The organism is Microvirga sp. 2YAF29 (assembly GCF_052114605.1).
Classification (GTDB): domain Bacteria; phylum Pseudomonadota; class Alphaproteobacteria; order Rhizobiales; family Beijerinckiaceae; genus Microvirga.
The window spans coordinates 400,784-486,855 of record NZ_JBFRFB010000001.1 but is presented as its reverse complement, the minus strand read 5'-3'; the positions used below and the strand labels follow the sequence as shown (position 1 = coordinate 486,855).

At 61.2% G+C, this 86,072-nt stretch carries 81 protein-coding genes, 4 tRNA genes and 1 pseudogene (1 of these 86 cut by a window edge); 61 read left to right on the top strand and 25 right to left on the bottom strand.

The features are described from left to right. The coding region (locus AB4Y85_RS02265) for a calcium-binding protein (protein WP_441983217.1) at positions 1-1,062 on the top strand (1,062 nt) is incomplete at its 5' end. A 109-nt stretch (positions 1,063-1,171) separates the two neighbouring features. Here the strand turns inward: AB4Y85_RS02265 and AB4Y85_RS02260 are convergent. Beyond that, positions 1,172-2,121 (bottom strand): annotated as a pseudogene (locus AB4Y85_RS02260) (IS630 family transposase). A 201-nt stretch (positions 2,122-2,322) separates the two neighbouring features. Then, positions 2,323-2,979 carry an alpha/beta hydrolase gene (locus AB4Y85_RS02255; RefSeq protein WP_441983216.1) on the bottom strand — a complete coding sequence of 219 codons (657 nt, stop codon included), beginning with the start codon at positions 2,977-2,979 and terminating at the stop codon, positions 2,323-2,325. Between the two features lie 230 nt (positions 2,980-3,209). Between AB4Y85_RS02255 and AB4Y85_RS02250 the strand changes: the two genes are divergently transcribed. The 8 genes from AB4Y85_RS02250 (at position 3,210) to AB4Y85_RS02215 (ending at position 10,860) form a co-directional block, all read left to right on the top strand. Beyond that, on the top strand, positions 3,210-4,382 hold the full coding sequence (locus AB4Y85_RS02250; RefSeq protein ID WP_441983215.1) for a cysteine desulfurase family protein: 1,173 nt from the start codon (positions 3,210-3,212) through the stop codon (positions 4,380-4,382). Positions 4,383-4,453: 71 nt separating this feature from the next. Further along, complete coding sequence (gene sufB / locus AB4Y85_RS02245) at positions 4,454-5,926, top strand: Fe-S cluster assembly protein SufB (protein ID WP_441983214.1); 1,473 nt, start codon at positions 4,454-4,456, stop codon at positions 5,924-5,926. Positions 5,927-6,047: 121 nt separating this feature from the next. Further along, positions 6,048-6,800, top strand: a complete 753-nt coding sequence (gene sufC, locus AB4Y85_RS02240) for a Fe-S cluster assembly ATPase SufC (RefSeq protein ID WP_441983213.1) — start codon at positions 6,048-6,050, stop codon at positions 6,798-6,800. Between the two features lies 1 nt (position 6,801). Beyond that, positions 6,802-8,115 (top strand): Fe-S cluster assembly protein SufD, encoded by a 1,314-nt coding sequence (gene sufD / locus AB4Y85_RS02235; RefSeq protein WP_441983212.1) that lies wholly within the window; start codon positions 6,802-6,804, stop codon positions 8,113-8,115. Between the two features lie 115 nt (positions 8,116-8,230). After that, positions 8,231-9,466 (top strand): cysteine desulfurase, encoded by a 1,236-nt coding sequence (locus tag AB4Y85_RS02230; RefSeq protein WP_441983211.1) that lies wholly within the window; start codon positions 8,231-8,233, stop codon positions 9,464-9,466. A 12-nt stretch (positions 9,467-9,478) separates the two neighbouring features. After that, complete coding sequence (locus AB4Y85_RS02225) at positions 9,479-9,862, top strand: SUF system Fe-S cluster assembly protein (protein WP_441983210.1); 384 nt, start codon at positions 9,479-9,481, stop codon at positions 9,860-9,862. A gap of 221 nt (positions 9,863-10,083) precedes the next feature. Continuing rightward, positions 10,084-10,464: a HesB/IscA family protein gene (locus tag AB4Y85_RS02220; RefSeq protein ID WP_441983209.1), complete on the top strand. Its 381-nt coding sequence runs from the start codon at positions 10,084-10,086 to the stop codon at positions 10,462-10,464. Positions 10,465-10,467: 3 nt separating this feature from the next. Next, positions 10,468-10,860, top strand: a complete 393-nt coding sequence (locus AB4Y85_RS02215) for a TfoX/Sxy family protein (protein ID WP_441983208.1) — start codon at positions 10,468-10,470, stop codon at positions 10,858-10,860. On the opposite strand, the gene AB4Y85_RS02210 is transcribed toward AB4Y85_RS02215, so the two are convergent. Beyond that, positions 10,857-12,329: a DEAD/DEAH box helicase gene (locus tag AB4Y85_RS02210; protein ID WP_441983207.1), complete on the bottom strand. Its 1,473-nt coding sequence runs from the start codon at positions 12,327-12,329 to the stop codon at positions 10,857-10,859. The two genes, AB4Y85_RS02215 and AB4Y85_RS02210, sit on opposite strands and share 4 nt — an antisense overlap. A gap of 172 nt (positions 12,330-12,501) precedes the next feature. Here AB4Y85_RS02210 and AB4Y85_RS02205 point away from each other — a divergent pair, with 172 nt between their 5' ends. Together AB4Y85_RS02205 and AB4Y85_RS02200 are read left to right on the top strand one after the other, a co-directional pair. Then, complete coding sequence (locus AB4Y85_RS02205) at positions 12,502-13,200, top strand: alpha/beta fold hydrolase (protein ID WP_441983206.1); 699 nt, start codon at positions 12,502-12,504, stop codon at positions 13,198-13,200. Between the two features lie 310 nt (positions 13,201-13,510). Further along, a complete protein-coding gene (locus AB4Y85_RS02200; protein WP_441983205.1) occupies positions 13,511-14,161 on the top strand; it encodes an outer membrane protein in 651 nt (216 codons plus the stop codon). Positions 14,162-14,619: 458 nt separating this feature from the next. Here the strand turns inward: AB4Y85_RS02200 and glnA are convergent, their stop codons facing one another. Together glnA and AB4Y85_RS02190 are read right to left on the bottom strand one after the other, a co-directional pair. Further along, positions 14,620-16,029, bottom strand: coding sequence for a type I glutamate--ammonia ligase (glnA, locus tag AB4Y85_RS02195; RefSeq protein ID WP_441983204.1), 1,410 nt, complete (start codon positions 16,027-16,029; stop codon positions 14,620-14,622). Positions 16,030-16,098: 69 nt separating this feature from the next. Further along, entirely contained in the window at positions 16,099-16,437 is a 339-nt protein-coding gene (locus tag AB4Y85_RS02190) for a P-II family nitrogen regulator (protein WP_009490961.1), read from the bottom strand. A 178-nt stretch (positions 16,438-16,615) separates the two neighbouring features. Here AB4Y85_RS02190 and AB4Y85_RS02185 point away from each other — a divergent pair, with 178 nt between their 5' ends. Then, positions 16,616-18,097: an NAD(P)H-hydrate dehydratase gene (locus AB4Y85_RS02185; RefSeq protein WP_441983203.1), complete on the top strand. Its 1,482-nt coding sequence runs from the start codon at positions 16,616-16,618 to the stop codon at positions 18,095-18,097. On the opposite strand, the gene AB4Y85_RS02180 is transcribed toward AB4Y85_RS02185, so the two are convergent. Further along, positions 18,094-19,407, bottom strand: coding sequence for a multicopper oxidase family protein (locus tag AB4Y85_RS02180; RefSeq protein WP_441983202.1), 1,314 nt, complete (start codon positions 19,405-19,407; stop codon positions 18,094-18,096). The genes AB4Y85_RS02185 and AB4Y85_RS02180 overlap by 4 nt on opposite strands. A 169-nt stretch (positions 19,408-19,576) precedes the next feature. On the opposite strand from AB4Y85_RS02180, the gene AB4Y85_RS02175 reads away from it, so the two are divergent. The 7 genes from AB4Y85_RS02175 (at position 19,577) to AB4Y85_RS02145 (ending at position 26,727) form a co-directional block, all read left to right on the top strand. Beyond that, positions 19,577-19,661: transfer RNA gene (locus AB4Y85_RS02175), tRNA-Leu, on the top strand. 106 nt (positions 19,662-19,767) lie between these two features. After that, positions 19,768-21,165, top strand: a complete 1,398-nt coding sequence (gene tig, locus AB4Y85_RS02170) for a trigger factor (protein ID WP_441983201.1) — start codon at positions 19,768-19,770, stop codon at positions 21,163-21,165. 77 nt (positions 21,166-21,242) lie between these two features. Next, a complete protein-coding gene (locus AB4Y85_RS02165; protein ID WP_441983200.1) occupies positions 21,243-21,875 on the top strand; it encodes an ATP-dependent Clp protease proteolytic subunit in 633 nt (210 codons plus the stop codon). Between the two features lie 222 nt (positions 21,876-22,097). Beyond that, positions 22,098-23,366, top strand: coding sequence for an ATP-dependent Clp protease ATP-binding subunit ClpX (clpX, locus tag AB4Y85_RS02160; protein WP_441983199.1), 1,269 nt, complete (start codon positions 22,098-22,100; stop codon positions 23,364-23,366). A gap of 229 nt (positions 23,367-23,595) precedes the next feature. Next, entirely contained in the window at positions 23,596-26,022 is a 2,427-nt protein-coding gene (gene lon, locus AB4Y85_RS02155) for an endopeptidase La (RefSeq protein WP_441983198.1), read from the top strand. A 193-nt stretch (positions 26,023-26,215) separates the two neighbouring features. Next, positions 26,216-26,494, top strand: coding sequence for an HU family DNA-binding protein (locus AB4Y85_RS02150; RefSeq protein WP_441983197.1), 279 nt, complete (start codon positions 26,216-26,218; stop codon positions 26,492-26,494). A 157-nt stretch (positions 26,495-26,651) separates the two neighbouring features. Beyond that, a tRNA-Val gene (locus AB4Y85_RS02145) sits at positions 26,652-26,727 on the top strand. A 272-nt stretch (positions 26,728-26,999) separates the two neighbouring features. Here AB4Y85_RS02145 and AB4Y85_RS02140 read toward each other — a convergent pair. Then, on the bottom strand, positions 27,000-27,368 hold the full coding sequence (locus AB4Y85_RS02140) for an Ig-like domain-containing protein (RefSeq protein WP_441983196.1): 369 nt from the start codon (positions 27,366-27,368) through the stop codon (positions 27,000-27,002). Between the two features lie 679 nt (positions 27,369-28,047). Further along, positions 28,048-28,125 (bottom strand) — tRNA-Pro (locus tag AB4Y85_RS02135). A gap of 229 nt (positions 28,126-28,354) precedes the next feature. On the opposite strand from AB4Y85_RS02135, the gene AB4Y85_RS02130 reads away from it, so the two are divergent. From AB4Y85_RS02130 to AB4Y85_RS02105, 6 genes are read left to right on the top strand one after another with little or no spacing between them, the layout of a single operon-like run. Next, complete coding sequence (locus AB4Y85_RS02130) at positions 28,355-29,017, top strand: cytochrome c3 family protein (protein WP_441983195.1); 663 nt, start codon at positions 28,355-28,357, stop codon at positions 29,015-29,017. 5 nt (positions 29,018-29,022) lie between these two features. Further along, positions 29,023-31,929, top strand: a complete 2,907-nt coding sequence (locus tag AB4Y85_RS02125) for a TAT-variant-translocated molybdopterin oxidoreductase (RefSeq protein ID WP_441983194.1) — start codon at positions 29,023-29,025, stop codon at positions 31,927-31,929. Next, entirely contained in the window at positions 31,926-33,242 is a 1,317-nt protein-coding gene (nrfD, locus tag AB4Y85_RS02120) for an NrfD/PsrC family molybdoenzyme membrane anchor subunit (protein WP_441983193.1), read from the top strand. The genes AB4Y85_RS02125 and nrfD overlap by 4 nt, the downstream gene beginning before the upstream one ends. Continuing rightward, positions 33,239-33,778, top strand: a complete 540-nt coding sequence (locus tag AB4Y85_RS02115) for a DUF3341 domain-containing protein (RefSeq protein ID WP_441983192.1) — start codon at positions 33,239-33,241, stop codon at positions 33,776-33,778. The genes nrfD and AB4Y85_RS02115 overlap by 4 nt, the downstream gene beginning before the upstream one ends. Continuing rightward, the gene (locus AB4Y85_RS02110) at positions 33,769-34,245 is read left to right on the top strand and encodes a c-type cytochrome (RefSeq protein ID WP_441983191.1); all 477 of its coding nucleotides are present in this window, start codon (positions 33,769-33,771) and stop codon (positions 34,243-34,245) included. Before AB4Y85_RS02115 ends, AB4Y85_RS02110 begins: the two co-directional genes overlap by 10 nt. Beyond that, positions 34,242-35,192 (top strand): hypothetical protein, encoded by a 951-nt coding sequence (locus AB4Y85_RS02105; protein ID WP_441983190.1) that lies wholly within the window; start codon positions 34,242-34,244, stop codon positions 35,190-35,192. The genes AB4Y85_RS02110 and AB4Y85_RS02105 overlap by 4 nt, the downstream gene beginning before the upstream one ends. On the opposite strand, the gene AB4Y85_RS02100 is transcribed toward AB4Y85_RS02105, so the two are convergent. Next, the gene (locus AB4Y85_RS02100) at positions 35,193-35,717 is read right to left on the bottom strand and encodes a c-type cytochrome (RefSeq protein ID WP_441983189.1); all 525 of its coding nucleotides are present in this window, start codon (positions 35,715-35,717) and stop codon (positions 35,193-35,195) included. A 179-nt stretch (positions 35,718-35,896) separates the two neighbouring features. Here AB4Y85_RS02100 and coxB point away from each other — a divergent pair, with 179 nt between their 5' ends. The 4 genes from coxB to AB4Y85_RS02080 are packed head-to-tail and all read left to right on the top strand — an operon-like array spanning position 35,897 to position 40,399. Next, positions 35,897-36,925: a cytochrome c oxidase subunit II gene (coxB, locus tag AB4Y85_RS02095; RefSeq protein WP_441983188.1), complete on the top strand. Its 1,029-nt coding sequence runs from the start codon at positions 35,897-35,899 to the stop codon at positions 36,923-36,925. Continuing rightward, positions 36,922-39,489 (top strand): cbb3-type cytochrome c oxidase subunit I, encoded by a 2,568-nt coding sequence (locus AB4Y85_RS02090; protein WP_441983187.1) that lies wholly within the window; start codon positions 36,922-36,924, stop codon positions 39,487-39,489. The genes coxB and AB4Y85_RS02090 overlap by 4 nt, the downstream gene beginning before the upstream one ends. Before the next feature lies 1 nt (position 39,490). Continuing rightward, complete coding sequence (locus tag AB4Y85_RS02085) at positions 39,491-39,850, top strand: hypothetical protein (protein WP_441983186.1); 360 nt, start codon at positions 39,491-39,493, stop codon at positions 39,848-39,850. Positions 39,851-39,871: 21 nt separating this feature from the next. Beyond that, positions 39,872-40,399, top strand: a complete 528-nt coding sequence (locus AB4Y85_RS02080) for a DUF421 domain-containing protein (protein ID WP_441983185.1) — start codon at positions 39,872-39,874, stop codon at positions 40,397-40,399. Positions 40,400-40,417: 18 nt separating this feature from the next. Here the strand turns inward: AB4Y85_RS02080 and AB4Y85_RS02075 are convergent, their stop codons facing one another. Genes AB4Y85_RS02075 through AB4Y85_RS02065 form a run of 3 tightly spaced genes read right to left on the bottom strand, consistent with a single transcriptional unit; the run spans position 40,418 to position 45,004 of the window. Next, positions 40,418-41,551 (bottom strand): alpha-hydroxy acid oxidase, encoded by a 1,134-nt coding sequence (locus tag AB4Y85_RS02075; RefSeq protein ID WP_441983184.1) that lies wholly within the window; start codon positions 41,549-41,551, stop codon positions 40,418-40,420. A gap of 30 nt (positions 41,552-41,581) precedes the next feature. After that, positions 41,582-42,877, bottom strand: coding sequence for an L-rhamnose catabolism isomerase (rhaI, locus tag AB4Y85_RS02070; protein ID WP_441983183.1), 1,296 nt, complete (start codon positions 42,875-42,877; stop codon positions 41,582-41,584). 21 nt (positions 42,878-42,898) lie between these two features. After that, on the bottom strand, positions 42,899-45,004 hold the full coding sequence (locus tag AB4Y85_RS02065) for a bifunctional rhamnulose-1-phosphate aldolase/short-chain dehydrogenase (RefSeq protein ID WP_441983182.1): 2,106 nt from the start codon (positions 45,002-45,004) through the stop codon (positions 42,899-42,901). 245 nt (positions 45,005-45,249) lie between these two features. Here AB4Y85_RS02065 and AB4Y85_RS02060 point away from each other — a divergent pair, with 245 nt between their 5' ends. From AB4Y85_RS02060 to AB4Y85_RS02030, 7 genes are all read left to right on the top strand, one after another. After that, positions 45,250-46,062, top strand: a complete 813-nt coding sequence (locus AB4Y85_RS02060) for a DeoR/GlpR family DNA-binding transcription regulator (RefSeq protein ID WP_441983181.1) — start codon at positions 45,250-45,252, stop codon at positions 46,060-46,062. 36 nt (positions 46,063-46,098) lie between these two features. Continuing rightward, positions 46,099-47,094 carry a rhamnose ABC transporter substrate-binding protein gene (rhaS, locus tag AB4Y85_RS02055; protein WP_441983180.1) on the top strand — a complete coding sequence of 332 codons (996 nt, stop codon included), beginning with the start codon at positions 46,099-46,101 and terminating at the stop codon, positions 47,092-47,094. A gap of 79 nt (positions 47,095-47,173) precedes the next feature. Further along, positions 47,174-48,691, top strand: a complete 1,518-nt coding sequence (locus AB4Y85_RS02050; RefSeq protein WP_441983179.1) for a sugar ABC transporter ATP-binding protein — start codon at positions 47,174-47,176, stop codon at positions 48,689-48,691. 16 nt (positions 48,692-48,707) lie between these two features. Then, complete coding sequence (locus AB4Y85_RS02045) at positions 48,708-49,727, top strand: ABC transporter permease (protein WP_441983233.1); 1,020 nt, start codon at positions 48,708-48,710, stop codon at positions 49,725-49,727. Then, positions 49,724-50,770: an ABC transporter permease gene (locus AB4Y85_RS02040; protein WP_441983178.1), complete on the top strand. Its 1,047-nt coding sequence runs from the start codon at positions 49,724-49,726 to the stop codon at positions 50,768-50,770. Before AB4Y85_RS02045 ends, AB4Y85_RS02040 begins: the two co-directional genes overlap by 4 nt. After that, on the top strand, positions 50,767-51,090 hold the full coding sequence (rhaM, locus tag AB4Y85_RS02035; RefSeq protein WP_441983177.1) for an L-rhamnose mutarotase: 324 nt from the start codon (positions 50,767-50,769) through the stop codon (positions 51,088-51,090). Before AB4Y85_RS02040 ends, rhaM begins: the two co-directional genes overlap by 4 nt. A 4-nt stretch (positions 51,091-51,094) precedes the next feature. Continuing rightward, the gene (locus AB4Y85_RS02030) at positions 51,095-52,477 is read left to right on the top strand and encodes an FGGY-family carbohydrate kinase (RefSeq protein WP_441983176.1); all 1,383 of its coding nucleotides are present in this window, start codon (positions 51,095-51,097) and stop codon (positions 52,475-52,477) included. A gap of 366 nt (positions 52,478-52,843) precedes the next feature. On the opposite strand, the gene AB4Y85_RS02025 is transcribed toward AB4Y85_RS02030, so the two are convergent. Next, positions 52,844-53,221, bottom strand: a complete 378-nt coding sequence (locus AB4Y85_RS02025) for a hypothetical protein (protein ID WP_441983175.1) — start codon at positions 53,219-53,221, stop codon at positions 52,844-52,846. A 159-nt stretch (positions 53,222-53,380) separates the two neighbouring features. On the opposite strand from AB4Y85_RS02025, the gene AB4Y85_RS02020 reads away from it, so the two are divergent. Both AB4Y85_RS02020 and AB4Y85_RS02015 read left to right on the top strand, forming a co-directional pair. Further along, entirely contained in the window at positions 53,381-54,139 is a 759-nt protein-coding gene (locus AB4Y85_RS02020) for an extensin-like domain-containing protein (protein ID WP_441983174.1), read from the top strand. Positions 54,140-54,212: 73 nt separating this feature from the next. Beyond that, positions 54,213-55,196 carry a L,D-transpeptidase family protein gene (locus AB4Y85_RS02015; RefSeq protein ID WP_441983173.1) on the top strand — a complete coding sequence of 328 codons (984 nt, stop codon included), beginning with the start codon at positions 54,213-54,215 and terminating at the stop codon, positions 55,194-55,196. A gap of 5 nt (positions 55,197-55,201) precedes the next feature. On the opposite strand, the gene AB4Y85_RS02010 is transcribed toward AB4Y85_RS02015, so the two are convergent. Continuing rightward, positions 55,202-55,477: a hypothetical protein gene (locus AB4Y85_RS02010; RefSeq protein ID WP_441983172.1), complete on the bottom strand. Its 276-nt coding sequence runs from the start codon at positions 55,475-55,477 to the stop codon at positions 55,202-55,204. A gap of 153 nt (positions 55,478-55,630) precedes the next feature. Continuing rightward, positions 55,631-56,053: a BA14K family protein gene (locus AB4Y85_RS02005; protein WP_441983171.1), complete on the bottom strand. Its 423-nt coding sequence runs from the start codon at positions 56,051-56,053 to the stop codon at positions 55,631-55,633. A gap of 190 nt (positions 56,054-56,243) precedes the next feature. On the opposite strand from AB4Y85_RS02005, the gene AB4Y85_RS02000 reads away from it, so the two are divergent. The 4 genes from AB4Y85_RS02000 to AB4Y85_RS01985 all read left to right on the top strand — a co-directional run bounded on the left by AB4Y85_RS02000 (position 56,244) and on the right by AB4Y85_RS01985 (position 60,490). Continuing rightward, positions 56,244-56,750: a molybdopterin-dependent oxidoreductase gene (locus tag AB4Y85_RS02000; RefSeq protein ID WP_441983170.1), complete on the top strand. Its 507-nt coding sequence runs from the start codon at positions 56,244-56,246 to the stop codon at positions 56,748-56,750. Positions 56,751-56,752: 2 nt separating this feature from the next. Next, positions 56,753-58,897, top strand: a complete 2,145-nt coding sequence (locus tag AB4Y85_RS01995) for a PAS domain-containing sensor histidine kinase (protein ID WP_441983169.1) — start codon at positions 56,753-56,755, stop codon at positions 58,895-58,897. Between the two features lie 14 nt (positions 58,898-58,911). Then, positions 58,912-59,955: a response regulator gene (locus AB4Y85_RS01990; RefSeq protein ID WP_441983168.1), complete on the top strand. Its 1,044-nt coding sequence runs from the start codon at positions 58,912-58,914 to the stop codon at positions 59,953-59,955. A gap of 151 nt (positions 59,956-60,106) precedes the next feature. Next, on the top strand, positions 60,107-60,490 hold the full coding sequence (locus AB4Y85_RS01985; protein WP_441983167.1) for a hypothetical protein: 384 nt from the start codon (positions 60,107-60,109) through the stop codon (positions 60,488-60,490). Positions 60,491-60,850: 360 nt separating this feature from the next. Here AB4Y85_RS01985 and AB4Y85_RS01980 read toward each other — a convergent pair whose 3' ends face one another. Next, the gene (locus tag AB4Y85_RS01980; RefSeq protein WP_441983166.1) at positions 60,851-61,060 is read right to left on the bottom strand and encodes a DUF2842 domain-containing protein; all 210 of its coding nucleotides are present in this window, start codon (positions 61,058-61,060) and stop codon (positions 60,851-60,853) included. A 151-nt stretch (positions 61,061-61,211) separates the two neighbouring features. Between AB4Y85_RS01980 and AB4Y85_RS01975 the strand changes: the two genes are divergently transcribed. Continuing rightward, on the top strand, positions 61,212-62,252 hold the full coding sequence (locus AB4Y85_RS01975; RefSeq protein WP_441983232.1) for a COX15/CtaA family protein: 1,041 nt from the start codon (positions 61,212-61,214) through the stop codon (positions 62,250-62,252). Positions 62,253-62,307: 55 nt separating this feature from the next. On the opposite strand, the gene AB4Y85_RS01970 is transcribed toward AB4Y85_RS01975, so the two are convergent. Beyond that, positions 62,308-62,718, bottom strand: a complete 411-nt coding sequence (locus AB4Y85_RS01970; RefSeq protein ID WP_441983165.1) for a DUF1236 domain-containing protein — start codon at positions 62,716-62,718, stop codon at positions 62,308-62,310. A gap of 326 nt (positions 62,719-63,044) precedes the next feature. Here AB4Y85_RS01970 and AB4Y85_RS01965 point away from each other — a divergent pair, with 326 nt between their 5' ends. Beyond that, positions 63,045-63,716 (top strand): AAA family ATPase, encoded by a 672-nt coding sequence (locus AB4Y85_RS01965; RefSeq protein ID WP_441983164.1) that lies wholly within the window; start codon positions 63,045-63,047, stop codon positions 63,714-63,716. A gap of 184 nt (positions 63,717-63,900) precedes the next feature. On the opposite strand, the gene AB4Y85_RS01960 is transcribed toward AB4Y85_RS01965, so the two are convergent. Continuing rightward, positions 63,901-65,184 (bottom strand): O-acetylhomoserine aminocarboxypropyltransferase, encoded by a 1,284-nt coding sequence (locus tag AB4Y85_RS01960; RefSeq protein ID WP_441983163.1) that lies wholly within the window; start codon positions 65,182-65,184, stop codon positions 63,901-63,903. Positions 65,185-65,446: 262 nt separating this feature from the next. Beyond that, on the bottom strand, positions 65,447-65,971 hold the full coding sequence (locus tag AB4Y85_RS01955) for a CoA-binding protein (protein WP_441983162.1): 525 nt from the start codon (positions 65,969-65,971) through the stop codon (positions 65,447-65,449). A 51-nt stretch (positions 65,972-66,022) separates the two neighbouring features. Between AB4Y85_RS01955 and AB4Y85_RS01950 the strand changes: the two genes are divergently transcribed. Continuing rightward, positions 66,023-66,463: a PaaI family thioesterase gene (locus tag AB4Y85_RS01950; RefSeq protein WP_441983161.1), complete on the top strand. Its 441-nt coding sequence runs from the start codon at positions 66,023-66,025 to the stop codon at positions 66,461-66,463. A 5-nt stretch (positions 66,464-66,468) separates the two neighbouring features. Here the strand turns inward: AB4Y85_RS01950 and AB4Y85_RS01945 are convergent, their stop codons facing one another. Further along, positions 66,469-67,098, bottom strand: a complete 630-nt coding sequence (locus tag AB4Y85_RS01945) for a glutathione S-transferase family protein (RefSeq protein WP_441983160.1) — start codon at positions 67,096-67,098, stop codon at positions 66,469-66,471. Positions 67,099-67,380: 282 nt separating this feature from the next. Here AB4Y85_RS01945 and rplM point away from each other — a divergent pair, with 282 nt between their 5' ends. From rplM to argC, 3 genes are all read left to right on the top strand, one after another. After that, positions 67,381-67,845: a 50S ribosomal protein L13 gene (rplM, locus tag AB4Y85_RS01940; protein WP_441983159.1), complete on the top strand. Its 465-nt coding sequence runs from the start codon at positions 67,381-67,383 to the stop codon at positions 67,843-67,845. Between the two features lie 3 nt (positions 67,846-67,848). Further along, a complete protein-coding gene (gene rpsI, locus AB4Y85_RS01935) occupies positions 67,849-68,325 on the top strand; it encodes a 30S ribosomal protein S9 (protein WP_441983158.1) in 477 nt (158 codons plus the stop codon). Between the two features lie 122 nt (positions 68,326-68,447). After that, positions 68,448-69,416, top strand: coding sequence for an N-acetyl-gamma-glutamyl-phosphate reductase (gene argC / locus AB4Y85_RS01930; RefSeq protein WP_441983157.1), 969 nt, complete (start codon positions 68,448-68,450; stop codon positions 69,414-69,416). 119 nt (positions 69,417-69,535) lie between these two features. Here the strand turns inward: argC and AB4Y85_RS01925 are convergent, their stop codons facing one another. Next, positions 69,536-70,420 carry a fumarylacetoacetate hydrolase family protein gene (locus AB4Y85_RS01925; RefSeq protein WP_441983156.1) on the bottom strand — a complete coding sequence of 295 codons (885 nt, stop codon included), beginning with the start codon at positions 70,418-70,420 and terminating at the stop codon, positions 69,536-69,538. Positions 70,421-70,802: 382 nt separating this feature from the next. Between AB4Y85_RS01925 and AB4Y85_RS01920 the strand changes: the two genes are divergently transcribed. Further along, a complete protein-coding gene (locus AB4Y85_RS01920) occupies positions 70,803-72,116 on the top strand; it encodes an OmpP1/FadL family transporter (RefSeq protein ID WP_441983155.1) in 1,314 nt (437 codons plus the stop codon). Positions 72,117-72,187: 71 nt separating this feature from the next. Here AB4Y85_RS01920 and AB4Y85_RS01915 read toward each other — a convergent pair whose 3' ends face one another. Next, positions 72,188-74,005 (bottom strand): PHA/PHB synthase family protein, encoded by a 1,818-nt coding sequence (locus AB4Y85_RS01915; RefSeq protein WP_441983154.1) that lies wholly within the window; start codon positions 74,003-74,005, stop codon positions 72,188-72,190. 110 nt (positions 74,006-74,115) lie between these two features. On the opposite strand from AB4Y85_RS01915, the gene AB4Y85_RS01910 reads away from it, so the two are divergent. The 9 genes from AB4Y85_RS01910 to AB4Y85_RS01870 all read left to right on the top strand — a co-directional run bounded on the left by AB4Y85_RS01910 (position 74,116) and on the right by AB4Y85_RS01870 (position 81,721). After that, positions 74,116-74,496 (top strand): hypothetical protein, encoded by a 381-nt coding sequence (locus AB4Y85_RS01910; protein ID WP_441983153.1) that lies wholly within the window; start codon positions 74,116-74,118, stop codon positions 74,494-74,496. Between the two features lie 69 nt (positions 74,497-74,565). Next, positions 74,566-75,786 carry an LL-diaminopimelate aminotransferase gene (locus AB4Y85_RS01905; RefSeq protein WP_441983152.1) on the top strand — a complete coding sequence of 407 codons (1,221 nt, stop codon included), beginning with the start codon at positions 74,566-74,568 and terminating at the stop codon, positions 75,784-75,786. 140 nt (positions 75,787-75,926) lie between these two features. Further along, the gene (locus AB4Y85_RS01900) at positions 75,927-76,319 is read left to right on the top strand and encodes a hypothetical protein (RefSeq protein ID WP_441983151.1); all 393 of its coding nucleotides are present in this window, start codon (positions 75,927-75,929) and stop codon (positions 76,317-76,319) included. A 114-nt stretch (positions 76,320-76,433) separates the two neighbouring features. Next, complete coding sequence (locus AB4Y85_RS01895) at positions 76,434-77,759, top strand: homoserine dehydrogenase (protein ID WP_441983150.1); 1,326 nt, start codon at positions 76,434-76,436, stop codon at positions 77,757-77,759. 59 nt (positions 77,760-77,818) lie between these two features. Continuing rightward, on the top strand, positions 77,819-78,817 hold the full coding sequence (gene glpX / locus AB4Y85_RS01890) for a class II fructose-bisphosphatase (RefSeq protein WP_441983149.1): 999 nt from the start codon (positions 77,819-77,821) through the stop codon (positions 78,815-78,817). An 83-nt stretch (positions 78,818-78,900) separates the two neighbouring features. Then, positions 78,901-79,341 carry a GNAT family N-acetyltransferase gene (locus AB4Y85_RS01885; protein WP_441983148.1) on the top strand — a complete coding sequence of 147 codons (441 nt, stop codon included), beginning with the start codon at positions 78,901-78,903 and terminating at the stop codon, positions 79,339-79,341. A 51-nt stretch (positions 79,342-79,392) separates the two neighbouring features. After that, entirely contained in the window at positions 79,393-81,180 is a 1,788-nt protein-coding gene (gene recJ, locus AB4Y85_RS01880) for a single-stranded-DNA-specific exonuclease RecJ (RefSeq protein WP_441983147.1), read from the top strand. A 77-nt stretch (positions 81,181-81,257) separates the two neighbouring features. After that, positions 81,258-81,332 (top strand) — tRNA-Glu (locus tag AB4Y85_RS01875). A gap of 155 nt (positions 81,333-81,487) precedes the next feature. Further along, positions 81,488-81,721, top strand: coding sequence for a DUF6894 family protein (locus tag AB4Y85_RS01870; protein WP_441983146.1), 234 nt, complete (start codon positions 81,488-81,490; stop codon positions 81,719-81,721). Positions 81,722-81,779: 58 nt separating this feature from the next. Here AB4Y85_RS01870 and AB4Y85_RS01865 read toward each other — a convergent pair whose 3' ends face one another. Both AB4Y85_RS01865 and AB4Y85_RS01860 read right to left on the bottom strand, forming a co-directional pair. Continuing rightward, a complete protein-coding gene (locus AB4Y85_RS01865; protein ID WP_441983145.1) occupies positions 81,780-82,031 on the bottom strand; it encodes a hypothetical protein in 252 nt (83 codons plus the stop codon). Between the two features lie 70 nt (positions 82,032-82,101). Continuing rightward, on the bottom strand, positions 82,102-82,713 hold the full coding sequence (locus AB4Y85_RS01860) for a 2-dehydro-3-deoxy-6-phosphogalactonate aldolase (RefSeq protein ID WP_441983144.1): 612 nt from the start codon (positions 82,711-82,713) through the stop codon (positions 82,102-82,104). Positions 82,714-83,010: 297 nt separating this feature from the next. On the opposite strand from AB4Y85_RS01860, the gene AB4Y85_RS01855 reads away from it, so the two are divergent. From AB4Y85_RS01855 to speB, 3 genes are all read left to right on the top strand, one after another. Further along, entirely contained in the window at positions 83,011-83,538 is a 528-nt protein-coding gene (locus AB4Y85_RS01855; RefSeq protein ID WP_441983143.1) for an Lrp/AsnC family transcriptional regulator, read from the top strand. Positions 83,539-83,637: 99 nt separating this feature from the next. Continuing rightward, positions 83,638-84,837: an ornithine--oxo-acid transaminase gene (gene rocD, locus AB4Y85_RS01850; protein WP_441983142.1), complete on the top strand. Its 1,200-nt coding sequence runs from the start codon at positions 83,638-83,640 to the stop codon at positions 84,835-84,837. Between the two features lie 17 nt (positions 84,838-84,854). Then, positions 84,855-85,889: an agmatinase gene (speB, locus tag AB4Y85_RS01845; protein WP_441983141.1), complete on the top strand. Its 1,035-nt coding sequence runs from the start codon at positions 84,855-84,857 to the stop codon at positions 85,887-85,889. Between the two features lie 9 nt (positions 85,890-85,898). Here speB and AB4Y85_RS01840 read toward each other — a convergent pair whose 3' ends face one another. Continuing rightward, positions 85,899-86,072, bottom strand: partial view of a DUF1624 domain-containing protein gene (locus AB4Y85_RS01840; protein ID WP_441983140.1) — the 3' portion only. It continues 825 nt past the right edge of the window; only the last 174 of its 999 coding nucleotides appear in the window; its start codon lies beyond the right edge, outside the window; it ends in the stop codon at positions 85,899-85,901.

Below are 86,072 nucleotides of genomic sequence, written 5' to 3'. Positions count from 1 at the left end.
GAGGCGAAGGGCGATACCTATGACGGCATCGAGAACATCGCCGGCACACAATATACCGACATCCTGACAGGCGATGCCAAGAACAACATCCTCTACGGGCTAGGCTCCGACGATATTCTGCGCGGCGGCCTGGGTGCCGACGTGCTGGTGGGAGGCGAGGGCTTCAACTGGGCCTCGTACGCGGACGCGACAACCGGCGTGCGCGTGGATCTGGCTAACTGGGGTGTGAACACCGGCGAGGCTGCAGGCGACGTTTATATTGAGATTGAAGGGCTACAAGGCTCGAACTTCGCCGATTCCCTCGCCGGAGACGGAAGCATGAATGCGCTGTCGGGTCTTGACGGTAACGACGTGCTGCTTGGCCGTGGTGGTAATGACAATCTCCACGGTGGAGCCGGTGACGACATTCTCATTGGAGGCGCCGGTGCCGACATACTGGTCGGCGGCGGCGACTTCGACTGGGCGTCCTATACCGATGCGACCACTGGTGTGACTGCCGACTTGGCCAATCGCGCAGCTAATACCGGCGATGCGACAGGTGATTATTACGAGGCTATCCGTGGTCTTCAGGGCTCTATGTTCAGCGACGTGCTCAATGGCGATGAGATTGGCAATGCGCTGTCGGGACTGGATGGTAACGACCTCTTGCAGGGCCGTGGCGGCAATGACGAACTCCACGGCGGCGAAGGCAACGATACCCTTTCTGGCGGTGCGGGCTCCGACCATCTGACCGGTGCCGGAGGGGCAGATCACTTCCGGTTCGACGCGGCCCTCGGCCCGTCAAATGTCGACTACATCGCGGATTTCAACGTCTCGCAGGACAAGTTCGAGTTGGACGGTCAGGTGTTTAAAGGCCTTTTGGCTTACAGTTCGGGCGAGCTTATGCAGTGGAATTTCAGCATCGGAGCCCGCGCGGTCACGCAGTATAGTCAGGTCGTCTACAACAACACGACTGGTGAGCTCTTCTTCGATGCCGACGGCTCTGGAGCTGTGGCGCAGGTCAAGTTCGCCGATATCTCGAAGGGTTTGGCCTTGACGTACTCGAGCTTCCTGCTCGTGTAAAAAGGGCGGTCCGCTCGTAATCCTGCTTAAAAACAGAAGGGCGCCGACATCCACCTTGTCGGCGCCCTTCTGTTTTGCGGAAAGGTGAGGCGGCTAGTGCACCGGTCATTCAGGCGAAGCCATATCCTGCCGCGGTGAAGTAGTTGCGGCACGCCTCGGGCTCGACGAGATCACAGATGTCGCCGATGGCGCCAAAGCGCCTCGACAGTTCGGGCTTCGGCTTTGCGCAGGTGTGCCTTGATCTGGGAGAAGACCAGCTCAATCGGGTTCAAGTCCGGACTGTAGGGCGGCAGGAACAGAAACCAGGCGCCTCGTTGCTTCAGGCACTGTGCGGCCTTCTCGCTTTTATGCGCCGGTAGGTTGTCGAGGATCACCACAGCGCCCGGCGACAGGGTTGGAGCAAGCTGGGTCTCCACATAGGTCTCGAAGATGCGCCGGGTCATCGGCCCATCAATCACCCACGGTGCTGTCAGCCCTTGGCAGCGCAGACCCGCGATGAAGGTTTGTGTCAGCCAATGGCCAAAGGGTGCCTTGGCATACAGACGCTGCTCCTTGGGACCGCGGCCACGCAAGCGGGGCATCTTGGTGGAGGTGCCGGTCTCATCGAGAAAGACGAGCCGGTGCGGCTCCTGGCGCATGCGCGGCTGGCGCTTCGCGCGCCAATGCTCGCGCGCCTGGCGCACGTCGGCGCGTCCTTGTTCGCTGGCCCGCAGCGTTTTTTTTGAAGCAGTAGCCCTGGCGAATGAACCAGTGCGAGATCGCAGCGGGCGTGACCTTTGTGCCGAGGGCTGTCAGTTCTGCGGCGAGCTGGGGCATGGTGATGTCGTCCTTCTCGCTCACGCGGCGGATGAGGAAGTCGCGATGGGGATCGAGCTTGGAGTAGCGCCAGCCACCCTCCGGCTTGGGGGCCAAGCTGCCGGAGGCGCGATAGGCCGCCATGAGCCGCACCACGAACGCAACGGAGACCTCGAAGTGGTGGGCGGCGGCGTGGCAGGAATGGCCCGTTTCGACAAAGCGTGCCACCCGGCGGCGCAGATCCAGCGAGTAGGATTTGGTCATCACTCATCTCCTGCAAAGAGAGCCGAGATGAGTGAATCACGAAGCCGATAGGCCGCATAGCCCCAACGACTCCATCAGAACCGACGTTGCTCTAGGATAGGAATTGCATTCTTCGGAGCTTTACGCCGAATAAGAGCCTAAGCACCACGTCGTTTGGGCATAAATTGGGTCCAGTATTTGCTGCCGCCTCCCTCAGGTTAGCTAAGCTGTTTCTCCCGTAGCGCCGAGGCGCATATCGAGATACTCGTCCACGGACACCATCAGTTCATCGACCTTGCCATCGAAGAAGTGGTTCGCGCCATCAATGACGGCATGCTCGAGCTTCACGCCCTTCTGCGTCTTCACCTTCTCGATGACGCTGACTACGTCCTTCACCGGGGCCACACGGTCTTCCGAGCCGTGTACGAACAGGCCGGAGGACGGGCAGGGGGCGAGGAATGAGAAGTCGTAACGGTTCGCCATGGCGGCAATCGAGATGAAACCTTCGATCTCCGGACGGCGCATGAGAAGTTGCATGCCGATCCAGGCGCCGAAGGACACGCCGGCGATCCAGCAGGCACGGGCATCCGGATTCATGGACTGCGCCCAGTCGAGGGCGGCGGCGGAATCCGACAGCTCGCCCTGGCCATGGTCGAAGGCGCCCTGGCTGCGGCCGACGCCGCGGAAGTTGAAGCGCAGCACCGAGAAGCCACGCTTCACGAAATCATAGTACAGGTTGTACACGATCTGGTTGTTCATCGTGCCGCCGAACTGCGGGTGCGGATGCAGGATGATGGCGATCGGTGCGCCTTTTTCCTTGGCGGGCTGATAGCGGCCTTCGATGCGGCCGGCAGGGCCCGTGAAGATGACCTCAGGCATATACGCGAACCTCTTGCTCACCTCTCCGCCGGGAGAGGGAAAACCCCATGCGACCTTGACCAAGGCCAGGGATTCTCATAAAAAACCTTTAGAATTCTTCTAAGTTGTTACCTTGTTTCAAAACGAGTGGGCATAAGACCCCAGCGAAACTTCGGGAACATGTGGCTGCGGTGCTTTAGCACGGCACCCAGGGTCAATTGCAAGATATTCGTGAGGCTTAGGCAGGATCCATGGCATCGAGCCAGCGTACATACCTCGATCATAACGCCACTTCGCCCCTGCGGCCTGAAGTGGCGGAGGTGGTTCTGCGCGTGCTCCAGGTGCCCGGCAATGCTTCTTCCGTCCACATGGAAGGCCGCGCCGCGCGGGCCGAACTCGAGGAAGGGCGGGTAAGCGTCGCCAAGCTCGTCGGGGCCAAGGCCAAGAACACGATCTTCACCAGCGGCGGCACCGAGGCCGCCAACCTGGTATTGACGCCGTCCTTCCGCAGGCTCGGCCAGCCGGGAATGGCAAGGCTCCTGATCGGAGCGACCGAGCACCCCTGCATTCTCAATGGACACCGCTTCCCGGCAGGTCAGATCGATATCATTCCGGTCGACCGCAACGGAATCCTTGATCTGGCTTGGCTCAAGGCACACCTCGAAGAGGCAGGGGAGCAGCAGGCTCTCGTCTCCGTGCAACTGGCCAACAACGAAACAGGCGTCATTCAGCCGGTGGCTGAGATCGCGGCACTCGTTCATGCCTATAAGGGCCTCGTCCATACGGATGCGGTCCAGGCTGCGGGGCGGATGCCGGTGGATATCGCGAGCCTTGGCGTCGATGCGCTGACCCTCTCCGCGCACAAGCTCGGCGGGCCGAAGGGCGTCGGCGCTCTGGTGCTGGCCTCCGACCAATACGAGATCGGCGACAAGCTGATCCGAGGCGGCGGGCAGGAAAAGAACTACCGTGCCGGCACCGAGAACGTAGCCGGCATCGCCGGATTCGGCGTGGCGGCAGAGCTCGCCCTGGCCTGCCTGGAGGCGGAGGCCGACAGGCTCAAGGTTCTGAGGGATGAGACTCAGGCCGAGGTTATGCGTATCGCGCCGAACGCTCTTGTTGTGGGTGCAGGCGCGGAAAGGTTGCCTAATACGCTGGCCTTTGCCATACCCGGCCTCAAGGCCGAGACGGCGTTGATCGCCTTCGATCTGGCGGGAATTGCCCTGTCATCCGGTTCGGCCTGCTCGTCCGGAAAGGTGAAGCGGTCGCATGTGCTTGATGCCATGGGTGTCGAGCCGACCCTGGCCGAGGGCGTTTTGCGAGTGAGTTTGGGGTGGAAGACCACTAAAGAGGACGTAATCCGCTTTGCGGAGGCGTGCGAAAGGGTGGTCGGCACCTTATATAAGCGGAAGGCGAGCGCGGCCTGATAGGCTCCGCCAGTTTTCCATGTCCATATCAACCCCCCGGCCCTTGAAGCCGTGAGCGGTGGGAGAGACAGATGCCTGCAGTGCAGGAGACCATCGATCAGGTTCGATCGATCGACGTCGACCAATATAAGTATGGCTTCGAGACCGAAGTCGAGATGGAGAAGTCGCCGAAGGGCCTCTCCGAGGACGTGATCCGTTTCATCTCGGCCAAGAAGGGCGAGCCCGAGTGGATGCTCGCATGGCGCCTCGATGCCTATAAGCGCTGGCTCACCATGACCGAGCCGAACTGGGCGCGCGTTTCGTACGACAAGATCGACTACAACGACATTTACTACTACGCCGCTCCCAAGAAGAACCCGGCGCCGAAGTCCCTCGACGAGGTGGACCCTGAGATTCTCAAGACCTATGAGAAGCTCGGCATTCCGCTGCGCGAGCAGGAGATCCTGGCCGGTGTCGAGCCGCAGCGCCGGGTTGCCGTGGACGCGGTGTTCGATTCCGTGTCGGTCGCCACGACCTTCAAGGAAGAGCTTAAGAAGGCCGGCGTGATCTTCATGCCGATTTCGGAGGCCATCCGCGAATATCCCGACCTCGTGCGTCAGTATCTCGGCACCGTGGTTCCGGTGACGGACAACTTCTTCGCGACGCTGAATTCGGCAGTCTTCACCGACGGCTCGTTCGTCTACATTCCGCCGGGCGTGCGCTGCCCGATGGAACTGTCGACCTATTTCCGCATCAATGAGAAGAATACCGGCCAGTTCGAGCGTACGCTCATCATCGCGGACAAGGGCTCCTACGTCTCGTATCTCGAAGGCTGCACCGCCCCGAAGCGCGACGAAAACCAGCTCCACGCCGCTGTGGTTGAGCTGATCGCGCTCGACGACGCCGAGATCAAATATTCGACCGTCCAGAACTGGTATCCCGGCGACGCTGAGGGTCGGGGCGGCATCTACAACTTCGTGACGAAGCGCGGCGATTGCCGTGGCAAGAACTCGATCATCACCTGGACCCAGGTTGAGACCGGTTCGGCGATCACGTGGAAGTACCCGTCCTGCATCCTGCGCGGCGATGGCTCGCGCGGTGAGTTCTACTCGATTGCGGTGTCGAACGGTATGCAGCAGGTCGATTCCGGCACGAAGATGATCCATCTCGGCAAGAACACCACGAGCCGGATCATCTCGAAGGGTATCGCCGCCGGAAAATCCGAGAACACCTATCGCGGCCTCGTGTCGGCTCACCGCAAGGCGACCGGCGCGCGCAACTTCACGAATTGCGACTCGTTGCTGATCGGCAACCAGTGCGGCGCGCACACGGTGCCCTACATCGAGTCGAAGAACGCCACCGCCGTGTTCGAGCACGAGGCGACGACATCGAAGATCTCGGAAGATCAGATGTTCTACTGCCAGCAGCGGGGTCTCTCAGCGGAAGAGGCGACCGCGCTCATCGTGAACGGCTTCGTGAAGGACGTGCTGCAGCATCTCCCGATGGAGTTCGCAGTAGAGGCGCAGAAGCTGATCTCGATCTCGCTGGAAGGCTCGGTCGGTTAAGGAACAAACGCCATCCCGGCCAAGCGAAGCTAAGAGCCGGGATCGCGAAAACCAGTTCAATTCGGATAACGATCCCGGATCGGCTCTTAGCCGTCCGGGATGACGTGGATGGAATTCACCAATGCTCGAAATCAAAAATCTTGTTGTCCAGATCGAGGACAAGCGCATTCTCAACGGCCTCAACCTCACCGTGAACAATGGCGAGGTCGCCGCTATCATGGGCCCAAATGGCTCGGGCAAGTCGACGCTTTCGTATGTGATCGCCGGCAAGCAGGATTATGAGATCCTCGACGGCGAGATCCTGCTCGACGGCCAGAACCTGTTGGAAATGGGAGCGGATGAGCGCGCCGTCGCTGGTGTGTTCCTAGCCTTCCAGTATCCGCTGGAAATCCCTGGCGTCGGTTCGATGACCTTCCTCAAGGCAACCCTGAACGCCCAGCGCAAGGCGCGTGGCGAGGACGAGCTGACGACCCCCGACTTCATCAAGCGTGTGAACGCGGCGGCCGCGAAGCTCGAAATTCCGAAGGACATGCTCAAGCGCGCTCTCAACGTCGGCTTCTCCGGCGGTGAGAAGAAGCGCATGGAGATCCTGCAGATGGCGCTGCTCCAGCCGTCCTTCTGCATCCTCGACGAAACCGATTCCGGCCTCGACATCGACGCGCTTCGCATCGTGTCCGAGGGAGTGAACGCGCTCCGTTCGCCGGATCGCGCCTTCCTCGTCATTACGCACTATCAGCGTCTCTTGAACCACATCGTGCCCGACACCGTGCACGTGATGCATGGCGGCCGCATCGTGCGCTCGGGCGGCAAGGACCTGGCGCTCGAGCTCGAGGCCAACGGCTATGCCGATTACCGGGAAAGCGAGGCCGCTTAAGATGGCTGACGTGACCCTCATGAAGACGCCAGCGGAAACCGCTCTGGTGCAGGCCTTCGAGAGCGCGAAGTCCGCGCTCCCGGGCGATGCAGAATCGCGCGCCCAGGCTTTCGAGCAGTTCAACTCGCGCGGCCTCCCGCACCGCCGCGTCGAGGAGTTCAAATACACCGACCTGCGCGCCCTGATGCGTGAGGTTGCGCCTTTCGCGGGCGTGCCCTCGGCGGAAGAAGCGAAGGCGGCAATCCAGAGCGCCAAGACGCTCTCCGGCATCGAGGCGCTTCAGGTTCCGTTCGTGAACGGCCATTTCGTGCGCGATGCGGTGGACTTCCATAACCTGCCCGAGAACATCGAGATCGTGCCCCTGGCCGAGGCTCTGGCGAACGGCCATGAGTGGCTGGCGAAGCTCAGCCCGGTTCCGTGGGCGAGCGAGAACCCGGTTTACCAGCTCAACACCTCATTCATGGCCGATGGCGTCATGATCCGCGTGGCAGGCCCTGTAGAGACACCGGTTCACCTGCGCTTCGTGACGTCTTCTGCCTCGGCGGTCGCCACCGCGACCCGCATTCTTGTGGTGGTGGAGGAGGGGGCGTCCGTCACCCTGCTCGAAAGCCACGAGAGCACGAACGGCGCGAACCATCAGCCGAACGACGTGATCGAGCTGATCGCGGGCGACCGCACCAATGTGCAGCACGTGCGCGTGAATGCGGAAGGCGACAAGTCGCTGGCCCTGTCGACGCTGGCCCTGAAGGTCGGCGCCGATGCATTGTTCAACAGCATCAACGTGGTGGCCGGCCCAGCCGTGTCCCGCCATCAGGTTTACGCCATTCTCAATGGCGAGAACACGAACCTGCGCGTCAACGGCGCGACGATGCTGAAAGGAACGCAGCATAGCGATTCCACTCTGGTGGTCGAGCACAACGCTCTCCATTGCGAGAGCCGCGAGCTGTTCAAGACGGTCATCGACAACGAGGCGACCGGCGTCTTCCAGGGCAAGATCATCGTTCCGCATCACGCTCAGAAAACCGACGGTCGCATGATGTCGGCGGCGCTCCTCCTGGAGGAGGGCGGTTCGATGAACAACAAGCCGGAACTCGAAATCTTCGCCGACGACGTGCAGTGCGCCCACGGCGCCACCTGCGGCCAGCTCGACGAGGATCTCCTGTTCTACCTCATGGCCCGCGGCCTGCCGAAGAAGGTGGCCGAGAGCCTGCTGGTCCAGGCCTTCCTCGGTGAGGCTATCGAGTTCGTCGAGAACGAGGCCGCCCGCGAGGCTCTGATCGGCACCGTTGAGGGCTGGCTGCAGGCCAGGTCATAACCCATCACGTCATCACCGTCCTTGTGCCGGTGATCCCGATTGGGAGAGGGCCACTCTTTTCGCATCGGGATGGCCGGATAAGCCCGGCCATGACGGCAGAGAAATGGATCAGGCAATGAATGCTCCCGTGAAGCCATACGACGTCGAAGCGATCCGGGCTCAGTTTCCGATCCTGGGCGAGCAGGTTTATGGCAAGCCGCTCGTCTATCTCGACAACGCCGCCTCGGCGCAAAAGCCCCTCGCGGTGATCGACGCCATGGTGAACACCATGCAGACGGGCTACGCGAATGTTCATCGCGGCCTGCACTACATGGCGAATGTGGCGACCGAAGGCTTCGAGCAGGCTCGCGAGACAGTGCGCTCGTTCCTCAACGCCGCTTCTGTGGATGAGATCGTCTTCACCAAGTCGGCGACGGAAGCCTACAACCTCGTGGCGGATTCGTTCGGGCGCATGAATATCGGGGAGGGTGACGAGATCATCCTCTCCATCATGGAGCACCATTCCAATATCGTGCCCTGGCATTTCCTGCGCGAGCGCAAGGGTGCCGTGATCAAGTGGGCTCCGGTGGACGACGAGGGTAATTTCCTTCTCGACGAGTTCGAGAAGCTGATTTCGCCCCGCACCAAGATCGTCGCCATCACGCATATGTCGAACGTGACCGGCACAGTGACGCCGATCAAGGACATCATCCGCATCGCCCATGCCCACGGCGTGCCCGTTCTTGTGGACGGTGCGCAGGGCGCCGTGCATCTCGATGTGGATGTGCGCGACCTCGATGCGGATTTCTATGTATTCACCGGCCACAAGGTCTATGGACCGACCGGCATCGGCGTTCTCTACGGCAAGCGCGCGCTGCTCGAAAAGATGCCGCCTTATTCAGGCGGCGGCGAGATGATCCGCGAGGTGAAGCAGGACGCGATCACCTACAACGATCCGCCGCACCGCTTCGAGGCCGGAACTCCGGCCATCATCGAGGCCATCGGTCTCGATGCGGCCCTGCGCTTCATGCTCCAGCTGGGCCGGGAAAACATCCGCGCCCATGAGGAGGCCCTCTCGGTTTATGCTCATGAGCGGCTGGGCGCCATGAACTCTATCCGCATCATTGGCAAGGCCCGGGGCAAAGGGCCTATTCTCGCCTTCGAGATGAAGAACGCCCATGCCCATGACGTTGCGACCATCATCGACCGGCAGGGCGTGGCGGTTCGCGCGGGCACTCACTGCGCCATGCCCCTGCTGGAGCGGTTTGGCGCCACTTCCACCTGCCGTGCTTCATTCGGCCTCTACAACACCATGGAAGAAGTCGATAAGCTGGCGGAGGCCTTGCAGAAGGCCGAAGCCCTGTTTGCCTGAAGGATCAAACCTGTGAACGATCAGACACCCATCCAAGACGGGCCCAACGCGCCGCAGGTCTCGCCCGGTTCAGGGCTTCCGCCTGAAGAGCTCGACCGTATGACGGACGACATCATCGCGGCCCTCAAGACCGTCTATGACCCCGAGATTCCGTCCGATATCTACGAGCTCGGCCTGATCTACCGCGTCGATATCGACGACGACCGCAACGTGGCCATCGACATGACCCTCACTGCCCCGGGCTGCCCCGTTGCGGGCGAGATGCCGGGCTGGGTAGAGAACGCGGTCGCCGCCGTGCCGGGCGTCCAGAGCGTCAAGGCCACCATCATCTTCGACCCGCCGTGGGACCAGAGCCGCATGTCCGACGAGGCCCGCGTCGCATTGGATATGTGGTAGGGATTCCTGGGCTGCATCCGTAAAATGCCGGGCCGACAAGGGGGCGAGGCGCCAGCTCGCCGCGTCAGAATGCCAAGCAGGTTAGGTTCTTCCCATAGGGTAGACCTGGACCGTATGCACAACCCTGTCCGCTCTCGACGTTTTCGTTCCCATCTCTTATCTAAGGATAATCGTACTCGTTCTGCCCGGGCCTTGAACCCGGCTGCCAGGAGAGAAGGCCAATGGCTCTACCCGGTTTCAAGGTCGTCACCTTGAGCGACGCGGCGGCAACCCGCGTGAAGGATATCATCGCGAAAGCCGACAAGCCCATTGTCGGCGTGCGCGTGGGCGTCAAGAACGGCGGCTGCGCCGGCATGTCCTACACCATGGAATATGCCGAGAGCATCAACCCGCTCGACGAGGTGATCGAGGATAAGGGCGTGACCGTGCTCATCGATCCGAAAGCGGTGCTGTTCCTGCTCGGCACGGAAATGGACTTCCAGACCTCGAAAATGTCGTCCCAGTTCGTGTTCAACAACCCTAACCAGACCTCGGCCTGCGGCTGCGGCGAATCCGTCGCGATCACGCCGGCCACGCCGGCGGGTCTTCAATCGGCAGGCTGATCCATGGATGCCGAGACCATCCGAGATATTTTCCGGGGTCTCGGGCCGATTCACATTCGCAGGATGTTCGGAGGGCAGGGCGTCTACCAGAGTGAGCTGATGTTCGCTCTGGAGGCCTATGGCGAATTGTACCTGAAGGTCGACGACGAAAGCGTCGAGACCTTTCGCGATCTGGGCTCCCGGCCCTTTGCCTACACGGCCAAGGACGGCAGGACCACCGCCATGAGCTACTGGCTCATGCCGGAATCGGCCCTGGACGATCCGGATGAAGCTACACACTTGGGCCGAATGGCCCTGCAGGCCGCCCAGCGCCGGAAAGCGGCGGGGGCGAAGAAGCCCAAAAGTAAAGCCCCCGCCCGGAAAGTGCGAAAGCCTGCTTCTGAGCCTTTTCTTTAAGACTTTTTGATCGTCACGGGACGCATGAGGAAGGCTGGCACGTGATCGCCCAGTCCCTTCACCGATGGCTCGTTGTCGTCATCGCGGCGCGGGCGGCGCTGTTCCTGCTTCGGCTGCTGACGCTCGCGCTCGGGGCGGGTGCGGCGCTCCTGCTCGGGCTGCGGGGCGCTCAAGGCTGGAGCCTCGACTTCCACCGGCTTTTCGGCCGTTTGGCGCTGCCGGTCGGAACTGGAGCGGACTTTCACCTTGCGACCACGGGATGAGCGCTCGTCGTCACGCCCCTCACGGCCGCCACGTCCACCGCCGCGACGGCGTGAGGAACTCTCGGAGGCCGGGCGCTCGGCAAGTGTCTGGCCTTCCCATTCAACCTGTGTGGTGATCAGCTTTTCGATGGCGGCGAGAGACTTCTCGTCTCCCGGGCCCACCAGCGTGAAGGCCTGTCCCGCACGGCCGGCGCGGCCCGTACGGCCGATGCGGTGGACGTAATCCTCCGCATGATGGGGCACGTCATAATTAAAGACATGGCTCACAGTGGGGATGTCGAGACCACGGGCGGCCACGTCACTCGCCACCAAAATCGGCATCTCGCCGCTGCGGAAGCTTTCGAGGGCCGCCATGCGGGCATGCTGGTCCATGTCGCCATGGAGGGCCACAGCGCTGAAGCCATGCTTCTGCAGGGAGCGGTGAAGAACTGCCACGTCTCGTTTGCGATTACAGAAAACGATCGCGTTCTGGAGATCCGTGGCGTTGCGGATCAGTTCGCGCAGGGTCTCGCGCTTATCGAAATCCTCACGCCCCGTCGCCACGAGGCGCTGAGTGATCGTGGCTGCCGTCGAAGCGGCGCGGGCGACTTCCACCTTCACCGGATTGTGAAGGAAGGCATCGGCCAGGCGCTGGATTTCCGGCGGCATGGTCGCGGAGAAGAAAAGGGTCTGGCGGGTGAAGGGCACCAGCTTCACGATGCGCTCGATATCCGGGATGAAGCCCATATCGAGCATGCGGTCGGCTTCGTCGATCACCAGCAGCTCGACGCCGGTCAGCAGCAGCTTGCCGCGTTCGAAATGATCCAGCAGGCGGCCTGGAGTGGCGATGAGCACGTCTACGCCGCGGGTGATCTTGGCATCCTGGTCGCCGAAGGAAACGCCGCCGATCAGCAGGGCGACGGAAAGGCGATGATTGATGCCGTACTTGTCGAAATTGTCCTCGACCTGCGCTGCGAGCTCGCGCGTAGGCTCGAGAATGAGGGTGCGCGGCATGCGGGCCCGGGCCCGTCCCGTCTCGAGGAGGGTCAGCATCGGGAGCGTGAAAGCGGCGGTCTTGCCCGTGCCCGTCTGGGCGATCCCCAGCACGTCCTTGCGGGCGAGCACATGAGGAATGGCCTGGGCCTGAATCGGGGTCGGCTCTGAATAGCCGGCGGTGGCGACAGCCTGCTGTACTTTATCGCTAAGTCCGAGTTCGGCGAACGACATGAATATCTAAACCGTTGAGCTGGTGCGCTTTGGATGCCGGCGGCGCTCTACGGCAACAAACGGGCGCAAGACTGGTTTCACTTGAGGCTTGTACTCAAGTTTTAGGTGTGGCGGGACCATAGGGTAAGCTATGGGCTTGTCAATACAAGGAAACTTCCAAGGAAAACGGCCGATGGGCGAAACTCTCATTTTGATTCCGGGTCTGGCTTGCACGGGCCGCCTGTTCGAGCCGCAAATTTCGGCTCTTTCCACAGACAGAAATGTCGTCGTCGCCGACCACCGGCAGGACGATTCGATTCCGGCCATTGCACAGCGCCTGTTGAAGGGTGCGCCCGAGCGCTTCGCCCTCGCCGGTCTCTCCATGGGCGGTTATGTGGCCATGGAAGTGATGCGTCAGGCACCCGAGCGCGTCTCACGCCTTACCCTGCTTGATACGACCGCTCGGCCGGATACCCCCGAGACCCGGCAGAATCGCGAGCGCCAGATCGCCTTGGCCGAAGCAGGGCGCTTCGAGGATATCTTTGAGCTTCTCTGGCCGCGTCTGGTGCATGCAGACCACCAGTCCGACGAAGCGCTTCAGGAGGTCCTGTTCGGCATGATGCGGGAAACGGGCCCCGAAACCTTCATACGGCAGCAGCGCGCGATCATGGGACGGCCTGATTCCAGGCCGCTTTTGCCCGAAATCGAAATCCCCACGCTGATTCTGGTCGGGGAGGGCGACATCATCACCCCGCCTGAGGTCGCCCGCGAAATGGCCGATCTGGTCGAATGGGCCTCGCTCACCGTGGTCCCAGGGGCCGGGCATACTTCGACATTGGAACAGCCGGAACGAGTGATCCAGGCCATGCGGCTTTGGCTGGAAGAAGGCTGACCAAGAGGTAGCCGAGGCCTTCCGTAGGGTATGGTCAATAATGTGTTACTGCGCACATCTGCGCCGGTTTGGACGCGTTGTAGAATGCGCCTATAAAATTTATGCTGCTAAAACAACGTCATAGATGATTAATTGCCTGTTAATGACCTTGGGTAATAGAGTTGTCAAAGTAGCTTGAGCGTTCTAAGAATTCTGTCTCGAACAGGGTTACGCTACGACTGCTGTTAACTGTTGCGCAAAAGTGACAGACGACTCCGCCGGGCTAGGTTACAAGCGCAGCCATAGCCTTCATAAAGAACGGACTTACACAATGAAAAAGATCCTCCTCTCCTCGGTCGCCCTCATCGCCTTCTCTGCTGGCGCAATGGCTGCTGACCTCCCGTCCCGCCGCGCTCCGGCTCCGATCGTTGCTGCTGTTCCGGTCTTCACCTGGACCGGCTTCTACGTCGGTGTGAACGCTGGCTACGGCTGGAACGACGGCACGAACATCACCTTCCCGAACGGCGTGGTTGTCTCCACGAACGGCAACGATGACGGCGGCTTCGTCGGCGGTGCTCAGGTCGGCTACAACTACCAGATCGGCTCGTTCGTTGTCGGTCTCGAAGGCGACATCCAGTACGCTGACTTCGGCGACAACCGCTACGACTTCGGCGGCGCCGGCATCTTCGAAGATGGCTCTGACGATTGGTTCGGCACCGTCCGCGCTCGCGCCGGTGTGGCCTTCGACCGCGCTCTCGTTTACGCAACCGGCGGTTTCGCCTTCGCTGACGACCGCGCTGGCTGGACCCTCGGCGGCGGTCTCGAGTACGCCTTCACGAACAACCTGACCGGCAAGATCGAAGGTCTGTACGTGAACCTCGAGGACCAGGACTACACCTTCAACGGCCTGACCTTCTCGACGGAAGAGCAGGAGTTCGGCGTGGTTCGCGCTGGTCTGAACTACAAGTTCTCGACCTACTAAGATCCATTGCTTCGGCGATAGACGAAAGGCCCGGGGAAACCCGGGCTTTTTTCGTTATATGGGCCGGCTCTCGGCGAGGCTGGTTCAACTTGAGCCTTGAGCCTTGGGGCTTGGGGCCTGCTGAGACTTCTTTGGGGCTGGCTTCTTGGGTCTTGGCCTTCGCGTTGCCTATGAAGGGCATGAAAAACGCGCAGTATGAGCGCTATAGGAATTTGTCTCTCCGCATCTCCCAGTCGCTTAGCGCCATAGCAATGACCTTGTAGGCTGCGACAAAGATCGGCTCTTTCAGGTTCTTGGCATAACGCTGCCAGGACACCGAGTTGAGCACGACTGTCCTTCGGATGTAGGCGATGGGCGATGAAGCCGCCCCGCTTCATGCAGCACACAAAAAAAGCCGGGGCTTGTGGCCCCGGCTAAGGTTGGCTGCGGCTGACGCAGCCGGGAGGATACTCGTCCGATTAGCAGGAATAGTACATCTGGAATTCGACCGGGTGCGGGGTCATCTCGAAGCGAGCGACCTCGGCCATCTTCAGCTCGATGTAGCTGTCGATGAAGTCATCGCTGAAGACGCCGCCGGCCTTGAGGAAGGCGCGATCCTTGTCAACGCTCGCGAGAGCTTCGCGGAGCGAGCCGCAGACTGTCGGGATCTTCTTCAGCTCGCGCGGAGGCAGATCGTAGAGATCCTTGTCCATCGCCTGGCCGGGATCGATCTTGTTCAGGATGCCGTCGAGGCCTGCCATCATGATCGCCGTGAAAGCGAGATACGGGTTGGCGGTCGGATCGGGGAAGCGGATCTCGACGCGCTTGGCCTTCGGCGAAGTCGTCCACGGAATACGGCAGGAGGCCGAGCGGTTACGAGCCGAGTAGGCCAGCAGAACCGGAGCCTCGTAGCCCGGGACAAGACGCTTGTAGGAGTTCGTCGACGGGTTGGTGAAGGCGTTCAGCGCCTTGGCGTGCTTGATGATGCCGCCGATGTACCACAGGCACTCCTGGGACAGGTCGGCATATTTGTTACCGGCGAAAAGAGGCTTGCCGTCCTTCCAGAGGGACTGGTGAACGTGCATGCCCGAGCCGTTATCGCCATATACCGGCTTCGGCATGAAGGTGGCCGTCTTGCCGTAGGACTGAGCGACGTTGTGGATGCAGTACTTGTAAATCTGCATCTCGTCGGCGGTCTTCACGAGGGTGTTGAACTTGGTGCCGAGCTCGTGCTGGGCGGAAGCCACTTCGTGGTGGTGCTTCTCGACCGTCACGCCCATAGCCTTCATGGCGGCGAGCATTTCGCTGCGCATGTCCTGAGCAGAATCCAGCGGCGGAACCGGGAAGTAGCCGCCCTTGACCGGGATGCGGTGGCCGAGGTTGCCGCCTTCATAAGCGGTGTCGCCGTTGATCGGCAGCTCGGCGGCATCGAGCTTGAAGCCGGTGTTGTAGGGATCGGACGAGAAGCGCACATCGTCGAACACGAAGAACTCGGCCTCGGGGCCCACATAGACCGTGTCGGCGATGCCGGTGGACTTCAGGAAGGCCTCGGCCTTCTTGGCGATGCCGCGCGGGTCGCGGTTATAGGGCTCGCCCGTGGCCGGCTCGAGAATGTCGCAGTTGATCGACAGGGTGGAGGCCGAGAAGAACGGGTCCAGCTGAGCGGTCGTCGGGTCGGGCATGAGGGTCATGTCGGACTCGTTGATCGCCTTCCAGCCGGCGATGGAAGAACCGTCGAACATGATGCCGTCGGCGAACATGTCCTCATCGACCATCGAGACGTCGAACGTCACATGCTGCCACTTGCCGCGCGGATCCGTGAAACGGAAGTCGACGTATTTGACGTCGTTGTCCTTGATCGCCTTGAGCGCATCCTTGACGGTCTGCATGATTATTCAGTCCTCTTCTGCCCTTGAGAGTAATTCCGAGGCTTCAAGCCTTGGTTCATGGAAGCGTTGTCAGATCGCGTCGGATCCGGTCTCGCCTGTTCTGATGCGGACGGCCTCTTCGACCGTCGAAACGAAGATCTTGCCATCTCCGATGCGGCCCGTTTGGGCGGCCTTGCGGATGGCTTCGATGGCGCTTTCCGCCATGTCGTCGTTAAGGACGATCTCGAGCTTCACCTTGGGCAGGAAGTCGACGACATACTCCGCCCCGCGATAGAGTTCGGTATGGCCCTTCTGGCGCCCGAAGCCCTTCGCTTCGATCACGGTTATTCCTTGGAGACCGACCTCCTGGAGAGCTTCTTTGACTTCATCCAGCTTGAAAGGCTTGATGATGGCTTCGATTTTCTTCATCGGATGACCGTTTCAGTTCGAGATTGCCGCTTTTAGCACCAGCGTGAGGCCCCTTCCATGGATTCATCTTTCCAAATGAGGCGCTTTTGCTGCTCTACAGTGCACATGCTGCTCAAAGTTTATGCAAGTGCGATTTTCGGCATCAAACGACCCGGAATCAGCATTTTTGGAGTCCGTTATGAGCACTGAACTGGTTCTCAGACCCCAGGAAATGAAAAAGGCGGACGCTGCGACCATCGCGGCGGGAATTTCCGGAATCGAGCTCATGCGCCGTGCCGGACTCGCAGTCGCTGAAACTGCCAAAGGAATGATCACGAAGGGGGCGAGGGTGGTCGTAGCGGCTGGCCCTGGTCAGAATGGAGGCGATGGCTTCATCGCGGCAAGCCTTCTGGCAGAGCAGGGGTACCAGGTCACCTTGGGTCTTCTCGGTTCACTGGACCGATTGTCGGGCGATGCGGCCCTCGCGGCACAGGATTGGAAGGGCAAGGTCGAGCCTGTCGAAGAGCTATCTTTTGGGAAAGCGGACCTCATCATAGACGCCCTGTTCGGCACGGGCCTCGCACGGGATCTCGAAGGTGCGGCACGGCTTGCGGTCGATCATATGAATGCCTCGGGTCAGCCGGTTCTCGCTGTGGACCTTCCCTCGGGCATCGACGGCGACAGCGGCGTTGTTCGTGGGGTCGCCGTCAGAGCCACGCGGACGGTGACGTTTGCCGCCCGCAAACCCTGTCACCTCCTGATGCCGGGCCGCGCTTTCTGTGGCCAAGTCGAGGTGGCGGATATCGGCATAGCGCGGGCAACGCTTGAAGCTGAAGGCGGTACGCTGTTCGCCAATGCCCCGAGCTTATGGCTGGAGAAGCTGCCAAGGCCGGAACTGTCCGCTCATAAATACGATCGCGGCCATACCCTTGTGTTGTCCGGCGGAGCGACCCGCACCGGCGCCGCGCGCCTTGCCGCGCGGGCGGCTTTGAGAATCGGGTCAGGCCTAGTCACTGTGGCTTCGCCGCCAGAGGCTTTGGGCGTCAACGCCGCTCACCTCACTGCCATCATGCTGCGCGGCTGCGATGGGCCGGAGGGGCTCCATGCGATTCTGCAGGATGCGCGGTTCAATGCACTGGTCATGGGGCCTGCCCTCGGCGTCCATTCCGGCACCCGCGCCATGGTGGCTGTTGCGGTCCACGCGCACCGTAGCCTCGTGCTCGATGCCGATGCCCTGACTTCCTTTGAGGGCCTCGGAACCGAGCTGCACCAGGCCTTTCGCCAAGCGCCGACCGTGCTCACGCCCCATGACGGGGAGTTCAACCGTCTGTTCAAAGGTCACCCGGATATCCTTGATCCGGAATCGAAAATCGAGCGCGCCCGCCGCGCCGCGTTCTATCTCGGCGGCGTGATGGTGCTCAAAGGGCCGGATACGGTCATCGCATCGCCGGATGGTCGCATCGCCATCAACGAGAACGGCACGCCTTATCTGGCGACGGCGGGATCGGGCGACACGCTTTGCGGAATCATCGCGGGGCTTATGGCGCAGGGCGTACCTGCATTCGAGGCAGCCTGCGCAGGGGTCTGGATTCATGCGGAGGCAGGGGTAAGCTTCGGCCCCGGTCTGATCGCGGAGGATCTGGCGGAGCTGGTGCCCGGCGTTTTGCGTAAGCTTCTTTAAGTCACCTCGATCCAGGTCCACAGGCCCGCATCGAACCGCTCCATGACGGTCGAGGCGAGAAGCCATTTGCCGGGATTGTCGGCCACGAAGGCGATGCGGGTCGTCTTGTTCTCCGGCACCTGAACCGTATCGAGCCAATAGGGCTCCCATCCGTCATCGTGGGCATGGAGCAAGCGAAAGGCATGGCCGTGCAGGTGCATGGGCTGGCTGAGGCCGGTCTCGTTCTTGAGTGCCAGCACGACCGGGGTGCCGCGCTTCACCTTGACGAGTGGGGCGTCCGAGGCCGGGCTCGGCGCGCCGTTGATCGTCCAGGGTGTCTTTGCATCGCCCTTGATCACCACATCCTTGCGAGTGGCGTCCTGAAGCTTGATGGCATCCGGCAGCTTGGGATTGGGCGGCAGCGGGGTGATGGGAGGCAGAGGCTCGCGTATGGTCCCCTCCACAATGATCTCGGCCAGCGGAAAGCCGGTGCCGATCATCGCCATGACCATACCGTTCTGTCCTTCATCCGGAGGAAGGTCGATCAGCAGATCGTAGCGGTTGCCGGGCGCAAAGGGCAGGGTGGCCTTCAGGGGCTCGAAGGTGCTGGAAGGCTGTCCATCGACCGCAATCACAAAAGCCTTCAGCCCATCGAAGCGCAGGCGCATGGTGCGGGCGTTGCAGGCATTGGCGAGGCGCAGACGGATGCGGCCGCCTGGCTGGGCCTTGATCTGCTGCGGGGTGGGGTTGCCGTTCAGGGTGAGGAAGCTGCCGAGGCGGCCTGCGGGTGCCTGCTCGGACAGAGCGAGGCTGCCATCCTCGGCCAGCGCCCAATCGTCTATGAGAATGGCAACATCCTGATCCACCGGGGGCGGGCTCGCCTCTTCCACGATCAGGAGCCGCGACAGCCCGCGCTCCATGGGCTCCGCGCTGCCGCCGATCACACCGGGTCGGATCAGGAAGGTGCCCGGATCGGGCGGGGTGAAGCGATACTCGTAGTCCTTGCCTGGGGCGACCGGCTCCTGAGTCAGGCCGCCGATGCCGTCCATGGCGTTGGGACCGCGCACGCCATGAAAATGAAGCGAAAGCGGGAGGTTGGTCTCGTTTCTTAAGGTGAGGGCGAGCGCCTCGCCTTGCTTGAGACGCGTTGCTTCGCCGAGATTGCCATTGAAAGCCCAGACCTCGGCGTCCTTTGCCGCGTCGGGGCGAAGGCGCTGCTGCGCGGGGCGGGCTGACAATATGGGAATTGCCGGTGTTTGAGCCGTCCCTCGTCCCGCTAGCCCGATCAGTGTTGTGGCGATGCCTGCGGTCGCGGCGCGGCGGGTGATCATGGGTGGGGACGTCCTGGGCTCAAAACTCGGTACAGAGGTACAATCTTGAACGGAAAAGGCCAAGTTTAGTTGCGTTTGGCCCCGCACGAACTTTTTTGATGCATGCTTCTCCAAGCATGCTATAGAGCCGCGTCCTGGAAGAGGGGCGCGTATATCGTGCTGCTCCCACGCGGGCGTGGCGGAACTGGTAGACGCACTGGATTTAGGTTCCAGCGACGCAAGTCGTGGGGGTTCGACTCCCTCCGCCCGCACCAATCGTCAGGATTGGGTCCGGGGGCTCCTGGCAAAAGGTTGACGGCGTCATGCCGCGCGGCCAGAGCCTGATATAGATTTTTTCGAGTGAATGAAGGCGATAGAACCATGCAGGTGACGGAAACACTGTCCCAAGGCTTGAAGCGAGAGTTCAAGGTCGTGCTCCCGGCCACCGAGTTGGAGCAGCGCCTGAACAGCGAGCTGAACAACATCAAGGATCGCGTGCGGATCAACGGCTTCCGCCCCGGCAAGGTGCCGCCGGCGCATCTGCGCAAGGTCTATGGCCGCTCCGTGATGTCCGACGTTCTCCAGAACGCCGTGAACGAGGCCAATCGCAAGATCGTCGAGGACAACAGCCTGAAGCTCGCTCAGGAGCCGCAGGTTCAGTTCCCCGAGGACAAGGAGACCATCGAGAAGGCCATGGACGCCAAGGGCGACCTGTCCTTCACGGTTGCTCTCGAAGTCCTGCCCGAGTTCGAGCTGGTCGATCTCTCCGCCGTGAGCGTGAAGAAGCCGGTGGCCGAGGTTTCCGACACGGAAATCAACGAGTCGCTTGAGCGCATGGCCAAGCAGAACCGCACCTACGAGGCCAAGACCGGCAAATCCGCCGATGGCGACCGCGTCGTCGTGGACTTCACGGGCCGCATCGACGGCGAAGAGTTCGAGGGCGGCAAGGGCCAGGATATCCGTGTGGAGCTCGGCTCCAACACCTTCATCCCGGGCTTCGAAGAGCAGCTCATCGGCCTCAAGGCCGGCGACACCAAGCTCGTGAAGGTTTCCTTCCCCGTGAACTACATGGCTAATCATCTCGCCGGCAAGGCTGCCGAGTTCGACGTGACCGTGAAGGAAGTCGAGGCTCCCGGCGAGCTGAAGATCGACGACGAGATGGCCAAGAACTTCGGAATGGATTCCCTTGATAAGCTCAAGGAAGCCATCCGCGACGCCATCAAGCGCGACTTCGACACGCAGTCCCGCCGCAAGGTGAAGAAGGAACTGCTGGACGCTCTCGACGCAAAGTACAGCTTCGAGCTGCCGCCGACCCTCGTGGAGCAGGAATTCGCTGCCGTGTGGTCGCAGGTCGAGGCCGACATGAAGTCGAACGGCCGCACCTTCGCCGACGAGGACACCACCGAGGAAGAGGCCAAGGCCGAATACCAGAAGATCGCCGAGCGCCGGGTGCGACTTGGTTTGGTCCTTGCGCAGATCGGCGAGAAGTCCGATATCAAGATTTCCGACGACGAGGTGACTCAGGCCCTCATCGAGCGGGTCCGCCAGTACCCCGGCCAGGAACGGCAGGTTTGGGAGTTCTATCAGAAGAACCCGCAGGCTCTCGCCGAAATCCGGGCTCCTCTGTTCGAGGAGAAAGTCGTCGACCAGATCCTGTCCCAGGTGAAGGTGAACGAGGAAACCGTTTCCAAGGAAGCGCTCTTCGCCGACGATGAGAACGAGGAAGCCGATTCCAAGCCGAAGGCTAAGGGCGGCAAGAAAGCCAGCAAGGGCGAGTAACCCTCATCTCGAGTGTCTCGCACCTTGCATCAATCAGACGGCCGCGCATCCGCGCGGCCGCTTTGGAGCAGTGAGACATGAGAGATCCGGTAGCGCTCTTTAACAATACGCTCGTCCCGATGGTGGTCGAGCAGTCGAACCGCGGCGAGCGCGCCTTCGACATCTATTCGCGCCTCCTGCGCGAGCGGATTATTTTCCTTACGGGTCCGGTCGAAGATTACTCGGCTTCGCTCATCGTGGCGCAGCTGCTCTTCCTCGAAGCCGAGAACCCGAAGAAGGAAATTTCCTTCTACATCAACTCGCCCGGCGGCGTCGTGACCTCGGGCCTGTCGATCTACGACACCATGCAGTTTATCCGCTGCCCTGTCTCGACGCTCTGCGTCGGCCAGGCCGCGTCCATGGGTTCCCTTCTCCTGACCGCCGGCGAGAAGGGCATGCGCTTCGCGCTCCCGAACGCCCGAATCATGGTTCACCAGCCCTCCGGCGGTTACCAGGGTCAGGTCACGGACATCATGATCCACGCCCGTGAGAGCGAGGCTCTCAAGCGCCGTCTCAATGAGATCTACGTGAATCATACGGGCCGGAGCTACGAGGAAATCGAGCGAGCTCTCGAGCGCGACAACTTCATGACCGCCGAGGCCGCCCGTGAGTTCGGGCTGATCGATCAGGTCGTCGAAAAACGCCCCGAGCCCGCAGCCACTCCGACCTAATCCCTAAAACCTGGGGAAAGATTCTCCCCAGGTGCGTCTTTTTAGCCTGTAATCCCGTTTCTATTGATCACGCGCCTGTCACGTGATTGCATGTGGATTCGGGAGACGTAGCGATTTGACGGAATTGTTGGCGCTGGAACCTTTCATTAGGTCCCACGCTCATAAACTTAAGAAGTGCGGGGCCGGCAAGGGGCCGGTCCTGTACGAATTGGAGATGTGATAATGACCAAGGCTGGCGGCAACGACTCCAAGAGCACCCTGTACTGCTCGTTCTGCGGCAAGAGCCAGCACGAGGTTCGCAAGCTGATCGCTGGCCCGACGGTTTTCATCTGCGATGAATGCGTCGAGCTGTGCATGGACATCATCCGCGAGGAGTCGAAATCCTCCCTCGTGAAGTCCCGGGATGGCGTGCCCACCCCCAAAGAGATCAGCCGAGTCCTTGACGATTACGTGATCGGCCAGGAGCACGCCAAGAAGGTGCTCTCGGTGGCGGTCCACAACCATTACAAGCGCCTCGCCCATGCCACGAAGCACAACGACGTGGAACTGGCGAAGTCCAACATCCTGCTGATCGGCCCCACCGGTTCTGGTAAGACCCTGCTTGCGCAGACGCTCGCCCGAATCCTGGACGTGCCCTTCACTATGGCCGACGCCACCACGCTGACCGAAGCCGGTTACGTTGGTGAGGACGTCGAGAACATCATCCTCAAGCTGCTTCAGGCCTCCGACTACAATGTCGAGCGGGCGCAGCGCGGCATCGTCTATATCGACGAGATCGACAAGATCTCCCGCAAGTCCGACAACCCGTCCATCACCCGCGACGTGTCTGGCGAGGGTGTGCAGCAGGCGCTCCTGAAGATCATGGAAGGCACGGTTGCCTCCGTACCTCCGCAGGGCGGCCGCAAGCATCCGCAGCAGGAATTCCTGCAGGTCGACACCACGAACATCCTGTTCATCTGCGGCGGCGCCTTCGCCGGTCTTGAGCGGATCATTTCTGGCCGCGGCAAAGGCACCTCCATCGGCTTCGGCGCGACGGTCCAGGCCCCTGACGACCGCCGCACGGGCGAGATTTTCCGCGCCGTGGAGCCCGAGGATCTGCTGAAGTTCGGCCTCATCCCCGAGTTCGTCGGCCGTCTGCCGGTTCTGGCGACGCTGGAGGACCTCGACGTCGATGCCCTGAAGACCATTCTTCAGGAGCCGAAGAACGCCCTGGTCAAGCAGTACCAGCGCCTCTTCGAGATGGAGAATGTCCAGCTGACGTTCCAGGACGAGGCCCTGACCCTGATCGCCAAGAAGGCCATCGAGCGCCGCACCGGCGCCCGCGGTCTGCGGTCGATCATGGAAGGCATCCTGTTGGAGACCATGTACGACCTGCCGGGCCTCGATTCGGTCGAGCAGGTGGTCATCGGGCCGGAAGTCGTGGAAGGAAAGGCCAAGCCACTCTTCATCCATGGCGATCGCAGCGAGCAGGCGGCGAGCGCCAGCGCTTAAAGGGAGCTCAGGGGCGCCCTTATGACGAAAGGCGATGCGGGACCAGTTCTTGAAACACTGCTTCCGCAGCGCCACATTATCTCTTGCGACGGTGTTGTCCGCTCATCCCCGAGGGAACACGCCGCGTACCGGATGCAGCCCATAAAAAAAGCCTGAGCATTCCGGTTTTCCGTCCAAGGACCAGCTTATTCAAGGGGCCCTCCGGACGCAGATAAAAGGATGTCATCTCATGACACAATCGAAGCCACGTCAGCCTGTTGTTCCAGGCTCGACCGGAACCTATGCGGTTCTGCCTCTGCGCGACATTGTTGTCTTCCCGCACATGATCGTGCCGCTTTTCGTCGGCCGCGAGAAGTCGATCCGGGCGCTTGAGGAAGTGGTCAAGAACGACCGTCACATCCTGCTGGCTACTCAGATCGATGCGACGGATGACGATCCGGCAACGGAGGCGATCTACAAGGTTGGTACCCTCGCCAATGTACTCCAGCTCCTGAAGCTTCCCGACGGTACCGTGAAGGTGCTGGTCGAAGGCGCGAGCCGTGCCGAGGTGAAGAACTACACCCGCACCGATGAATATTACGAGGCCGAAGCCGAGGCGCTTCCGGACGCACTCGGCGACCAGATCGAGGCGGAGGCGCTTGCCCGCTCGGTGGTGGCTGAATTCGAAAATTACGTGAAGCTGAACAAGAAGGTTTCGCCGGAAGTCGTTTCCGCCGTGACCCAGATCGATGAGCCCGCGAAGCTCGCCGACACGATTGCTTCGCACCTCGCTATCAAGATCGCCGACAAGCAGGCGATTCTGGAGACGCCGACCGTCGCGCAGCGCCTCGAAAAGGTACTCGGCATGATGGAGAGCGAGATCTCCGTTCTCCAGGTCGAGAAACGCATCCGCACCCGCGTGAAGCGCCAGATGGAGAAGACGCAGCGCGAGTACTATCTCAACGAGCAGATGAAGGCGATCCAGAAGGAGCTCGGCGACGACGAAGGTCGCGACGAGTTGGCCGAGCTTGAAGAGAAGATCGAAAAGACCAAGTTCACGAAGGAAGCCCGCGAAAAGGCGCTGGGCGAGCTGAAGAAGCTCCGCCAGATGTCGCCCATGTCCGCGGAAGCGACCGTCGTACGCAATTATCTCGACTGGCTGCTCGGCATTCCGTGGGGCCGCCGCTCGAAGATGAAGAAGGACCTGAAAGCCGCGCAGGACATGCTCGATTCCGATCACTACGGTCTCGAGAAGGTCAAGGAGCGCATCGTCGAGTACCTGGCTGTGCAGCAGCGCGCCAACAAGCTCACGGGTCCGATCCTTTGCCTCGTCGGCCCTCCCGGCGTGGGTAAGACCTCGCTCGGCAAGTCGATCGCCAAGGCGACCGGCCGCGAGTTCGTGCGCATGTCGCTCGGCGGCGTTCGTGACGAGTCCGAGATCCGCGGTCACCGCCGCACCTATATCGGCTCGATGCCCGGCAAGATCATCCAGTCGATGAGGAAGGCCAAGACGTCCAACCCGCTTATCCTGCTCGACGAGATCGACAAGATGGGCATGGACTTCCGCGGCGATCCGTCGGCGGCGTTGCTCGAGGTGCTCGACCCTGAGCAGAACAACACGTTCAACGATCATTACCTGGAGGTCGATTACGATCTCTCCAACGTGATGTTCGTGACGACGGCGAACACGCTCAACATCCCGGGCCCGCTTCTCGACCGTATGGAAGTGATCCGCATTGCGGGTTACACCGAGGAAGAGAAGGCCGAGATCGCACGCACGCACCTGATCCCTTCGTCCACGAAGAAGCACGGCCTTCAGCCGAAGGAGTGGAAGATCAACGATGAGGCTCTCCTCATGCTGGTCCGCCGCTACACCCGCGAGGCTGGCGTGCGTAACCTGGAGCGTGAGATCAACAACCTCATGCGCAAGGCGGTGAAGGAGATCCTGCTGTCCAAGGTGCCGTCGGTCGAAGTCACCACGGACAACCTGCCCGAGTTCCTCGGTCCCCCGCGTTATCGCTACGGCGAGGCGGAGACGGAGGATTCAGTCGGCACGGTCACGGGTCTTGCCTGGACCGAGGTGGGCGGCGAGCTGCTTACCATCGAAGGCATCGCGATGCCGGGCAAGGGCAAGATGACCGTCACGGGCAACTTGCGTGACGTGATGAAGGAATCGATCTCGGCTGCGGCGTCCTACGTTCGCTCCCGTGCGGTAGCCTTCGGCGTCGAGCCCCCGTTGTTCGACCGTCGCGACATCCACGTGCACGTGCCGGAGGGTGCTACGCCGAAGGATGGTCCGTCCGCCGGTATCGCCATGGCGACCGCCATCGTCTCCGTCATCACGGGTATCCCGGTTCGCCGCGATATCGCTATGACAGGCGAGGTCACGCTGCGGGGCAGGGTGCTGCCCATCGGTGGGTTGAAGGAGAAGCTCCTGGCGGCCCTTCGCGGCGGCATCAAGAAGGTCTTGATCCCCGAGGAGAATGCCAAGGATCTGGTCGACATCCCGGCGAGCGTGAAAAACGGCCTGGAGATTGTTCCGGTTTCCATGATGGATCAGGTTCTTCAGCATGCCCTCGTACGCATGCCGGTGCCGATCGAATGGGACGAGGCTTCGATCCTCAAGAGCCCCAAACCGGCTGTCGAAGACGATGCCGCTGGAGTGGTTGCCCACTAGAGGCATGACTTGAGGTAATCAAAAAAGGCCCCCGAAAGTATTTTTCGGGGGCCTTTTTCGTGTGATAGGGCACAAAACGCTTTGTTTTCACTTGTTTACCACTTGCTAACGGACAAGCTTTGCGCCACACGAGTCCTTCCTGAAACGATGATACATAACTCTGCTGTCATCGTGATCATTGGAGGATATGAAGATGAACAAAGGCGAGCTCGTTGCTGCCGTTGCCGACAAGGTCGGCCTTTCCCGTGGCCAGGCTGGCGAGGCGGTTGACGCCGCCATCGAGGCGATCACGGGGGCTCTGAAGAAGGGTGACGAAGTGAAGATCGTCGGTTTCGGCACGTTCGTGGTCACGAACCGCGCTGCCGGCGAAGCCCGTAACCCCCGCACCGGTGAAAAGGTGAAGGTTCCGGCTTCCAAGACCCCGAAGTTCCGCGCTGGCGCGGGCCTGAAGGAAGCCGTCAACGTGAGGTAAGCGCTTTTAAGCTGCTTTCGTTTTGAAAAGAAGGCCAACCGCGCTTGCGTTGTTGGCCTTCTCTTTTTATGTGATGCGCATCGGGACTGGAAACCTCGCCAGCTTCTGATATGACGCTTCCTCCCGCTGCGGCCGATTCCGCAGGGCAGGGTTCTCAGGGCGGTTAGCTCAGCTGGTAGAGCATCGGTTTTACACACCGCAGGTCGGGGGTTCGATCCCCTCACCGCCCACCATTTCCCTTCCAGATCAATGTCCGGGCCTCATCTCTGAGGGGCGGTTCTGCGTGGCGACACGCAGAATGAGATTCCGCGCGCGAAAAACTGATTTCGAGGGCAGGGGATTTATCCGGCAACAACACTTGTGTTCAGAAGTTGGACACATCCATCCTGGGATCGCGCCTAAGACTCACCCGCTCCAGCTTCAATCCTGGGGCGGGTCTTTTCATGGTCCGTTGCGCAGTCGAGGCGAGAGCACCTTTGAAGCCGACAGCAGACGTCTGGGGCTGCTACCGAACGTTGACCCTATAATTAAGTACGGATGTGCCTGGCTTCTCGTCTACACTCTGCCCCTTTGCGGTGATCGCGAAGCTGTCAGAGCCTTTGTAGCCTGGAGCGGGCTCGTAGGTCCAAGTATCCTTGTCAACCATCTTGACGGTGCCGTGCTGGGGGCGCTGGCTGAGTTCCGAGCTGCTGAGCGTGCCTTGAGGACGAATGTCCGACATGCATCCCTGACTGGATTGGACGTCGAAGTCAGCAGTCCCGTTAGCGCCCATGATGGGTTGATTGCCCGAGATGACGCACATGCTCTGTGCAAAAGCCGGGCTGGCGGACAGAAGCGCCACCAGGAGCGCGACGGCCAGTACCGATGATTTCATGGCGGTCTCCTCTCATCGATCATCGTTATGAAAACCGATCAGCCTCCATACGCACGTTCGAGGTCGGTCTAGCGGTGCCGACTCGATCTCCGGGACAGATAAGAAGGCGACCGGTCAGGATACGCCTCGACCGAGTTCCGCATGCCGGACGAGTGCGTAAAAAACACTCTATCGCAACCGTCCAGTCCTGCTTGACCAATTGAGCCATAGGCTTATCAGATTTGGACAGTTCGGCCATAGAACTGAGCGCCAGAAATTGAAAAGTAATGACATTCTTATCCGACAAAAGCTTTCTGTCAGTGTGGGAATGCTATTGCCCTATAAGATATGATCCTCTTCTGGCGTCGATAGTCATATTTATAAAGCTGACTTCAGAGAAGGGTGTCCTGGTTGTACTTGCCTATGGCTGTCGTCATCTTGCGGGTCGCGCGCATCGACGATAAGCCGCGTTCTGGGGACGGCAGTGCCTTGTATCGATGTCGCCTGGGAAATCTCTGCCGTTGAGCGCAACTGCGAAAAGGTCCGCTTACCGTTCAGTTACGGATGTCGGGAAGATTGAACCTTGGCGGTGATGCCAACTTAAGCTGATAGCATGCTCTCAAGATAAAATAGGCGGTGGGCTGCTGATATGCTTCCCCGGGGAGGAAGGGTGCAGGCTTAATCTAGCCCTTAAAAATAATGGTCGGAGCGAGAGGATTCGAACCTCCGACCCCTAGTCCCCCAGACTAGTGCGCTAACCGGGCTGCGCTACGCTCCGACGCCTTGAACGGCAGGTGTCAATTAGCTTTTGGGGCGCCGGTTCGCAACCCCCGAAATGCACTTTCGTGGTGATCGTAGCCAAAATCTCTCGAGCTTTCTCTTTGTCGGCTTCGACATCAGCAGGGCTTAGCTGCTCAAAGGTGAGGGAACGAACCTGCGCCGAGAATGATTGTGTCAACGGCGAAGCTTCACTTCGGGCGCTCAAAGCCTGATCTAGCAAAGGGTTCGTGGCACGGGCGATGGCGCAGCTCTTCACACCATCGGCGACCACTCTGTTTCGTGTGGCCATCGTACTCGCGGGCCTGGGGCTCGTGGGTGCGGGGGCGACTGCCTATGTCTGGGCACGCACCGGCAGCACTTGGAACGTGGGAACGCCCGCGCCCCAGCCGGTTCCGTTCAGGCACGATCTTCACAGCGGTTCGCTCGGCATCGACTGTCGCTATTGCCACTCCAACGTCGAAAAGGCGGCAGATGCGGGCATGCCTTCGGCGCAGACATGCATGTCGTGCCACTCACAGGTCTGGGTGGGTGCCAGCGTCCTGGATCCGGTCCGATCGAGCTTCGCTCTCGGCCAGCCCATCGAATGGGCCTCTGTCCATCGCCTGCCGGACTACGCTTATTTTCACCACGCCGCTCATGTGACCAAGGGCGTGGCCTGCGAGACCTGCCATGGGCGGGTCGATCAGATGCCGAAGACGGTGAAGACGCAAACCATGTCGATGGGTTGGTGTCTGGATTGCCACCGCGATCCGACACCACATCTGCGGCCCAAAGCGGATGTGTTCGCCATGGGCTATCAACCGCATGGAAAGGAGTTGCCGAAGGATATTCGTGTTTTCTACCAGGAAGCCTCCCGCCGCCTCACCAGCTGCAGCACGTGTCACAGGTAAAGGCGATGAAACGGGAAGAGCCATTCGATCTCGACGCCTTGCGGGCCCGCCTTGCGGACGAGGAGGGGCCGCGGCTGTGGCGCAGCCTGGAGGAACTGACTGACCGGCCCGACGTGCGCCGCTACGTTGAAGCCGAGTTCCCGGACGTGATGCAGGCCTCAATCGTCGACCGCCGTACTTTGTTGCGGCTCATGAGCGCCTCGCTCGCCCTCGGTGGACTGGCGGCCTGCAACAGCGGCGCCGTGAAGAATGCGCCGCTTCTGTCACAAAGCCACAACGCGCCGGGCTATATGCCGGGTGTCCCGACGATCATCGCCACGTCGCTGCCTCTCAACGGCTACGGACGCGGCGTTCTCGCGAAGGTGCAGGAGGGGCGTCCGATCAAGGTGGAGGGCAATCCGCTCCATCCGGCGAGCCTCGGTGCGACCGATGTTTTCGCTCAAGCAGAGATCCTGTCGCTCTACGACCCTGACAGATCCGGCGCTCCCCTCCACAAGGGTGTTGCGCGAAGCTGGAAGGAGGTGACGCAATTCATCCGCCCCGTGCGCAACGAACTCGTGGTCGAGGAGGGGCGGGGGCTGCATGTCCTGATGCCGCCGACATCCTCGCCGACGATCCGGCGGCTCGTCTCGCAGGCGCGCCAGCTTTTCCCCCATGCGCAATGGCACGGCTTCACGCCCGTCGATGACATCAATCGCCAGCAGGCTGCTCAAACCGTGTTCAGGCGCGGTGTGGATCTGGTTTACGATCTCACGCAGGCTGATATGATCGTCACCCTGGGCGGCGATCTCTTTGCGGAGGAGGCTGGTCACATCCGCTATGCGGCCGATTACCAGAACAGGCGTCGCATGCAGGATCGCGAGTTGCCGCGTCTTTTCGCTCTGGAAACCCGGCCAAGTCTTGTGGGCTCTCGTGCGGATGAGCGGATCCCTCTGAGGCCGCGCGAGTTCGAAGCATTCTCACGCGCGCTTGCTGACGCCGTCCGGACAGGCGCAGCTTCCTCCAATGCCCATCCATCGCTCTCGCGGCTCGTAAATGAATTGCGCCGATCCGGCCCCCGCAGTCTCGTCGCGGTCGGCCGTGAGCAGCCTGCTTCGGTTCACGCGCTCGCTCTCGCGATCAACGCGCAGCTTGGAGCATTCGGGACTACGATCCGGGCCATCGAGCCGGTTCGGAATGCTCTCGGCAATGTCTCAACACTTGACGATCTGGCGATAGCCATCGAAGCGGGCCAGGCTTCTCGATTGATCATTCTCGGCGGCAATCCGGTCTATACTGCGCCGGCCGATATCGACCTTGCGGCGCTCATACGGCGCGTGCCCCTGTCGCTGCACCTCGGTTCTCATGTCGATGAGACGGCTGCCCTCTGCACCTGGCATGTCCCCGAGGCTCATCCGCTCGAAAGCTGGGGCGATCTGCGCGCGTTCGACGGCACGATCGGATTGCGGCAGCCGGCGACATTGCCACTGAAGCCGTCCTTGAGCGCTGAAGAATTTCTCGGCCTCATGACCGGCCAGACAATGGATGGGCACGGACTCGTCCAGGCCACCTGGCGCGAGGCATGGGGCGATGCGTTCAATGCGCAATGGAGCCGAGCGCTCGAGGATGGCGTCGTCGAGAATTCGGCATCGCCTTCGATCGATGTAACTCCTCAAGCCTCTCGGGGTCCGGAGCCTGCGTTTCAGGCTTCTTCCGCTGGCATCGACGTCGTTTTCGCGCTCGATCCCTCTGTGTGGGACGGCACTTACGCCAATAATGGTTGGCTTCAGGAATTGCCCAAGCCGCTGACGAAGCAAGTTTGGGGCAATGCCGCATTGATCGCGCCCGAAACCGCGGAGATTTTCGGCCTGTCGTCGGGCGACCTCATCGATCTCTCCTTGGATGGGCGCACGTTGCGTGCGCCTGTCTGGGTGCTGCCTGGGCATGCGCCCGGCGCGGTGACCCTCACGCTCGGCTATGGCCGCCAGCGGGCGGGCCAGATCGGCAACGGAATCGGGTTCAACGCCTATGCGATCCGCACATCGGCTCAGCCATGGACTGCGACGGGTGAAATCCGGCGCGTCGGCGAGCGAGTGAAGCTCGTCACCACGCAGCAGCATCATTCATTGCAGGGGCGGGACATCGTGCGCATTACAGCGCCCGATCAGACGCAACCCTTCGATGAGGTGAAGCTGCCATCGATCTATCCGGATTGGGAGTACCCGAACCATGCCTGGGGCATGGCCATCGATCTCGATGCCTGCATCGGCTGCAATGCCTGCGTCATCGCCTGTCAGGCCGAGAACAACATCTCCGTCGTCGGACCGGAGGAGGTGGCGAAGGGGCGTGAGATGCATTGGCTGCGCGTGGACCGCTACTACGCGGGCGACCCTGCGAAACCCGACACGTATTTCCAGCCCGTTCCCTGCATGCAATGCGAGAAGGCGCCCTGTGAGGTGGTGTGCCCGGTCAATGCCACGGTGCATTCGTCGGAAGGGTTGAACGACATGGTCTATAACCGCTGCATCGGCACGCGGAGCTGCTCGAACAACTGCCCCTACAAAGTGCGCCGCTTCAACTTCCTCGATTATCAAGGCACCGATTTTTCCGCGCCCGATGACGCTATGAACCCGCAGGTGACGGTTCGAGACCGGGGCGTGATGGAAAAATGCACCTATTGCGTCCACCGGATCGGGGCTGCGCGCGCCGATGCGCGGGTGGAGGATCGACGCCTGGAGGACGGCGAGGTGATGACCGCCTGTCAGCAATCCTGCCCGACGCAAGCCATCGTGTTCGGGGACATCAATGATCCCGACAGCGCGGTGAGCCGTCTGAAGAAGAGCCCTCGCAACTACGCCCTGCTCGGTGCGCTGAACACGCGGCCGCGCACTACCTATCTCGCCCGCGTCGAAGACCCGCCGGAGATCGAATGATGGGAACTGAGGCGCAGGCCATCACGAGTCCGGTGGCGGATATTCCGCTCTCACCGCGTTTCGGCTGGGGATGGTGGGTCACGCTGCTGGTCTCCGGCGCGCTCGTCGTGCTGCTCGGTTACACGCTTTTGTCCATCGTCTTCATCGGCGTCGGCGTCTGGGGCGTCAACGCACCTTTCGTCTGGGGCTTCGATCTCATCAACTATGCCTGGTGGATCGGCATCGCCAACGGATCGAGCCTTTTCGCGGCGACCCTGGTGCTGCGCCGGCATGATCTGCGCACGTCGGTCAACCGCTTCGCGGAGGGCGTCGCGCTTTTCGCCGTCATTTGCGCAGGCATTTTCCCGATCTTCCATCTCGGGAGGCCGTGGCTGTTTTATTGGACGTTTCCCTATCCGGCGACCTACGAGGTCTGGCCGCAATTCCGCAGCACACTCACTTGGGATTTCTGGGCGATCAGCACACACGCCATCGTCACCAGCCTGCTCTGGTATGTGGGCCTGATTCCGGACCTCGCGACCTTGCGCGACAGGGCACGGCGCAAGAGCGTCAGGCAGATCTACGGCGTCTTCGCACTCGGCTGGCGCGGCTCCGTGCGCCATTGGGCCTATCATCAACGGGCTTATCGTCTCGTCGCCATCCTCGTTCTTCCGCTCATCCTCATCATGCAGAGCACGGTCGCCTTCGAATTCGCGGTGACGCTGGTGCCGGACTGGCATGAGACGCGCCAGCCGCTTCATTTCGTGGTGACGGGTTTGGCGCAAGGTCTGTCCATCGTACTCCTGGTGGCGATGCTGCTGCGCTGGGGCCTGCGGCTGGAGCGCTATATCGACGATGAGGATGTAGACCTTCTCGGCAAGCTCGTTCTCGCGAGCGCCCTCGTTACGGCCTATCTTTACCTCGATGAGATCGTCGCAGTCCTTCTGTCCGATAAACTGACCCGTGAGGCTACTTTCAACCGCGTGACGGGGGATTATGCCGGTCTCTACTGGGCCGCCATCGTCTACAGCATTCTCGTACCGCAACTGCTCTGGTTCAGCGCCGCGCGCAGGAGCACCATCGCGGGCGTGTTCGTCGGCTTTTCCATCGGCGTTGGCATCTGGTTCGACCGTTACTCCATCATCGTCGGCGGCCTCCAGACGGATCACCTGCCGTCCGTCTGGCGGACCTACAGCCCGACGCTGCCCGAGACCGGGCTATTCCTCGGAACACTCGGCTTGTTCGCAGCGCTTCTACTGCTCTTCGTCCGCTATCTCCCGGTCGTCTCCATGTTCGAGACGCGCCACGACGAGCATGAGGACAAGGCCTCATGACCCGCAGAATCCATGGAATGATTGCGGAATTCGAGAAGCCCGAGGCGCTGAAACGGGCTGTTGTGGAAGCCAAGCGCGCGGGTTTCACGAGTCTCGATGCATATAGCCCGTTTCCCTTGTCCGAGGTTGCCGATGAACTTGGCGTTCGCACGACCGCGATCCCCTGGATCGCATTCGTGTCTGCTCTTGCCGGCGGCTGCATTCAGTATGGGGCGCAGTATTGGATGAACGCGGTCGATTATCCGCTCAATGTCGGGGGGCGTCCCCTCGACAGCTGGCCCGCCTTCATTCCGGCGAGTCTTGTCGTCGCCATCCTGTGGGCTGGGGCCGCGACGCTCATCAGCCTGCTCATGATCCTGCGGCTTCCGCGATTACACCATCCGGTCTTCGAAGTGCACGGTTTCAACCGCGCGTCCGAGGATCGGTTCTTTCTCTGCATCCTGAGCGATGATCCGATATTCCAGGAGGAAGCTGCTCGTGACTTTCTGAAGACATGTTCGCCTCTCGCTGTCCGGGAGGTCCCGGCATGCGACTAGCGGTCATTCTCGCCATGTCTGTTCTGCTCGCTGCCTGCGACAGTGGCACCGAGGAGAGGGATGCGGTGGCTTCGACCCGCGCGGTGCAGCGGGCTTATGTGCCGGTTCCTCCCGGCGTCATCGCCAGAGGAGCCTCTGCGCAGGCTGCGGCCCTTGCAGCGCCGGGGCCGGAGATGACGCCCGAGCTGATCGCACGCGGCGAGGAACGGTTCAGGGCCTTCTGCACGCCTTGCCACGGGCAGAGCGGGCGTGGTGATGGGGCTGTGGTGTCCCGTGGCTTCCCTGCGCCGCCCTCCTACCATCAGGAGCGCCTTCGCGCCTACACGCCTGAGCAGATCGTGCACGTCATCACGCAAGGCGTGGGCCGGATGTATCCTTATGCGGACCGCATCGCACCGGAGGATCGCTGGGCGATTGCGCATTACGTGAAGACCCTACAAGCGCGGGATATGGGGCCTCAGCCATGAGCATGATGGAGGCGCTTTATCTCGCGTTCATTGCCCTGGCAGGAATCGGAATGGGCAGTCTCGTAACCCTCATGATCGGCCATATCATGAGCGAGCACTGGCTTGCTCCCGTGCGCGCCGAGGTGGAAGCGGCGGCTCTCACGCTGCCCCTGCTGCTGCTCCTAGGCTTCGTGCTCGCATTCGGGCTCGACCAGATATTTCCTTGGATCGATGAGAGAACCGATCTTCCGCCGATGCGGGCCGCATTCCTGAGCCCGGCCTTCTTCCTCATCCGCAGTGTTATCTACCTGCTGGCGAGCGCGGCCATCGCGTTCTGGCTTATTCGCACCCCGCACGTACGCCGGGCGAGCGGCATCGGCCTTGCTCTGATGACGCCCATCATGACGCTCGCCGCCTATGATTGGGTGCTGTCCCGCGAGCCACATTGGTGGTCGAGCCTCTTCGGCCTTGCCTTTGCACAATCCCAGATCCTCGCTGCCCTCGCGGGCGCGATCCTGATCACGGTACTGGGCCCCCACCATGCCGCGCTCAAGCGGATGAAAAGCCTCGAGCGCGCGCTTCTCACATTGCTTCTTCTGACGCTCTGGACATGGTTCGCACAGTTCCTGATCGTCTGGCTGACGAACCTGCCGAACGAGGTCACCTGGTATCTGCGACGGTCAGACCCCTGGAATTCCATGCTTGCCACGGCGGCCTTCGGGCTCATGGTCGCGGCCATCGTCGTGCTGGTTCCATCGGGTGTGAGCCGCGTCGGCATGATCGTAGGCAGCACGCTCGCGCTCATGCACCATGCAACGCACATGCTGTGGATTCTTCAGCCAAAGGGCAGGGCCTCTTTGCTGGATCTCGGCCTGATCGTCGGCATCGTCGTGCTTTGGGCCGTTGCCTTCGCGGTCATCATGCGAAACCGCCCTACCTATGCGGACGAGGCATCCGAAGAGCCGTAGCTAGTGTGAAACGGGAGCCACTCCCGGCACGATGCGTTGCGTGCGCGGGACCGTCTCCGCGTCGCTCACAGACGGCAAGTCGGCCGGTTTCTCGATTTGGTCGCGCAGAGGCAACTGCGGATCGGGCGGATAGACCTGCCTGTCCTGACTGCCCAGAGTGTAAAGATAGGCCGCGATATGCCGGGCCTCGGCCTCCGTCACGCCCTGTGAGGGCATGCCGGTCTGCGGCTTCAGCGCGACGGGGTCCATGAGCCAGGCGATCAGGTTGCTCGGAATGTTCGGCATAAAGCCGGCAAGAAGGTGCTGTTGCGCGTAACTCTCGAGGCGAGGGCCGACCTTGCCCCGAGCGCCGCGCACGCCCTCGATCACATGACATGTGCCGCAGCCATAGGCCTGGATCAGTCTCAAACCCTGCTTGGCATCTCCCCCTGCAATTGTGAGAGGCGAGGGTGCGCTCTGCGTCTCGCCGCATGCGGCAAGCCCGGTGAGGGCGAGCAGTGCCAGGGCTCGAAACGGATGGAGCACGGTCATTTCCCGGGTTCAGGACCTACGGAGGAGCAACCGTCGAGCTTGCTATCCGTTCCGCTCAAGCAGGCCAAACAGCGTTGCATTAGCTCCAGAGATGTCTGTCTGACGACTTTTTGAGGGAACCAACGCACACGGCCAAGCTTTTCCGTTCATTGCCTTCAAGAAACGTAGGGCGGATGGACCGAGAAGCTAACGAGCATCGCCATGGCGAGAGGCTGCGTCCCTGCCTGAAGCGGGCATGGCTGGTTGTCTGCGCCCTGGCGGTCGCGGGCTGCAGCGGCGTGCAATCGGCCCTCGACCCGGCTGGAGGCGATGCCCAGCGGCTCTATTGGCTCACCATCATCATGACGATCGGCGCGACGCTCATTTTCCTGGGCGTCACGATCCTTCTGCTTTACGCCATTTTCGCCCCGCCGGAACGCCGGGCCTGGCTCGGTACCCGCCGCACGATCGTCTATGGCGGTATCGCCTTTCCCATCGTGGTACTCTCCCTGCTGCTGCCTTATGGCCTTGTCGTGATGCGAGACACCGATGTGCCGGTGGCAGGCGCATTGCCGATTGAGGTCGTCGGCGAACAATATTGGTGGCGGGTACGCTATCCGGCTCACAAAAACGGCGCGGAGGTCGTGACGGCGAACGAAGTCGTTGTCCCCATAGGGCAACCCGTGACCGTCTCATTGACGACAGCCGATGTCATTCACAGCTTCTGGATTCCCAATTTCGGCGGCAAGGTCGACATGATCCCCGGTCGGATGAATCGCTTCAGCTTCACGGCGGAGAGGCCAGGGGTTTATCGCGGTGTCTGTGCCGAGTTCTGCGGCGATCAGCATGCCCGCATGGCCTTCGACGTGGTGGCCATGGAGTTGCCCGAGTTCGAAACGTGGCGGGCGGCGCGGGCTCAACCGGCGAGACAGCCCGATCTGCCGCTGATCGAGCGGGGCCGCCAGCTCTTCATCAGCGGCGGCTGCGGCACTTGCCATGTGGTGCGGGGCACTGACGCCAACGGGCAATTCGGGCCGGATCTGACCCATGTGGGAAGCCGCAGGACAATCGGTGCGGGGCAGTTTCCAAACAATATCGGCACGCTTGCCGGGTGGATAGCCAACACGCAGCATATCAAGGCAGGCGCGCGCATGCCGTCCTATGCATCGCTCAGTGGAGAGGATCTGCGCGCACTGGCCGGATACATGGAAAGCCTGAAATGAACGCACCCGAGAATCCACGATCCTTCGGGCAGGGCGAGCCTGAGCTTCCCAACTCACTGCCACGACCGCCGGGCGAGTTCGAAAAGCTGAAAAAGGTCTGGGAATCGCCGCGTGGCTTTGCCTTCATTACGGACGTCAACAACAGCTATGTCGGCCTGTGGTACGTCGGCACGGCCTTCCTGTTCTTCATTCTGGCGGGCATCCTCGCGCTCATCATGCGCGCGCAACTTGCCGTGCCGGAGAGCGATCTCGTCAGCCACGATCTCTACAACCAACTCTTCACCATGCATGGCACGGTGATGATGTTCCTTTTCGCCGTTCCGGCAGTGGAGGCGGCAAGCGTTTATCTTCTGCCGAACATGCAGGCCGCGCGCGACCTGCCTTTTCCACGCCTCTCGGCCTATGCGTTCTGGGCCTATTTCGTCGGCGGCCTGGTGTTCTTCGGCACCATCTTCTTCGGCCTGTCACCGAATGGCGGCTGGTTCATGTATCCGCCGCTGACCGGCACCAAGTATTCACCCGCCGACAACGCTGATTGGTGGCTACTCGGCATCGGATTCATCGAAATTTCGGCCATTGCCGGCGCCATCGAGATCATCGTGGGTGTGATGAAAACCCGCGCGGTCGGCATGAGCCTCGACAAGCTGCCGATCTATTCCTGGGCAATGTTGGTTTTCGCGGTGATGATCATCATCGCTTTCCCGGCGATCATCCTCGCCACGTTGCTGCTCGAGATGGAACGTGCGTTCGACTGGCCGTTCTTCATCGCCGAGCGGGGCGGGGACCCTCTGCTGTGGCAGCATCTGTTCTGGTTCTTCGGCCACCCTGAGGTCTATATCATCTTCATTCCCGCGACGGGCATGGTATCCATGATCGTGCCGACGATGGCGCAGACGCCGCTCGTCGGCTACCGCCTGATCGTGATGGCTCTTATCGCCACCGGTTTTCTCTCGTTCGGCCTGTGGGTGCACCACATGTTCGCCACGGGCCTGCCGAAGATGTCGTTGAGCTTCTTCTCGGCGGCGAGCACGGCGGTGGCGGTGCCAAGCGGGATTCAGGTTTTCGCCTGGATCGCAACCATCGCCTCGGGCCGCATGAAGCTGACGACGCCCTCGCTCTTCATCCTGGGCTTCCTCTTCATATTCACCCTCGGTGGCCTCACCGGTGTGATGGTCGCGATGGCGCCTTTCGACTGGCAGGCGCATGACAGCTATTTCGTCGTGGCGCATCTGCATTACGTGCTCATCGGCGGCATGGTGTTTCCACTCTTCGCGGCGTTCTATTACTGGGTGCCGGTGGCGAGCAAGAACGCCCTTTCCGAGCGCCTTGGGCGCTGGGTGTTCAGCCTCATGTTCCTGGGCGTGAACGTCAGCTTCCTGCCGATGCACATCACCGGCCTCATCGGGATGCCGCGGCGGGTTTATACCTATCCGATGGGCATGGGCTGGGATGCCCTGAACTTCATCTCCACCATCGGCGCTTTCATGATCGCGGCGGGCGTCGCCATCTTCATCTATGACATGATCCGCAGCTTCCGCGTCGCCGATGAGGACAATGCGGGCAATGTCTGGAATGCGAGCACGCTCGAATGGCTGCCGAACGGCAATTACAATACGCGAAGCGTTCCCTCCGTCGTCAGCCGCGACCCGCTCTGGGATCAGCCTAACTTGCCTGAGGACGTGAAAGTGGGGCGGTATTACATGCCGGGGACGGCAACGGGCGGGCGCGAGGCGCTGGTGACGAGCCCCTTCGATGCACGCCCACAATACATCCTGCAGATCCCCGGACCCGGATGGCAACCGCTGCTCGCCGCCGTGTTCACAGCCGCCTTCTTCCTGCTGCTCACGGTGAAGATGGTCATCACCTCGGCGATCTGCGGTGTGCTGGCGCTGGGCTTCGTCATCTGGTGGCTGTGGGAGACCGATCCCGGCCCTGTGCGGCCGCCGGCCGATATCGGCGGTGGGTATGTGCTTCCCGTTTATGTGACGGGGCCGATGAACCACTCCTGGTGGGCGATGATCGTCCTCATGATCGTGTCGGGAATGGTCTTCACCTGCCTCGTCTTCTCCTATCTCTTCCTTTGGCTCGTAAACCCTGGCGCATGGCCTTCCCCCGGCACCCTCATCCCCGAGTGGATGTGGCCGGCCTCATCGGCTATGCTCTATGTGGCGAGCGCGGCCCTCATCGCCATCGCCAGCCGCACCTTGAGAGGCGAGGATCGCCGTGCCCCGCGTGCGGTGCCGGTCCTGATCGGGATTGCGCTCGTGCTGGTGGCCGCTGCATCGGCGGTTGATCTTTGGTCACAATGGCGGACAGGCTTGAGCCCGTCGGTCCATGCCTATGGCGCGGCGGTCTACGCGATCATCTCGCTTCAGATATTCTTCGTCATGACGACGACCATCATGGGGCTCTACACCATTGCCCGCTGGCTCACGAGCAAGCTCGACAGCATCCGCCGGACGACCTTCGATAACACCATGCTGTTCTGGTACTACACCGTGGGCCAGGGTCTCGTCGGCTTGGCGGTCGTCCACGGCTTCCCACGCCTCACCGGAGGCGTCTAACATGAGTGGGCGGCGGACAGTTCAGGTGCTACTGATGCTCGGCGGGCTCTTGGCCTGGGCTGTGCAGTTCACTGTGATCTATGCCGTGACCTCGACCCTTTGCGGACGTGGATGGGCGGATGCGACCTTGCTGGGCTTTCATATCGTCCCGGCAACGATCGTGGCGACCACGCTTCTCATGCTCGCCGCCACCGGCATCCTCCTGCTCATCTCGTTTCGCATCTATCGGCAGGTGAGGGGTGAGCCGGTCGCCCCGGCCGATCTCTTCATGAGCCAGGCGAGCGTCCTGATCAACGGCTTCTCGCCCATCGTGCTGATCTGGCACGCGGTGCCGGCCTTCCTTCTTCCATCCTGTGCATGAAGCCGAGAGGTTAACCCGGACATGATCGATTGGCAGGAATTGTTCATCCCGACCCATCCGATCCTCTCGATCATCGTGCGTGGGACGCTCACCTACATCATGCTGTTCCTGATCCTGAGATTCTTTCTCAAGCGGCAATCGGGTGTGATTGGGATCGCCGATCTGCTGGTCATCGTTCTCATCGCCGATGCGGCGCAGAATGCTATGGCAAGCGAATACAAGTCCATCACCGAGGGTGGGATACTCGTGCTCACTATCGTATTCTGGAATTATGCGGTCGATTGGCTCGGATATCGCATTCCCGCTTTCCAGCGCCTGACCCGCCCGCCGCCGCTTCTGCTGATCAAGGATGGCGAGATGATCTTCAGAAACATGCGCCAGGAGATGATCACGACCGAGGAGTTGAACAGTCAGCTTCGCCAGCATGGCGTCGAGCATTGCTCCAAGGTGAAGCGGGCCTATATCGAAGGCGACGGGCGGATCAGCGTCATCCGAGCGGATAAAGGCGAGACGGGTTCGAACGATGCCGCGACGAGGGCAGTGACCTGAAAATCGGTCCTTTGGTCTTCAGCCCATTAAAGCCGTCCGGTCGATTTCCGTAATTGTGCGCCGCCCTGTGAGCGCCATGGTGACGTCGAGCTCACGCGCGATGATGCTGATGGCTTTCTCGACGCCCGCTTGCCCGCCGGCGCCAAGGCCATAGTTGAACGCGCGCCCGATCAGGCAGAATTTCGCACCGAGCGCGATGGCGCGCACGACATCCTGGCCGGAGCGGATGCCGCTGTCGAACATCACCTCGACCTGTTCGCCCACGGCTTGAGCGATGGGAGGCAGCATGGAGATGGCCGAAGGCGCACCATCGAGCTGACGGCCACCATGGTTCGACACCACAATGGCATCGGCGCCCGTGTCTGCCGCCTTGCGGGCATCCTCCACATCGAGAACGCCTTTCAGGATCAGCTTGCCCGGCCATATCCGGCGGATCCAGGCCACGTCGTCCCAGTTCAGCGTCGGGTCGAACTGGGTGGAGATCCAGGCCGCGAGGGATGTCGCCGCCGACATGCCCTTTACGCCTTCCAGGTTGCCGAAGGTCTTGCGTTTGCCACGCAGCACGCTTAGCGCCCAGGCGGGCTTGGTCGCTACATCGAATACGTTCTTGAAGGTGACGCGCGGCGGCACGGTCATGCCGTTCTTGATGTCGTTGTGACGCTGGCCCTGCACCTGGAGGTCCAGGGTGAGGACGAGCGCACTGCACTTGGCGGCATGCGCCCGCGCCATGAGTGACTCGGCGAAGCTTCGGTCTCGCATCACATAAAGCTGGAACCAGAACGGCACTGTTGTCGCCGCCGCCACATCCTCGATGGAGCAGATCGACATGGTGGACAGCGTGAACGGAATGTTGGCCGCCTCGGCGGCCTTCGCCGCGAGGATTTCGCCGTCGCCGTACTGCATGCCGGTCAGGCCCACGGGAGCGAGGCCGAAGGGCAGAGCGCGCCTGACGCCGAGAATGGTCGTTTCGGTCGAGCGGTTGCCTACATCCACCATGACTCGCTGGCGCAGGGTGAGCGCCTTCAGGTCGCGGCGGTTTGCATTCAGTGTCTCCTCAGCATAGGAGCCCCGGTCGCAATAATCGAAGAAGGCACGAGGCGTGCGGCGGCGATGAAGATCGCGCAGATCGTCGATGCAGGTGATCGTCTTCATGGCACTCTCCAGGTGCGAGGTCGGGTAGCGTCAGACGATGCCGCCGCTGCCTCCGACGACCGCCGGGCGTTCCTTGCTCACTTCAGCGCGATATCCGCTTGCGCGATAAGCTGCCACCGGATCGATGGCGCTACCGGCCTTCAGGCGGGCCATGGCGAGGATCGGCTCGACATCCGTGCGGAAGCCGTTTTTCAGGGTCTCGGACGCCATGAGGGCGTCATTCGATTCCTGATAGTTTTCCAGCGCCTTCCTGTCCACGATCAGGGCCTGCGCATAGGCGCGTCGGATCTCGTTAGTGCTGCGGATCAGGCTCTCGATGGGGTCGGTCACATTATGAGACTGGTCGATCATATGCGCCGGACGGAAATCCGGAACCTTGCGATGCTCGGCATCCACCAGCTCATTGAAAACGAGGAACAGGCGGTAGGGGTCGATGGAGCCCGCATCCAGATCGTCGTCGCCGTATTTCGAGTCGTTGAAGTGGAAGCCGCCCAGCTTGTCGAACTGGATGAGGCGCGCCACGATCATCTCGATATTCACGTTTGGCGCATGGTGCCCGAGATCTACGAGGCAGTACGCCTTCTCGCCGAGCTCGGTGGCGATGAGGTAGTTGGTGCCCCAATCCTGCACGACCGTGGAATAGAAGGCCGGCTCATACATCTTGTGCTCGGAAAAGATGCGCCAGTCGCCGGGCAACCGCTGATAGATCGCCTTCATGGCATCGAGGTAGCGCTCGAAGCTCTTGGTGAAGTTGGTCTGGCCGGGGAAGTTCGAGCCGTCGCCGATCCATACGGTCAGCGCCTTGGAGCCGATGGCCTCGCCGATCTCGATGCACTCGATATTGTGCTCCACCGCCTGCTGGCGGGTCGCCGCATCCGCGTGGCTGAGAGAGCCGTATTTGTAGCTGTGCTCCTGCCCCGGGGCGTCCGAGAAGGTGTTGGAGTTCATGGCGTCGAAGCCGAGGCCCAGGGCATCCGCATGGGTCTTCAAGCGGCGCGGATCGTCCACTTTGTCCCACGGAATATGCAGGGAAACGTTGGGTGTCGCCTGGGTCAGTTGGTGGATCACCGCGCAATCGTCGAGTTTGTCGAAGATGTTGCGTGGCTCGCCGAGGCCGGGGAAACGGGCGAAGCGGGTGCCGCCGGTGCCCACGCCCCAGGAGGGGACAGCCACGAAGAACTGTCCCACCTTCTCGGTGATCGCATCGATGCTGATGCCGTCGCGAGCGAGCTTCGCCCCAAGAGCGTCGTAGTCGGCTTTCAACGCGCCGTTGCGCTTCTCGTTGTCGGCGGCGACGACCTCAGTCCGGATTTTCTGTTCTGCCATGGTTTCCTCCCCGGCCTGATCTTAGCGCGTGAACGACATGGCGTTGCCGGCATCCACATTGATGATGTTGCCGGTGGACTTCGCCGAGGCGTCGGAAGCGAGGAAGTAGATAGCTTCCGCGATATCCTCCGGGAACACGTTCAGCTTCAGGAGTGAGCGCTTACGGTAATGCTCCTCCAGCTCGTCGACAGCGAGCTTGGACGAGGCCGCGCGCTGCTCGCGCCATTCGCCGGACCAGATCTTGGAGCCGCGCAGCACCGCATCCGGGTTGACCGTGTTGACGCGAATGCCGGCATCCGCACCTTCGAGCGCCAAGCAGCGGGCGAGATGGATCTCGGCGGCCTTGGCGGTGCAATAGGCTGAGGCGTTGGGAGAGGAGGCGAGGCCGTTCTTGGAGGCCACGAAGACGATGTTGCCACCAAGCTTCTGGCGGCGGAACAGGCGGAACGCCTCACGGGAGACCAGGAAGTAGCCGGTCGCCAGGATGTCCATGTTCTTGTTCCACATGGCAAGATCCGTGTCCTCGACCGGAGCAGAAGACGCGATGCCCGCGTTCGACACCAGAATGTCGATGCCGCCGAATTCGACCGAAGCCTCGACGAAGGACGAAAGAACCTCGTTCTCGCTCGTGACGTTGAGCTTGACGCCGCGGACGGCATCCTTGCCGAAGCGTTTGGCGAAATCGTCCATGGTACCGTCGAGCGAGTCCTGGTCGATATCGGCCAGAAGCACGCAGGCGCCCTCGGCCATCAGCCGCTCGGCCGTTGCACGGCCGATGCCGCCCGCGCCGCCGGTAATGAAAGCCACGCGGCCCGCAAGGCTCTTTGGCTTGGGCATGCGCTGGAGCTTGGCTTCCTCAAGGAGCCAGTACTCGATGTCGAAGGCTTCCTGCTCGGGCAGGCCCTGATATTCGGAGACCGAGGATGCGCCGCGCATCACGTTGATGGCGTTCACATAGAACTCGCTGGCGATGCGGGCCGTGGCCTTGTCGCGGGCAAACGAGAGCATGCCGACGCCGGGGATCAGGAAGATCACCGGGTTCGGGTCGCGCATCTTCGGGCTATTGGCGTGCTTGCACTGTTCGTAATAGCGCGTGTAGTCGGCGCGGTAGGCGTCAAGCGCCGCATCGAGGCCGGCGACGATGGCATCGACATCCGGTGACTTCGGGTTGAACTCAAGCACGAGCGGACGGATTTTGGTGCGCAGGAAGTGGTCCGGGCAGCTGGTGCCGAGCTGGGCCAGCGGCTTCAGGTTGGCGGAATTGACGAATTCCAGAACCGCATCCTGATCGTCGAAGTGACCGAGCTTGCGCTCGTCCTGACCGATCTTGCCGCGGATTTCCGGCATCAGGCGCGCGGCGATCCTGCGGCGCTCCTCAACCGAGAGGCTGGTAGTGACTGCGCCGCCGAAGGCAGCCTTGCCGGCGGTCGTTTTCGCGAACCACTGGATGGCATGGTTGATGATGCGCAGAGTCAGCTCGTAGCAATCCTTGGCGTTGTCCGCCCAGGTGAAGAGGCCATGGCTTTCGAGCACGACGCCCTTGGCCTCCGGGTTCGCCTTGGCGAAGGCTTCGAGGTCGAGACCGAGCTGGAAGCCGGGGCGGCGCCAGGGCAGCCAACCGATTTCGTCACCGAAGATCGCTTTCGTCAGCTCGCGTGAGTTCTTGGAAGCGGCAATCGCGATGATCGCGTCCGGGTGCATGTGGTCCACATGCTTGTAGGGCAGGAAGCCGTGCAGGGGCGTATCGATGGAGGCGGCGCGGGTGTTCAGGTTGAAAGTCGCGTGGGGCAGGAAGCCCACCATGCGGTCCTCATCCTCGACGCTCTTGTAGAGGTTCTTCAGCGATAGCAGCTTGTCCATGTAGAGGGTGGCGAAGCCGTCGAGCTTGATGGTGCCTACATCGCCGCCGGAACCCTTCACCCACAGAACCTCGGCCTTCTGGCCGGTGAGCGGGTCGGTCTCCGTCACCTTGGCCGAGGTATTGCCGCCGCCGTAATTGGTGATGCGCTTGTCGGCGCCGAGCAGATTGGAGCGGTAGAGCAGCAGACCCGGCTCGTCGAGGGTGGCCGCCTTCGTGTCATCCCACCTGTTGTCGAGCAGCTTCACGGTTTGCGTCGCAGTATCCACGGGTTCCTCCTGCCAAGCTGAACAAGGCGCGCATGCCTCACGATTAGGCGGAGAACATTCGCGAGACCCCGATCCTTGTCAACCAAAACCGATCAAAAACGCTCAAATATTGTCATTATACGAAGGGATAAGACTGGAAATGATTGACGCTTATAGGATTCTCCAAGACGCTAGTGTTGCCTGTAAGCGGATTTGATGGCCTCTTGATGGTCCTGCTCGTTTCAATGGCACTTTGGTGAGGAAATATGCACGAACGTGAAAGGCATCGGATCATTCTCAGCCTCGTTCAGGAGAGGCCCGTCGCGACCATCCAGGACCTGGTGGAGTTGACGGAAGCCTCCGAGGCGACGATCCGCCGGGATATAGCGGCCCTCCACGTTCAGGGCCGCCTGCGTCGCGTGCGCGGTGGCGCAGAGGCCCTCCATCCGCAACAGATCAGCCCGCTCGCCGCCAAGCCGTTCCGGGTGTCGGAAGGGGAGAACGCCGCCAAGAAGCGCGCCATTGCCCGCGAGGCCGTAGCTCTCTGCCATGATGGCGATGCCATCATCATCAATGGCGGCACGACCACGTTCCAGATGGTGCATTACCTTTCGACCCGCCGCATGCAGGTCTTCACCAATTCCTTCGCGATTGCCGAACATCTGATCAAGCATTCCAAGAACCAGGTGATGCTGCCGGGCGGTTCGGTCTACCGCGACCAGAGCATAATACTCTCGCCCTTCGACAATGACGTGACGCGCAATTTCTATGCGCGCCGCATGTTCATGGGCGCTCAAGGCGTCGGCGCGCTCGGCGTGATGGAGCAGGATGCCCTCATCATCCAGGCCGAACAGAAGCTCATCAACCAGGCCGACGAGCTGGTTCTGATGGTGGATTCCACCAAGTTCCAGCGCCGTTCGAGCCTCATTCTCTGCCCCCTCAATCGCGTCTCCACCCTGATCACCGATGACGGCATTTCGGGTCAGGCGCGCGCGATGATCGAGGATGCGGGCATCAAGCTGATCGTCGCCGGGGTCTCGGCCACGGAGGCGAAACAGGAATCCTCATCGGCGGCGTGAAGTCTGCCGGAGGTGTTTTGAAACGGGAGGAAGACAATGAAATTATTCGCGAAACTCGCCGTCGGTACGGCCCTGGGACTTGCGCTTCTCTCAAGCGCTGCCAGCGCAGAGAACCTCAAGATCGGTCTTGTGGTGAAGTCCCTCGGCAACGGCTTCTTCGAGGCAGCCAACAAGGGGGCACAGCAAGCCGCCAAGGAACTCGGCGGCGTCGACATCATCTATACCGGCCCCACCTCGACCACGGCTGAAGGCCAGATCGAAGTGATCAATGCGCTCATCGCCCAGAAGGTCGATGCCATCGCGATTTCCGCCAACGATCCGGATGCGGTCGTTCCGGCCCTGAAGCGCGCCATGCAGCGTGGCATCAAGGTGATCTCGTGGGATTCCGGCGTCAACAAGGACGGCCGTATTCTGCACCTCAACCCGTCTTCGAATGAGCTGATCGGCAACATGTGCCTGAAGCTCGCCGCCTCGCACCTGCCGGACGGCAAGGGCGATTTCGCCATTCTCTCGGCCACCTCCACCTCAACCAACCAGAATGTCTGGATCGCCGAGATGAAGAAGCAGCTGCCGAAATATCCCGGCCTGAACCTCGTCACGACCGTTTACGGCGATGATCTTGCCGATAAGAGCTACCGTGAAGCACAGGGCTTGCTCACCTCGCAGTCGAACGTGAAGGTGATCGTGGCTCCGACGACAGTCGGTGTCCTCTCCGCCTCGCAGGCCGTGAAGGATGCCGGCAAGATCGGCCAGGTCTACGTGACCGGTCTCGGCCTGCCGTCCGAGATGGCAGGCGCCGTGCATTCGGGTGCGACGAAGGAATTCGCGATCTGGAACCCGATCGACCTCGGCTACTCCGCGACGCAGCTTGCCTACCGTCTCGCCAAGAAAGAGACAGACGGCAAGCCCGGCTCCGAGATCAATGCCGGTCGCATGGGCAAGATCAAGATCGGCGACAACGGCGAAGCCGCCATGGCCGATCCCTTTGTCTACAACAAGAGCAACGTGGACGAGTTCGCCAAGATCTTCTGAGATCTGAAAGACATCCCGGGGAAAGGCGCGGGGTAACCGCGCCTTTCTTGCTCATATCCGAATAACGGCGGGAGTTCCCATGTCTGTCGTACAGGCCGTTCCTCACGATCCGGCGCCGCTCCTGGAAATGCGCGGCATTTCCAAGTCCTTTCCCGGCGTGAAGGCGCTCGACAACGTCGATGTCGCGCTCTACCCGGGAACCGTGACGGCGCTGATCGGCGAGAACGGCGCGGGAAAATCCACACTCGTCAAAATCCTGACTGGTATCTACCAGCCGGATGGCGGCGAGATCGTCGTTGATGGGACGCCCGTGCATTTCGCCAATGCGGAGGCAGCCATCCGCAGCGGCATCACGGCGATTCACCAGGAAACCGTGCTGTTCGACGAACTCTCCGTCTCTGAGAACATCTTTCTCGGCCATGCCCCGCGCAACCGACTGGGCCTCGTGAATTGGAAGGCCATGAATGCGCGGGCAGCGGCCCTGCTCACCTCTATCGATGCGCCGATCAGCCCCTATACGCGCCTGAAAGACCTCTCGATCGCGCAACGCCATCTCGTTGCTATTGCACGCGCTTTGTCGGTCGAGGCTCGCGTCGTCATCATGGACGAGCCCACGGCGGCGCTCTCCTACAAGGAAGTGGAAGACCTCTTCCGTATCATCGAGCGGCTGAAAAAGCAGGGCAGGGCGATCCTGTTCATCAGCCACAAGTTCGAAGAGGTATATGAGATTGCCGAGCGCTTCGTCGTCTTCCGCGACGGGCGCTCCATTGGTTCCGGGTCGCTCGCTCAGACCGGCCAGGACGAAATCGTGAAGATGATGGTGGGCCGCTCGGTCGATCACGTGTTTCCCAAGATCGAAGTGGCCATCGGCGACACGGTTCTGAAGGTGGCAGGCTATTCCCACCCAACCGAGTTCAACGACATTTCCTTCGCTTTGCGCCGGAGCGAAATTCTCGGCCTCTACGGTCTCGTCGGGGCAGGGCGGTCGGAATTCTGCCAGTCCCTGTTCGGCATCACGCAACCTAGCGCCGGCAGCGTCGAACTCGAAGGCCGGGCCATCGAGATCCGCTCGCCCTCCGACGCGATTTCCGCCGGCATCGTCTATGTGCCGGAGGAGCGCGGGCGTCATGGCGCGGTGCTCCAGATGCCGATCTTCCAGAATTTTTCTATGGCGACGTTGAGCAAGACGACGCGGGCGGGCTTCCTGCGCCAAGCCAAAGAATACTCTCTCGCACGCCGCTATGCGGAGCGTCTGGACCTGCGGGCTGCCGCCTTGTCGGTGCCGGTCGGCACGCTGTCGGGCGGCAACCAGCAGAAGGTGGTCATCGGCAAGTGGCTCGCCACCAAGCCGAAGGTCATCATTCTCGACGAGCCGACGAAGGGCATCGACATCGGCTCCAAGGCCGCTGTTCACGCCTTCATGAGCGAGCTCGCGAGCGAGGGCTTGAGCGTGATCATGGTCTCGTCGGAGCTGCCTGAAATCCTTGGCATGTCCGACAGGGTGATCGTGATGAGGGAAGGGCGCATGGCCGGCATCTGGGAGCGGGACGGGCTCGACGCCGAGACCCTGGTGCGCGCCGCCACCGGCAATGAGTGATGGGATGAAAGACGCGATGAGCCGTATCCTGAAATACCGCGAACTCCTGCTGGTGGCGATCATCATCGTTCTGATCGGGGCCTTCACCTCGCGCGCGCCGGGCTTTGCCTCGCCCAAAAGCCTCGCGAACATCTTCAACGACACGTCGATCCTCATCATTCTGGCGCTCGGCCAGATGGCGCTGATCCTCACCAAATCCATCGATCTCTCGGTGGCCGCCAACCTTTCCTTCACAGGCATGGCAGTCGCGATGCTGAACGCTGCGTTCCCGAGCGTTCCGCTGCCTCTGCTCATCGCGGCGGCGCTCGGTATCGGAGCGATGCTCGGCGCCATCAACGGCTTCATGGTGTGGAAGATCGGCATTCCCGCCATCGTGGCGACGCTCGGCACACTCACGATCTATCGCGGCATGGCTTTCGTGCTCTCGGGCGGTGCCTGGGTCAATCAGACCCAGATGACGCCGGTCTTTCTCAACACGCCGCGCCTGCCGGTGTTGGGTCTGCCCCTGCTCGGATGGACGGCGATCCTCGTGATCGCAATCGTTGCCCTGCTGTTCACGCGCACGGTTTTCGGGCGCTCACTCTATGCCGCAGGCGGCAATCCCACCGCGGCGCTTTATGCGGGGGTGGATGTGGGCCGCACGAAATTCTTCGCCTTCGTGCTCTCCGGTGCTCTCGCGGGTCTCTGCGGTTATCTCTGGGTATCGCGCTACGCGGTGGCTTATGTCGACATCGCAGCGGGCTTCGAGCTCGACACGGTCGCCGCCTGTGTCATCGGCGGCATCTCGACGCTTGGCGGCATCGGCTCCGTGGGTGGCGCGGTGCTCGGCGCCCTGTTCCTCGGGGTGATCAAGAACGCGCTTCCGGTCATTAATATCTCGCCCTTCTGGCAGATGGCGATCTCCGGCTTCGTCATCATCGTCGCCGTCCTCTTCAACGCTCGCCAGGAGCGCCGCAAGGGCCACCTGATCCTTCGCGACGCTGCGAAGGCGCGCGCCGTGCCCATTCAGCCCTCCGTGGAAGGAGCCGCCGTATGACCACGCTTGCAGCCGAGAAGCAGCCCGTGCGCCATATCCCGGACAAGCTTTCCACGCCTATCGGGCGGCTGTTGGGAAGCTGGGAGGCGCTGCTGGTGGCGGTGGCCATCTCGATCTTCATCGCCAACTCGTTCGCTTCGCCGCACTTCCTCGATCCGTGGAACCTGTCGGACGCTACCTACAACTTCACCGAAAAAGCCATGATCGCCTTCGCGATGACTCTGCTCATCATCTCGGGCGAGATCGACCTGTCCGTGGCGGCCATCATCGCATTGGCTTCGACCGCCATGGGCGCAGCCGCTCAGATGGGCTTCCAGACGCCCGCGCTCGTCTGCATCGGCCTTGGCGTCGGCCTGCTTTGCGGCGCGTTCAATGGCCTGCTCGTGGCGCGCATTGGCCTGCCGTCCATTGTGGTCACCATCGGTACCATGAGCCTCTTTCGCGGCATCGCGCAGATCGTTCTGGGTGATCAGGCCTATGGCGGCTATCCGGCGAGCTTCGCCTGGTTCGGGCAGGGATACATGTCGGATTTCTCCTGGTGGCCGACGCTGCCCGGCTTCGAGGTCGTGACCTTCGAGATGGTGGCCTTCGTCGTCTTCGCGATCCTCTTCGGCATCCTGCTGCACAAGACGACCTTCGGGCGCTGGATCTACGCCATCGGCAACAACGCCTTCGCCGCGCAATTCTCCGGCATCCCGGTGCGCCGCACGAAATTTGCCCTGTTCCTCATGACGGGCGTGATGAGCGGGTTCGCCGCCGTGTGCCTTACCTCGCGGCTGGGCTCGACCCGTCACACCATCGCTGCCGGCTGGGAGCTTGAGGCCATCACCATGGCAGTGCTCGGTGGCGTGAGCATTCTCGGCGGCTCGGGCACCATTCCCGGTGTCGTGCTGGCGGCCATCGTCATGGGGCTCGTCACATTCGGTCTTGGCCTGCTCAACGTGCCCGGCATCGTCATGTCCATCTTCATCGGCCTGCTGCTGATCCTCGTGATCGCGCTGCCGATCCTGGTCCGCCGCATCCACTCAAGGAGCGCCGCATGAGCACCAGAGAGAAATATGCCTTCAAGATGCAGCTCAATCCCGGAATGGAGGCGGAATACCGCCGCCGCCATGACGAGATCTGGCCGGAGTTGGAAATGCTGCTCAAGGATGCGGGCGTCGAGGATTATTCGATCCATCTCGATCCTGAGACGAACATCCTTTTCGCCGTGCTCTGGCGCCTGGTACCGCACAACATGGCGGACCTTCCGAACCATCCGGTGATGAAACGCTGGTGGGCTCACATGGCCGATATCATGGCGACGAACCCGGACAAGTCACCGGTCGAGAAGCCGCTCGTCACCGTCTTCCATATGGCGTGACCGCATGAAAGTTGCAGTGCTCGATGTCGGCAAGACCAACGTCAAGGCCGTGATCGTCGATGTAGCGGCAGGCCGAGAGCTTGCCGCACGCACCAAGCCGAACAAGGTGCTCACCGATGGCCCCTATCCGCATTTCGATGTGGACGGCATCTTCGGGTTCTTCATCGAATCTCTGAGGGAGCTTCACGCCGAGCATGGCTTCGAGGCCATCTCGATCACGGCGCACGGCGCGAGCGGGGCGCTGCTCGGTGAGGATGATCTTGCCCTGCCGGTTCTGGATTACGAGTTCCGCTACCCAGCCGAGATCGAAGAAGCCTACGATGCGATGCGGCCTCCCTTTTCGGAAACATTTTCGCCCCGATTGCCCGGCGGGCTCAATCTCGGTGCGCAGTTTCACTATCAGAGGAGAGCCTTCCCGGAAGCCTTCAGGCAGGTGCGGACCATCGTCACCTATCCGCAATATTGGGGCTGGCGGCTGACGGGCGTTGCCGCGACCGATGTCACCTCGCTCGGGTGCCATACGGATCTGTGGCTGCCGCGTGTGGGCATGTTCTCGAGCCTTGTCGAGCGCCTTGGCATCGCCGGTAAGCTGGCGCAGGTGAAGAAGCCTGCTGACTTGCTGGGCCATGTTACCGGCGAGATCGCAAGGGCTCTCGGGCTGAACAAGCCTGTTCCCGTGTATTGCGGCATTCACGATTCCAACGCGTCTCTCCTGCCGCATCTTCTTCAGCGTGAGGCGCCTTTCGCGGTGGTCTCGACCGGCACCTGGGTCGTGCTCTTCGCAGTCGGCGGCGATCTCGATCATCTTGACCCGGCGCGCGATACGCTGGCGAATGTGGATGCGCTCGGGCGGGCCGTGCCCTCGGCCCGATTCATGGGTGGACGTGAGTTCGAGATGCTGACGGGCGGGCAGGGGAAGGCGACAGCGGAAGCCATTGAACGTGTCGTGGGCGAGGGCATTCATCTCACGCCGAGCGCGATGCCGGGATGCGGACCCTATCCTCATGCGGAGCATCGCATCATGAATGCTCAGGGTAGTCTTAATGCGGATGAGACCTATGTGGCGGCTTCTCTCTATTGCGCCTTCATGACGAAGACCTGCCTCGACCTTACCGGCGCTTCGGGTCCTGTCGTCGTCGAAGGGCCGTTCACACGGAACACGCTTTACATAGAAGCGCTGGAGCGTGCGACCGGGCGCCCGGTGATTGCAGCGACAGGTTCGACAGGAACGAGTGTCGGTGCGGCGCTACTTGCCTCAAATCTCTCCGCGTCTCAGGTGGCACAGGCTGATGCATTCACGACCTCGACGCTGCCCGATGAGTTTCAGCGCTACTGCACCGAATGGGGCCGCCTCGCGCGAAGCCTGCCGGATATGTCGGCTCTCTGAAAAATGGCCGAGACGGATGATTTCTTGGTTCTAGGCCGTCCAGCCTAATAGACGCCGCCGCTTTTTTGCTTAGCTTACTTCCTAAGAGGTAGCTCGATTCGAAAGAAAAAAGCGCCTCGGGAACGAGGCGCTTTAAGGTGCGGCCATAGGGGCAAAGGTTAACGGCCGAGCCCCGACCTTAAGGACTTCCTTCCTGTTTTCCGAGTCTTTAACACCAACTCAAAAGGTGTACTCCCTAAGAGTTGTGGCGGAGAGCGCTTCCGAGATTAGGCCCTCAGGGGCCAGCGAGTGTCCGTAGGGGCAATACGGGCCAAGGGCCGCGACCGGATAGCAAGAAGCCCGGCGCGGCCCTCTCATTTTCCCGTCCTAGAGTGCAGCCTGTCCCGGACGGTCGATGAGTTCCCAGTTTCCAAACAGATCGATCTGCGCATGGCCTGGAAGATCCTCTCCAAGATAGAGAAGAATTTCCACCCAGGGGCGGCTGTGAGGGCGAGGCGTGACTTTCGTCACCTGGCCGAAAAAGCCGGTGAGGGGGCAGCGCACGAAATCGCCGATCGCCGGGATTCGACTTTCTTCACGCTCCAGCTCTTCTTCCGCTTCGCGAAGTTGCACGCGGAGATCATCGATCCGGGCTTTCAAATCCTCGGCCCGCTTGGTGCAGGAATGACCCGCCGGTTCCAGCAACTTCGGAATTTGTGTCGAAGCTTCGCTCAGGCCGATCATCGAAAGCGGAATCGCGCTCATTCAAGATCCTTTCACCCGTGCCATGCCGATGGGCTCGAATTGCGCAAACGGGCAGAGGTTTTTTAAAAACGTGGAGCAGGGATGAGAGTTCAACAAGATACCCTGAAGGAGAAATGGAACGCGGGCTCGCACGCTTCGGTTGTCTGCAGGAAGCAAAGCTTGAGTGCATTCATCGGAGGTTGCATGCGAAGGTGTGTTTATGGGGCGAAATGGGCAGGAGCAGTGGCTCTCGTCGCCATGCTCGCCTCAGCCTCATCGGTTGTGGCGCAACCCGGTTCACCGCCACTGCCGCCGCCGCGTCCGGACAGGCCGGCGCCAACCGAAGCGCCCGCAGACAAGCTGTCCGAGCCGAAGCAGGATGAAAAGGCATTGGAGGCCGATCCCGAGGCGGCCGCCTGCATCGAACGCCTCAAGACCCTGGGCCTTCGTTTCGAGAAGCATCCGCCCATGCGGGACGACGAGTGCAAGATCGACAACCCTGTGCTTGTCTCCGCCTTGCCGAGTAATGTGCAATTGTCAACCGGGTCACTGATGGAATGCTCGCTCGCGGAGGCGCTGACGCAGTGGTCCAACGGCGTGGTGCTGCCGAAAGCGAAGGAGCACCTTCAGGATGAGCCGAAGAAAATCGCGATTGGTACGTCATATCAATGCCGCGACCAGCGCTCCGGCACCAAGCTCAGCGAACATGCCTTCGGCAACGCAGTCGATGTGATGGGAATCGGGTTCAACAAGCGCGCACCGCTGACGATCAAAGCCCACGACGAGGAGTCGCCGGAAGCTGCGTTTCAATCCGCGATCCGGAAAGAGGCCTGTCCCATCTTCACGACGGTGCTCGGCCCCGGCGCGGATGCCGACCACAGCGATCATCTCCACCTGGATATGAGAGGGCGCAAGGGCGGCTATCGCATTTGCCAATAAAAGCAGGGAACACGAAGGCCGTTCGCACTTTGTCATGCACCCCGCGTGCGGGACGAGAGTGCTGGAGTATTTGATGAAGCTGTTCGGTTGTGTTGTTTTGAGTGTGGTGGGGCTGACGAGCGTTGCTGCTGCTTCCGAGACGTTGACGCTCGACGCCGTAAACTCTGCCGGTCCATCGGAGAGGGTCGAGAAAGGTGTATCTCCGGTTTTAATCAAGGCGCAGGTTCTGCTTGACCGGGCGCGGTTTTCACCGGGCGTGATCGACGGGCTCAACGGCGAGAACCTGCAGAATGCGATCAAGGCTTTCGAGAAAGTGAAGGGCCTCAAGGTCGATGACGAACTCGACGACGAGGTTTGGACGAAGCTTAGCGAAGGCTCATCCGACCCCGCCTTGGTCGAATATGCGATTTCCGAAGACGACGTGAGAGGACCATTCACGTTCATTCCCGACAAGATGGAAGACCAGGCGAAGCTCGATCGCCTGTCCTATTCCAGTCCGCAGGAATTGCTCGCCGAGAAATTCCACATGGATATCGACTTGCTCAAGGAGCTGAACCCCGGCAAGCGCTTCGATGCCGCCGGCACATCCATCGTCGTCGCCAATGTGGCCCATGGCCCGAAGGACGATGAGAAGGACAAGGAGAAGCTGGCGAAAATCGAAGTGGTCAAGAGCGAGAAGGTGCTGCGGGCGCTCGCCAAGGACGGCTCCATCATCGCCGTCTATCCGGCCTCCATCGGCAGTGAAGAGAAGCCGGCTCCTTCGGGCACGCATGAGGTGCGCGCCATCGCGCCGAATCCGACTTATACCTACAATCCGGATTATGCTTTCAAGGGCGTGAAGGTGAAGGAGAAGTTCGTGATCAAGCCAGGCCCGAACAATCCGGTGGGGTCGACCTGGATCGATCTTTCCGTGGAGAGCTTCGGCATTCACGGGACGCCTGAGCCTGAGAAGGTCGGCAAAGCCTATTCCAACGGCTGCGTGCGCCTGACGAATTGGGATGTCGAGGCGCTCGCGAAGATGGTCAGGAAGGGGACACCAGTCGAGTTCCTGGACTAGTCGGCTCAGCCGTCATTGGCCGAGTTCAGTTCGTCCGGCTTCATGCCTTCGTCCACTTCCGTGTCGTGCATCCGAACGAGCCATTCCAGTTGCTCCTGCACGAAGCCGGGGTCGCTGTGAAAACGCATGGCGCAGGCCACCAGGAAGATGGCGATCTCAGGCAGGTCTTCGTCGCCCATATCCGGCATGACGAGCTCCAGCTCGGTCATGTTGCTTGCCGTCACGATGGCCGCTTCGTTCGGGGGGATGAAGGTGCCGGTGCTGTCCGGGGGAAGGGCCATGGGGATGTACTCTCCATTCGATGTCCGAGGGGGAACGCGTCTTTTCGAAATTCTATGGCGCTTCCGCTGCAGGTAAAGGTTGCTTCCAGCTTCGAAAAGCAAAGCCCCGCCGTACGTGGCACGGCGGGGCTGAGAATTGTCAGGCCGGATCTTTTACGGATAGGTGCAGACGTATCTCATACCGTTATTAGCAAGGAAGGTACCTGACCTTGGATCGTAGGAGCGGTACTTGCGGGCGCAATAGGCGGCGACCTCGGGGCTGACCGTTCCGGGCGGCGGCGGGGCAGCGGCTGCCTGGGGCTGGTTGGCGATGGCTCCGGCGATCAGGGCTCCAGCGGCGAGGCCGGCAACGCCGGCGGCCACGGCGGCACCGCCATTGTCACGGTAGTAATAGCCGCGGCGGCCGTAATAGGGGCGCGGGCCATAGCCGCGGCGATAATAATATTGAGCGTAGGATTCATTGGGATAGGCTTGCTCCACTGAGGGCAGCGGGCGGCTCTGCAGAGGGTTTGCATCGGCAGGAACTGCCATTGCCAGGGTGGCGGCGGCAGCCATGCCAGCGACAAGTATGCGCATATGAAGCTCCTGAGTTGCGATTATGCAAATATCCAGATTATGCTTTTAGGGCACGCACTTTAACGTTACCAGCCAAGCTTTGACATAGGTTTTTCCAGGCCTCGCCTTTTTTAAGAGAATCGCTGGATTTCCATTTTGATCTCATTCAATAATAGGTGTTCTATTATAATCTATATCTTCGAGGCCACCTATGCGCTGCGTCACGTTGCTTGGAATTCTTGCCATTGCAATCGGGATCGTGAGTCATTCTCACGCAGCCGAGCCGCTTCCCATACCCAAGGGGCCTGTTCTACTGACCGTGTCAGGGAATATTGAGCAAACCAATGGGCCAGGACAAGCTAAGTTCGATAGGGAAATGCTGGAAAATCTAGGACAAAAATCCATCGAAACAGGGTCTGCATTCTCTGATGGAGTTCAACGCTTCGAAGGTGTGCCGCTGCGAGCTGTTCTTGAAAGGGTCGGAGCAAATGGGCATGCGCTACGCGCGACCGCACTCAACAGCTATGAAATCGTCATTCCGTGGGATGATCTGGCTTTCGATTTGATCCTGGCCATGAAAAAAAATGGGACGACTCTGACCGCCCGCGACAAAGGACCTTTATGGATAGTCTACCCGCGCGATCAGCATGCGGTCCTCAAGGACCCAGTCTATGATTCCCGCTGGGTGTGGCAGCTCAATAAGTTAAACGTCGAGTAATTATGAAGCTTATCACGCAAAGCCGCAATGGAGGTATCATCACGCTACTGGCGATGATGATCCTTATTGGCTGCTTAGCCTTTGCCGTGTCGCGTCTGATCGAGGTCGAACGGGATCTGCGCAGTGAGGATACTCACAGCAATCTCTGGATGATTTCGCAAACACAGTTCGAGGCCGTGTTGCTGGCGGAAAGCCTTGCCCGTGCAACATCGAGCCAAGCCATATTGGATGAAGAACAGACACCAAGCTTCCGCTTCACGATCCTGATCAGCCGACTCGGGTCTCTGCTGGAGGGAGATCAGGCTTACGTCATCAACCGTATCGGCTTGCTTGGAGACCTCAAGCAAGTCTACTTGCAGATCATTATGGCGGAGCCGCTTCTGCAGAGGCCTCTCGATCCGCAGGAGGTCGACCGACTGCGGGCTCAAGTGCATGATCTGTCTTATGTTTTACGCGATCTAGCCAATAAGGTTGTCACCCTCAATCGGGCGGAGGGCGCTGCGAGGCGGTCTATGTATCTCCGCATCGTGTTCGAGAGCTTCGCCTTTATCCTCGGCATCATCCTGAGTGCGATATTCCTGATCATGCGCCTGTTCAAAGGCATCCAGGAGACCAGCCAAGCCAAGCAGTTGCTGCGCCAGGAGCAGGAACTGTCGGATCTTGTCATCAACAATATCCGCAACCAGGGTATCGTTATGTTCGACGAGACCCTGCAATGCCTGTTGTGGAACCCCGGCATGGAAGGAATGCTGACGGTCAAGTCTGATCAGGCTATCGGTCGCAACCTTCAGGATCTCGATTTGCTTTTCGCGAAATACGATGTGGTCCACTCGCTCAATCAGGCTATCGAAGGCACAAGCTCGACTTTCGAGGACGAGGCTTTCTCTGCGGATGGACAGGAGCGCTGCCTCGAAGTCAACTTCTTCCCGGTTTCTATGGCACAGCGCAAGCTCGGCATCGCTTTCGTGCGCGATGTGACGGAGCAATGGCTCGCCCGCAAGCGGGCCGAACGTCAGAATTTCGACCTCGAAATCAAGATTCTTCAGCGTACGGCCGCCCTGCGTCAGGCGGAACGCCGCCTGATCGCCGCTATCGAATCCGCTTCCGAGGGCTTTGCCGCCTTCGACTGGACTGGAAAACTCCTTTTCGCCAACGATCAGATTTGGGCCGCCGCTCCGGTAGCCCTGTGGTGCTGGGAAGAAATGAGTCTTCCGGTCTTCCTGCGCTGCTTCGCCATGTGCGAGGGTGCCGATACCCGCCTCTTGGCCGCCGAGCCGCCGTTCGAGGAGATCGAAATGGATCTCCTGATCAAGAAGGATACCTGGGCGAGGCTGTCCGTCACGAAGGCCGACGGTGCGACGATCTTCGTGCGCCTTACCGACATCACGGGCTACAAACAGGTCGCGAACGCTCTGCAATCCGCTCTCGAGCGGGAACGTGAGACGACGAATGCCTACCGCAACTTCGTTTCCATGGTCTCTCACCAGTTCCGGACTCCTCTGGCCATCCTCGATTCGAGTGCCCAGCGCATCCTGAGGCGTGGGACTAGTCTCACCCAGGACGAGCTTTCATCGCGCGTGCAGAAGATCAGGAATGCCGGCAGCCGGCTGACGCGTCTTGTGGAAAGTGTGCTCAATGCCGCCAAGCTCGATGCCGGTCGCATCGAGCTGAACCCGGAGGATTGTAACCTCCTCAATCTCGTCATGGATATCAGCGAGCGCCAAAGCGAGCTGAATTCCCATGCGGATATTCGTTTCCAAGTGCCGGATACCCCCGTACGCGTCTATTGCGACAGCATGCTTATCGAACAGGTCGTCATCAATCTTTTATCCAATGCGATCAAATATTCGGGAGAGAAGCCCGTTGTGGAAATCAAAGTCTGGATGGACGGCGCCCGCGCATATTGCTCCATACGAGATTGGGGAATCGGTATTCCCGCGGACGAACTGCCCAAGATCTTTGACCGTTTCTACCGTGCCCGCACGGCATCGGGAATCGCAGGTACAGGGATCGGCCTGAACTTCGCGCAGAGAATTATGCATTTACACGGCGGCGATATTCAGGTTGAGAGTTTCGAGGCTGGAGGGTCTTTGTTTACGTTCGACTTGCCGTTATCCAATGTCGACCACGCGCAGCAAGCTGCATGAGTGACTGAAAACATATGAGTGCTCAAAAAACGATCTTGTGCGTCGAAGATGAAGACGATCTCCGGACGGACATCGCCGAGGAACTCGATGCGGCGGGCTATCGCGTTCTTCAGGCATCCAACGGCTCAGATGCCCTGAGGCTGCTTGAGAACGAGCGTCCCGATCTCGTTCTTTGCGATATCACCATGCCGGGCCTCGGCGGTTACGACGTGCTGAAGGCGCTGCGGGAGCAGGGCAACATGGCCGACGTGCCCTTCATCTTCCTCACGGCGTTGGCCGAGCGGAACGATGTGCTCGTTGGCAAACAGGCTGGCGCCGACGATTACCTCGTCAAGCCGATCGACTACGAGATTCTGCTGGCCACTATCGCGGCCCGCCTGAATCAGGTCGCTCGCGTGCAGACGAGCGCGGTCAGCCGCGCCGAAGAGGCCTGGCAGGAGATTCTGAAATCTTCCCGCGGGCGCACCGTTGAAGCGCTCTACAAAGCCACCTTCGCCTTCGACCGCTTCCTTGTCGGCGTCGTCATCGTCGATGAGAACGGCTCCGTGCGCCTCATGAACAAAGAGGCCGAGCGTATTGTCGGCGAGAACGACGGGCTTGGCGTCTTTCAGGGCATCCTGAAGGGCACTGCCTCGAAGCAGACCGCCAAGCTGCATCAGGCCATCGAGAAAGCTTTCGAGGAGGAGGAGCTCGACGAGATCGTGTCCTTCCCGCGTAATTCAGGTGGGCGGCCCTATCTCGTTCTGGTTCCCGGTCAGCGATTCTCCACGGATGATCGGCCCGATGCGGTGGTGCTGCTCGTGATCGATACGGAGCAGCGCACCAAGATCTCCGGCGATACGCTCGTGCGGCTCTACAACCTCACGCCGTCAGAGACGCGCGTCGCCCTCATGCTGATCGATGGCAAGCGCCTCGACCAGATCGCCGAGGAGCTGGAGGTGGCGCAGACGACAGTTGTCTTCCATCTCAAGAATCTCTTCAGGAAGACGGAGACGAATCGTCAGGCCGATCTGGTGCGTGTGCTGCTCTCGGTTCCGCTGAGAACATCCGGCGACTGAGCCGTTAAGACTCTGCTCACCATTGCCAGCGAAACAAGGTTCGGCCCAAGCGTTGCCACATTCTGTTTAGGGTCCAGACAGGTTTGCTTGGCTATGGTCACGGACAAGAAGGGGAGAATGGAAGTCTCCCTCCTGTCATAGGTGACGATCCATGAAGGCCAACAAATTCTTCTCGGGGGCTGCCGCCGTAATGATGCTGGCTTCCGGTCTGGCAGCTGCCCAGCCGGCCGCCGCCCGTGATCGCGGCATGTCTCCTGGAGCTGCCGCTGCTGTCGGTGTGCTGGGCGGCCTCGCAGTCGGCACCATCGTTGGCGCCACGGTCGCGCAGCAGCCTGCTTATGCGGCTCCGGCTCCCGTTTACGTGGCTCCCCCGCCGCCCCCTCCGCCGACGCGTCGCGTCTATGTGGAAGAGGCTCCGGTCGTGTATGAGCGCCCGGCCCGCCGGGTCTACGTGGAGCGCTGCTCGACGGAACGTTACCGCGAGTGGGTTCCGGGCTGGGGCTGGGAATACCGCGACCGTCAGGTTTGCCGCTAAGGCGCATGGGAGGGCCCGCTTGAAGCGGGCCTTTTCTTTTGGGTAATCGCAGAAACCTCGATTCCATTGCTGCGTTGATCGCTCGTGCCTCTACAGCATCGCTCTGAATGAGAGCATCGTTCCCGCGCAAAACCGGGTCCACTTTTGCGCACGATGCTTTAACGGGAGACCGGCCATGAACGATACGCCGCGCAAACTTGTAGCTTCCGATAAGCCCAATCGTGGCGATCAGGCCAAGCCCGGGACGCCGGGAACGGGCGAGAGTATCTGTCCTGAATGCAAGGGCGCCGGGCGCATAGGAATGGCTGCCTGCCCGAATTGTGGTGGGACCGGAAAGATTGTCGCGGGAATCGGCGGCGCTTAACCCCTGTCCGGCTTCGCCATCCAGCGAACCAGCGGCATCAGCGGAACGATCCAGATCAGGCCGAGCACGATATAGGCGACAGTCTGGAGAAGCTTTGGYGCCTGCGTGATGCGGCCTTCGGCAACAGCCATGGCGAAGAGGGCGTAGGTGAAGATGAAGACCAGCATCACCACCGTGCCGATCAGCTTGCGAATACGCGTGCTCATTTCATGATCCTTTCACTGCTCTGCATTCCGGTGCGGCACTGGCATTGATTGCCTCAACCCTGCTTAGCCTCTATGTGACAGGCCATATCCCGGGTTCAAGCCCAAATCGATGATGAGGACGAGCATGGCTGTCGCAGCCTCCACCCAGGGCATGCCGCTGGAGCGGCTGCCTCAAGTCCAGACCCAGACTCCCGTCCTTATCTGGATCTATACCCTCGCGGTCCTTGTCGTGCTCATGGTTTCGGTCGGCGGCGCAACGCGGCTGACGGGTTCTGGCCTCTCGATCACCGAATGGAAGCCGGTCACCGGCGCGATTCCGCCCCTCTCCGAACAAGCTTGGCTGGCCGAATTCGAGAAGTACCGGCAGATCTCTCAGTATGAACTCGTGAACAAAGGCATGAGCCTGTCCGAGTTCAAGTTCATCTATGCCTGGGAATGGGGACACCGGCAGTTCGGACGTCTTCTCGGGTTCGTTTTCTTCCTGCCGCTGGTCTGGTTCTGGCTGCGAGGCAGGGTCAGTGGGCGCCTTGCGCTTACACTCCTTGGAATCGGTGCCCTCGGCGGTCTTCAGGGCGCCATCGGGTGGATCATGGTGGCCTCGGGCCTTGAACCCGGCATGACGGCGGTGGCCCCCATCAAGCTTGCCCTGCACCTGACCGTTGCAAGCATCATTCTGGCCTGCCTCGTCTGGGTCGCCTCAAGCTTAAAGGATCGCTCGGCATCTGCGCCGGAGGCGAACACCGGCTACGCGCCGCGCATTCTCGTCGGCCTTATCCTGGGGCAGATCGCGCTCGGCGGGCTCGTCGCCGGGTCAAAGGCCGGCCTGACCTACAACACATGGCCGCTGATGGACGGGCAGTTCGTTCCGCCGGCTTCGGCTCTGTTCGTGGTGAAGCCCTGGATCGAAAACTTCGTCGACAATGTCGTGCTGGTCCAGTTCAACCATCGCATGCTGGCCTATGCCCTCGTGGCCATTGCCGTGTGGCATGCATGGTCCATGCGCCGACAGGCTCCGGCTTCTGGTGCCGCTCGCCGCGCCACCCGTATGGCGGCGCTTGTCCTTGCGCAGATGGTTCTCGGTATCGTGACGCTGCTTCTCACCGTGCCGCTCTGGGCCGGGCTTGCGCATCAGGTCTTCGCCATGGCCGTGCTTGCCATGGGTGTCACGCATGCTCGCTTAAGCCTCGTCTGATAAACGAAAAGGGTGGCCCTGAGGCCACCCTTTCCATTCAAGCCATTCCGCCGGATTAGCGGACGACTTGGACGATGCGGCGAGTGCCGGGATCGACCAGAACCGGGGTGTCGTTGACCACCGTGTAGCGATACTGGGTCACGCCGTATTCGGACGGGACCTCATAATACTGCACGCCGGAGGAGGGGAGCACGGCGCCCACGCGGACCTCTTCCTGGTAGCGGTAGGACGGCACGTTCTGGGTCACCACATACTGCTGGAAGCGGGGCTGGGCGTCACCGGCGAGGCCGCCGACGATAGCACCCGTCACGCCGCCGACCGCAGCGCCGATCGGACCGCCGACGATAGCGCCGCCCACGGCACCGGTTGCTGCACCGGCAGCGGCGCCGCCATTGCTCTGAGCGAATGCGGCAGCCGGGGCCAGGGCAGCGAGTACGGCGCCTGCAATGAGAATTTTCTTAGTCATTTGTAAGCTCCTAAATAGCGAAGGTCGGGAGCTTAACGGCCTCGCAAGAAGGTGGTTCCGACAATGATAGAAAGTTGCAAAATAAGGCTTTGAAGAATAATTACCTTGTATCGCGAGCGTTGCTCAGCATTGATCGAGGGTTCTTTCGCAGTTCGCATTACAAGCCTCTAAACGCGGATTTCCCGCGTCAAGCTTGGGGATATTCACAGAGTGATACGAGCTGCAATTAGGAAATCGGGTCTTGCTCTGGTACAGATGAACATTATTAAGCTCGCGTTAACTGAAGCGCGGCGGGCTGTCGCAAATAGGCTTATGAGGAGTTAGGCATGAATGTGCTGGTCTTTGCTTCGCGGAAGGGTGGTTCGGGCAAGAGCACGCTCGCTGCTCATCTGGCGAGCTATATTGCCAACCCGTCCCGTCGGACGTTGCTGATCGACAACGACCCGCAGGGTTCGCTGACGCTTTGGCACAAGATTCGTGATCAGGAGCACCTCGGCATCCGGCACAACGTGCGCGACATTGGCGAAGCGATCAAGCAGGCCAAGCGTGACGGCTATGAGTGGGTTCTCGTCGATACGCCGCCGAACAAGTCGCCCATCGTGGCCGATGCGATCAAGCAAGCTACTCTCGTAATCATCCCGACCCGCGCGAGCCTCTTCGACATCGCGGCGCTTCAGGACACGGTTCAGTTCGCCCGCGAGATGCGCAAGCCCTACGCGGCTGTGATCAACGCCGCTCCGATCAAGCACGGCGACAAGGAAGACCCGGTCGTGTCCGATGCACGTGGCGCTTTGAACGCTCTGCAGGTTCCCGTCTGGGCCGGCCAGATCACCCACCGCCCCGAGCTGACGCTGGCACTCGCCACGGGTGAGGGCGCGATGGAGTACAAGCCGCATTCGCAGGGCGCCGAAGAGATCGGCCGTCTCTGGACGGCTCTCGAGCGTTCGCTCAACGCCATCCACAACACCTACAAGAAGGCCGGCACGCGCGCTGCGTGATCGAAGCCTCTATGAGTTCATGAATAGGGCGGCTCGCGAGCCGCCCTTTTTGTTTTGTCTATTATGTTCTCTCACGTCATCATCGGCCTTGTGCCGGTGATCCCGATTACTTGGAGCGCAGAGCTCTTCCGATCGGGATGGCCAGGACCAAGCCCGGGCCATGACATGGAAACGTTCGGAGAGCTTAAGCCGCATCCAGCGCCTGGTTGAGATCGTCTATCAGGTCCGGCGTATCTTCGAGACCAATCGACAGGCGCACCACTTCCGGGCCTGCTCCGGCTTGCGTCTTCTGCTCGTCTGTCAGCTGGCGGTGAGTGGTGGAGGCCGGGTGAATGATCAACGAGCGGGTGTCGCCGATATTGGCGAGGTGCGAGAACAGCTTCAGGTTCGAGACCAGCTTTACGCCCGCCTCATAACCGCCCTTCAGACCGAAGGTGAACACTGCGCCTGCGCCCTTGGGGCAGTATTGCTTGGCGAGGTTGTGGTAGCGGTCCGAGCGCAGGCCCGGATAGCTGACCCAGGACACCTTGTCGTGGCCCTGCAGATGTTCTGCGACGGTGAGCGCGTTGTCCGAATGGCGCTGCATGCGCAGCGGCAGGGTCTCGATGCCGTTGAGCAGCAGGAAGGCGTTGAAGGGCGAGAGTGCGGGACCGAGATCGCGCAGGCCCAGTACGCGGCAGGCGATGGCGAAGCCGAAATTGCCGAAAGTCTCGCCCAGCACCATGCCGCCATATTCCGGACGCGGCTTGGAGAGCATCGGGTAGCGATCGTCGCCCGCGAAGTTGAACGAGCCGCCATCCACGATCAGGCCGCCAACGGAATTGCCATGACCGCCAAGAAACTTGGTGGCCGAGTGAACGATGATGTCTGCCCCATGCTCGAAGGGACGGATCAGGTAGGGAGACGCCATCGTGTTATCGACGATGAACGGAATGCGGTGCTTCTTGGCAATGGCGGCAATCGCCTGAAGATCGACGATCACACCGCCCGGATTGGCAATGGATTCGACGAAGATCGCCTTGGTGCGCGGCGTAATGGCGGCTTCGAAAGATGACGGGTCGTCCGAGTCGGCCCACACCACGTTCCAGCCAAAGTTCTTGTAAGCATGATTGAACTGGTTGATCGAGCCGCCATAGAGCTTCTTGGCTGCAATGAACTCGTCGCCCGGCTGAAGCAGCGTGTGGAAGGTCAGAAATTCAGCCGCATGGCCTGAAGCGACGGCCAGAGCCGCCGTGCCGCCTTCAAGAGCCGCAACGCGCTCTTCCAGAACGGCATTGGTCGGGTTGCCGATGCGGGAATAGATGTTTCCGAAAGCCTGCAAGCCGAAAAGCGAGGCCGCATGATCCACGTCATCGAACACGAAGGATGTCGTCTGATAAATTGGCGTCGCACGAGCGCCGGTGGCGGCGTCGGGGGCAGCGCCCGCGTGAATGGCAAGGGTGTTGAAACCGGGCAGACGGTCGGACATATCAGGCTTTCCTCTAGGGCTGCAGTCTTGTTCTCTATAAAGAACGAAACGTTCGTCCGGTCAAGGAGGGCTTGAGTTTAAACCTGGGTTTGCAAGGGTTGCGTGCCCCTGCCGGGCCTGTGCCGGTGCCCCACGCCTTCGTTCCTGCCCCATCGACCCCATCCTAAGGAGCTGCCCTTGTCCTTCGAGACGGATTGCTAACGCAATCCCCTCAGGATGAGGGCTAGGGCGGTGGAACACGTCGATGGCCGTGACGGGTGGGTTAAGACCGATTCAGCCCTAGCTTCTGGAAGCCCTTACCGGAGAGAACCGGCTTCTTCGCGCTGAGCATCCGCGAGTTCACGCCCTGCCAGGAAATCTCGCCCGAGAAACGGCCGAATTCGATCTTCGGGCAGCGGTCCATGACGACCTGGAGGCCCTTGGCTTCGGCTCTCGCTGCAGCCTCGTCGTTGCGCACGGAAAGCTGCATCCAGAGCACCTTCGGCAGCGGATCGAGGGCGAGCGCCTCGTCGGTGATCGGGCCTGCGGCCTCCGAGTTGCGGAAGATTTCGACCATGTCGATGGGGCCGGGAATCTCTGCGAGAGAGGCATACACCTTCTTGCCCAGAAGCTCGGTGCCCGCGAGGCCCGGATTGACCGGAATGACGTCGTAACCTCGGTCCAGCAGGTACTTGATGACGATCCAACTCGGGCGCGCGGGATTCGCGGAGGCACCGACCAGAGCGATCGTCTTCACGCTGTTGAGGATGCTGCGGATGTATTCGTTCGGGTAATTGTCGTGATCCATGGAGGGAACGTATGGGATAGGGCAGGGCAGTTCAACGGGCTTTGCGCATCCATGGCATTCGACCATCAGCCGATCATGACGAAGGACGATCTCACCGCCTTCCTCGACCGGGAGTTTCCGCAGATGCATGTGGGCGGGCGGACCTACCACGTGGACGAAATCGGGCCGCTCTTCGCGCGGATGCGCATGGATTATCACGAGCGCCACCTCAGACCCGGCGGAACGCTTTCCGGCCCTTCCATGATGGCTCTCGCCGATCTCGGCCTATACGCCGTAATCCTTGCCCATATCGGCCCGGTGGCGCTTGCCGTCACCACGAGCCTCAACTTCAATTTCCTGAGAAAGCCTGAGCCGCGCGGCCTGATCGCCGATTGCCGGCTCCTGAAGCTCGGCAAGCGACTCGCCGTAGGAGAGGTCTCGATCTACTCCGAAGGCAACCCCGACATGGTCTGTCATGCGACCGGGACCTATTCCATTCCGGAACGCCGATAGGTCGGTTACTTCTTCTGGGACGCGACCAACGCATCATCGATCTCCCGCGCACGGATAGCCGCCGGACGGGAGGCGATGCGCTTCCAATAGGCTTCGAAGGCCGGGCGCTTTTCGAGGGTGCCGAACATCATGCCCCAGCCGATCTGCGAGCCGACATAGACATCGGCCGCCGTGAAGCGGTCTCCTGCAATGTATTCGGATTGCGTGACGGCATACTCCAAGGCGCTCACCACATCCTCGGTACTGCCATAACCGATCATGCGCTGACGCTCCTCCGGCACGGTGAAGCCGAGAGCGGCATTGCTGAGCGCAGCCTCCATGGGACCGGCGGCAAAGAACATCCAACGATAATAAGGACCACGTTGGGAATCGCCGGGCGGTGGGGCAAGGCCCGCTTCTGGGAACGCATCGGCCAGATAGGCGCAGATCGCGGAGGCTTCCGTGACGACTGTGCCTTTATGGATGATCGTCGGCACCTTTCCCATGGGGTTGAAGGCTCTGTAGTCCGGGCTCTTCATGGAGGCGCCGAATTCCAGGATCTCGGTTGTATAAGGCTGGCCGACCTCTTCAAGCATCCACCTGACGATCCGCCCGCGCGACATAGGGTTGGTGTAGAAGATGAGATCGTCGGTCATGGTTGAGCCTCGTGAAAGAGCCAGAGTAGGGCACGATAGCCTTGGTCGGAGAGTTGGGCAAATTGATGTGGTCTTATAATACCACAGATGCGGTATTTAGATACCATGTGCATTTAAGTTTATGATTTTTCTGATGTTTTATGCTTTTGCGAGCGTGCTGAAGGGTGTTGACTAATATGCTCATATACAATTATACATCCTCTCACTCGCCGCCGCATTTCGCGGCGGTTTGTCGTTTTTCAGAACCTGAGCCCGGTGGGGCTCTCAACGGGAATCAGCGCAATGAAGACTACGACTTCGTTGAAGCCCGCCGAGGTCGAGAAGAAGTGGGTTGTGATCGACGCGAAGGGCCTTGTTGTAGGCCGCCTTGCTTCGGTTGTGGCGATGCGCCTTCGTGGCAAGCATAAGCCAAGCTACACGCCCCACGTCGACTGCGGCGACAATGTTATCGTCATCAACGCCGACAAGGTGGTGTTCACCGGCCGCAAGCGCGAGCAGAAGGTGTACTACCATCACACCGGTTATCCGGGCGGCATCAAGGAGCGCACCGCGCGCTTCATTCTCGAAGGCCGCTTCCCCGAGCGCGTGGTCGAGAAGGCTGTGGAGCGTATGCTCCCCCGCGGTCCGCTTTTCCGCCAGATCCTGGGCAACCTGCGCGTCTACGGCGGCGCTGAGCATCCGCATACTGCTCAGCAGCCGGAAGTGCTGGACGTCGCTGCCCTCAACAGCAAGAATGTGAGGGCCTAATCCATGGCGACCCTTCAGTCTCTCGCCGATCTGGGCACCAACCCCCAGACCGCCGCTCCGGAAGCTCCGAAGCATGTCCAGAAGCTCGACTCCCTGGGTCGTGCTTACGCCACCGGCAAGCGTAAGGACGCTGTCGCCCGTGTGTGGATCAAGCCTGGTTCCGGCAAGATCGTCATCAACGACCGTTCCGTCGAAGTTTACTTCGCTCGTCCGGTACTCCGCCTGATCCTGTCGCAGCCGCTGCAGATCGTTCAGCGCGAAGGCCAGTACGACATCGTTGTGAACGTCAACGGCGGCGGCCTCTCCGGCCAGGCCGGTGCAGTCCGTCACGGCATCTCCAAGGCGCTGACCTACTATGAGCCGGAGCTTCGCGGCCCGCTCAAGAAGGAAGGCTTCCTGACCCGCGATTCGCGTGTCGTCGAGCGTAAGAAGTACGGCAAGAAGAAAGCCCGCCGCAGCTTCCAGTTCTCGAAGCGCTAATCGCTTTCAAGGCTATCATTTCGAAAAGGGCGGCTCTCGGGCCGCCTTTTTTGTTTTCTGTGAACCATATTGGCGCTATGCGGCTTCAAGCCATAGACGCCCCACAGGTGGACGGATCGACCATGACAACGATGACCCAGAACTCCTCGGCTCTCGGCCAGCAGGCCAAGACCGTGTTCATCGACGGAGAGGCCGGCACCACGGGCCTCGGCATCCGTGAGCGTCTGGAGGATGTGGCCGGTGTCACGATCCGCAGCATCGACCCCGAGCGCCGCAAGGATCCGGAGGCGAAGCGGGAAATCCTGGCGGATATCGATCTCGTCGTGCTCTGCCTTCACGACGATGCCGCCCGGGAGACGGTGGGCCTCGTCGACGGCCTGAGCGGCAAGAAGCCGAAAATCCTCGATGCCAGCACGGCGCATCGCGTCGCGCCCGGCTGGGAATACGGCTTCGCGGAACTGTCTTCGTCCCAGAAGCAGGCCGTGGCTTCCGCCGAGCGGGTCGCCAATCCCGGCTGCTATCCGACCGGCGCCATCGCGCTCCTGCGCCCGCTGGTCGATGCGGGGCTCGTTCCCACCGATTACCCGATCAGCGTGAACGCGGTCAGCGGCTATAGCGGCGGCGGGCGTTCCATGATCGAGGCCTATGAGGCCGGCACGGCGCCGTCCTTCGAGCTCTACGGGCTCGGCTTCGAGCATAAGCATGTGCCCGAGCTGCAGAAATATACGGGCCTGACGCGCCGCCCGATCTTCATTCCCTCCGTCGGCAATTTCCGGCAAGGCATGCTGGTGAGCATCCCATTGCATCTCGACATGCTGCCCGGCAAGCCGAAGGCCAAGGATCTCGAGAAAGCGCTGATGGACTGGTATCAAGTCGGCGGCCTCGTCAGCGTCGTGCCGACGATTTCCGAGGGCAAGAAGATCGAGCGCATCGAGCCCGAAGCACTGAACGACACCGACCGCTTGGAACTCTTCGTGTTCCAGCACGACAGCTACAATCACGCGGTGCTGGTCGCGCGCCTCGACAATCTCGGCAAAGGTGCGTCCGGCGCGGCGGTTCAGAATATCCAGCTGATGCTGGGATTGCAGTAATAACCCCTCGCGTCATCACCGGCCCTGTGCCGGTGATCCCGATGTATTGAAGCAAAGTGCCCTTCCAATCGGGATGGCCGGGACGAGCCCGGCCATGACGTAATGGTCTAAGACTTCAATCACTGACCCTTGCGTCCGCGGCTCGTGTCCTGCGGGTTGTCCTCGAAAGCCACGAGGCGTTGGCGCTGCTCGCCGAGGCCTTCGATGCCCAATGTCATGACGTCGCCCGCGCGCAGATAGCGCGGGGGCTTCTTCCCCATGCCGACGCCGGGTGGCGTGCCGGTGGTGATCACGTCGCCGGGCTCCAGGATCATGAAGTGGGAGACGTAAGAGACGATCTGCGCCACGTTGAAGATCATCGTCTTGGTCGAGCCCATCTGCATGCGTTCGCCGTTCACGTCGAGCCACATGGACAGGTTCTGCGGATCGGGGATCTCGTCCTTGGTCACGAACCAGGGGCCAAGCGGGCCGAAGGTCGGGCAGCCCTTGCCCTTCGTCCAGGTGCCGCCGCGCTCCATCTGGAATTCGCGCTCGGAGACGTCGTTGCAGACGCAGTAGCCCGCCACGAAATCCATGGCCTCGTTCGCCCCTACATAGGAAGCGCGCTCACCGATTACGATGGCAAGCTCCACCTCCCAATCCGTCTTTTGCGAACCGCGCGGGATGACCACGTCGTCGTTCGGACCGACGATGCAGGACGGCGCCTTGTTGAAGATGATGGGCTCTGCCGGAATCGGCGCGCCGGTTTCAGCGGCGTGGTCGGCATAGTTCAAGCCTATGGCGATGAAGTTCCGAACCTGACCGATGCAGGCGCCGAGACGCTGGCCGGCAGGGACGAGCGAGAGCGTCGCGATGTCGAGGCCGCGCAGGCGGGCAAGGCTGTCTGGCAGCAGGGTTGCGCCGACAATATCGGGGACAATGCCTGACAGGTCCCTGATCTGCCCCTGAGAATCGACCAGTCCAGGCCTCTCGCGTCCCTCTTCCCCAAATCTCACCAGCTTCATAGCGACTCCTCTCGTAACGGCACGTTTCTATTTGGCTCGAAGCTGCTTGCCAACACTGCATGTTCTAGCCGCGAATATGTTGCTGTTTTGCCACGAGCCCACACAAATCATCAGGCCGGCCATGTCGCGGAGAGTTGAAAGAATAAGCCTATCCAAGCCGGCTTAATACATTCGTTTACATCTAAACTAAATGCATTGCACAGTAACTTTGGAACAATCCCATGCTCAGCGAAAGTATTCTCTAGCAGATGACGCCCTGCGTCCGTCGCGCGTGTGTCGGGGCATTGGTTCAATGGGCGATTGCGGCAAAAAAGGAGCATTGGCACAGTGATGCCCAACGCGGGATTCCCGCGACAATGGAAAATAAGGGTAGGAAGCTTTCATGAGCCGTTTCAACCGTCATTTGTCCCTCGCCGCAATCTCATTGGCGGCTCTCATTGCTGCTCAGGGCGGCGCCCAGGCCGGTGCCTTCGGTCTCCGCGAGCAGAGCACGACGGCGCAGGGCATGTCCTTCGCAGGCGCGGCCTCCGGCTCGGGCGACGTCTCATCCATGTACTGGAACCCGGCTACGATGACGTTCCAGTTCGGTCTTCAGGCTGAAGCGCATGTCGCCGCGGTCATTCCGCGCTCCGAGATCTCGCCTACCTTCACGCTCCCGGCGGGCCTTTCCGCTCTCGGCGGCTCGGGCGATATCGGTCTCGATGCGGTCGTGCCGTCCAGCTACGTCAGCTATCAGATCAACGACCGTCTGTGGGTCGGTCTGGCGACCGGCGCGCCTTATGGCCTTGCGACGAAGCCCAATTACATCTGGGGCGGCCAGCTCTACGCGCGCACCACCTCGGTCTTCTCGTTAGAGGCGCAGCCCACCATCGCCTACAAGGTGAATGACTGGCTGTCCGTCGGTGCGGGTATCCGTGCTCAGTACTTAAAGGTCCGCTATTTCTCGGCCATCGGCCCGTCGCCGGTCTTCCCGTCGCCGTTCGCTCCGAGCGCCGGCCTCGAGGGCGACAGCTGGGGCATTGGCTACTCGCTCGGCGCGACCCTGACGCCGGCTGCCGGCACCTCCATCGGTATCGGCTTCCGCTCCGCCGTCCAGCAGGATCTGGAAGGCGAGTTCCAGTACGCCGGCGTTCCGATCAAATCGCGCGTGGTTCTGCCTGAGTCCGTTTCGGTCGGCATCAGCCAGCAGGTGACGGATGCGTTCTCGCTGCACGGCACCGTCGAGTGGACCAACTGGAGCCGCCTCGGCTCGCCGCGTGTCTATAACGGACTCACCGGGACTCTCCTGGCCGCTTCGCCGACGCTGCCGCTCGAATACAATGACGGCTGGTTCTTCTCGGTAGGCGGCGAGTATACCATCAATCCGGCCTGGACCGTGCGCGCCGGCGTCGGCTACGAAATCTCGCCGATCGACGTCGAGAACCGCAGCCCGCGCCTGCCCGATTCAGATCGCGTGTGGCTCTCTCTCGGCGCCACCTACAACTGGAGTGAACAGCTTTCGTTCGACGTGGCCTACAGCCATCTGTTCACGGTCGGCAACACCGATATCGATATCCGCCCCGGCCATCCGAGCTTCCGCGGCGCAGTGTTCGCTGCCGATGTGGACGCCAGCGTCGATATCATCTCGGCTTCGGTCAAGTACCGCTGGGACAACCCGGCCAAGGCCATCCCGGCCCCGATCGTCCGCAAGTACTGATCCGTTCAGGATTGGATATGAAAAGGCCGGCGACTTCGCCGGCCTTTTCTTTTTGTTTTATGCAGGCGGCTTCAGCTCTTCTTCAGCACATAAGTCCCAGGCGCGTCGCAGAGCGGTTTGAGCTTGCCGCTTCCCGGTTCGCGCGCGGGCACCAGCTTCGGGGCCTGCTTCTCGACCCAGGAAAACCAATAGGGCCACCACGATCCTGGATTCTCGGTCGCGTTGCCGGCCCATTCCTCCAGCGTTCCTTCCACCGGGCCTCCAGTCCAGAACTGGTACTTGGGCTTTGCCGGAGAGTTCACGACGCCTGCAATATGGCCCGACCCCGCCAGCACGAAATCCACCGGGCCGCCGAAGGCCTGCGAGCCTTTGAAGACGGACAGGGCCGGGGCGATGTGGTCTTCCTTTGTCGCGAGGTTGAAGATCGGCGCCTTGATCTTCTTGAGATCGAGCTTCACGCCCGCCAGCTCCATCTCGCCCCTGGTGAGCCTGTTCTCGAGATAGCAGTTGCGTAGATAGAAAGCGTGGTTCGCCGCGGGCATGCGCGTGGAATCGGAATTCCAGTAGAGCAGATCGAACGGGAAGGGCGTTTGACCCTTCATGTAGACATTGACCACGTTAGACCAGATCAGATCATTGGGCCGTAGCATGTTGAACGCATTGGCCATACGCGAACCTTCAAGATAACCGCGCTTCTTCATGTCGGCTTCGAGAGAACGGATCTGCTCCTCGTCCGCGAAGACCTTGAGGTCGCCCGCATGGGTGAAATCCACCTGCGCGGTGAAGAAAGTCGCGCTGTCGATCCGCTTGTCGCGTTTGGCCGCCATATAGGCCATGGTGGTGGCAAGCAGAGTGCCGCCCACGCAATAGCCGATAGCCGTCACTTTCTTCTCGCCCGTCGATTGTTCGATAGCATCGAGCGCCGCGAAGATGCCCTCGCGCATGTAGTGCTCGAAGCCCTTTTCGGCGTGCTGCGCCTCCGGGTTGACCCATGAAATGCAAAAGACCGTCAGGCCCTGCGACACGGCCCAGCGGATGAAGCTTTTCTCCGGATTGAGATCGAGAATGTAGAATTTGTTGATCCAGGGCGGAACGATGAGGAGGGGGCGCTTGAGCACTTTCTCCGTGGTCGGCGCATACTGGATCAGCTCGATCAGATCGTTGCGGAAGATCACCTTACCGGGCGTGGCCGCGATGTTGACGCCGACCTTGAAGCCGGTGGGATCGGTCTGGCGGATTTTCAGCGCGCCGCCGCCCGCCTCGATATCTTCCGCCAGCATGGTCATGCCGCGCACGAGATTGGCGCCGTTCTCCTTGATCGTCTCGCGGATCAGCTCCGGATTGGTCAGGAGGAAGTTGGAAGGCGAGAGGGCGCTTGAGATCTGCTTGAGGTAGAACTGCGCCTTGTGCCGTGTCCGCTCGTCGAGCCCTTCCGCATCCTCCACGAGGTCTTCGGCCCAACGTGAGGAAATGAGATAGGCCTGCTTCAGGAAATCGAAGATCGGGTTCTGGGACCATTCCGGATCCTTGAACCGCCCGTCTTTGGGTTCCGGCTCGGCGACAGGCTCTGCCTCCTCGCCCTGAGCCCGCTTGAGGGTAGAGGCCCACAGAGTAAAGAACTGGGAGCCGAGGCGCGTCTGTGCTTCCATGGCCTTCTGGGGATCGGTCATCCAGGCTTCGGCCACCTTGCCCAAGGTCCTGATGGCCTCGGAAGCATCATTTGCGACCTCGGGAGGAGCCTGCCGTTCCTCCAAGGGCTTGAGATAAGCGGCTGTGGCCTTGGTCGCTCCCTCGATGAAACGAGCCATGTTCCGAGAGAGCTCCTCGAAATCGGGAGAGGATGCAGGCGAAGAAGATTCTGTCTTCTCGCCACCATATGGCTTGTCCATAAGGCGATCTCCCTCTATGTCGCGGCATTGCTCAGGGGCTGCAATTCGAGCATCTTAACGTCCGATCTCTGACCTGTGCCAGAGACAACTTAGAATTTCGGGTACCAATTATGCGTATCAACTCTCCTGCGGCCTCCCGCGTTTCGGCTCTCGTGCTGATGATCCTGATCGGTGTCGGCGTCACGGCCTGTGCAGGCGAGACGGTCCGCAACGTCGCGACTTCCGTAGGTGCAGGTCCCACGACCGCGCCGTCGCCGGATTTCGTAGCGAATTCCCGTCCGCAATCCCTAGATTACATGCCCATCGGTGGGGCAGTCGACGGACGCCCGACCGCAGCCCGCACCGCAGACGAAGTGAAGAAGGCCGAAGCCGAGCTCGATGCCATGCGTGCCCGCAACGAGGCCGCCGGAGCCGCAGCCGCGCGCCTGGGAGGCACTCCTCCGCCAGAGCCGCTTCCCGCGCCGGTCAGAAGGCCGCAGAAATCAAGGTAGAACAAGAATTCCAATTGGACGCGGTAGAATTTATACAAATATTGCGATTCCGCTCGAAGGATTGAAACAATGTCCAATTTTTACCGCATCAAGCGCCTGCCTCCCTACGTCTTCGAGCAAGTGAACCGCATCAAGGCCGCCGCCCGCGCCAATGGCGCCGACATCATCGATCTCGGCATGGGCAACCCGGACCTTCAAGCTCCGCAACATGTGATCGACAAGCTCGTCGAGACGGTCGGCAAGCCGCGCACGGACCGCTATTCCGCCTCCAAGGGCATCGGCGGCCTCCGTCGTGCCCAGGCCGGCTATTATGAGCGCCGCTTCGGCGTGAAGCTCAATCCCGATACGCAGGTGGTAGCGACCCTTGGCTCCAAGGAAGGCTTCGCCAACATGGCGCAGGCCATCACCGAGCCGGGCGACGTGATCTTGGTCCCCAATCCCAGCTACCCGATCCATGCCTTCGGCTTCCTGATGGCCGGTGGTGTGATCCGCTCCGTGCCCGCCGAGCCGACGCCCGATTTCTTCGTGGCCGCCGAGCGCGCCGTGATGCACTCCATCCCGAAGCCGGTGGCGCTGGTGGTCTGCTACCCGTCGAACCCGACGGCCTATGTGGCCTCGCTCGACTTCTATCGCGACCTCGTGGCATTCGCGAAGAAGCACGAGCTGATCCTGCTGTCGGATCTCGCTTATTCCGAGGTCTATTTCGACGACAGCAACCCGCCGCCGTCTATTCTCCAGGTGCCCGGCGCCATCGATGTGGCGGTGGAGTTCACCTCCATGTCGAAGACTTTCTCCATGGCGGGCTGGCGCATCGGTTTCGCGGTCGGCAACGAGCGCCTCCTGGCTGCCTTGGCCCGCGTGAAATCCTATCTCGATTACGGCGCGTTCACGCCGGTTCAGGTGGCAGCCACCGCAGCGCTCAACGGCCCTGAAGACTGCATCCGCGAGATGCGTGCCACCTACAAGAAGCGCCGCGACGTAATGGTCGATTCGTTCGAGAAAGCGGGCTGGTCGGTTCCGGCACCGAGCGCCTCCATGTTTGCCTGGGTGCAGATTCCGGAGAAATTCCGCCACATGGGCAGCCTGGAATTCTCGAAGCTGCTGGTCGAGAAGGCCGATGTGGCGGTCGCCCCCGGCATCGGCTTCGGCGAGCATGGCGACGATTACGTACGTATCGCCCTTGTGGAGAACGAGCAGCGCATCCGCCAGGCCGCGCGCAACATCCGCAAGTTCTTCGACACCGCCGACCAGACGCTCCACAATGTGGTGCCGATGGCACGCAGGGGGTGACGAGGGGCATAGAGCCCGCCGCGCGGGCTCTCCTCATCGTTTGTGGGATCGGAATTGCGATGCAGGCTGGTCCGACTTCCGCGTCCTCGCCGCCCTTGCTGCCTCCGACCTATGAGGTCCGATCGGAGAACGGAGCCTGCATGGCCCGTGCCGACTCCGAAAAAGGGCAGATCACGGTCTTCAGGCTCGATCCGAATGGGCCGAAGCCCTTCTGGACATTGGATGCCTATGCGCCTGCCATGTCCGTCAGCGACGATTGCCTGAACCTTGTCACGAGTGCTGTCGGAGACGACTTCCTTTTCCTGGGAAAAAGCCTGCCGTCCAGCGAGGCCTTCACCCTCTACCGGCTGGGCAAGCGGGTCAGAAGCATAGTCCTGAGCGATATCTATTCCGACCTGGAACTGATCACGCAAAAGCATCAGGGTCAGTTCTGGGCCAATCGGCTGGCTTGGACAGAGGGACGGATCTCCGTTCATACGGTCGATGGCCGTCGAGTGCTCTTCGATCCGGTCACGGGCGGGAAAGTCGAATAAGCAAACCCTGCTCCAGACATGCCGGCTTGCAAGGGAGGAATGGACAGACGCGGGGTGGCACCGTAAAAGGGCGCGACCTTTATTGCTCTCATGATCCATCCAAGGAGGCCGGGCTTGTCGCCTCAACCCCTTCGGATCGGCATCGCCGGCCTCGGTACGGTCGGCGCGTCGGTCATTCGCATTCTCGCTCGCCAGAACGAGGCCGTCGCCCAAAGGGGCGGGCGAGCGGTCGAGGTTGTGGCGGTCTCCGCCCGCGACAAGTCCAAGGACCGGGGCGTGGATGTCTCCCGCTGCACGTGGTTCGGCAATCCGGTCGAGCTTGCCCGCTCGGCGGATGTGGATTGCGTGGTTGAGCTTGTCGGCGGCGCCGACGGTGCTGCGCTGGAAACTGTGCAGACAGCCCTCAACCACGGCAAGAGCGTCGTCACGGCCAACAAGGCGCTGCTCGCCAAGCATGGCCTTGCACTGGCGAAGCTCGCCGAATCCAAGGGCGTGTCGCTTGCTTTCGAGGCATCGGTCGCCGGCGGCATTCCGATCATCAAGACCCTGCGCGAGGCACTTCCCGCCAACCGGGTGTCGCGCCTTTACGGCATCCTCAACGGCACCTGCAATTATATCCTCTCCCGCATGGAGCTGGAGGGCATGACCTTCGCGGAATGCTTGGCGGACGCTCAGCGTCTCGGCTATGCGGAGGCCGACCCGACCTTCGATGTGGAAGGCTTCGACACCGCCCACAAGCTCGCGATCCTCACGAGCCTTGCCTTCGGCACCGAGATCGATGCCGAGGCGATCTATGTGGAAGGCATTTCCTCGATCACGCCGCTCGATCTCGCCATGGCGAAGGAGCTGGGATTCCGCATCAAGCTGCTCGGCGTCGCCGAGCGTACGGAAACCGGCATCGAGCAGCGCGTCCATCCGACCATGGTGCCGCGCACCTCGTCCATCGCCCAGGTGATGGGCGTAACGAATGCGGTCACTATCGATGCCGATGCCGTGCGTGAGCTGACCCTCATCGGCCCAGGTGCGGGAGGTGACGCCACAGCCTCCGCAGTCGTGGCGGATATCGCGGATGTAGCCACCGGAACCGTGCAGCCGCTCTTCGGCCGCCCGGCGAGCCAGCTCGAAAAGGCCCAGCGCGCGCCCATGCAGCGCCATGAGGGCGGATATTATGTGCGTTTGACCGTGCATGACCGCCCGGGCGTGGCTGCGGGCGTCGCGACGCGTATGGCGCAGGCGGACATCTCGCTCGAGAGCATTCTGCAGAAGCGCTCCGAGATCGCGGCGACGCAGGACCCGCATGGCCGCTCCGGCGCGCCGGTGTCCCTCGTTCTTATTACCTATGCGGCGACGGAAGCCTCCATCCGCTCAGCGCTTGAAAAGATCTCTGGGGATGGTCTTATCGCCGAGCCGCCCCAAGTCATTCGCATCGAACGCGATTAACATCTGCTGGGCGGACCACGGGTCCGTCCGTTCATCTTCAAAAGGGAGACGACACGTCCATGTCGCAAGGCATTACCGTCCAACCGGGGCAACTCATCGAGCGCATCCTTACCTTGGAGCTCGTCCGCGTCACCGAGCGCGCCGCCGTGGCCTCCGCCCGGCTTCGCGGGCGCGGCAACGAGAAGGCCGCTGACCAAGCTGCCGTGGATGCCATGCGTCGCGAGCTCAACAAGCTCCCAATCGATGGAACGGTGGTCATCGGCGAGGGCGAGCGCGATGAGGCGCCCATGCTCTTCATCGGCGAGAAGGTGGGCAACAAGAACGGGCCCAAGGTGGACATCGCCGTCGATCCGTTGGAAGGGACGACGCTCTGCGCCAAGGACATGCCCGGCTCCATCGCCGTCATGGCCATGGCCGAGGCCGGCACGCTGCTGGCCGCTCCCGACGTCTACATGCACAAGATCGCCATCGGCCCGGGTTATCCCACCGGTGTCGTCGATCTCGATGCCTCTCCGGAAGAGAACATTCACAACCTCGCCAAGGCGAAGGGCGTAAAGCCCAACGAGATCAACTGCCTCGTGCTCGACCGCCCGCGCCACACGGAGCTGATTGCCGCGATCCGCAAGACGGGCGCCGGCGTTCGCCTGATCTCCGATGGTGACGTCGCGGGCGTGATCTTCACCACCAAGCCTGCCGAGACCGGCATCGACCTTTATCTCGGCATCGGCGCGGCGCCTGAGGGCGTCCTCGCGGCGGGTGCACTCCGCTGCATCGGCGGCCAGATGCAGGCTCGTCTGATCCTCGACACCGAGGAAAAGCGCTCCCGCGCCCTCCAGATGGGCGTGACCGACCCGAACAAGAAATACGACATGACGGACCTCGCCCGAGGCGACGTGATCGTCGCCGCAACCGGCGTGACCGACAGTGCGCTGACCATGGGCGTTCATTTCGGCAAGGACGTGATCACCACCGAGACAGTGGTTTATCGCTCCGCCACCGGCACCGTGCGCCGTATCTACGGCGAGCACCGCGAGCTGTCGAAGTTCCACCTCGACTAGTCATATCGAGGATCGGACCTTTCGTATTTGCGTCATGGCCGGGCTTGTCCCGGCCATCCACGTTTAAGGCCCAAGGAATTCTCATGATCCAAATTCGCCCCTTCACCCCGGAAGATCGTCAGGCGTGGGAGCGTCTGTGGCAAGGTTATCTGACCTTTTACAAGGCATCCGTTCCCGCCGAGGTCACGGATGTCACGTGGCGGCGGCTCAACGATCCCGCCGAGCTCATTCATGGGCTTGCCGCAGTGCTCGACGGGAAGATCGTCGGCATCGTTCATTACATCTATCACCGCTCCACCTGGACGGTTGAGGATTACTGTTATCTTCAGGACCTCTTTACCTCGGAGGAAGCGCGGGGGCAGGGTGCCGGGCGGGCGCTGATCGAAGCCGTTTACGAAAAGGCGAAAGCTCACGGGGCGGCGCGGGTCTATTGGCTGACCCACGAGACGAATACGACGGCCCAGACCCTCTATGACAAGGTTGCGGCCCGAAGCGGGTTCATTCAATACCGCAAGGTGTTTTGACCACATTTCGTGCTTAATAGAACCATTGTGACAGAATCAGCTCCTCTCCTCATGCCGAAACCCTTTCTGGGCGTGACCCAGTCCGCCCTCGGACGCACCTGGGTCGAGCGCTGCGATGCCTCGCAGAGCACGATCGCGCTCGCCATCGCCCAGACCCACGGCGTGCCCGACATTCTGGCCCGTGTGCTGGCCGGGAGAGGCGTGGGCCTGCATGAGACTGAAGGTTTCCTGAACCCGCGCCTGCGCGACCTGATGCCCGATCCGCATGTACTGACGGATATGGAGGCCGCGGCCGCGCGCCTCGCGGATTCGGTGCAGCGGAACGAAAAGGTCGCAATCTTCGGCGATTACGACGTGGACGGCGCCTGCAGCGCCGCACTCCTCGCCGAATATCTGCGCGCCTGCGGCATCACCTACGCCATCCATATTCCGGACCGGATCACCGAAGGCTATGGCCCGAATGTGGATGCCATCCGGGGCCTTAAAGCACAGGGCGCGGATATTCTGGTGACCGTCGATTGCGGCACCGCCAGTATTGAGCCATTGGCCGAAGCGAAGCGGCTCGGCCTCGATCCGGTCGTGCTCGATCATCACCAGGCGCCCGAGCAACTGCCGGAGGCGCTCGCCATCGTGAACCCGAACCGGCAGGACGATCTCTCGGGCCTCGGACATCTCTGCGCGGCAGGCGTGGTGTTCCTATTTCTCGTGGCCCTGAACCGAACCCTACGCACGCGGGGATTCTTTCAACGAGGGCACGAGCCCGACCTGATGGGAAGTCTCGATCTGGTGGCTTTGGCGACTGTGGCCGATGTGGTGCCGCTCGTCGGCCTCAACCGCGCCTTCGTGCGCCAGGGCCTCGCCATCATGAAGAGCCGTGGCCGCGTCGGCTTGGCGGCCCTGCTCGACACTGCGGGGCTCGCCGGGGCTCCCGAAGCGTGGCATCTCGGCTATCTCGTGGGGCCGCGCATCAATGCGGGTGGGCGCATCGGCGATGCCGCTCTCGGCTCGCGGCTGCTTCTGACGGAGGATCCAGTCCAGGCCGGTCAGATCGCAGCCGAGCTCGACCGCCTGAACCGGGAGCGTCAGGCCATCGAGGTTGTGGCCGTGGAGGAAGCCGAGGCTCAGGCTCTTCTGGCCCTGGAACGCATGCCCGACCAACCTGTTCTGGTGACATCTTCGCCTGAGTGGCATCCCGGGGTCGTCGGCCTGATCTCTGCCCGCACCAAAGAACGTTTCCGCCGCCCGGCCTTCGCCTTCACGGTGAATGCGGACGGTACGGCCACCGGTTCAGGCCGGTCCGTGCCGGGCGTGGACCTTGGCCATGCGGTGCGCGCCGCGGTTGATGCCGGTCTCGCCATCAAGGGCGGCGGGCACACCATGGCGGCGGGCGTCACGATTCGGGCCGCCGAAATGGATCGCTTCCTCGCCTTCGTCACCGAAAGGCTGAACGATCCTGTCAGCACCATGCGGCTCAACGATCAATTCGCTATCGATTCCACGCTCACCGCAGCCGGTGCCCAGCCGGGCCTCGTGACGGCGCTGGAGCGGGCTGGGCCGTTCGGCTCGGGCCAGCCTGAGCCGGTTTTCGTTTTTCCACAGCATAGGTTGATCGAAGCGCGCGAGGTCGGCAGCGGCGGGCATATGCGCGTGAAGCTGAGGGCAGGGGATGGCTCCATGATCGGGGGAATTGCCTTCCGCGCAGCGGGGCAGCCGCTCGGGAACGTGCTCTCACAGGCTATGGGCAACGCTCTGCATGTGGCCGGAACCTTGTCCATTGACCGCTGGGGCGGTCATGAAAAAGCGGAGCTTCGCATTATGGATGCCGCAAGGCCTGAATAATGCAATCTGACCCTTGCAGTGCAATGCGAACCCATCTATAGGTTCGCCCACTTCGGAGGCACTGCCCCGAAGTCAGCGCGCCCTTCGTCTATCGGTTAGGACATCTGCCTTTCACGCAGGAAAGAGGGGTTCGACTCCCCTAGGGCGCGCCACTTCTTTTCCCAGAGAATTTGCTTCCTGATATGTCGCCAAGCCCGGCATTGTCGTGACTGAATTTTCATGTGCATGGCAGTGGTCGTACATGGGATTGAAACCGTGCTCTGGTACGGTTGTTTTACTGTAAGCCTTCTTCACGAAACGAAACGCCATGCCACGCTTTTTCTTCAACATCCGGGACGGCTATGACGTCGACGAAGACGATGAGGGAATCGAGCTGCCGGATTTCGAGGCGGCTCGCGCCGAAGCTTTGGCGACGGTCGAGGAGCTTCGTGAGGAGCTGGCCGATGCAGGCAATATCGAGCTCGAGATTCTGGATGAGACGGGTCGCCGCCTGCTGACGGTGCCATTCTTCCGCGCTGGGCGCGGAGGCAAGCGTCGCTGAAGAATCGAAAAGGCCCGGCTTTCGACCGGGCCTTGTCTGTTCGAAGCGGAGCGCCTGATCAGCACTCTGTCTTCTTCTTCGTCGTAGTATCGCCGAACTCGTCCGTCTTCTGCTTCGTTTCCGTGGTGCAGCCGACGGTCGAATCCGTCGTGACCGTCGTCGAGGAAGTGGTGCTCGGCTCGCGCTTCTGCTCGATTGTAGTCGAGCTGCCGAGAACGCCTTCTTCCTTCGTGATCGTCGTGGTCGTGTCTTGTGCGAAAGCCGCCGTGCTGAGAACGGACGCAACCAGAACAAAAGCTAGCTTCTTCATTGCAAACTCCTTGAAAAGACCTTTGCGCTGAGAACGCTTTCCTTGAGAGAGGGTTCCTGTTCAGGGAGGCTCAGCTTGCGCGAAGCGCCTGCCAAGCTGCCGCGAAATCGCGTGCATTGCCGGCGATCTCGTCAACCGACATCGAGGGCGTGAAGAGAGCCGAGCCGAGGCCGAAGCCGTTGGCGCCGGCATCCAAATAAGGCTTCATATTGTCAGGCTTGATGCCGCCGACAGGCAGCACGATGGCATCCTTCGGCAGTACCGCGCGCCATGCTTTCACGACGGCAGGCGGCGTCGCCTCGGCGGGGAAAATCTTGATGGCATCCGCGCCCGCCTTCAAGGCCGCGAAAGCCTCAGTCGGCGTGGCGACACCAGGGGTGCAGATCAGGCGAAGTTCCTTGGCGCGTTTGATGACCTCCACATCCGTGTGGGGCATGACGATGAGCTTGCCGCCCACATCATGCACGCCGTTCACCAAATCGGGCTCCAGCACAGTGCCTGCGCCGATGAGTACGTCTTCCGGCATCGTCTTTGCCAAAATCTCGATGCTGCGGAACGGCTCCGGGGAGTTCAGGGGAACCTCTATGATGCGAAAACCAGCCGTTACCAAAGCATGGCCGACGGCTTCCGCATTCTCAGGCTTCAATCCCCTTAAAATAGCGATGAGGGGGAGATGAGTCATGTAATGGAGCAGCACGTCAGCACCCTTGCGCAATGGCATCTGAGTCGGGAGCTTAACGCGAAAACCGCCGGAATTTTCCAGCGGTTCACATTTGTCGCGATTAATTCACATGCCGTGCGGGCGAACGCAGCTTCTCATGTGCCAGTTGCACGAGCTTCACATGCTGCAGCAACTGCTGATTGACGCGCGCCGCTATGACGTCCATTTCCAGGTGAACATGGAATTGCAACGCTCCCTTCTGGTAATATAGAGACGAGCTACCTTTTACCGGAGCCGTGCGCAGCAGAGGATCTTCGCTTGAGCATCACTATGAAGCCGCCTTCGAAGCTGCTGGGCCGATCAGCCAAGACTTCGCTCGACCGGATTGATCTTCTGATCCTTGAGGCTCTGCGCCGGAACGGACGTATCACCTATCAGGCTTTGTCGGAAAAGGTTGGGCTGTCGCCGCGCCCCTGCCTCGAGCGGGTGAAGCGGCTGGAGCAGAAGGGCGTCATTCGTGGCTACACCGTGCTGGTAGAGCCTGCTGCCCTCGGCCACGACATCATCGCGCTCGCCGGGATCAGCATGCGCGATCCGTCCACCGCCACGCGGCAGCGGCTGGAACGGGCCTTCATGGCGCATCCTTGCGTGGTCGAGCTTCAGGTCGTGAACGGCGAGTACGACTATATCGCCCGCATCGTTGCGCCGACACTTTCCGCCTATGAGGCCCTGACCGACGCATTCCTGGCCGATACGGGCTTCGGTATCGGCCGCATCCACACCACCTTCGTCCTCAAGACCCTCAAGAGCTTCGACGGCTATCCCATGCCCGACAGCGAGGATTGACGACGGGACCAGCCGATCACGACAGAAACGGCTGCGCGTGCTCCCAATTTCAGCCTCCATCACGACAGGCCTCTCATAAGCTTGTCCATGGAGGATCCTATGGACAGCATCGCGCTCGAAAAATCCGTCACCGCCGCCAATTACGATTCCCTTCCCGTCGTCCTGAGAGATGCGAAGGGCGTCTGGGTCCATGACACGGAAGGGCGGCGCTATCTCGACATGATGAGCGCCTATTCGGCGGTCAGCCTCGGCCATTCCCACCCGCGCATCCTCAAGGCCATGATGGAGCAGGCCTCTAAGCTTGCCGTCACGAGCCGTGCCTACCATACGGAGCTCCTCGGGCCATTTCTGGAGCGCCTTGTCGCGATCACGGAACTCGACATGGCGCTGCCCATGAACACGGGCGCGGAGGCGGTCGAGACTGCCATCAAGGCATCGCGGCGCTGGGGCTATCGCTCGAAGAAGATCGCCAAGGATCAGGCGGAGATCATCGTCGCCAACAACAATTTCCATGGACGCACGACCACCATCGTCGGCTTCTCATCGGATGAATCCTATCGCGACGGCTTCGGGCCGTTCGATGGCGGTTTCAGGCTGGTGGATTTCGGCGATGCCGGAGCCGTGGAGCGGGCCATCACGCCCAACACCTGCGCCGTGCTGATCGAGCCGATCCAGGGCGAGGCGGGCATCGTGGTGCCGCCGGAAGGTTATCTCAATGAACTGCGCGCTATCTGCGACAGACACAATGTGCTCCTTATCCTCGACGAGGTACAGTCCGGCCTCGGGCGCACCGGCCGCTGGTTCGCGCATCAGCACGAGGGAATAAAGCCGGACGGCCTCATTCTCGGCAAGGCGCTGGGCGGCGGTGTTTACCCCGTCTCGGCTTTCGTCGGCATGCGCGATCTGATGAGCATGTTCGATCCCGGCTCCCACGGCTCCACCTTCGGCGGCAATCCGCTCGCGGCACGGATCGGAATGGAGGCGCTCGCGGTTATCGAAGAAGAGCACCTTGTGGAGCGCAGCGCCGAAATGGGCGGCTATCTCCTTGATCGGCTGCGCGCCATGCGCAGCAACATCGTGAAAGATGTTCGCGGGCGCGGCCTGTGGGTCGGCGTCGAAGTGGATGCCAATGCCATTTCGGCCCGTGCCGTCTGCGACGCGCTTTTGAAAGACGGCATCCTCTCGAAGGACACGCACGGAACCGTCCTTCGCTTCGCGCCGCCGCTCACGATCACGCGCGACGAGATCGATTGGGGCATGGAGCGCATCGAGCGGGTTTTCGCCCGCGTCGTCCATTGAACGAGGATTCGACAGGTATGGCTCAGAATTTGAAGAAGACGAACCCGGTAACCCGCGAGCAGAGGTTGGAAGCCTATCAGCCTCTCTCCGGCATGGTGCTGCCGCGCTTCGCCGGCATCTCCACATTCATGCGGTTGCCTCACCTTTCTCCGACCCAGGCGCCGGGCGAGATCGATATCGCGATCCTCGGTATTCCCTTCGACGGCGCCACCACCAATCGGCCTGGCGCACGCCTTGGTCCGCGTCAGGTGCGCGAGGCTTCATCCCTCATGCGTCAGGTTAATTACGGCACTCTGGTCGGGCCCTACGATCTCTGCGCCTGTGCCGATGTGGGCGACGTGCCGATCAATCCCATCGATGTGGTGGATACAATTCGGCGCATCGAGGCGGAGATTTCATATCTCCATCAGGGCGGCGTCACGCCCCTCTCCATCGGCGGCGACCACATCATTTCCTATCCGATCCTGCGCGCTCTCGCCTCCAAGGGGCCTTTGGGCATGATCCATATCGATGCGCATAGCGACACAGGCGACACCTTCTTCGGCGGGCAGAAGCTGACTCACGGCACGCCGTTCCGCCGTGCCATCGAGGATGGCGTTCTCGACCCGAAACGCACGGTGCAGATCGGTATTCGCGGCACCATGTATTCCGCCGACGAGCGACAATGGGCTCTCGACCAAGGTATCCGCATCATCGACATGGAAGAGGTGGTGGAGAAGGGCATTCCCTATGCCATCACTGAAGCCCGCCGCGTGGTCGGCATGGAGCCGGCCTATTTCACTTTCGACATCGATTCCATCGATCCGGCCTTCGCGCCCGGCACCGGGACGCCGGAGATCGGCGGCTTCACGAGCCGCGAGGCGTTGCAGCTCGTGCGCGGCTTCCGCCATCTCAACCTCATCGGTGCCGATATGGTGGAAGTCTCCCCGCCGCTCGACCAATCCGGCAACACCGCGCTCGTGGGCGCATCCATCGCCTTCGAGCTGCTGTGCCTACTTGCCGAAGCCCGCTCCGAGCGCATTGGCAAGGACGCGCAGCTGAGCGTCGTTTAGGCAACGCTTCTAGGACGGCGGGCGGCGCATGCATTGCTGCGCTGCTGCCGAAATCCGCCGGTCATCTTCCGGTGACGCCTGATCCTTCAAAAGGCGCTGCCAGAGGTCTCTCTGTGGCAGGGCTTCCGTGATGCAGGAGCAGACCGAAGGGCACATGGCCGGATTGCCGTTCTGCTGCAGGCA

Excerpts from the sequence above, each read along its gene's own strand:
- AB4Y85_RS02255 (WP_441983216.1), bottom strand. The coding sequence starts at position 2,979 with ATGCCTGAGGTCATCTTCACGGGCCCTGCCGGCCGCATCGAAGGCCGC.
- AB4Y85_RS02250 (WP_441983215.1), top strand. The coding sequence starts at position 3,210 with ATGGCATCGAGCCAGCGTACATACCTCGATCATAACGCCACTTCGCCC.
- sufB (WP_441983214.1), top strand. The coding sequence starts at position 4,454 with ATGCCTGCAGTGCAGGAGACCATCGATCAGGTTCGATCGATCGACGTC.
- sufC (WP_441983213.1), top strand. The coding sequence starts at position 6,048 with ATGCTCGAAATCAAAAATCTTGTTGTCCAGATCGAGGACAAGCGCATT.
- sufD (WP_441983212.1), top strand. The coding sequence starts at position 6,802 with ATGGCTGACGTGACCCTCATGAAGACGCCAGCGGAAACCGCTCTGGTG.
- AB4Y85_RS02230 (WP_441983211.1), top strand. The coding sequence starts at position 8,231 with ATGAATGCTCCCGTGAAGCCATACGACGTCGAAGCGATCCGGGCTCAG.
- AB4Y85_RS02220 (WP_441983209.1), top strand. The coding sequence starts at position 10,084 with ATGGCTCTACCCGGTTTCAAGGTCGTCACCTTGAGCGACGCGGCGGCA.
- AB4Y85_RS02215 (WP_441983208.1), top strand. The coding sequence starts at position 10,468 with ATGGATGCCGAGACCATCCGAGATATTTTCCGGGGTCTCGGGCCGATT.
- AB4Y85_RS02210 (WP_441983207.1), bottom strand. The coding sequence starts at position 12,329 with ATGTCGTTCGCCGAACTCGGACTTAGCGATAAAGTACAGCAGGCTGTC.
- AB4Y85_RS02205 (WP_441983206.1), top strand. The coding sequence starts at position 12,502 with ATGGGCGAAACTCTCATTTTGATTCCGGGTCTGGCTTGCACGGGCCGC.
- AB4Y85_RS02200 (WP_441983205.1), top strand. The coding sequence starts at position 13,511 with ATGAAAAAGATCCTCCTCTCCTCGGTCGCCCTCATCGCCTTCTCTGCT.
- glnA (WP_441983204.1), bottom strand. The coding sequence starts at position 16,029 with ATGCAGACCGTCAAGGATGCGCTCAAGGCGATCAAGGACAACGACGTC.
- AB4Y85_RS02190 (WP_009490961.1), bottom strand. The coding sequence starts at position 16,437 with ATGAAGAAAATCGAAGCCATCATCAAGCCTTTCAAGCTGGATGAAGTC.
- AB4Y85_RS02185 (WP_441983203.1), top strand. The coding sequence starts at position 16,616 with ATGAGCACTGAACTGGTTCTCAGACCCCAGGAAATGAAAAAGGCGGAC.
- AB4Y85_RS02180 (WP_441983202.1), bottom strand. The coding sequence starts at position 19,407 with ATGATCACCCGCCGCGCCGCGACCGCAGGCATCGCCACAACACTGATC.
- tig (WP_441983201.1), top strand. The coding sequence starts at position 19,768 with ATGCAGGTGACGGAAACACTGTCCCAAGGCTTGAAGCGAGAGTTCAAG.
- AB4Y85_RS02165 (WP_441983200.1), top strand. The coding sequence starts at position 21,243 with ATGAGAGATCCGGTAGCGCTCTTTAACAATACGCTCGTCCCGATGGTG.
- clpX (WP_441983199.1), top strand. The coding sequence starts at position 22,098 with ATGACCAAGGCTGGCGGCAACGACTCCAAGAGCACCCTGTACTGCTCG.
- lon (WP_441983198.1), top strand. The coding sequence starts at position 23,596 with ATGACACAATCGAAGCCACGTCAGCCTGTTGTTCCAGGCTCGACCGGA.
- AB4Y85_RS02150 (WP_441983197.1), top strand. The coding sequence starts at position 26,216 with ATGAACAAAGGCGAGCTCGTTGCTGCCGTTGCCGACAAGGTCGGCCTT.
- AB4Y85_RS02140 (WP_441983196.1), bottom strand. The coding sequence starts at position 27,368 with ATGAAATCATCGGTACTGGCCGTCGCGCTCCTGGTGGCGCTTCTGTCC.
- AB4Y85_RS02125 (WP_441983194.1), top strand. The coding sequence starts at position 29,023 with ATGAAACGGGAAGAGCCATTCGATCTCGACGCCTTGCGGGCCCGCCTT.
- nrfD (WP_441983193.1), top strand. The coding sequence starts at position 31,926 with ATGATGGGAACTGAGGCGCAGGCCATCACGAGTCCGGTGGCGGATATT.
- AB4Y85_RS02115 (WP_441983192.1), top strand. The coding sequence starts at position 33,239 with ATGACCCGCAGAATCCATGGAATGATTGCGGAATTCGAGAAGCCCGAG.
- AB4Y85_RS02110 (WP_441983191.1), top strand. The coding sequence starts at position 33,769 with ATGCGACTAGCGGTCATTCTCGCCATGTCTGTTCTGCTCGCTGCCTGC.
- AB4Y85_RS02105 (WP_441983190.1), top strand. The coding sequence starts at position 34,242 with ATGAGCATGATGGAGGCGCTTTATCTCGCGTTCATTGCCCTGGCAGGA.
- coxB (WP_441983188.1), top strand. The coding sequence starts at position 35,897 with ATGGACCGAGAAGCTAACGAGCATCGCCATGGCGAGAGGCTGCGTCCC.
- AB4Y85_RS02090 (WP_441983187.1), top strand. The coding sequence starts at position 36,922 with ATGAACGCACCCGAGAATCCACGATCCTTCGGGCAGGGCGAGCCTGAG.
- AB4Y85_RS02085 (WP_441983186.1), top strand. The coding sequence starts at position 39,491 with ATGAGTGGGCGGCGGACAGTTCAGGTGCTACTGATGCTCGGCGGGCTC.
- AB4Y85_RS02080 (WP_441983185.1), top strand. The coding sequence starts at position 39,872 with ATGATCGATTGGCAGGAATTGTTCATCCCGACCCATCCGATCCTCTCG.
- AB4Y85_RS02075 (WP_441983184.1), bottom strand. The coding sequence starts at position 41,551 with ATGAAGACGATCACCTGCATCGACGATCTGCGCGATCTTCATCGCCGC.
- rhaI (WP_441983183.1), bottom strand. The coding sequence starts at position 42,877 with ATGGCAGAACAGAAAATCCGGACTGAGGTCGTCGCCGCCGACAACGAG.
- AB4Y85_RS02060 (WP_441983181.1), top strand. The coding sequence starts at position 45,250 with ATGCACGAACGTGAAAGGCATCGGATCATTCTCAGCCTCGTTCAGGAG.
- rhaS (WP_441983180.1), top strand. The coding sequence starts at position 46,099 with ATGAAATTATTCGCGAAACTCGCCGTCGGTACGGCCCTGGGACTTGCG.
- AB4Y85_RS02050 (WP_441983179.1), top strand. The coding sequence starts at position 47,174 with ATGTCTGTCGTACAGGCCGTTCCTCACGATCCGGCGCCGCTCCTGGAA.
- AB4Y85_RS02045 (WP_441983233.1), top strand. The coding sequence starts at position 48,708 with ATGAGCCGTATCCTGAAATACCGCGAACTCCTGCTGGTGGCGATCATC.
- AB4Y85_RS02040 (WP_441983178.1), top strand. The coding sequence starts at position 49,724 with ATGACCACGCTTGCAGCCGAGAAGCAGCCCGTGCGCCATATCCCGGAC.
- rhaM (WP_441983177.1), top strand. The coding sequence starts at position 50,767 with ATGAGCACCAGAGAGAAATATGCCTTCAAGATGCAGCTCAATCCCGGA.
- AB4Y85_RS02030 (WP_441983176.1), top strand. The coding sequence starts at position 51,095 with ATGAAAGTTGCAGTGCTCGATGTCGGCAAGACCAACGTCAAGGCCGTG.
- AB4Y85_RS02025 (WP_441983175.1), bottom strand. The coding sequence starts at position 53,221 with ATGAGCGCGATTCCGCTTTCGATGATCGGCCTGAGCGAAGCTTCGACA.
- AB4Y85_RS02015 (WP_441983173.1), top strand. The coding sequence starts at position 54,213 with ATGAAGCTGTTCGGTTGTGTTGTTTTGAGTGTGGTGGGGCTGACGAGC.
- AB4Y85_RS02010 (WP_441983172.1), bottom strand. The coding sequence starts at position 55,477 with ATGGCCCTTCCCCCGGACAGCACCGGCACCTTCATCCCCCCGAACGAA.
- AB4Y85_RS02005 (WP_441983171.1), bottom strand. The coding sequence starts at position 56,053 with ATGCGCATACTTGTCGCTGGCATGGCTGCCGCCGCCACCCTGGCAATG.
- AB4Y85_RS02000 (WP_441983170.1), top strand. The coding sequence starts at position 56,244 with ATGCGCTGCGTCACGTTGCTTGGAATTCTTGCCATTGCAATCGGGATC.
- AB4Y85_RS01995 (WP_441983169.1), top strand. The coding sequence starts at position 56,753 with ATGAAGCTTATCACGCAAAGCCGCAATGGAGGTATCATCACGCTACTG.
- AB4Y85_RS01990 (WP_441983168.1), top strand. The coding sequence starts at position 58,912 with ATGAGTGCTCAAAAAACGATCTTGTGCGTCGAAGATGAAGACGATCTC.
- AB4Y85_RS01985 (WP_441983167.1), top strand. The coding sequence starts at position 60,107 with ATGAAGGCCAACAAATTCTTCTCGGGGGCTGCCGCCGTAATGATGCTG.
- AB4Y85_RS01975 (WP_441983232.1), top strand. The coding sequence starts at position 61,212 with ATGCCGCTGGAGCGGCTGCCTCAAGTCCAGACCCAGACTCCCGTCCTT.
- AB4Y85_RS01970 (WP_441983165.1), bottom strand. The coding sequence starts at position 62,718 with ATGACTAAGAAAATTCTCATTGCAGGCGCCGTACTCGCTGCCCTGGCC.
- AB4Y85_RS01965 (WP_441983164.1), top strand. The coding sequence starts at position 63,045 with ATGAATGTGCTGGTCTTTGCTTCGCGGAAGGGTGGTTCGGGCAAGAGC.
- AB4Y85_RS01960 (WP_441983163.1), bottom strand. The coding sequence starts at position 65,184 with ATGTCCGACCGTCTGCCCGGTTTCAACACCCTTGCCATTCACGCGGGC.
- AB4Y85_RS01955 (WP_441983162.1), bottom strand. The coding sequence starts at position 65,971 with ATGGATCACGACAATTACCCGAACGAATACATCCGCAGCATCCTCAAC.
- AB4Y85_RS01950 (WP_441983161.1), top strand. The coding sequence starts at position 66,023 with ATGGCATTCGACCATCAGCCGATCATGACGAAGGACGATCTCACCGCC.
- AB4Y85_RS01945 (WP_441983160.1), bottom strand. The coding sequence starts at position 67,098 with ATGACCGACGATCTCATCTTCTACACCAACCCTATGTCGCGCGGGCGG.
- rplM (WP_441983159.1), top strand. The coding sequence starts at position 67,381 with ATGAAGACTACGACTTCGTTGAAGCCCGCCGAGGTCGAGAAGAAGTGG.
- rpsI (WP_441983158.1), top strand. The coding sequence starts at position 67,849 with ATGGCGACCCTTCAGTCTCTCGCCGATCTGGGCACCAACCCCCAGACC.
- argC (WP_441983157.1), top strand. The coding sequence starts at position 68,448 with ATGACAACGATGACCCAGAACTCCTCGGCTCTCGGCCAGCAGGCCAAG.
- AB4Y85_RS01925 (WP_441983156.1), bottom strand. The coding sequence starts at position 70,420 with ATGAAGCTGGTGAGATTTGGGGAAGAGGGACGCGAGAGGCCTGGACTG.
- AB4Y85_RS01920 (WP_441983155.1), top strand. The coding sequence starts at position 70,803 with ATGAGCCGTTTCAACCGTCATTTGTCCCTCGCCGCAATCTCATTGGCG.
- AB4Y85_RS01915 (WP_441983154.1), bottom strand. The coding sequence starts at position 74,005 with ATGGACAAGCCATATGGTGGCGAGAAGACAGAATCTTCTTCGCCTGCA.
- AB4Y85_RS01910 (WP_441983153.1), top strand. The coding sequence starts at position 74,116 with ATGCGTATCAACTCTCCTGCGGCCTCCCGCGTTTCGGCTCTCGTGCTG.
- AB4Y85_RS01905 (WP_441983152.1), top strand. The coding sequence starts at position 74,566 with ATGTCCAATTTTTACCGCATCAAGCGCCTGCCTCCCTACGTCTTCGAG.
- AB4Y85_RS01900 (WP_441983151.1), top strand. The coding sequence starts at position 75,927 with ATGGCCCGTGCCGACTCCGAAAAAGGGCAGATCACGGTCTTCAGGCTC.
- glpX (WP_441983149.1), top strand. The coding sequence starts at position 77,819 with ATGTCGCAAGGCATTACCGTCCAACCGGGGCAACTCATCGAGCGCATC.
- AB4Y85_RS01885 (WP_441983148.1), top strand. The coding sequence starts at position 78,901 with ATGATCCAAATTCGCCCCTTCACCCCGGAAGATCGTCAGGCGTGGGAG.
- recJ (WP_441983147.1), top strand. The coding sequence starts at position 79,393 with ATGCCGAAACCCTTTCTGGGCGTGACCCAGTCCGCCCTCGGACGCACC.
- AB4Y85_RS01870 (WP_441983146.1), top strand. The coding sequence starts at position 81,488 with ATGCCACGCTTTTTCTTCAACATCCGGGACGGCTATGACGTCGACGAA.
- AB4Y85_RS01865 (WP_441983145.1), bottom strand. The coding sequence starts at position 82,031 with ATGAAGAAGCTAGCTTTTGTTCTGGTTGCGTCCGTTCTCAGCACGGCG.
- AB4Y85_RS01860 (WP_441983144.1), bottom strand. The coding sequence starts at position 82,713 with ATGACTCATCTCCCCCTCATCGCTATTTTAAGGGGATTGAAGCCTGAG.
- rocD (WP_441983142.1), top strand. The coding sequence starts at position 83,638 with ATGGACAGCATCGCGCTCGAAAAATCCGTCACCGCCGCCAATTACGAT.
- speB (WP_441983141.1), top strand. The coding sequence starts at position 84,855 with ATGGCTCAGAATTTGAAGAAGACGAACCCGGTAACCCGCGAGCAGAGG.